96 protein-coding genes and 1 pseudogene (1 of these 97 cut by a window edge) are annotated in these 113,206 nt (G+C 70.1%); 48 read left to right on the forward strand and 49 right to left on the reverse strand.

Going from position 1 to position 113,206, the window contains the following annotated elements:
* Positions 1–201: 201 nt before the first annotated feature.
* Entirely contained in the window at positions 202–897 is a 696-nt protein-coding gene (locus AC3A57_RS12765) for a rhomboid family intramembrane serine protease (RefSeq protein ID WP_487579609.1), read from the reverse strand.
* Between the two features lie 266 nt (positions 898–1,163).
* Here AC3A57_RS12765 and AC3A57_RS12770 point away from each other — a divergent pair, with 266 nt between their 5' ends.
* From AC3A57_RS12770 to AC3A57_RS12785, 4 genes are all read left to right on the forward strand, one after another.
* Positions 1,164–2,543, forward strand: coding sequence for an OmpP1/FadL family transporter (locus tag AC3A57_RS12770; RefSeq protein ID WP_487579246.1), 1,380 nt, complete (start codon positions 1,164–1,166; stop codon positions 2,541–2,543).
* 169 nt (positions 2,544–2,712) lie between these two features.
* Positions 2,713–3,585, forward strand: a complete 873-nt coding sequence (locus AC3A57_RS12775; protein ID WP_487579247.1) for a hypothetical protein — start codon at positions 2,713–2,715, stop codon at positions 3,583–3,585.
* A 157-nt stretch (positions 3,586–3,742) separates the two neighbouring features.
* Positions 3,743–4,474 (forward strand): MOSC domain-containing protein, encoded by a 732-nt coding sequence (locus AC3A57_RS12780; RefSeq protein WP_487579248.1) that lies wholly within the window; start codon positions 3,743–3,745, stop codon positions 4,472–4,474.
* Positions 4,475–4,536: 62 nt separating this feature from the next.
* On the forward strand, positions 4,537–4,791 hold the full coding sequence (locus AC3A57_RS12785; RefSeq protein ID WP_221671026.1) for a DUF2164 domain-containing protein: 255 nt from the start codon (positions 4,537–4,539) through the stop codon (positions 4,789–4,791).
* A gap of 1 nt (position 4,792) precedes the next feature.
* Here the strand turns inward: AC3A57_RS12785 and AC3A57_RS12790 are convergent, their stop codons facing one another.
* The gene (locus tag AC3A57_RS12790) at positions 4,793–5,266 is read right to left on the reverse strand and encodes a DUF3574 domain-containing protein (protein ID WP_487579249.1); all 474 of its coding nucleotides are present in this window, start codon (positions 5,264–5,266) and stop codon (positions 4,793–4,795) included.
* Between the two features lie 222 nt (positions 5,267–5,488).
* On the opposite strand from AC3A57_RS12790, the gene AC3A57_RS12795 reads away from it, so the two are divergent.
* On the forward strand, positions 5,489–5,875 hold the full coding sequence (locus tag AC3A57_RS12795; protein ID WP_487579250.1) for a hypothetical protein: 387 nt from the start codon (positions 5,489–5,491) through the stop codon (positions 5,873–5,875).
* 111 nt (positions 5,876–5,986) lie between these two features.
* On the opposite strand, the gene AC3A57_RS12800 is transcribed toward AC3A57_RS12795, so the two are convergent.
* Together AC3A57_RS12800 and putA are read right to left on the reverse strand one after the other, a co-directional pair.
* The gene (locus AC3A57_RS12800; RefSeq protein ID WP_487579251.1) at positions 5,987–6,622 is read right to left on the reverse strand and encodes a LysM peptidoglycan-binding domain-containing protein; all 636 of its coding nucleotides are present in this window, start codon (positions 6,620–6,622) and stop codon (positions 5,987–5,989) included.
* Between the two features lie 432 nt (positions 6,623–7,054).
* Positions 7,055–10,321 carry a bifunctional proline dehydrogenase/L-glutamate gamma-semialdehyde dehydrogenase PutA gene (gene putA, locus AC3A57_RS12805; protein WP_487579252.1) on the reverse strand — a complete coding sequence of 1,089 codons (3,267 nt, stop codon included), beginning with the start codon at positions 10,319–10,321 and terminating at the stop codon, positions 7,055–7,057.
* 420 nt (positions 10,322–10,741) lie between these two features.
* Here putA and coxB point away from each other — a divergent pair, with 420 nt between their 5' ends.
* The 5 genes from coxB (at position 10,742) to AC3A57_RS12830 (ending at position 15,063) form a co-directional block, all read left to right on the forward strand.
* On the forward strand, positions 10,742–11,689 hold the full coding sequence (coxB, locus tag AC3A57_RS12810; RefSeq protein ID WP_487579253.1) for a cytochrome c oxidase subunit II: 948 nt from the start codon (positions 10,742–10,744) through the stop codon (positions 11,687–11,689).
* A gap of 27 nt (positions 11,690–11,716) precedes the next feature.
* Complete coding sequence (gene ctaD / locus AC3A57_RS12815) at positions 11,717–13,345, forward strand: cytochrome c oxidase subunit I (RefSeq protein WP_487579254.1); 1,629 nt, start codon at positions 11,717–11,719, stop codon at positions 13,343–13,345.
* Between the two features lie 64 nt (positions 13,346–13,409).
* Positions 13,410–13,544, forward strand: coding sequence for a hypothetical protein (locus tag AC3A57_RS12820; RefSeq protein ID WP_255595026.1), 135 nt, complete (start codon positions 13,410–13,412; stop codon positions 13,542–13,544).
* A 50-nt stretch (positions 13,545–13,594) separates the two neighbouring features.
* A complete protein-coding gene (locus AC3A57_RS12825) occupies positions 13,595–14,155 on the forward strand; it encodes a cytochrome c oxidase assembly protein (RefSeq protein WP_487579610.1) in 561 nt (186 codons plus the stop codon).
* Between the two features lie 29 nt (positions 14,156–14,184).
* Positions 14,185–15,063: a cytochrome c oxidase subunit 3 gene (locus AC3A57_RS12830; protein ID WP_064747963.1), complete on the forward strand. Its 879-nt coding sequence runs from the start codon at positions 14,185–14,187 to the stop codon at positions 15,061–15,063.
* Positions 15,064–15,442: 379 nt separating this feature from the next.
* Here AC3A57_RS12830 and AC3A57_RS12835 read toward each other — a convergent pair whose 3' ends face one another.
* Entirely contained in the window at positions 15,443–15,670 is a 228-nt protein-coding gene (locus AC3A57_RS12835; RefSeq protein ID WP_221671035.1) for a twin transmembrane helix small protein, read from the reverse strand.
* 66 nt (positions 15,671–15,736) lie between these two features.
* Here AC3A57_RS12835 and AC3A57_RS12840 point away from each other — a divergent pair, with 66 nt between their 5' ends.
* The 4 genes from AC3A57_RS12840 (at position 15,737) to cyoE (ending at position 19,200) form a co-directional block, all read left to right on the forward strand.
* A complete protein-coding gene (locus tag AC3A57_RS12840) occupies positions 15,737–16,462 on the forward strand; it encodes an SURF1 family protein (protein ID WP_487579255.1) in 726 nt (241 codons plus the stop codon).
* A complete protein-coding gene (locus AC3A57_RS12845; protein ID WP_487579256.1) occupies positions 16,459–17,040 on the forward strand; it encodes a hypothetical protein in 582 nt (193 codons plus the stop codon). The genes AC3A57_RS12840 and AC3A57_RS12845 overlap by 4 nt, the downstream gene beginning before the upstream one ends.
* A gap of 67 nt (positions 17,041–17,107) precedes the next feature.
* On the forward strand, positions 17,108–18,268 hold the full coding sequence (locus AC3A57_RS12850) for a COX15/CtaA family protein (RefSeq protein WP_487579257.1): 1,161 nt from the start codon (positions 17,108–17,110) through the stop codon (positions 18,266–18,268).
* Positions 18,268–19,200 carry a heme o synthase gene (gene cyoE, locus AC3A57_RS12855; protein WP_487579258.1) on the forward strand — a complete coding sequence of 311 codons (933 nt, stop codon included), beginning with the start codon at positions 18,268–18,270 and terminating at the stop codon, positions 19,198–19,200. Before AC3A57_RS12850 ends, cyoE begins: the two co-directional genes overlap by 1 nt.
* 7 nt (positions 19,201–19,207) lie before the next feature.
* Here the strand turns inward: cyoE and AC3A57_RS12860 are convergent, their stop codons facing one another.
* From AC3A57_RS12860 to AC3A57_RS12880, 5 genes are all read right to left on the reverse strand, one after another.
* Positions 19,208–19,825, reverse strand: a complete 618-nt coding sequence (locus AC3A57_RS12860; protein ID WP_487579259.1) for a hypothetical protein — start codon at positions 19,823–19,825, stop codon at positions 19,208–19,210.
* 83 nt (positions 19,826–19,908) lie between these two features.
* Entirely contained in the window at positions 19,909–20,901 is a 993-nt protein-coding gene (locus tag AC3A57_RS12865) for a bile acid:sodium symporter family protein (RefSeq protein WP_487579260.1), read from the reverse strand.
* A 248-nt stretch (positions 20,902–21,149) separates the two neighbouring features.
* Positions 21,150–21,524 (reverse strand): hypothetical protein, encoded by a 375-nt coding sequence (locus tag AC3A57_RS12870; protein WP_487579261.1) that lies wholly within the window; start codon positions 21,522–21,524, stop codon positions 21,150–21,152.
* A 21-nt stretch (positions 21,525–21,545) separates the two neighbouring features.
* Positions 21,546–22,361, reverse strand: a complete 816-nt coding sequence (locus AC3A57_RS12875; protein ID WP_487579262.1) for a DNA/RNA non-specific endonuclease — start codon at positions 22,359–22,361, stop codon at positions 21,546–21,548.
* Positions 22,362–22,509: 148 nt separating this feature from the next.
* Positions 22,510–24,492: a S9 family peptidase gene (locus AC3A57_RS12880; protein WP_487579263.1), complete on the reverse strand. Its 1,983-nt coding sequence runs from the start codon at positions 24,490–24,492 to the stop codon at positions 22,510–22,512.
* Between the two features lie 265 nt (positions 24,493–24,757).
* On the opposite strand from AC3A57_RS12880, the gene AC3A57_RS12885 reads away from it, so the two are divergent.
* On the forward strand, positions 24,758–25,900 hold the full coding sequence (locus AC3A57_RS12885; RefSeq protein WP_487579264.1) for a dipeptidase: 1,143 nt from the start codon (positions 24,758–24,760) through the stop codon (positions 25,898–25,900).
* 258 nt (positions 25,901–26,158) lie between these two features.
* On the opposite strand, the gene dnaG is transcribed toward AC3A57_RS12885, so the two are convergent.
* The 5 genes from dnaG to rpsU form a co-directional block, all read right to left on the reverse strand.
* Positions 26,159–27,907 (reverse strand): DNA primase, encoded by a 1,749-nt coding sequence (gene dnaG / locus AC3A57_RS12890; RefSeq protein ID WP_487579265.1) that lies wholly within the window; start codon positions 27,905–27,907, stop codon positions 26,159–26,161.
* 101 nt (positions 27,908–28,008) lie between these two features.
* Positions 28,009–28,938 (reverse strand): YihY/virulence factor BrkB family protein, encoded by a 930-nt coding sequence (locus tag AC3A57_RS12895; protein ID WP_487579266.1) that lies wholly within the window; start codon positions 28,936–28,938, stop codon positions 28,009–28,011.
* 157 nt (positions 28,939–29,095) lie between these two features.
* Positions 29,096–29,383 carry an SEC-C metal-binding domain-containing protein gene (locus AC3A57_RS12900; RefSeq protein ID WP_487579611.1) on the reverse strand — a complete coding sequence of 96 codons (288 nt, stop codon included), beginning with the start codon at positions 29,381–29,383 and terminating at the stop codon, positions 29,096–29,098.
* Between the two features lie 131 nt (positions 29,384–29,514).
* Positions 29,515–29,961, reverse strand: coding sequence for a GatB/YqeY domain-containing protein (locus tag AC3A57_RS12905; RefSeq protein ID WP_487579267.1), 447 nt, complete (start codon positions 29,959–29,961; stop codon positions 29,515–29,517).
* A gap of 229 nt (positions 29,962–30,190) precedes the next feature.
* Positions 30,191–30,406, reverse strand: a complete 216-nt coding sequence (gene rpsU / locus AC3A57_RS12910; protein WP_031371286.1) for a 30S ribosomal protein S21 — start codon at positions 30,404–30,406, stop codon at positions 30,191–30,193.
* Positions 30,407–30,542: 136 nt separating this feature from the next.
* On the opposite strand from rpsU, the pseudogene tsaD reads away from it, so the two are divergent.
* The 6 genes and pseudogenes from tsaD to AC3A57_RS12940 form a co-directional block, all read left to right on the forward strand.
* A pseudogene (gene tsaD, locus AC3A57_RS12915) lies at positions 30,543–31,562 on the forward strand (tRNA (adenosine(37)-N6)-threonylcarbamoyltransferase complex transferase subunit TsaD); the annotation flags it as partial.
* A 151-nt stretch (positions 31,563–31,713) separates the two neighbouring features.
* Entirely contained in the window at positions 31,714–32,070 is a 357-nt protein-coding gene (gene folB / locus AC3A57_RS12920) for a dihydroneopterin aldolase (RefSeq protein ID WP_487579268.1), read from the forward strand.
* Between the two features lie 117 nt (positions 32,071–32,187).
* Complete coding sequence (locus tag AC3A57_RS12925) at positions 32,188–33,018, forward strand: DUF6159 family protein (RefSeq protein ID WP_487579269.1); 831 nt, start codon at positions 32,188–32,190, stop codon at positions 33,016–33,018.
* Positions 33,019–33,305: 287 nt separating this feature from the next.
* On the forward strand, positions 33,306–34,490 hold the full coding sequence (locus tag AC3A57_RS12930) for a class I SAM-dependent methyltransferase (protein ID WP_487579270.1): 1,185 nt from the start codon (positions 33,306–33,308) through the stop codon (positions 34,488–34,490).
* Positions 34,487–34,894, forward strand: coding sequence for a VanZ family protein (locus AC3A57_RS12935; protein ID WP_487579271.1), 408 nt, complete (start codon positions 34,487–34,489; stop codon positions 34,892–34,894). The genes AC3A57_RS12930 and AC3A57_RS12935 overlap by 4 nt, the downstream gene beginning before the upstream one ends.
* Before the next feature lie 214 nt (positions 34,895–35,108).
* The gene (locus AC3A57_RS12940; protein WP_487579272.1) at positions 35,109–37,607 is read left to right on the forward strand and encodes a TonB-dependent receptor plug domain-containing protein; all 2,499 of its coding nucleotides are present in this window, start codon (positions 35,109–35,111) and stop codon (positions 37,605–37,607) included.
* 219 nt (positions 37,608–37,826) lie between these two features.
* Here the strand turns inward: AC3A57_RS12940 and AC3A57_RS12945 are convergent, their stop codons facing one another.
* From AC3A57_RS12945 to AC3A57_RS12960, 4 genes are all read right to left on the reverse strand, one after another.
* The gene (locus tag AC3A57_RS12945) at positions 37,827–39,068 is read right to left on the reverse strand and encodes a multifunctional CCA addition/repair protein (protein WP_487579273.1); all 1,242 of its coding nucleotides are present in this window, start codon (positions 39,066–39,068) and stop codon (positions 37,827–37,829) included.
* 129 nt (positions 39,069–39,197) lie between these two features.
* The gene (locus tag AC3A57_RS12950; protein WP_221671056.1) at positions 39,198–39,575 is read right to left on the reverse strand and encodes a PH domain-containing protein; all 378 of its coding nucleotides are present in this window, start codon (positions 39,573–39,575) and stop codon (positions 39,198–39,200) included.
* A 198-nt stretch (positions 39,576–39,773) separates the two neighbouring features.
* The gene (locus AC3A57_RS12955) at positions 39,774–40,688 is read right to left on the reverse strand and encodes a complex I NDUFA9 subunit family protein (protein WP_487579274.1); all 915 of its coding nucleotides are present in this window, start codon (positions 40,686–40,688) and stop codon (positions 39,774–39,776) included.
* A 7-nt stretch (positions 40,689–40,695) separates the two neighbouring features.
* Positions 40,696–42,792 carry a lytic transglycosylase domain-containing protein gene (locus AC3A57_RS12960; protein WP_487579275.1) on the reverse strand — a complete coding sequence of 699 codons (2,097 nt, stop codon included), beginning with the start codon at positions 42,790–42,792 and terminating at the stop codon, positions 40,696–40,698.
* Positions 42,793–43,118: 326 nt separating this feature from the next.
* Between AC3A57_RS12960 and AC3A57_RS12965 the strand changes: the two genes are divergently transcribed.
* Positions 43,119–43,922, forward strand: coding sequence for a sulfite exporter TauE/SafE family protein (locus AC3A57_RS12965; RefSeq protein ID WP_487579276.1), 804 nt, complete (start codon positions 43,119–43,121; stop codon positions 43,920–43,922).
* A 282-nt stretch (positions 43,923–44,204) separates the two neighbouring features.
* A complete protein-coding gene (locus tag AC3A57_RS12970; RefSeq protein WP_487579277.1) occupies positions 44,205–47,132 on the forward strand; it encodes a TonB-dependent receptor in 2,928 nt (975 codons plus the stop codon).
* 287 nt (positions 47,133–47,419) lie between these two features.
* Here the strand turns inward: AC3A57_RS12970 and AC3A57_RS12975 are convergent, their stop codons facing one another.
* The 4 genes from AC3A57_RS12975 to AC3A57_RS12990 form a co-directional block, all read right to left on the reverse strand.
* On the reverse strand, positions 47,420–48,178 hold the full coding sequence (locus tag AC3A57_RS12975) for an endonuclease/exonuclease/phosphatase family protein (RefSeq protein WP_487579278.1): 759 nt from the start codon (positions 48,176–48,178) through the stop codon (positions 47,420–47,422).
* Between the two features lie 26 nt (positions 48,179–48,204).
* Positions 48,205–49,077 carry a thiol:disulfide interchange protein DsbA/DsbL gene (locus tag AC3A57_RS12980; RefSeq protein ID WP_487579279.1) on the reverse strand — a complete coding sequence of 291 codons (873 nt, stop codon included), beginning with the start codon at positions 49,075–49,077 and terminating at the stop codon, positions 48,205–48,207.
* Between the two features lie 143 nt (positions 49,078–49,220).
* Complete coding sequence (locus AC3A57_RS12985; protein ID WP_487579280.1) at positions 49,221–49,889, reverse strand: thiol:disulfide interchange protein DsbA/DsbL; 669 nt, start codon at positions 49,887–49,889, stop codon at positions 49,221–49,223.
* A gap of 286 nt (positions 49,890–50,175) precedes the next feature.
* Positions 50,176–51,048, reverse strand: a complete 873-nt coding sequence (locus tag AC3A57_RS12990) for a c-type cytochrome (protein WP_487579281.1) — start codon at positions 51,046–51,048, stop codon at positions 50,176–50,178.
* Positions 51,049–51,219: 171 nt separating this feature from the next.
* On the opposite strand from AC3A57_RS12990, the gene yihA reads away from it, so the two are divergent.
* Positions 51,220–51,879 (forward strand): ribosome biogenesis GTP-binding protein YihA/YsxC, encoded by a 660-nt coding sequence (gene yihA, locus AC3A57_RS12995; RefSeq protein ID WP_487579282.1) that lies wholly within the window; start codon positions 51,220–51,222, stop codon positions 51,877–51,879.
* Between the two features lie 24 nt (positions 51,880–51,903).
* Here the strand turns inward: yihA and AC3A57_RS13000 are convergent, their stop codons facing one another.
* The gene (locus tag AC3A57_RS13000; protein ID WP_487579283.1) at positions 51,904–53,559 is read right to left on the reverse strand and encodes an alpha-glucosidase; all 1,656 of its coding nucleotides are present in this window, start codon (positions 53,557–53,559) and stop codon (positions 51,904–51,906) included.
* A gap of 289 nt (positions 53,560–53,848) precedes the next feature.
* Here AC3A57_RS13000 and AC3A57_RS13005 point away from each other — a divergent pair, with 289 nt between their 5' ends.
* The 3 genes from AC3A57_RS13005 (at position 53,849) to AC3A57_RS13015 (ending at position 60,064) form a co-directional block, all read left to right on the forward strand.
* Positions 53,849–56,659, forward strand: a complete 2,811-nt coding sequence (locus AC3A57_RS13005; protein WP_487579284.1) for a TonB-dependent receptor — start codon at positions 53,849–53,851, stop codon at positions 56,657–56,659.
* Positions 56,660–56,939: 280 nt separating this feature from the next.
* Positions 56,940–58,382 (forward strand): MFS transporter, encoded by a 1,443-nt coding sequence (locus AC3A57_RS13010; protein WP_487579612.1) that lies wholly within the window; start codon positions 56,940–56,942, stop codon positions 58,380–58,382.
* Positions 58,379–60,064 (forward strand): alpha-amylase family glycosyl hydrolase, encoded by a 1,686-nt coding sequence (locus tag AC3A57_RS13015; RefSeq protein WP_487579285.1) that lies wholly within the window; start codon positions 58,379–58,381, stop codon positions 60,062–60,064. The genes AC3A57_RS13010 and AC3A57_RS13015 overlap by 4 nt, the downstream gene beginning before the upstream one ends.
* Positions 60,065–60,314: 250 nt before the next feature.
* Here the strand turns inward: AC3A57_RS13015 and AC3A57_RS13020 are convergent, their stop codons facing one another.
* The 4 genes from AC3A57_RS13020 to AC3A57_RS13035 form a co-directional block, all read right to left on the reverse strand.
* Positions 60,315–61,346, reverse strand: coding sequence for a LacI family DNA-binding transcriptional regulator (locus AC3A57_RS13020; protein ID WP_487579286.1), 1,032 nt, complete (start codon positions 61,344–61,346; stop codon positions 60,315–60,317).
* Positions 61,347–61,496: 150 nt separating this feature from the next.
* A complete protein-coding gene (locus AC3A57_RS13025; protein ID WP_487579287.1) occupies positions 61,497–62,420 on the reverse strand; it encodes an ABC transporter permease subunit in 924 nt (307 codons plus the stop codon).
* Positions 62,420–63,139 (reverse strand): VIT1/CCC1 transporter family protein, encoded by a 720-nt coding sequence (locus tag AC3A57_RS13030; RefSeq protein ID WP_487579288.1) that lies wholly within the window; start codon positions 63,137–63,139, stop codon positions 62,420–62,422. Before AC3A57_RS13030 ends, AC3A57_RS13025 begins: the two co-directional genes overlap by 1 nt.
* Positions 63,136–64,704 (reverse strand): peptide ABC transporter substrate-binding protein, encoded by a 1,569-nt coding sequence (locus AC3A57_RS13035; RefSeq protein ID WP_487579289.1) that lies wholly within the window; start codon positions 64,702–64,704, stop codon positions 63,136–63,138. Before AC3A57_RS13035 ends, AC3A57_RS13030 begins: the two co-directional genes overlap by 4 nt.
* A 287-nt stretch (positions 64,705–64,991) precedes the next feature.
* Between AC3A57_RS13035 and AC3A57_RS13040 the strand changes: the two genes are divergently transcribed.
* On the forward strand, positions 64,992–66,371 hold the full coding sequence (locus tag AC3A57_RS13040; protein WP_487579613.1) for a glutamate--cysteine ligase: 1,380 nt from the start codon (positions 64,992–64,994) through the stop codon (positions 66,369–66,371).
* A gap of 27 nt (positions 66,372–66,398) precedes the next feature.
* Here AC3A57_RS13040 and AC3A57_RS13045 read toward each other — a convergent pair whose 3' ends face one another.
* From AC3A57_RS13045 to AC3A57_RS13055, 3 genes are all read right to left on the reverse strand, one after another.
* A complete protein-coding gene (locus AC3A57_RS13045; protein WP_487579290.1) occupies positions 66,399–66,974 on the reverse strand; it encodes a cysteine hydrolase family protein in 576 nt (191 codons plus the stop codon).
* 87 nt (positions 66,975–67,061) lie between these two features.
* A complete protein-coding gene (locus AC3A57_RS13050; RefSeq protein WP_487579291.1) occupies positions 67,062–67,817 on the reverse strand; it encodes a tetratricopeptide repeat protein in 756 nt (251 codons plus the stop codon).
* A 31-nt stretch (positions 67,818–67,848) separates the two neighbouring features.
* On the reverse strand, positions 67,849–68,910 hold the full coding sequence (locus AC3A57_RS13055) for a DMT family transporter (protein ID WP_487579292.1): 1,062 nt from the start codon (positions 68,908–68,910) through the stop codon (positions 67,849–67,851).
* Positions 68,911–68,976: 66 nt separating this feature from the next.
* Between AC3A57_RS13055 and AC3A57_RS13060 the strand changes: the two genes are divergently transcribed.
* The 7 genes from AC3A57_RS13060 to fghA all read left to right on the forward strand — a co-directional run bounded on the left by AC3A57_RS13060 (position 68,977) and on the right by fghA (position 76,732).
* Complete coding sequence (locus tag AC3A57_RS13060) at positions 68,977–69,906, forward strand: LysR family transcriptional regulator (RefSeq protein WP_487579293.1); 930 nt, start codon at positions 68,977–68,979, stop codon at positions 69,904–69,906.
* A 275-nt stretch (positions 69,907–70,181) separates the two neighbouring features.
* The gene (ppc, locus tag AC3A57_RS13065; protein ID WP_487579294.1) at positions 70,182–72,929 is read left to right on the forward strand and encodes a phosphoenolpyruvate carboxylase; all 2,748 of its coding nucleotides are present in this window, start codon (positions 70,182–70,184) and stop codon (positions 72,927–72,929) included.
* Between the two features lie 408 nt (positions 72,930–73,337).
* Positions 73,338–73,706, forward strand: coding sequence for a hypothetical protein (locus tag AC3A57_RS13070; protein WP_487579295.1), 369 nt, complete (start codon positions 73,338–73,340; stop codon positions 73,704–73,706).
* A 379-nt stretch (positions 73,707–74,085) separates the two neighbouring features.
* Positions 74,086–74,358, forward strand: coding sequence for a formaldehyde-responsive transcriptional repressor FrmR (frmR, locus tag AC3A57_RS13075; protein ID WP_221671078.1), 273 nt, complete (start codon positions 74,086–74,088; stop codon positions 74,356–74,358).
* 107 nt (positions 74,359–74,465) lie between these two features.
* On the forward strand, positions 74,466–75,575 hold the full coding sequence (locus tag AC3A57_RS13080; RefSeq protein WP_487579614.1) for an S-(hydroxymethyl)glutathione dehydrogenase/class III alcohol dehydrogenase: 1,110 nt from the start codon (positions 74,466–74,468) through the stop codon (positions 75,573–75,575).
* Positions 75,576–75,582: 7 nt separating this feature from the next.
* A complete protein-coding gene (locus AC3A57_RS13085; RefSeq protein WP_487579296.1) occupies positions 75,583–75,891 on the forward strand; it encodes a hypothetical protein in 309 nt (102 codons plus the stop codon).
* Between the two features lie 10 nt (positions 75,892–75,901).
* Entirely contained in the window at positions 75,902–76,732 is an 831-nt protein-coding gene (gene fghA, locus AC3A57_RS13090) for an S-formylglutathione hydrolase (RefSeq protein WP_487579297.1), read from the forward strand.
* A gap of 120 nt (positions 76,733–76,852) precedes the next feature.
* Here the strand turns inward: fghA and AC3A57_RS13095 are convergent, their stop codons facing one another.
* Together AC3A57_RS13095 and AC3A57_RS13100 are read right to left on the reverse strand one after the other, a co-directional pair.
* On the reverse strand, positions 76,853–77,197 hold the full coding sequence (locus AC3A57_RS13095) for a hypothetical protein (protein ID WP_487579615.1): 345 nt from the start codon (positions 77,195–77,197) through the stop codon (positions 76,853–76,855).
* Positions 77,198–77,290: 93 nt separating this feature from the next.
* On the reverse strand, positions 77,291–78,091 hold the full coding sequence (locus tag AC3A57_RS13100; protein ID WP_487579298.1) for a helix-turn-helix domain-containing protein: 801 nt from the start codon (positions 78,089–78,091) through the stop codon (positions 77,291–77,293).
* Positions 78,092–78,210: 119 nt separating this feature from the next.
* On the opposite strand from AC3A57_RS13100, the gene AC3A57_RS13105 reads away from it, so the two are divergent.
* Together AC3A57_RS13105 and AC3A57_RS13110 are read left to right on the forward strand one after the other, a co-directional pair.
* Positions 78,211–79,632 carry an FAD-binding oxidoreductase gene (locus AC3A57_RS13105; protein WP_487579299.1) on the forward strand — a complete coding sequence of 474 codons (1,422 nt, stop codon included), beginning with the start codon at positions 78,211–78,213 and terminating at the stop codon, positions 79,630–79,632.
* Positions 79,629–80,492, forward strand: a complete 864-nt coding sequence (locus AC3A57_RS13110) for a class I SAM-dependent methyltransferase (protein ID WP_487579300.1) — start codon at positions 79,629–79,631, stop codon at positions 80,490–80,492. The genes AC3A57_RS13105 and AC3A57_RS13110 overlap by 4 nt, the downstream gene beginning before the upstream one ends.
* Before the next feature lie 6 nt (positions 80,493–80,498).
* On the opposite strand, the gene AC3A57_RS13115 is transcribed toward AC3A57_RS13110, so the two are convergent.
* The 6 genes from AC3A57_RS13115 to AC3A57_RS13140 all read right to left on the reverse strand — a co-directional run bounded on the left by AC3A57_RS13115 (position 80,499) and on the right by AC3A57_RS13140 (position 89,222).
* Positions 80,499–83,966, reverse strand: a complete 3,468-nt coding sequence (locus tag AC3A57_RS13115; protein WP_487579301.1) for an amidohydrolase family protein — start codon at positions 83,964–83,966, stop codon at positions 80,499–80,501.
* Between the two features lie 300 nt (positions 83,967–84,266).
* On the reverse strand, positions 84,267–85,211 hold the full coding sequence (locus AC3A57_RS13120; protein WP_487579302.1) for a DegV family protein: 945 nt from the start codon (positions 85,209–85,211) through the stop codon (positions 84,267–84,269).
* 100 nt (positions 85,212–85,311) lie between these two features.
* On the reverse strand, positions 85,312–85,950 hold the full coding sequence (locus AC3A57_RS13125) for a DsbA family protein (RefSeq protein ID WP_487579303.1): 639 nt from the start codon (positions 85,948–85,950) through the stop codon (positions 85,312–85,314).
* A complete protein-coding gene (locus tag AC3A57_RS13130) occupies positions 85,947–86,351 on the reverse strand; it encodes a DUF1761 domain-containing protein (RefSeq protein WP_487579304.1) in 405 nt (134 codons plus the stop codon). The genes AC3A57_RS13125 and AC3A57_RS13130 overlap by 4 nt, the downstream gene beginning before the upstream one ends.
* 118 nt (positions 86,352–86,469) lie before the next feature.
* The gene (locus tag AC3A57_RS13135) at positions 86,470–87,762 is read right to left on the reverse strand and encodes an amidohydrolase family protein (protein ID WP_487579305.1); all 1,293 of its coding nucleotides are present in this window, start codon (positions 87,760–87,762) and stop codon (positions 86,470–86,472) included.
* Positions 87,759–89,222: an amidohydrolase gene (locus tag AC3A57_RS13140; RefSeq protein WP_487579306.1), complete on the reverse strand. Its 1,464-nt coding sequence runs from the start codon at positions 89,220–89,222 to the stop codon at positions 87,759–87,761. Before AC3A57_RS13140 ends, AC3A57_RS13135 begins: the two co-directional genes overlap by 4 nt.
* Positions 89,223–89,361: 139 nt before the next feature.
* On the opposite strand from AC3A57_RS13140, the gene AC3A57_RS13145 reads away from it, so the two are divergent.
* The 3 genes from AC3A57_RS13145 to AC3A57_RS13155 all read left to right on the forward strand — a co-directional run bounded on the left by AC3A57_RS13145 (position 89,362) and on the right by AC3A57_RS13155 (position 91,931).
* The gene (locus AC3A57_RS13145) at positions 89,362–90,138 is read left to right on the forward strand and encodes an AMP nucleosidase (RefSeq protein ID WP_487579307.1); all 777 of its coding nucleotides are present in this window, start codon (positions 89,362–89,364) and stop codon (positions 90,136–90,138) included.
* 355 nt (positions 90,139–90,493) lie between these two features.
* Positions 90,494–91,081, forward strand: a complete 588-nt coding sequence (locus AC3A57_RS13150) for a lysozyme inhibitor LprI family protein (protein ID WP_487579308.1) — start codon at positions 90,494–90,496, stop codon at positions 91,079–91,081.
* A 292-nt stretch (positions 91,082–91,373) separates the two neighbouring features.
* Entirely contained in the window at positions 91,374–91,931 is a 558-nt protein-coding gene (locus AC3A57_RS13155) for a DUF924 family protein (protein WP_487579309.1), read from the forward strand.
* A 237-nt stretch (positions 91,932–92,168) separates the two neighbouring features.
* On the opposite strand, the gene AC3A57_RS13160 is transcribed toward AC3A57_RS13155, so the two are convergent.
* Together AC3A57_RS13160 and grxD are read right to left on the reverse strand one after the other, a co-directional pair.
* Positions 92,169–92,606: an NIPSNAP family protein gene (locus AC3A57_RS13160; RefSeq protein WP_487579310.1), complete on the reverse strand. Its 438-nt coding sequence runs from the start codon at positions 92,604–92,606 to the stop codon at positions 92,169–92,171.
* A 276-nt stretch (positions 92,607–92,882) separates the two neighbouring features.
* Positions 92,883–93,809: a Grx4 family monothiol glutaredoxin gene (gene grxD, locus AC3A57_RS13165; protein WP_487579311.1), complete on the reverse strand. Its 927-nt coding sequence runs from the start codon at positions 93,807–93,809 to the stop codon at positions 92,883–92,885.
* 156 nt (positions 93,810–93,965) lie between these two features.
* Between grxD and AC3A57_RS13170 the strand changes: the two genes are divergently transcribed.
* Positions 93,966–94,760, forward strand: a complete 795-nt coding sequence (locus AC3A57_RS13170) for a polysaccharide deacetylase family protein (protein WP_487579312.1) — start codon at positions 93,966–93,968, stop codon at positions 94,758–94,760.
* Between the two features lie 12 nt (positions 94,761–94,772).
* Here AC3A57_RS13170 and AC3A57_RS13175 read toward each other — a convergent pair whose 3' ends face one another.
* The 3 genes from AC3A57_RS13175 to AC3A57_RS13185 all read right to left on the reverse strand — a co-directional run bounded on the left by AC3A57_RS13175 (position 94,773) and on the right by AC3A57_RS13185 (position 97,442).
* Positions 94,773–95,447 carry a methyltransferase domain-containing protein gene (locus tag AC3A57_RS13175; protein WP_487579616.1) on the reverse strand — a complete coding sequence of 225 codons (675 nt, stop codon included), beginning with the start codon at positions 95,445–95,447 and terminating at the stop codon, positions 94,773–94,775.
* 102 nt (positions 95,448–95,549) lie between these two features.
* A complete protein-coding gene (locus AC3A57_RS13180) occupies positions 95,550–96,167 on the reverse strand; it encodes an SGNH/GDSL hydrolase family protein (RefSeq protein WP_487579617.1) in 618 nt (205 codons plus the stop codon).
* A 21-nt stretch (positions 96,168–96,188) separates the two neighbouring features.
* Positions 96,189–97,442 (reverse strand): aminotransferase class I/II-fold pyridoxal phosphate-dependent enzyme, encoded by a 1,254-nt coding sequence (locus tag AC3A57_RS13185; protein WP_487579313.1) that lies wholly within the window; start codon positions 97,440–97,442, stop codon positions 96,189–96,191.
* A gap of 215 nt (positions 97,443–97,657) precedes the next feature.
* Here AC3A57_RS13185 and rsgA point away from each other — a divergent pair, with 215 nt between their 5' ends.
* Both rsgA and AC3A57_RS13195 read left to right on the forward strand, forming a co-directional pair.
* Positions 97,658–98,785, forward strand: a complete 1,128-nt coding sequence (gene rsgA / locus AC3A57_RS13190; protein ID WP_487579314.1) for a ribosome small subunit-dependent GTPase A — start codon at positions 97,658–97,660, stop codon at positions 98,783–98,785.
* A 444-nt stretch (positions 98,786–99,229) separates the two neighbouring features.
* Positions 99,230–100,504, forward strand: a complete 1,275-nt coding sequence (locus AC3A57_RS13195; protein WP_487579315.1) for a flavohemoglobin expression-modulating QEGLA motif protein — start codon at positions 99,230–99,232, stop codon at positions 100,502–100,504.
* Between the two features lie 174 nt (positions 100,505–100,678).
* On the opposite strand, the gene phbB is transcribed toward AC3A57_RS13195, so the two are convergent.
* The 3 genes from phbB to AC3A57_RS13210 all read right to left on the reverse strand — a co-directional run bounded on the left by phbB (position 100,679) and on the right by AC3A57_RS13210 (position 104,306).
* On the reverse strand, positions 100,679–101,419 hold the full coding sequence (phbB, locus tag AC3A57_RS13200; RefSeq protein WP_487579316.1) for an acetoacetyl-CoA reductase: 741 nt from the start codon (positions 101,417–101,419) through the stop codon (positions 100,679–100,681).
* 263 nt (positions 101,420–101,682) lie between these two features.
* Positions 101,683–103,011, reverse strand: a complete 1,329-nt coding sequence (locus AC3A57_RS13205) for a CitMHS family transporter (RefSeq protein WP_487579317.1) — start codon at positions 103,009–103,011, stop codon at positions 101,683–101,685.
* Positions 103,012–103,121: 110 nt separating this feature from the next.
* Complete coding sequence (locus tag AC3A57_RS13210; RefSeq protein ID WP_487579318.1) at positions 103,122–104,306, reverse strand: OprO/OprP family phosphate-selective porin; 1,185 nt, start codon at positions 104,304–104,306, stop codon at positions 103,122–103,124.
* 226 nt (positions 104,307–104,532) lie between these two features.
* Between AC3A57_RS13210 and AC3A57_RS13215 the strand changes: the two genes are divergently transcribed.
* From AC3A57_RS13215 to AC3A57_RS13230, 4 genes are all read left to right on the forward strand, one after another.
* Complete coding sequence (locus AC3A57_RS13215) at positions 104,533–105,222, forward strand: response regulator (RefSeq protein WP_487579319.1); 690 nt, start codon at positions 104,533–104,535, stop codon at positions 105,220–105,222.
* A complete protein-coding gene (locus AC3A57_RS13220; protein WP_487579320.1) occupies positions 105,215–106,627 on the forward strand; it encodes a sensor histidine kinase N-terminal domain-containing protein in 1,413 nt (470 codons plus the stop codon). Before AC3A57_RS13215 ends, AC3A57_RS13220 begins: the two co-directional genes overlap by 8 nt.
* A gap of 115 nt (positions 106,628–106,742) precedes the next feature.
* Positions 106,743–107,846 carry an ABC transporter substrate-binding protein gene (locus AC3A57_RS13225; protein ID WP_487579618.1) on the forward strand — a complete coding sequence of 368 codons (1,104 nt, stop codon included), beginning with the start codon at positions 106,743–106,745 and terminating at the stop codon, positions 107,844–107,846.
* A 195-nt stretch (positions 107,847–108,041) separates the two neighbouring features.
* A complete protein-coding gene (locus tag AC3A57_RS13230; RefSeq protein WP_487579321.1) occupies positions 108,042–110,333 on the forward strand; it encodes an NADP-dependent malic enzyme in 2,292 nt (763 codons plus the stop codon).
* A gap of 697 nt (positions 110,334–111,030) precedes the next feature.
* On the opposite strand, the gene AC3A57_RS13235 is transcribed toward AC3A57_RS13230, so the two are convergent.
* A complete protein-coding gene (locus tag AC3A57_RS13235) occupies positions 111,031–111,657 on the reverse strand; it encodes a flavodoxin family protein (RefSeq protein ID WP_487579322.1) in 627 nt (208 codons plus the stop codon).
* Between the two features lie 125 nt (positions 111,658–111,782).
* Here AC3A57_RS13235 and AC3A57_RS13240 point away from each other — a divergent pair, with 125 nt between their 5' ends.
* Entirely contained in the window at positions 111,783–112,673 is an 891-nt protein-coding gene (locus AC3A57_RS13240; RefSeq protein ID WP_487579323.1) for a LysR substrate-binding domain-containing protein, read from the forward strand.
* 339 nt (positions 112,674–113,012) lie between these two features.
* On the opposite strand, the gene AC3A57_RS13245 is transcribed toward AC3A57_RS13240, so the two are convergent.
* Positions 113,013–113,206, reverse strand: the end of a protein-coding gene (locus AC3A57_RS13245) for a LysR family transcriptional regulator (protein ID WP_487579324.1). The gene runs 700 nt beyond the window's last position; the window shows 194 of its 894 coding nt (coding positions 701–894); the start codon falls outside the window, past its right edge; it ends in the stop codon at positions 113,013–113,015.

Consider the following 113,206-nt stretch of genomic DNA (forward strand, 5'->3'; position numbering starts at 1 on the left):
ACTCGGGACTCGGGACTCGGGACTCGGGACTCGGGACTCGGGACTCGGGACTCGGGACTCGGGACTCGGGACTCGGGTGGGTATGTTTCAGGGCGGCTTTAGAAACTGGGGGCTGTCGCGTGCATTCTCAAGCGGGATGCACGACCGCAGACGCAGACTTTTTACGAGTCCCGAGTCCCGAGTCCCGAGTCCCGAACTCCGTCAGTAGCCGCGCTTGCGCCGCAACCTTCGCGCGATGCCGGCACGGGCGATCAGGGCGAAGGCGCCGCCGAAGGCGAAGCCGGCCAGGTGGGCGGACCAGGCGACCGCGCCGAAGGCCGGGCCGATGAAGGTGAACACCACCTGCAGCAGCGCCCATACCCCGATCAACAGCGGCGCCGGCACTTTCACGAACTGCAGGAACAGGCCCAACGGCACCACCACGCCGAGCTTGGCGCCGGGAAACAGCGCCAGGTAGGCGCCGATCAGCGCCGACACCGCGCCGCTGGCGCCGATGATCAGCCGATCAGGGGTGCCGATCGCCAGCACCGCGGCTAGGTTGGCCACCGCGCCGCCGATCAGGAACAAGGCCAGCAGGCGCCACGGACCCATCGCGCGTTCGGCCGGCAGGCCGAAGATCAGCAGGAACACCAGGTTGCCGAGCAGGTGGGCCCAGTCGGCGTGCAGGAACAGCGCGGTGAACAGGCGCAGGATGCTGCCGTCGCGGATCGCCTCCCACCACGCCAGCGGATCGGACAGGCCGCCCGACAGCGCGCCCCATTCGAGCATCAGCCGGCGTTGCTCCGGTCCGGACAGCACCACCGCCGAGACGATGAAGGCGATCCACAGCAGAGCGAACACCAAAGGCGTGGCCCAACGCAGGCGCGTGCGTTCGCGTGAAGGGATGGCGACGAACATGCTCATGAGCGACGCCTATTCAGCATCGGACGAGGCCGGCGCGATACCGCTCGGAAGCGGAAAAACGCCCGCAATACATGGGTTTGCGACATCTGCACGGACGATTTTGCGATCTTGGGCGTATTGTTAGCGTTCGGTTAATGGCCGCGCTATAGTGCATACGGCGTCGTACGTCGGGAGGGGTTTCCGGCGGAACCGGGCCGACCCGCGCGGCCCGTGCTCAACGCCGCGATAGAACGAAAAATACTCCAACGGAGACTACACGCATGCAAGCCTCACACCGCATCTCCCGCCTGACCGCGCTCGCGCTCGGCATCGCCGGCGTCATCAGCGTCGGTTCGGCCGGAGCGACCGGCTTCCAGATCCGCGAAAACAGCGTCAAGAACCAGGGCCGCGCGTTCGCCGGCAGCGCCACCGCCAAGAACGACGCCGCTGTCGTGACCAACAACCCGGCCGCGATGGTGAACCTGGACTCGCTGACGATTCGCGGCGACGTGACCGTGATCGACCTGACCGCGAAGTTCCGCGGCGGCGGCACGGCCGCGGCCGGTACCTTGCTCGCGCGCCCGCTGACCGGCGGCAACGGCGGCGACCCGGGCGATGCGCAGCCGGTGCCGGCGCTGTCGATCGTGATGCCGCTGTCGGGCGCGTTCGAGAAGCTGACCCTCGGCGCCCAGTTGAACGCGCCGTTCGGCCTGAAGACCGAATACGACCGCGACTGGGTCGGCCGCTACAACGCGGTCGAGTCGGAAGTGAAGACCATCGACCTGACCTTCTCCGCCGGCCTGGCCCTGACCGACCGCTTCTCGGTCGGCGCCGGCCTGATCTGGGAACGCGCCGAAGCCACCCTGACCAACGCGGTCGACTTCGGTTCGGCGATCTGCCGGGTCAGCATCGCCGCCTGCACCACCCCGAGCCTGGCCGCCGCGCCGTTCGGCCCGCAGAAGAACGACGGCTACGCCAAGGTCGAGGGCGATGACTACGGCCTGGGCTGGATCGTCGGCCTGCAGTGGAAGCCGACCGACAAGTTCTCGATCGGCTACTCGCACCGCTCGGAGATCGACCACGAGCTGGAAGGCAACATCGAGTTCACCAAGCCGGCCAACGTCTCGGCCCTGCTGGCCGCGCGCGGCATCACCCAGTACAACTCGGGTCCGGGCGGCGCCAAGCTGACCACCCCGAGCGTCGACACCCTGAGCCTGCAGTACGAGTTCACCGATCAGTTCCGCATGATGTTCGATGCGCAGCAGACCGACTGGCACTCGCTGAAGTCGGTCGACATTGTCCGCGCCAACGGCACGCCGATCACCAGCGAGCCGTTCGAGTGGGAAGACACGATGATGTACGCGCTGGGCGCCGAGTACGACCTCAGCGACGCCATCACCCTGCGCGGCGGCATCGCCCTGGACGAGACCCCGACCAACGACGAGCACCGCACCCCGCGCCTGCCCGACAACGATCGCACCCTGTACTCGCTCGGCCTGACCTGGAACGCCAACGAGCACCTGAGCGTCGACGCGGCCTACACCCGCATCGAGATCGACAGCCCGAAGATCGACGTGGTCTCGAGCAGCGGCTCGCGCCTGACCGGTACCTACAAGGGCCACGCCGACCTGTTCGGTATCGCGGCTCAGTACAAGTTCTGACAGGTCTGAGTCATCCTGAAAAAGACCCCGCTTCGGCGGGGTTTTTTTTGCGTCCTTGGTTGAACTTCACTGTTCGGGCAGGCATTCGCCCCTAAAATTTTCGAGGGCTTCAGGAGCCCTCTTCGAGGTTGAATGCACTCGGCGAAAAATCAGGACAGGGAGTGTTTTTGTGAAAAATGTATTTATATTGCTTCTGTTTTCTTGCTTGTCGGCAGTGTCAGTGCCGGCATTGGCCCAGGATGCCACTGCATATCCGTGCTTCCTTTGTACAGATGCTCAAATGGCCGCTGAGGCGCGCTCATACGGAAGCGGGACAAGATACGTATATAGCCTCGGCGAGCGGATTGTAGGGTTCAACGTCCAGGGTGCTTCGGCGACGATGTTCGCTCCGGATCAGTTTGTGCAGGATCAGTTTTGGTCGCTTTACAACATTTACGTCGAGTCGAACGGCTCCATGGGTATCACTATCACGGTGGATATTCCAGAAAGCCAGGCAGGAATGGCATCTCCCTTGGTGGCTCCGGCGATTAAGGCCAAACAAACCGCATCCGCCTCTTTCACCGGATCAGTCAATGCATACGATGTTGTCAGATCGAGTCAGGCACGCAATCTTCTGGATCAGCGGCTGAAAGAGAACCCCAGGCTGGCTTTCACCGCTGCAGCTGCGAACCTGGGGCGTGCTATCAAGTTCGAAAACCTCTCCAGCGGTGGTGCGAAGCTAAGCGTTGAAGCCAAGTTTCCCGATGGAAGCAGGGTGGTCATGATCTTCAACTACGATACGAAGAACTGGGAGTACGCCAAAGGAACTGCTGTCGACTCCAACAACAATACGATCCCGGATTCCCCTCTTGACTTCGTCAACGGCGAAACAGGTTTCGCAGAGTTTGGTTTCGATAGTGGTTATAGCCCGGATGTCAGTGACTTCATCTATCGGGCGAACATGATGGGTATCCCGGTTACTGGTCAGCGCGGCTCCGGAAGAACCGGCATTGCATGCACGAAGGTGGGTGAGTCAATTCGTTGCCAACTAGTTTCGATGTGATGTATCCCGGTATGCATCTTGGAGTTCGGCTGATTGCCCCATGATGCCGGCATGATTTTTCATGTTTTCATAACTGAACGAAAAGCCCCGCTACGGCGGGGTTTTTCTTTTTCGCGCATGCCACGATGGCGGCTTTCCGCCCGTCGCCGCGCCGCGCATGGATATCGCTTCCGAACCCCGATCCGCCCCGCATGCCGCTGCCGCGGTGCCGGTGCTGGCCTGGTTGAGCGGCCGCGCGCAGCCGTACACGCGCCCGGGCAGCCTCAGCGCGATCGATAAGCGCACCGTAGCCGGCCGGGTGCGGATCGGCGCGCACGGGCTCGAAGGCGACGAGCAGGGCGACCGCCGCGTGCACGGCGGCGCCGACAAGGCCGTGCACCATTACCCCTACGATCACTACCCGCGCTGGCGCGAGGAACTCGGCGCGCATGCGCTGCTGGATGCGCCCGGCGCGTTCGGCGAGAACCTCAGCAGCGTCGGCATGTACGAGGCGAGCGTGTGCCTGGGCGATCGCTATCGCTGCGGCGGCGCGGTGCTGGAAGTCAGCCAGGGCCGGCAGCCGTGCTGGAAGCTCAACGACCGCTTCGGCGTCGCCGACATGGCGCGGCGGGTGCAGGCCAGCGGGCGCACCGGCTGGTACTACCGGGTAGTGCGCAGCGGCGAAGCGGAAGCCGGCGATGCGCTGGCGCTGATCGAACGGCCGTGGCCGCACTGGAGCCTGCAACGCTTGGCGACGCTGCTGTACACGCGCACCCTGGACCGCGACGAACTGCGCGCCGCCCTGGCGCTGCCGCTGGTGCCGTCGTGGCGCAAGCTGGTCGAGAACCGCCTGGCGCGCGACGCGGTCGAGGACTGGGGCTCGCGGATCGAGGGGCCGGCGTCGGCGTGAGCGGGCGCTCGGCCAGGCCGGGCTCGCCTACACTGTCGTCCCGACCGCCACCCGCCCGAACGATGTCCGCGATCCGTTTCGATGCCGAAGAAAAAGCGTTGTTGGTCGGCAAGCTGCAGGCCTATTTCGAGCGCGAGCTCGGGCAGCCTTTAGGGCGCTTCGACGGCGAGTTCCTGCTCGACTTCGTTTCCGAACAGATCGGCGCGCACTACTACAACCGCGGGGTGCGCGACGCGCAAGCCTTGCTGGCGGCCAAGTTCGACGACATCGCCGACGCCTGCTACCAGCTCGAGCGGCCGACCGAGCTGCGGCGCTGAGTCAGCCCGCGGCGGCGCGCCCGTCGCCGGCGGAGGCGAGACAGGCGCGGGTCGGCGCGCTGAGGATCAGCACCGCTTCCTGGCGGAAGCGTCGTTTGTAGGACGCGGCGATCTCGACCACGCGGCGGCGGCCGTCCGCGCTGTCGACGTGGACCAGGTCGATCGCGCGCGAATCCTCCTGTTCGATCTGGCCGCCGGCGCCGCGCCACTGGCCGCGGGCCTGGTAGACGGTCAGGCCGTCGGGAAAGCGCGGCGTCACCACCTCGGCCAGGAACGCCTGCCATTGCGTCTCGCTTACCGGTCCATCGGGGCTGTTCATGCCGAACAGCATCCGATCCAGGCGGCGTTCGCTGCAGGCGCCGGACGTGAGCGGCAGCGGCGCCAGCGAGGCGCAGCCGGCCAGCGCGCACAGCAGCGCGGCCACGGCGAGGCGCAACGGCGGTCGCGGCGGTGAGTGGCGCAGGGCCAGCGGCATGAAGGCGTCCCGGTGAGCGGTGGGTCCATCTTGCCAGGATGAACCGCGCGGATACGCCGGTCGCGGCACGGCGTATCTGCGATGGCCGTCGCAGGTGCGCGCGCGGCGCCGGCCTAACCTGCAAATCCGCTTCGAACCGCGCGCGCGGCGCCGGCGGACCGCGCCTGCACCATGCCCTCGCGCCGTTTGCGTTCGGCCGTGTTCCTCAGTCTGGGAGCGCTCATGAGCACTTCATTCGCCCAGGTCCGGTTGCAGGCCCTGCAGCCCGACGATGCCGACTACGCGCCGCTGCTGGCGCTGGCGCAGCCGCGCGCCGAGCAGGCGGTCGGCTTGCCGCTGCGGTTGCAGGTCGACCATCTGGACCGGCAGGGCGATTGGGCGTTTCTGCTGTCGCGCATGCGCGCGCCGGACGGCAACCGGATCGACTGGAAGCGCACCGACTACGCCGAGCAGGCCGCTGCGGGGGCGATGTCGGAACGTTACGCCGCGCTGTTCAGGCGCGACGACGGGCAGTGGCGGTTGATCGCGCAGGCGGTCGCGCCCGGCGACGTGGCTTGGGAGACATGGCCGCAGGAACACGGCGCGCCGGCGAGCCTGTTCGGCTACTGAGCGCCGGCCGCCGCGCGGCGGAGCGCCCCCAAGGCCCGCATCGCACGCACGCCGTCGCCGCGCTGCGGCCGCGGCCGCAACGCGACGAAGACCGCGCCGCGCGCGCTGCGCTCAGCGCGGCTTGGACAGGATGTACCAGTCGCCGCTGGCGCCGCCCCAGCTGATTTCCTGGGTGCCGTCGGCGTTGCGGTTGTTGGAGCCGATGAATTGCGGCTTGCCGTTGGCGTCCAGGCCGGCGAACAGCACCGTGTGCGATTGCCGCGAGTTCTGCATGATCACCACGTCGCCGGGCTTGGCCTGGCCGACGTCGACCCGTTTCCAGCCTTCGTCGATGAGCCGGTCGCGCAGGTTGACCACCGAGTCGGTATGCCAGTCGATCGCGCCGGCCTTCTGCAGGCAGGCGGTAACGAAGTTGGCGCAGCACACGTCGCTGGGCACGTTCGGGTTCATCGGGATCTCGCCGCTGCGCTTGAGGTCGCTGGCGTCGCGGCCGAGGAAGCGCTTGGCGATGTCGGCGGCGTTGCCGCGGCCGGTGTCGACCCGGGTGTCGGTATCGACGCGGTTGTCGGTGTCGATGCGGCCGTTGCCGCGGCCATCGCTCAGCCCGTCGAGCTTGAGCGTGTCGCCGGCGAAGATCAGGTCGCGATTGTCGATCTGGTCGTTGAGCGACATCAGCCGCTCGACCGTGGTCTGGAACAGCAGGGCGATTTCGGACAGGGTATCGCCGCGGACGATGTGGTGGATCATGGTGACTCTCCCGTCGAGCGTGTGCCGGATACGGAGAGCAGCCCCCTGACTGCACCTGCAGGCGAGTGTCCCGCCGTGCCGCGGCGCGCGACAGCCGGGGCGTGCCCTAGCTAGGGCGCGCCCGAGCAGCGCAATGCGATCGCGCGCACGAAACGAACATTCGCGTGCGGCGCGTACCTGGGCGGCAGGTTCCTGTAGGAGCGGCGTGAGCCGCGACCAACCGCAGCGACGCACGTAAGCGCAGCATCCGAAGCGCGTCGAAACCACTCGCGCTCGATGCTCCAGCGCTTCGGATGCCGCGCTCGCGCACATCGCTGCGGTTGTCGCGGCTCACGCCGCTCCTGCAAGAGCCGGGCGCAATAAAAAAACGGCGCGCCTGGCGGCGCGCCGTTTCGGGGTCGCGTGCATCGCGGTATCGCGACGCGACGCGGGTCAATCGCCCAGGGTCAGCAGCGAGGCGTTGCCGCCGGCCGCGGTGGTGTTGACGGTGATGGTCTTCTCGGTGGTGAAGCGCGGCAGGTAGTGCGGGCCGCCGGCCTTGGGGCCGGTGCCGGACAGGTTCTGGCCGCCGAAGGGCTGCACGCCGACCACCGCGCCGATCTGGTTGCGGTTGACGTAGCAATTGCCGACCTTGACCCGCGCGGCGATGCGGTCGATGGTCTCGTCGATGCGCGAGTGGATGCCCAGGGTCAGGCCGTAGCCGGTGGCGTTGATCGCGTCGATCACCGCGTCCAGCTGATCGGCCTTCCAGCGGATCACGTGCAGCACCGGGCCGAACACTTCCTTGTGCAACTGGTCCAGCGACTTCAGCGCGTAGGCGCGCGGGGCGAAGAAGCTGCCGTGGGCGCTGTCGGCGTCGAGCGCGACTTCGGCGATCTTGACCGCTTCCTTGTCCATGCGCGCGGCATGCTCGACCAGCATCTTGAGCGCGTCCTCGTCGATCACCGGGCCGACGTCGGTCGACAGCAGGCCGGGGTTGCCGACCTTCAGCTCGGCCATCGCGCCGGCGAGCATGTGGGTGACCTTGTCGGCGATGTCGTCCTGCACGAACAGCACGCGCGCCGCCGAGCAGCGCTGGCCGGCCGAGGTGAAGGCCGAGCCGATCGCGTCCTTGACCAGTTGTTCCGGCAGCGAGGACGAGTCGGCGATCAGCGCGTTCTGGCCGCCGGTCTCGGCGATCAGCACGCCGATCGCGGCGTCGCGCGCGGCCAGGGCGCGGTTGATCGCGCGCGCGGTGTCGGTCGAGCCGGTGAATGCCACGCCGGCCACGCGCGGGTCGCGGGTCAGCGCCGCGCCGACGGTGGCGCCGTCGCCGGGCAGGAACTGCAGCACCGCTTCGGGGATGCCGGCTTCGTGCAGCAGCTTGACCGCGTAGTAGCCGATCAGGTTGGTCTGCTCGGCCGGCTTGGCGATGACGCTGTTGCCGGCGGCCAGGGCGGCGGAGATCTGGCCGAGGAAGATCGCCAGCGGGAAGTTCCACGGGCTGATGCACACGAACACGCCGCGGCCGGACAGGTGCAGGGTGTTGGATTCGCCGGTCGGGCCCGGCAGCGCTTCCGGCGCGAACAGCTTGCGTGCGTGAGCGCCGTAGTAGCGCAGGAAGTCGACCGCCTCGCGCACTTCGGCGACGCCATCGGGGATGGTCTTGCCGGCTTCCTTGGTGCACAGCGCCAGGTACTGCGGCATGCGCTGCTCGAGCAGGTCGGCGGCGTGCTCGAGGATCGCGGCGCGGCTCGCGGCCGGGGTCGCGTCCCAGCCTTCCTGGGCGGCGACGGCGTTGCTCAACGCCCGCTCGACCGTGGCGCTGTCGGCGGCCTGCCACTGGCCGACGGTCTCGCGGCGGTCGGCCGGATTGGTGACGGCGATATCCGGGCCCTGCACGGTCGCGCCCGGCACCAGCGGGGCGGCGCGCCAGTCGCCGACGGCGGCGTTGACGGCGGCGGCGAGGGACTGCAGTTGCTGATCGTTGGCGAGATTGACGCCCATGGAATTGGTCCTGTCGTAGCCGAAGCTGCGGTAAAGGTCGGCCGGAAGCGGAATGCGCGGATGCGGAATGCTGTCGAAGCCGGACACGGTCTCGACCGGATCCTGGATCAGGTCCTCGATCGCGATGTCCTCGTCGGTGATGCGGTTGACGAAGCTGGAGTTGGCGCCGTTCTCGAGCAGGCGGCGGACCAGGTAGGGCAGCAGGTCTTCGTGCGAGCCGACCGGGGCGTAGACGCGGCAGGGCGCGTCGAGGCGGTCGGCCGGAATGACTTCGGCGTACAGGTCGTCGCCCATGCCGTGCAGCTTCTGGAACTCGAAATGCTTGGCCCGGCCCATCGACTGGGCGCGACGGTGGATCGTGGCGATGGTCTGGGCGTTGTGGGTGGCGAACATCGGGTAGATCGCGTCCGACGCTTCCAGCATGCGCCGGGCGTTGGCCAGGTAGGACACGTCGGTGTTCGGCTTGCGGGTGAACACCGGATAGCCTTCCTGGCCGTCGATCTGGGCGCGCTTGACCTCGCTGTCCCAGTACGCGCCCTTGACCAGGCGCACCGGGATGCGGCGGCCGTGGCGGCGGGCCAGGTCGGCGATGAAGTCGATCGCCTCCGGGGCGCGCTTCTGGTAGGCCTGGATCGCCAGGCCGTAGCCTTCCCAGCCGTCCAGCGACGGGTCGGCGTAGGCGGCGGCGATCACGTCCAGCGACATCTCCAGCCGGTCGGCTTCCTCGGCGTCGATGGTGAAGCCGATGCCGTAGCCCTTGGCCAGTTGGGCCAGCTCGAGCACGCGCGGGGTCAGCTCGGCGAACACCCGGGCGCGCTTGGCGTGCTCGTAGCGCGGATGCAGGGCCGACAGCTTGACCGAGATCGACGGCGCGGCGAATACGTCGGCGTTCTTGTCGTTGCCCTGAGCATCGCCTTGGCGATGCGGAGAGAAATGTTTGCCGATCGCGTGGATCGCGTCGCGGTAGGCCTGCAGGTAGCGCAGCGCGTCCTTGGTGGTCAGCGCGCCTTCGCCGAGCATGTCGAAGGAATAGCGGTAGTGGGCGTTGTCGCCCTTCTTCGAGCGCGCCAGGGCCTCGCCGATGGTGCGCCCCATCACGAACTGATGGCCCATGATCCGCATCGCCTGGCGCACCGCCAGCCGGATCACCGGCTCGCCGACCCGGCCGACCAGGCGCTTGAAGGCGTTGTGGACGTCGCGCTTGGTGTCGTCGGCCAGATCGACCAGCTTGCCGGTCAGCATCAGGCCCCAGGTCGAGGCGTTGACCAGGACCGAGTCGGACTGGCCCAGGTGGCGCTTCCAGTCGGCGTCGCCGAGCTTGTCGCGGATCAGCTTGTCCGCGGTCTCCTGGTCCGGAATGCGCAGCAGGGCCTCGGCCACGCACATCAGCAGCACGCCTTCCTCGCTGCCCAGGTCGTACTGGCGCATGAAGGCTTCGATCGCGCCCTGATCCTGGGCGCGGGCGCGGACCCGCCGGACCAGGTCGGCCGCGGTCGCCTGGGCGGCGGCGCGGTCGGCGTCGGGCAGGCGCGCGAGTTCGAGCAGGGCCCGCACGTGCTGGGCTTCGTCGCGGACCCAGCCGGCGGTGAGCGCGGCGCGCGGACCGGCCGCGGGCGGCGGCAGTTCGGGGCTGATCAGCGCGCTCGGCGCGGTGGCGTGCGAGCGCGGCGGCGGGCCGTCGCTGGCGACGGCGGAGGAGGCGTTGGTGGACATCGGACCCGGGACGGGGGGAGGAAGACCGCCATTTTAGAGCTTTCTATCGGTCCCGGCCTGTATGGCGAGCAGGCGCGCGCCGGCGGCCGGCGAGCGGCCGGGACCGCGCCCTCGTCGCGCCCTCGGCGTGCCCGCGCTGCGCGCCGGAACCGGCTCGATTGCGCGAAAGCCCGCCGTTGCTGGCTTTGCGCGCGATTTTTCCTGTCCATGCGGCGGGTTGCCGCAGGGCGGGGCGACCGCTACCATTTCGCGGTTATCCGTAGCGCCGATGCCGGCGTGATGGGCCCTCATCAGGGCTCGCCAGCCACCTCTTCCCGCAAGGTCCCCGCGCTCAGCCAGAATCGGCGCGGCCGGCGCCCGGGAAGGGCAGCCCGCGGAGCGCGCGTTGAACACCACACTGATTTTCTGGGGCTCGATCTGATGAAAGCCGGTAGTTTCAAGCAGTGGGCAGTGGGCATCGCCGCGATGGCCTTGCCGGTTCTCGCAGTCGCCCAGGCGGCCGATCCCAAGCCGTGGCAGCTCAACATGGGCGAGGGCGTCACCGCACAGTCGGCCAACGCCTATTCGGCGCACATGCTGGCGCTGTGGATCTGCGTGATCATCGGCCTGCTGGTGTTCGGCGCGATGGCCGTGGCCATGTTCAAGTTCCGCAAGTCCAAGGGCGCCGTGCCCGACAAGGACTTCACCCACAGCACCAAGCTGGAGATCGTCTGGACCGTGGTCCCGGTCGCCCTGCTCGTGCTGATGGCCTTCCCGGCCACCAGCAAGCTGATCAACATGTACGACACCCGCGACTCGGCGATGACGGTGAAGATCACCGGCTACCAGTGGATGTGGAAGTACGAGTACCTGGGCCAGGACGTGGCCTTCACCAGCCGCCTGGACCGCAAGAGCGACCAGCTGCGTCAGAGCAAGAAGAAGATCACCGTCGCCGACCACGAGCACTACCTGCTCGACGTCGACAACGTCCTGGTGCTGCCGACCGACACCAAGATCCGCTTCGTGATCACCGCCGACGACGTGATCCACGCCTGGTGGGTGCCGGCGCTGGGCTGGAAGCAGGACGCGATCCCGGGCATCGTCAACGAGGCCTGGACCGAGATCAAGCAGCCGGGCGTCTACCGCGGCCAGTGCGCCGAACTGTGCGGCAAGGACCACGGCTTCATGCCGATCGTGGTCCGCGCCCTGCCCAAGGCCGAGTACCAGCAGTGGCTGGCCGAGCAGAAGGCCAAGAACGCCCCGGCCGCCGCCCCGGCGGCTCCGGCCGCTGCGCCGGCCGCCGCCCCGGCCGAAGCCGCGCCGGCCGCGGCCGCCGCCCCGAATTCCGACACCACGGCCGCCGCTCCGCGCGCTGCGACCGTCGGTTGATCGTCAAGCATTCATCAGAGGTAGGCCATGGCAGTCACGCACCCCGTCGCCGATCAGCACGATCACCACGATGATCACGCCCACCAGCAGGGCTTCATCGAGCGTTGGTTCTTCTCGACCAACCACAAGGACATCGGCACGCTGTATCTGATCTTCAGCTTCGTGATGTTCATCATCGGCGCTGGATTCTCGGTCTACATCCGCGCCGAACTGGCCGAACCGGGCCTGCAGCTGCCGGGCGGCCCCGAGTTCTTCAACCAGATGACCACCATGCACGCGCTGGTGATGATCTTCGGCGGCGTGATGCCGGCCTTCGTCGGCCTGGCCAACTGGATGATCCCGCTGCAGGTCGGCGCGCCGGACATGGCGCTGCCGCGAATGAACAACTGGTCCTTCTGGATCCTGCCGTTCGCCTTCACCCTGCTGCTGATGACCCTGTTCCTGCCGGGCGGCGCCCCGGCCGGCGGCTGGACCCTGTACCCGCCGCTGTCGCTGCAGGGCGGCTCCAACGTCGCCTTCGCGATCTTCGCCATCCACATGATGGGCATCAGCTCGATCATGGGCGCGATCAACGTCATCGCCACCATCCTCAACATGCGCGCCCCGGGCGTGGACCTGCTGAAGATGCCGATCTTCTGCTGGACCTGGCTGATCACCGCCTTCCTGCTGATCGCGGTGATGCCGGTGCTGGCGGGCGCGGTGACCATGCTGCTGACCGACAAGTTCTTCGCCACCTCGTTCTTCAACGCGGCCGGCGGCGGCGACCCGGTGATGTTCCAGCACATCTTCTGGTTCTTCGGCCACCCCGAGGTCTACATCATGATCCTGCCGGCGTTCGGCGTGGTGTCGGAGATCATCCCGACCTTCAGCCGCAAGCCGCTGTTCGGCTACCAGGCGATGGTCTACGCCACCGCCTCGATCGCCTTCCTCTCGTTCATCGTGTGGGCGCACCACATGTTCACCGTCGGCATGCCGCTCGGTGGCGAGATCTACTTCATGTTCGCGACCATGCTGATCGCGGTGCCGACCGGCGTGAAGGTGTTCAACTGGGTCACCACCATGTGGCGCGGCTCGATCTCGTTCGAGGCGCCGATGCTGTGGGCGATCGCGTTCGTGATCCTGTTCACCATCGGCGGTTTCTCCGGCCTGATGCTCGCCATCGTGCCGGCCGACTTCCAGTACCACGACACCTACTTCGTGGTCGCCCACTTCCACTACGTGCTGGTGACCGGCGCGCTGTTCTCGATCATCGCCGCGGTCTACTACTGGTGGCCGAAGTGGACCGGCCGGATGTACAACGAGGGCATGGCCAAGTTCCACTTCTGGTGGACCATGGTGTTCGTGAACCTGCTGTTCTTCCCGCAGCACTTCCTCGGCCTGGCCGGCATGCCGCGCCGTATTCCCGACTACAACGTCGTGTTCGCCGACTGGAACCTGATCAGCTCGATCGGCGCGTTCGGCATGTTCCTGACGCCGTTCATGATGGCCTTCATCCTGTGGCGTTCGAAGGTCGCCGGGGTCAAGGCCGAGGCGCGCTCCTGGGAAGGCGCCAAGGGCCTGGAGTGGACCGTGCCGAGCCCGGCGCCGCACCACACCTTCGCCACCCCGCCGGTGATCCGCGACGGCGACCTCGCCCACGGCGACATCACCCACTGACCGGACCGCGCCGCGGAATGCGGCGCGCGCCCCGGGCGCCGCGCCGCCTTCCTGGCCACAGACGATGAACCGTCCGCCGACCGATCCGCAGGATCTCGCCCGCCGCCGCGCCGCGGCGCGACGCACGGCCTTGTGGTTCGGCGCCGCGGCGGTGACGATCTACGTGTTGTTCATCCTCAGCGGGGTGCTGTCGAAGTGAACGAGCGCGACGCCCAGACCGTCGAAGCCCGCCGCCAGGCCGGGCCGAAGATGACCCGGACCATGATCCTGGTCGCGCTGGGCGCGTTCGGCTTCACCTTCGCCCTGGTGCCGATGTACCGCATCGCCTGCGAGAAGGTGTTCGGCATCCGCCTCGAGCGCGGCGCCGGCCAGGCCCAGGCGCAAGCCGCGCCGGCCGCGGCGCGCCTGGTCACGGTGCAGTTCGACGGCAGCGTCAATTCCAAGCTGCCCTGGGACTTCAAGCCGCACCAGCTGAGCATGAAGGTGCGCCCGGGCGAGCAGTACGAGACCACCTACTACGCGCGCAACACCACCGACCGCGCCATCGTCGGCAGCGCCTCGCCGTCGGTCGCGCCGGCGCGCGCGTCGGGCTATTTCAACAAGACCGAGTGCTTCTGCTTCACCGCCCAGACCCTGCAGGCGGGCGAGTCGCGGGAGATGCCGGTGCGCTTCATCGTCGACCCGAACCTGCCGGCCGACGTGCACACGATTACGCTGTCCTATACCTTCTTCAAGAACGACGTGCTCACCGCGCGCCTGCAGCAGGGACCGGTCTCCAAGGCCGCCTCCTCGCCGCTGGCGGCGCCGTAAGCTGGCTCAGCACCCACAGGAACGCCGCCATGGCCCACGCCCATACGCCAGACGCCAATCACTACTTCGTGCCGCACAGCAGCCGCTGGCCGTTCCTCGGCTCGATCGGCCTGTTCACGACCATGATCGGCATCGCCAGCTGGCTCAACGAAGTCAGCTGGGGCAAGCCGGTGTTCTTCGTCGGCCTGGCGATGATGGTCGGCGTGCTGTTCGGCTGGTTCGGCGACGTGGTCCGCGAATCGGTGCGCGGCAACTACAACAAGCAAGTCGACGTTTCGTTCCGGATGGGGATGATCTGGTTCATCTTCTCCGAGGTGATGTTCTTCGCCGCGTTCTTCGGCGCGCTGTTCTACGCCCGCCAGTTCGCCCTGCCGTGGCTCGGCGGCGACGGCGACGGGGTGATGACCAACAGCCTGCTGTGGCCGGAGTTCAGCGCGGCCTGGCCGAGCTCGGGCCCGGGCCAGGTCGGCGGCCACTTCCAGACCATTCCGGCCTGGGGCCTGCCGCTGCTCAACACCCTGATCCTGCTGACCTCGGGCGTGACCGTGACCCTGGCGCACCACGCGCTCAAGGGCGCGCACCGCAAGGCGCTGTTGGTGTGGCTGGGCCTGACCGTGGCCCTGGGCTGCCTGTTCCTGTTCTTCCAGGCCGAGGAATACATCCACGCCTACAAGGAACTGAACCTGACCCTGGGCTCGGGCATCTACGGCTCGACCTTCTTCATGCTGACCGGTTTCCACGGCGCCCACGTCACCCTGGGCACGATCATGCTGGCGGTGATCTGGTTCCGCTGCCTCAAGGGCCATTTCAGCAAGGACAACCATTTCGCCTTCGAAGCGGTGGCCTGGTACTGGCACTTCGTCGACGTGGTGTGGCTGGGCCTGTTCCTGTTCGTCTACGTGCTGTAAGCGCGCAGGCAGTACCGACGACGAAGGGCCGGCAGCGATGCCGGCCTTTCGCGTTTACAGGCGCGTTTACGGGGACGGAGGGGTTGAGCGGGCTTAACCCCTCCGTCCCTGGCTTGCTGGGCCTGCGCAAGCTGCAGGCCGTGGCGCCCCGCGCAGGCGGGCATCGGAGACTTCAGCGTCTTGTCGCGGTGGAGCCCGGGATCCCCGCGTTCGCGGGGATGACGGCAGCTGGGTTTCGAGGAATGGCCGTAGGCAGCTTTCGATGGATGGCCGTGGCAGGGATTGCCCGCGCCTGCGTCGGGCCGTCCTGCCTGCGCAGGCGGGCATCGACAGACTTCAGCGCCATAATAGGCAGCCGGGCCGTGCCGCTCCGGTCGCCTCAGCCCGGGTTGGAGCCCACGCCGTGCGGGGTGATCCAGCCCATCCAGATCGACACGATCACGATCAGGATCAGCGCCACCGACAGCGCGATGCGCCGGGTGAGCGCGTTGACCGTGCGCTTGCTCTGCCCCTTGTCCACCAGCATGTAATACAGGCCCGCGCCCAGATTCCACAGAATGACCCCGAGGAACGCGATAACCAGCAGGACCTTCAGCTCTTGGCTCATCGCGGCCTCCTTGGGTGCGCGCGCGGGTGCGAAGCGCGGATTATCGCAGCCCGCCCGGAGGATGGGGTGAGCCGTCGCGGCAGCCTGCTGTTCGGCTGGGCGCTGGCGCTGGGCGCGATCGCCCTGTTCGCCAACCTGGGCCTGTGGCAGGCGCGGCGCGCGGTCGAGAAGCAGGCCATGCTCGACGCAGCGGCCCAGGTGCTGCGCGAACGTCTGCCGCGGCCGTTGTCGGCGGCGGCCGATCCGGCGCGGCGGGCCACGGTCGACTGGGCCGCGGGCCTGGGCCGCTTCGACCAACGCGGCGCCTTCTTGCTCGACAACCAGCAACGCCACGGCCGCGCGGGCGTGCGCGCTTACCGCATCTTCCTGCCGCGCCACGGCGCGCCGTTGCTGGTCGACCTGGGCTGGCTGCCGCTGGCCAGCGACCGGCGCCTGCCGGCGATCGTCCGTCCCGAGGGCGAGATCGCGCTCAGCGGCCTGCTCGCGCCGCCGCCGTCGCCGGGCATCGCGCTCGGCCCCGGCCTGGCGCGCGAAGGCGAGGCCTGGCTGCTGACCCGGGTCGATCCGGCCGCGATCGCGTCGGCCACCGGCGTCTCGGCGCCGTTGGCGCCGCGCGTGCTGCGCCTGGATCCGGCGTTGCGCCTGGGTTACGACCGCGACCTGGAACTGCTCGCCAACACCTTGCCGCCGGACAAGCACCGCGGTTATTCCCTGCAGTGGTTCGCCCTCGCCGCCGCGGTGCTGATCACCGCCCTGATCCTGACTTTCCGCCCGCGCCGCGCCCGCCCATGACCGACACCCCGAGCCAGACCGTTTCCCCGCAGCAGCGCAAGCGCAACCGCCTGACCCTGCTGCTGATCGCCGCCTTCTTCTTCGTGCCGATGCTGGTCGCCGGGCTGCTGCGCTTCTCCGACCTGCACCCGGCGGTGAACCGCCAGCACGGCGAGTTGCTGGAGCCCAAGCCCGACCTGCGCCGGCAGCCGCCGCAGCTGGCCGACGGCCGCGCCTACGCCTGGAATCCGGGCGCGCGCACCTGGCGGATCCTGGTCGCGCCGCCGTCCGGCTGCGCCGCCGCCTGCGTCACCTTGTCGCGCCAGCTCGACACGGTCTGGCAGTTGTTCGGCAAGGACGCCGACCATGTCGAGCTGCTCTGGGTCGGCGAACCGCCGGCCGGTGCGGCGCGTCCGGCCTCGTTGCGGGTGCTGGCGCCGTCGCCGGCGCTGAGCGCGGCCCTGCCGCGACTGAACGACCCGGCCGGGGTGCCGGTGTACGTGGTCGACCCGAACGGCTTCGTGATTCTGCGTTACGCTCCCGGCTTCGAGCCGGGCGGACTGCGCGCGGATCTGTCCAAACTGCTGAAACTGATGTGAGCGACCGGCGGTCGCGCGCGCCCTGCGGGCGTCGCCGCGGCCGGCCGCTGCGGGAACCCTTTCCAGAATGAGCGTAACCGGCAAAGGCCTGGCGACCCCGGGCCTGTACAAGAACTTCCACCGCATCGCCTGGCTGGCGGTGGGGCTGGCGCTGTGCGTGATCGTGTTCGGCGCCTTCGTGCGCCTGTCCCACGCCGGCCTGAGCTGTCCGGACTGGCCGACCTGCTACGGCCGCGCCGCCTGGCCGACCACGCCGCACGAGATCGGCGACCACGCCGCGACCCAGATCCGTCCGGTCGAAGTCGACAAGGCCTGGCGCGAGCAGTTCCACCGCATGATCGCCGGCCTGCTCGGCGTGCTGACCCTGACCCTGGCCCTGGTCTCGGCGCGCCGGCGCCGCAAGGGGGTGGCCCAGGTGCTGGCCGCGGCGGCGGTGGTGGCGATCGCGATTGCGCTGTACATGCGCGGACAGCACGTCGCCGCTTCGGCGTTGGCGATCCTCGGCGAGGGCATCCTGCTCGCCGCGGCGCTGCGCTGGAGCAATGCCGATCTGTCGCGGGCCAGCGCGCTGACCCTGGCGGTGATCATCTTCCAGGCCCTGCTCGGCATGTGGACGGTGACCTGGCTGCTCAAGCCGATCGTGGTCATGGGCCATCTGCTCGGCGGCCTGCTGACCTTGTCGCTGCTGGTCTGGGTCGCTTGGCGCGCCACCGACCGGCCGATCCGCCTGGCCGACGCGCCGACGCTGTGCCGCTGGATCGCGCTTGGGGTCGCCGTGCTCGGCGTGCAGATCGCGCTCGGCGGCTGGACCAGCGCCAACTACGCCGCGCTGGCCTGCGGCAACGACTTCCCGACTTGCGTCGGCCAATGGTGGCCGCGCCACGACTTCGGCGAGGGCTTCGTGCTCTGGCGCGGCATCGGCGTGGACTACGAAGGCGGCATCCTCGACGGCGAGGCGCGGATCGCGATCCAGCTCGCCCACCGGATCATGGCGCTGGCGGTGTTCGTCTATCTGATCGGCCTGGCGGTGAAGCTGCTGCGCACCCCGGGACTGCGCGGCTGGGCCAGCCTGCTCGCCGCGCTGACCCTGCTGCAGGTCGGCCTGGGCATCGCCAACGTCAAGCTGGGCCTGCCGCTGGCGGTCGCGGTGGCGCACAACGCCGGCGCCGCGCTGCTGCTGTTCGTGCTGGTCTCGCTGCTCGCGCGCCTGCGCACGCCGGAGCCGTGATGAACGCCGCCGCCCGCCCCACCTTCAAGCAGTACTGGGACCTGACCAAGCCGCGCGTGGTCGCGCTGATCGTGTTCACCGCGATCGTCGGCATGTTCATGGCCGTGCCCGGCTGGCCGCCGCTGCGCGAGTCGGTGCTGGGTTTCCTCGGCATCTGGCTGGCCGCGTCCTCGGCGGCGGCGATCAACCAACTGCTGGACTCGCGCATCGACGCCAAGATGGCGCGCACCTCGTGGCGGCCGATCGTCGCCGGCCAGGTCAGCCCGACCCAGGCCCTGGTGTTCGCGCTGATCCTGGCCGCGGCGTCGATGCTGATCCTGGTGCTCTGGGTCAACCTGGTCACGGCAGTACTGACCTTCGCCTCGCTGATCGGCTATGCGGTGATCTACACCGTCTACCTCAAGCGCGCCACGCCGCAGAACATCGTCATCGGCGGCATCGCCGGCGCGGCGCCGCCGCTGCTGGGCTGGGCCGCGGTCACCGGCATGCAGGGCGAGTGGGACTGGGCCCACTCGCTGCTGCTGGTGCTGATCATCTTCGTCTGGACCCCGCCGCACTTCTGGGCGCTGGCGATCTTCCGCCGCGCCGACTACGCGCGGGCGATGGTGCCGATGCTGCCGGTCACCCACGGCGTGGCCTATACCCGCTGGCAGATCCTGTTCTACACCATCCTGCTGGCGGTGGTCTCGGTGCTGCCCTGCGTGTTCGGCATGAGCGGCTACTTCTATCTGTTCGGCGTGCTGGTGCTGGACGCGATGTTCCTCTATTACGCCTGGCGGCTGATGAACCCGCCGGACGAGCTGTACGCGATGAAGGTATTCAACTACTCGATCGTCTATCTGATGGTCCTGTTCGCCTTCCTGATGATCGACCACTGGCTGCCGACCTCGCTGCAGCCGGCGCCGTTGTTCCAACTGCAGCGCGCCGGCTGAGCCGCGCTCAGCGGCACCAGCGCTGGTGGCTGGCGTAGGCCTCCTGCAAGGTCGCCGAATCGCCGTCCTGGGCCATTTCCTCGATCTGCCGGCCGAGTTCGCGGCAGGGCGCGGCCGGATCGCCGCCGCCGAACAGGCGGCCGATCGAGCGCAGGACGCTCTGCGGCGAGCGCGGCGCGGCCATGCGGAAACGCTCGACGCCGGCGCCGGGCAGGGCCGGCGCGGCGCGCGCGAACGGATCGCGCGCGGCGAAGCTCAGGCCGCGGTCGGCCTGATCGACGAAATCGGCCGACAGGCCGGTGGGCGGGTCGGCGCTGGCCGGCGCGGTGGCGGCCGGCGATGTCGGTACCGAGGTCGCGTGCGTCGACGCGGGCGCGAGCGGTCGCCTGACGGTAGCGGCGGCGCGACGCGGCCGTGCCCGGACCGGTTCGCTGCGCGCGGGTGAGGCCGGCGCGGTCGGCGGCGGCGTGCGCACGATCCAGTACAGCTGGGTTTCCACCGCGGTCGCGATCGGCGGCGCGCTGCGCAGCAGCTTGTGCGCGGTCCAGGCCAGCAGGGCGTGGACGACGATGACGACGGCGCCCGCGACGACGCGGTCGTGGCGATCCTTGCCTGGGGAATGCATGACGTCCTCGCGATGCAGTGCGGGGAGTGTAGGCGCGGCCCGGACGCGGACCCTGACTGGCAGCGAACCGGCGCGACGCCGGCTCAGTCGGCGACGTCGTCGCTCGCCGGCGATGCGGGCGCATGGGACCGGCGGGCATACCGCGCCGCGACCTGGGCGCAGACCAGCAACTGGATCTGGTGGAACAGCATCACCGGCAGCACGATCGCGCCCAGCGCCGAGCCGGCGAACAGCACCTTGGCCATCGGCACGCCGGTGGCCAGGCTTTTCTTCGAGCCGCAGAACACGATCGCGATCTCATCGCTGCGGTCGAAGCCGAGCCGGCGCGCGGCGACGGTCAGCGCGATCATCGCGGTCGCCAGCAGCAGGACGCAGATCGCCAGCAGCAGATAGACCGATTCCACCGGCGTGCTCTGCCACAGTCCGCTGGTCATCGACGCGGCGAATGCGGCATACACCACCAGCAGCACCGTGCCCTGGTCGGTGTAGCGCAGCAGCGCGCGCCGTCGCGCCACCCAGGCGCCGATCCACGGCCGCAGCAGGTGGCCGGCGACGAAGGGCGCCAGCAACTGCAGCACGATCTTGCCGATCGCTTCGGCCGGGTCGGCCATCCCGCCCTGCGCGCCGGCCAGGGCGCTCATCAGCAACGGGGTCAGGAACACGCCGAGCAGGCTGGACGCCGAGGCGCTGCAGACCGCGGCCGGGACGTTGCCGCCGGCCATCGAGGTGAACGCGATCGAGGACTGCACGGTCGAGGGCAGGCAGCACAGGAACAACAGGCCCAGGTAAAGCTCCGGCGTCAGTCCGCGTGTGGCCAAGGGCTTGAGCGCCAGGCCGAGCAGCGGGAACAGGGCGAAGGTGGCGGCGAAGACCAGCAGATGCAGGCGCCAATGCGTCGCGCCGGCGAGGATCGCCTCGCGCGACAGGCGTGCGCCGTGGAGGAAGAACAGCGCCGCGATGGCGACGTCGGTGAAGCGGTCCAGCGCTGCGGCCGGCGCGCCGGACAGCGGCCAGGCCCAGGCCAGCGCGACGGCGGCCAGCAGGGCCAGGGTGAAGCGGTCGACGTGCAGGCGCATGGGCCGGGATTGGGGATTGGGGATAGGCAGGACCGATCTTGCCTGGTCTTGGGCGCCGACGGGTTGGCCGGGGTGTTCCGGCGCTGGCCGATACAGGCCGGTCGCGATGCCGCCCTGGATACCCGCGTTCGCGGGATGACGGTAGGTGGGCCGCCTGGTTTCTGTCCGCGAAGGCGGGCATCCAGAGACTTCAGAGTCGTGCCTCGATGAAGCCCTGGATCCCCGCTTTCGCGGGGAGGCCGAACGCCTCAGCAGGGGCGCACGCGCTCGGCGATTTCGGCGGCGCTGTCCGGGGTCACGTACCAGCGGCCCGGGTCTTCGTATTCGAAGTCGATCGCGACTTCCGCCGCTTCGCGGTTGATGCGCATGATGCACACCCGCCACGGCGCCTTGCCGGCGACGTGGGTGGCCAGGCGCAACTGTTCCAGACGGTTTTCGAGCTCCGCGCCCGACGGGGTCAGCGCCTCGCCGGGCTGGCCCTTGTCGTAGCGGAAGCCGTTCAAGCGGCTGATGCCTTCGCCGTACCAGGCGATCAGGGCATAGCCGTCCCACGGCCGCTCGCCGGCCTTGGGGTCGACCACGATCAGGCGCGCGATCTCGCCGAGCAATTCGTCTCTGTTCATGTCCAGCCTTGGGCGTTCGGGTTAGGCGCGGGCTGCGATCAGCTCGTCCATCTGCTCGCTGTCGACCCGGTCGTACTGCTGTCCGACCCGGTTGTCGAAGCTCACGCGCTGATCGTAAACCCTGCCGCCGTCGGCCGGGTCGATCACCTCATAGGAAATGCGAACCCGGTCCGGTCGGTCGGCGCCGCGCGGGCTCAGGTCGATGGCGACGCGCACCTCCATGCCCTGGTCGATCCAGGCCGCCCATTCGTTCTCCAGGGTCTTGTAGGCGCCCATGTTGAAGTTGCCGTTCTGCGGGAACAGGTTCTTCAGGCCCTGGTCGGTGACGAAACGATGGCCGAACACATGCCCGCCCTGGTCGCCGTCGATGCCGCGGTCGGCGGCGTCGCGTTGCGCCTGGGTTTCGGCATCGCTGCGCTCGAGCTCGCTGAACACGGTGCGCAGGGTGGCTTCGGCATGCACCGGGCGGCCTTGCTCGTCGACGATCCAGCGCGCGTCGTTGGCCTCGCCGCCGTCGGGATTGACCACCCTCGCTTGGATCGGCTCGATGCCGGCGGCGACGCGGCCGGCATAGTCCTCGCGCACCGCCGGGCCGCTGCGCTCGCTCACGGCGCGGTCCAGGATCTCGCCGAAGGCGCCGCGCAGCGCATGCAACTGGCCCGCATCCAGCCGTTCGGCCAGGCCGTTGGCGAGGATCTCGCGCTCGGCCAGCGGCATCGCGTTCAGCGTCGCCGGTGCGAGCGCGGCGGCGGCTGCCGTCGCGTCGTCGCCGTCGAGCGGCAAGCCGGCCGGCGGAAGCAGGGAATCGACGGAACGGAAGTTCAGCGGGTCGGTCATCGCCAGGGCCGGCAGCGCAGGACGCCGCCGACCTTAGCGAGGCGCGCGCTGCGGGCCCAGTTAGGGAAAACCCCAGGAGCGAAGAGTGAGCGCAGAGTAGCGAGGAGCGAGCGACGGCCCGCTTTACTTACGCCTCACTTCTCCAAACTCACTTCTCGCTTTCGCCGATCAGGTGTTCCTGCCAGAACCGCATCACCGCAGCGCCGAAGAAATCGCTGTTGGCTTTCTTCTGGAAGCCGTGGCCTTCGTCGTCGAACATCAGGAACCACACCGGCTGGCCGTTGCCGCGCACCGCCTTCACGATCTGCTCGGCTTCGGTGTAGGGCACGCGCGGGTCGTTCTTGCCCTGGGCGACGAACAACGGCGAGCGGATCTTGCCGGCGTTCTTCAGCGGCGAGATGCGATCGAACACCGCCTTCATCTGCGGGATGCGCTCGTCGCCGTATTCGGCGCGGCGCAGGTCGCGGCGGTAGGACTCGGTATTGGTGAGGAAGGTGCCGAAGTCGGAGATGCCGACCACGTCGACCCCGGCGCGGATCCGGTCGCTGTAGTGCATCAGCGAGGACAGCACCATGTAGCCGCCGTAGCTGCCGCCGTAGACGCCGACCCGTTGCGGATCGAGTTCGGGCTGTCGGGCGATCCAGTCGAGCAGGGCGCCGATGTCCTTGACCGAGTCCTCGCGCTTTTCGGCGTTGTCCAGGCCGAGATAGGTGCGGCCGTAGCCGGCGGAGCCGCGCACGTTCGGCACCAGCACCGCCGCGCCGAGTTCGTTGGCCAGGAACTGGGCGGTGGCGCTGAAGCTGGGCAGCGACTGCGCTTCCGGGCCGCCGTGGATCTGCACCACCACCGGCAGCTTCTTGCCGGCCGGCACCTGCGCCGGCTTGTAGTAGAAGGCCGGAATCGTGCGCGGCCGGCCGTCGACTTGGTCGAAGGTCGGGTAGCGCACCAGGCTGGGAGCGACGAATTTCGACGCGTCCAGTCCGCCGACTTCGCTGCGGGTCCAGCGGGTCAGCTGGGCCGGCGCCAGGTCGATCACGTAGACGTCGCTGGGCGAGGTCGCGGTGTTGATCGACAGGGCGATGCGGCGGCCGTCGGGCGAGAACTCGACCCCGCCGATCACCCCGACCGGCAGCTCCGGCAGGGGCACTTCGCGATGCCCCGGCAGCGCCAGCACGCGCAGCTTGCCGATCCCGTCCTCGTTGCTGACCAGGGCCAGGTGGCGGCCGTCGGCGGCGAGCGCGAGGTTGTCCACGTCCCAGGGGATGCCGGCGCTGAGCACTTCGAACTTGCCGCTGGCCGGTTCGTGGCGGCGCAGGGTGGCGAACTCCTGCGGCTTGCCGTCGATCGGCTCGTCGGAGACGTAGTACACCGCGCGGCCGTCGTGGGAGAAGCGGAAATGGTTGATCGAGGCCTTGCCGCCGTCGACCGGGAACAACTGCAGCTTGCCGGTCTGCAGGTCGACCAGGCCCGGGTAGGACTCGGCGGCCGAGACGTACTTGATCACCAGCAATTGCTTGCCGTCCGGCGAGAAATCCGAGGCGCTCCAGTTGCCGCCTGCGGTGACCACCGCGCGCGGCTTGCGCGTGGCCAGGTCCATCACCCACACGTCGGTGTCGGTGCCGTTGCGCAGGGTGCTGCTGTAGGCCAGCTGCTTGCCGTCGTGGGAGAACAGCGGGCTCTCGTTGCGCGACTTGCCGTCGGTCAGCAGGGTGGTTTCGCGGCTGGCCAGGTCGAACCAGTGCAGTTGCCAGAACTCGTTGCCGCCAACGTCCTTGGCGAACACGAAGCCCTCGCGGCCGGCCGGCGCGGCGGTGAGGCTGCCGACCGGTTCGCGGTAGAAGGTCAGCTGCTCGCGCATGCCCAGCGGCTGGCAGACCCGGTGGGCCTGGGTGGTTTCGGCGAAGCGGGTGCCGATCAGCAGGCAGCCGTCGCCGGTCCAGCCGCCGAGCCCGGCGCCGCGGGTGTTCTGGTAGCGGTTGAGGCGCTCCAGCAGCTCGGCGGGAATCTCCGGCAGGTTCTCGCTGACCCGATTGCCGTGCTGTTCGCGTTTGACCGCGGACGAGGGTTGGGCGTGGACGCTGGCGCAGGCCAGGGCCAGCGCGGCGATGGACAGAACGTGGCGCAGCGACATCGGCGGTTCCCCTGATCGAATCGGGACGAATCGGATCGAAACGGGCGTCGGCCGCGGCGCGGCCGGCGGACAGCCGAGCTTAGCCGGTCGCCGCGAACCGCGCGCCCTCCCGAAAGTCACGGCAGGCGCGGCGCGCCGTTTGGCTTAGAGTGCCGCGATCGCCGCCCGGGTCCGTTTGCAGGAACAGGGCGGCAGCGTTCGCAGGAACGCGCCATCCGGGGACGAACGCGTCGCGCGGCCGCCGGCCGTATTTCAGGGAGGAAATATGATCGACCGCAGAGGATTCCTGCTCGCCGCCGCGGGCTGGCTGGCCGCGGCCTGCGCCGGCCGCGCCCGCGCCGATGCCGACGCACTGCCGGCTTGGGCGCCGTCGTCGTGGGCGCCCTACCCGCAGGCGATGGCGATCGACGGCTGCGGCTTCCTCGGCAACGAGGACGGCGAAGCCGACGCGCCGCTGGCGCCGGCGGCGATCGCCGATGCGCGCGCCAGCGGCTTGCGCGCGCTGCAGGTCACGGTCGGGCCGGTGGCGCGCTACGAAAACGCCTACGAGTCCACGGTGCGCGACCTGGCCTACTGGGAGCGCGAGTTCGCCCGCCACCCCGACCTGTTCCTGCCGGTACGCGGCGCCGCCGACCTGGAACGCGCCCAGCGCGAGCGCAAGCTCGGCATCGTGTTCCATTTCCAGGACAGCGCGCCGATCGGCGAGAAGCTGGAACGGGTCGACGACTTCCAGCGCCTGGGCGTGCGCACGGTGCAGCTGACCTACAACCTGCGCAATCTCGCCGGCGACGGCTGCATGGAGCCCGGCGATGCCGGGCTGAGCCGGTTCGGCCAGCGCCTGATCGAGCGCCTCAACGAGCGCCGCCTGCTGCTGGACCTGGCCCACAGCGGGCGCCGCACCGCGCTGGAGGCGATCGCCGCTTCGAAGGCGCCGGTGCTGATCAGCCACACCGGCTGCGCCGCCCTGGTCGAGCGGCCGCGCAACAAGACCGACGCCGAGCTGCGTGCGGTGGCCGAAGGCGGCGGCGTGGTCGGGATCTACCTGATGCCGTTCCTGCGCGAGCAAGGGCAGGCGACCGCGGCCGACGTGATCGCGCACCTGGAGCACGCCTTGCGCGTCTGCGGCGAGGACCACGTCGGCATCGGCACCGACAATGCGGTGTCGCCGGTGCGCTTGACCGAGGCCTACAAACGCATGCACCGCGACACGGTGCGCGAGCGCCAGCGGCTGGGCGTATCGGCGCCGGGCGAGCGCGAGGACGTGTATCTGTTCGTGCCCGAGCTCAACCACGCCCGCCGCTTCGAGCGCATCGCCGCGCTGCTGGCGCAGCGCGGCCACTCCGACGCGCGCATCGGCAAGCTGCTGGGCGGCAATTTCGCCCGGGTGATGAGCGAGGTGTGGGGGTAATGCTTCTGTAGGAGCGGCGTAAGCCGCGACAATCGAGGCGGTGTACGCAAGCGTCCTTGCCAAAACCCGCGTATCGCAGGGGTAAGAGCGACGCAAGTCGCGACCAACCGCAGCGGTGTACGCAAGCGTCCGCGCCGAAGTCCGGATAGCCGGTATGAGCGGTAAAGGCGACCCGAATGCCCAGGCTTCGGCCACTGCGCTTTCGATCGTCGCTTCGGTTGTCGCGGCTTACGCCGCTCCTACAGGAAGCGGGGTCGCTCAGGCCTTGGCCGTGGGGCGGGACAAGCGCGCCTGCAGCAGCGACAGCAGCTCGCGCTTCTCGTCCTCGTTGAGGCCGGTCTCGCGTTGCTGGCTTTGCAGTTCGGCCAGCCGCTGCTCGACGGTCTGCTTGTCGAGCTGGGCGATGGCGTCGAGGAACTCGCGCTGCAGGGTGTCGTCGCTGCCGGGCAGGGTCTGGCTGGCCAGTTTCTGCAGCGCCGCAGCCTGCTCGTGCTCGGCGAAATGCTCGAGCAGGGCGCCGGTGCTGATCTCCGGCCGCTGCTGGACCAGGTCGACGATCGCGGTCAGCAGTTCGATCCCCGGCTGGCGCAACTGGGCGAAGCGGTACGGCGGCGCCAGCGCCGCGGCCAGCGAAGGCTTCTGCAGCACGATCGCGATCGCGCTGCGCACCAGCGAGCGCTTCGGCGTCGGCGCGGCGCGGCCGCCGCCGTGCGCGCGCTGCGCCGGCACATGCGTTTCCGGCCCGGCGGCGCGCGCGCCGACCCCGGTCAGCTCGGTCAGGCGCTGCTTCATCAGGTCGCCGAAGGCGCCGTCGGGAATCTGCGCCAGCAAGGGCTTGGCGCGCTCGGCGAGGCGGCCCTTGCCTTCCAGGGTGTTGAGATTGACGTCGGCGGCGAGGCTGTCGAACAGGAACTGCGACAGCGGCATCGCCTCGCGCAGGCGATGGTCGAAACCGTCGGCGCCCTCCTGGCGCACCAGGCTGTCCGGGTCTTCGCCGTCGGGCAGGAACAGGAAGAAGGCCTGGCGGCCGTCCTTCATCCGCGGCAGCACCGACTCCACCGCCTTCCACGCCGCGCCGCGCCCGGCGCGGTCGCCGTCGAAGCAGAAGTACACGTCGGCGGCGTTGCGGAACAGCAGTTCGGCGTGGTCGGGCGTGGTCGCGGTGCCCAGCGTCGCCACCGCGGTGTCGACGCCGTGCTGGAACAGCGCGATCACGTCCATATAGCCTTCGACCACGATCAGGCGCGGGATCTTGTTGTGCGCCTGGCGCACCTGCCACAGCCCGTACAACTCGCGGCCCTTGTGGAACAGCGGGGTTTCCGGCGAGTTGAGGTACTTGGGCCCGTCCTCCTTGTCGAGCACGCGGCCGCCGAACGCGATGACCCGGCCGCGGCGGTCGTGGATGGGGAACATCACCCGGTCGCGGAACTTGTCGTAGACCCGGCCGCTTTCGTTCTTGGAGAACAGGCCCGCGCGTTCGAGCAGCTTCATCCGCCGCTCGTCGGTGCCGAGCGCGTCGCGCAGGCCGTTGAAGCTGTCGGGCGCATAGCCGATGCCGAAGCGGTCGCGGATCTCGATGCTGACCCCGCGCGCGTCGAGATAGCCCTGGGCCTTGCCGCTGGCCGCGTACTGGCGCAGGAAGAAGCGCTGCGCCGCCTCGACCGCGGTGTACAGGTCCTGGGTCTCGGAATCCTGGTTGCGCGAGCGGGTGTCGCGCGGCACCTCCACGCCGATCCGCTTGGCCAGTTCGTCGACCGCGTCGAGGAACTCGAGCCGGTCGTAGTTCATCAGGAAACTGATCGCGGTGCCGTGCGCGCCGCAGCCGAAGCAGTGGTAGAACTGCTTGGTCGGCGAGACCCAGAACGAGGGCGAGCGCTCGTCGTGGAACGGGCAGCGCGCCGAATACTCCTTGCCCTGCCGTTTCAGCGGCACGCGCGAGCCGACCACCTCGACGATGTCGGTGCGGGCGAGGAGGTCGTCGATGAAGCCGTCGGGAATGCGGGCCATGCCGGGGCGCGCCCGGGCATCGGGCGCAATCGCTGCTGGTGGATCGGCGTCTAGGATGCCATGCGCGGCGGCGCGGGGCGTGGCCGGGTGCGGCCGCTGGCTCAGGCCGGGGGCGCGGCCGCGGCGCGCGCCTCGCTCAGGCGCCGGCGCAACCGCGCGCGCTCATCGAGCATCGCGGTGATCAGCGCGCCGAGCAGGAACGCCATCGCGCAGTAATACATCCACACCAGCATCACCACCAGGCCGCCGGCCGGGCCGTAGGCGCTGCCCAGGCTGGCCTGGCCCAGGTACAGGCCGATCGCGCTGCGGCCGAGCATGAACAACGCCGAGGTGAGCGCGCCGCCGACCAGGGCCCGGCGGCGGCCGACCGGCCGGTCCGGCAGCCAGCGGTACATCGCGGCGAAGACCAGGGCGTAGAGCAGGAACGAGACGATGCCGGCGGCCAGCGGCAACAGATCGGGCAGGTAGGCGATCAGCAACTGCAGCGCCGCCTGCACCGCCATCGACACCACCAGCAGGAAGCCGACGCTGATCGCCATGCCGAACGAGAGCAGGCGCTTGCGCAGCCAGGCCAGCGCCCCGCCCAGGCGCTGGGCGTCGCTGCGGAACACCCGGTTCAAGGCGGTCTGCAACTGGCCGAACACCGCCGAGGCGCCGACCAGCAGGGCCAGCAGCCCGAATCCCGCCGCCATCGAGCCGGTGTCGGGCCGGTGCTCGGCGTTGGCGACGATCAGCCGCGCGGTGCCCTCGACCTCGCTGCCGACCAGCAGGCCGATCTGGCGGAAGAATTCTTCCTGCGCCGACGGGTACAGCGCGGTGGTCAGCCACAGCAGCAACAGCACCAGCGGCGCCAGCGAGAGCAGGGTGTAGAACGACAGCGCCGCGGCCAGGGCCAGCAGGTCGTACTCGAAGAAGCGCTCCAGCAACTGCCCCGGCGCGCTGCGCCCCAGCCGCGCCTGCAGGGCGCGGATGCGCTCGGCCAGGTCGTCGGGATCGGTCGGCGGTGCGGGCGGGCTGGGTTGCAAGGGCATGCGGCAGAAGGGGGCGACGCGTGCGGCGTCGCCCCCAGTATGCCGGCCTGGGGTTAGCCGGGCGTGGCCGCGGCGTTCAGGCGTGGGCTCAGGCGGACTTCGGTCGCGATTGCTGCGGCCGCCTCAATCGCGGCGGCTCCAACTACGGCCGCTTCAATCACGGTCGCTTCGCGGCGGATTCAATCACGACGGATTCAATCACGGAAGTAGTCGTGACGGCCGGCGCCGTCGTGGCGGCCGCCGTGCAGGCAACAATTCTCTTCAACCTCCGGGCCGAACCGCAGGGGCAGGGATCGTTGCGGCCCAGCTTCTCGACCAGTTCCTTGTCGCCGTGGACGAAGCGACGGCCGCGACGGACCTGGGTTTCCGAGGGATAGCCCCGGCGGCGCTTGCGGGTGAGCTCAAGCGCGGGCGCGGTCTCGAAAGCAGTCGGGGCGGGCGCGATGGCGTGGTTTCATGGAACACCTCCTGGCGTGTGGCTCGTCGAGCCGGCGAAGGACGCCGCCGTGGGCGGCGTCCGGGTCCTGCGGCCGCGCGCGATGCGGGCGCGGCGGGTGGGGCTGCGACGCTGGCCGCTCAGCCGGCCAGGCGCTGCTTGGCCAGGGCCGAGACCTGGCCCATGTCGGCCTTGCCGGCCAGCTTGGCCTTGAGCGGGCCCATCAGCTTGCCCAGGTCGGCCGGGCCGGTCGCACCGACTTCGGCGATGAGCGCGTCGACCACGGCCAGGATCTCGGCTTCGCCGAGCTTGGCCGGCAGGTAGCGCTCGATCACCACGATCTCGTCGCGCTCGACCTGGGCCAGGTCCTCGCGCGCGGCGGCCTGGTACTGGCTGACCGAGTCGCGGCGCTGCTTGACCATCTTGTCGAGCACCGCGATCACCGCGGTGTCGTCCAGTTCGATGCGCTCGTCGACTTCCTTCTGCTTGAGCGCGGCGTTGATCAGGCGGATCACGCCCAGGGACTGCTTGTCGCCGCTCTTCATCGCGGCCTTCATGTCTTCGGTGAGGCGTTGTTTGAGGCTCATGGGTCGGGGGCCGGGAATGGGGAATGGGGAATCGGGATTGGTCAGGAGCGGGGTAAAGAGCGGGTGGGAGAGGCGGCGCGGTCTGTTTTTGCCGATGCCCTATTCCCTACTCTCCGTTCCCGGCTCTCAAGCCGGAAACGCAAAAAGCCGGCGGCGCCCGAGGCGCGGCCGGCTTCGTGCTCGCTACGCGCGCAGATCGGCCTGGGGCCGAACGGCGCGAAGCGGGCGATCAGTACAGGCGCTGACGCTTGGTGACGTCGCGCGAAGCGCGGCGGGCCTGACGCTTCACCGCAGCAGCGGCCTTGCGCTTGCGTTCCTGCGTCGGCTTTTCGTAGAACTCGCGCTTGCGGGTCTCGGCCAGGACGCCGGCCTTCTCGCAGGTGCGCTTGAAGCGGCGCAGGGCAAATTCGAAAGGCTCGTTTTCGCGGACTTTGACGCTGGGCATACGTTATCTCGTTAGGGAACCGGCCCGGGCAGACCGGGAGAGCCGCGCATTATAGCGATGCTCGGACGGAAGGTGCAACATACACCCCCATGAACGCGACATTCTCCCAGAAAACCGCGGCCGGCGGGGCGCTCCGATGAAGGTCCTCGGCATCGAGACCAGCTGCGACGAGACCGGCGTCGCCGTCTACGACACCCAGGCCGGGCTGCGCGCCCACGCGCTCTACAGCCAGATCGCCCTGCACGCCGAGTACGGCGGGGTGGTGCCGGAGCTGGCCAGCCGCGACCACGTGCGCAAGCTGCTGCCGCTGATCCGCCAGACCCTGGCCGAGTCGGACCTGCGCCCGCAGGACCTGGACGGGGTGGCCTACACCGCCGGCCCGGGCCTGGTCGGGGCCCTGCTGGTCGGGGCCGGGGTCGCCCGCGCCCTGGCCTGGGCGCTGGAGGTGCCGGCGGTCGCCATCCACCACATGGAGGGCCACCTGCTGGCGCCGCTGATGGAGGACGACCCGCTGGGCCGGCCGCAGCCGCCGTTCGTGGCCCTGCTGGTGTCCGGCGGCCACACCCAACTGGTCGCGGTCGACGCCATCGGCCGCTACCGCCTGCTCGGCGAGACCCTGGACGACGCCGCCGGCGAGGCCTTCGACAAGACCGCCAAGCTGATGGGCCTGCCTTACCCGGGCGGGCCGCAGTTGGCGGCGCAGGCCGAGCTCGGCGTGCCGGGGCGGTTCAAGTTCGCCCGGCCGATGACCGACCGGCCCGGTCTGGACTTCAGCTTCAGCGGGCTCAAGACTCAGGTCCTGCTGGCCTGGCAGAACAGCGACCGCAGCGACCAGACCCGCGCCGACATCGCCCGCGGCTTCGAGGATGCGGTGGTCGACACCCTGGCGATCAAGTGCCAGCGCGCCCTCGACGCGGCCGGCTGCGACACCCTGGTGGTCGCCGGCGGCGTCGGCGCCAACCGCCGGCTGCGCGCGCAGCTGGCGGCGATGGCGGAAAAACGCGGCGGCCGGGTCTGTTTCCCGCGTCCGGCGTTCTGCACCGACAACGGCGCGATGATCGCCTACGCCGGCGCCCTGCGCCTGCAGGCCGGCCAGCACGAAGACGCCGCGGTCAAGGTGACGCCGCGCTGGGACATGGCGTTGTTGCAGGCGGTATAGCCTTGCTCGGGACTCGGGACTCGGGACTCGGGACTCGGGACTCGCCGCTGCGGGACCGCAATCCGGGTCTCGCGAAGCCGATGCGATCCCGCCTACCATAGCCGCGCTTTTCCGAGTCCCGAGTCCCGAGTCCCGAGTCCCGCCCCCTATGGACCACGTCTTCATCGAAGGCCTCGAGCTCGAGGCCGTGATCGGCATCTACGACTGGGAACGCAAGATCCGCCAACCGCTGGTGTTCGACCTGGAAATGGACTTCGACAACCGGGTGCCGGCGGCCAGCGATGCGATCGGCGACACCTTGGACTACAAGGCGATCAGCGACCGCATCGCCGACTATGTGGGCCAGTCGCAGTTCGGCCTGGTCGAAACTCTGGCCGAACGGGTCGCGGCGATCGTGATCGAGGAATTCGGCGTCAGTCGGGTGCGGCTCAAGCTGACCAAGCCCAGCGCGATCCGCGGCGCGCGCGGGGTCGGGGTGCGCATCGAGCGTTCGCGCGCGCCGTGATCCGCGGCCGCCGAGCGCGGCCGGCGAGGCGATCGTCCGCCGGCCCCGGCGCCGCCCCTCTTGCGCATCGTCGCGCCAGGTTCGACGATGCGGCGGGGAATTCGTAGGGGAACGGCGATGTTCGACAAACTTTCGCGCAGCTGGGAACTGGTCAAGGCCAGCGCCGCGGTATTGCGTTCGGACCGGGAGCTGATGCTGTTTCCGGTGATCTCGGCGATCTGCGTGTTGGTGGTGCTGGCCACCTTCCTGATCCCGGTGGTGGTCATGGACGCGTTCGCCGACGGTTTCGGCGTCGGCGCTGCGGTGCTGAGCTTCGCCTTCTACTTCTGCCAGTACTTCGTGATCATCTTCTGCAACTGCGCCCTGGTCAGCGGCGCGATGATCCGCCTGGAGGGCGGCAACCCGACCCTGGCCGACGGCTTCCGCGCCGCGACCGCGCGGTTGGCCGCGATCGCCGGCTACGCCGCCATCGCCGCGACCGTCGGCATGATCCTGCAGGCGCTCAAGGACCGCGACAACAACTTCATCGTGCGCCTGATCGGCAGCGCGCTCGGCGCGGCCTGGACCATGGCCACCTTCCTGGTCGTGCCGGTGCTGGTGGCCGAGGACATCGGCCCGGTCGAGGCGGTCAAGCGCAGCGTGGCGCTGTTCAAGCGCACCTGGGGCGAGAGCGCGGCCGGCATGGTCGGCATCGGTTTCGCCTTCGCCGCGCTGATGATCGGCACCGGCCTGGCCGGCTTCGGCCTGGCCTGGCTGCTGGGCCTGATGTCGTCGGCGCTGGCGGTGCTGGTCGGCGCGCTGACCGTGCTCGCCCTGCTCGCGCTGGCGGTGTACCAGAGCGCGCTCGGCGGGGTGTACTCGGCCGCGCTGTACCGCTACGCCAACGAAGGCGAACTGCCGGCCGGCTTCGAGGGCCTGCAGCTGGAGAGCGCGCTGGTCCGGCGCTGACGAGGAGCGCGGAGCGGCCCGGGTTGGAGCGACGCAAGTCGCGACCAACCGAAGCGACGTTCGAAAGCGTGCTGGCCGCAGTCCGGCCAGTCGGATCACGCGAACTGCGCCGTTTGCCCGGCCTGCGGCCGCCGCGCGGGCGTAACCGGCGCGGCTGTCGCGGCTTATGACCGGAGGAAATCCCCGTGGGACGCCGCTCCTACAAGGGCGGCGGCGGTCGCGCTGACGGGGTTCGGGCCGTATCCTGGCGGCCCGCTTGCCGTGCGCCCGTACGCGCCCCGAACCACGTGAATTCTTTCGATCTGCCGCCCCCCGACGCCGACGCGCTGGCGCACAGCGCGCGCCTGTCCGCCCTGATCCGCGAACAGATCGCCGCCCACGGCGGCGCGATCCCGTTCTCGCGCTTCATGGAGCTGGCCCTGTACGCGCCCGGCCTGGGCTACTACAGCGCCGGCGCGAGCAAGTTCGGCGCCGAGGGCGACTTCGTCACCGCGCCCGAGCTCGGCCCGGTGTTCGCCGCCTGCGTCGCCGAAGCGGTGGCGCCGGTGCTGCGCCAGATCGGCCCGCAGGCGCGTTTCCTCGAGCTCGGCGGCGGCACCGGCGCGTTCGCCGAAGTGGCGCTCAAGCGCCTGCTCGAACTCGATGCGCTGCCCGACCGCTACGCCATCCTCGAGCCCAGCGCGCAGCTGCGCCACCGCCAGCGCGAGCGCCTGCGCGAACGCCTGGTGCCGCCGGTGTTCGAACTGCTGGAATGGCCCGACGGCCCGTTCGGCGACGAGTGGGACGGGGTGCTGTTCGCCAACGAAGTGATCGATGCGCTGCCGACGCCGCGCTTCGCGATCCGCGACGAGGAAGTGTTCGAGGAGTACGTGGTCGCCGAAGGCGAGGGCTTCGCCCGCACCCTGCGGCCGGCCGACGATTTCCTCGCCAATGCGGTGCGCCTGGCCGAGCGCCGGCTGGAGCGGCCGCTGGCCGAGGGCTATCGCTCGGAACTGCTGCCGCAGCTGCCGTACTGGATCCAGGCCGTGTCCGGCGGCCTGCGCCGCGGGGCGATGCTGTTCGTCGACTACGGCTATCCGCGCAGCGAGTACTACGCGCCCGAACGCGCCGACGGCACCCTGCGCGCCTATTACCGCCACCGCATGCACGACGAGCCCTTGCTGTGGCCGGGGCTGCAGGACCTCACCGCCTCGGTCGATTTCACCGCCCTGGTCGAGGCCGGCGTGGCCGCCGGCTTCGACCTGGCCGGCTACTGCAACCAGGCCAGTTTCCTGCTCGGCAACGGCTTGGCCGGGGTGCTGGAGCGGATCGAGGGCATCGCCGATCCGGTCGAGAAACAGCGCCGCCTCGACGAGGTCAAGCGCCTGACCCTGCCCAGCGAAATGGGCGAGCGGTTCCAGGTGATGGGCTTCGAGAAGGAGGTCGAGTTCGGGGTGGCGTTCATGGCCGGCGACCTGAGTTTCCGCCTGTGAGCGCGTTGCGCGAGTTCCGGCGCCCGGCGCTGTGGTGCGCGCTGGGCGCGGCGATGGTGCTGGCGGTGATCGGCGCGACCCTGCTGCCGGCGCGCGAGTTGCCGCCGCCGCCGTTCTCCGGTTTCGACAAGATCGAACACTTCGCCGCCTACGCGGCGATGTCGGCCTATGCCGGGATGCTGTTCGCGCGCCGCCGCGCCCAGGCGATCGCCGCCGCGGCGTTGATCGCGCTCGGCGTGGCGCTGGAATTCGCCCAGGCCAACCTGACCCAGTCGCGCAGCGGCGACATCGTCGACGCCCTGGCCAACAGCCTCGGCGCCGTTATCGGCCTGCTGCTGGCGACGACCCCGGTGGCCGGCTGGCTGCAGCGCGTGGACCGCTGGCTGGCGCCGCGCGCCGGCTGAACGCGCGACGTGTTTTTTGCGCAAACGCCCCTGTTCAGTGTGCTTCGGGTGCCGTAGCAACTGAACCCCGGGTGAGCCTCGCGTCAGTAAGTCGAGGTTTGTCACATTGCCAGGGTCGGCAAGATCACATGGCAGCTTGCGCAAAGGTTAAAAACTTGTGAGGCTCCACCGCGGGCTGATCCGGCCTGCCCGTCCCTCGCAAGGAACCCCTTCCATGTCCGTAGCGCATCGCAACCGTCTGGCCTTAGCCGTGGCCGCCGCCATGGCCGCCACCCTCGTGGCCCCCACCGCCTTCGCCCAGGAGCCCGCCCCCGCGCCCAGCCGCGAAGCGACGACCCTCGATGCGGTCCAGGTCACCGGTTCGCGCGTGCGCGGCCGCGCCGCCGAAGACACCGCGGCGCCGGTGGACGTGATCGGCAAGGAAGAACTGAACGCGACCGGCGCGACCGAGATCGGCCAGATCCTGCAGATGCTGGAGCCCTCGTTCAATTTCTCCCGCACCTTCGTCAGCGACGGCACCGACATCCTGCGCCCGGCGACGCTGCGCTCGCTGGGCCCGGACCAGGTGCTGGTGCTGGTCAACGGCAAGCGCCGCCACCAGCAGGCGCTGGTCAACGTGCAGCAGACCATCGGCCGCGGTTCGGCCGGCACCGACATCAACGCGATCCCGCTGTCGGCGATCGAACGCATCGAAGTGCTGCGCGACGGCGCTGCCGCGCAGTACGGCTCCGACGCGATCTCCGGCGTGATCAACATCATCCTCAAGAAGCAGACCGAGGAGACCCAGCTTTCGTTCCAGGCCGGCCAGTACTACGCCGGCGACGGCGAGAACTACTCCGCCTCGGTCAATCACGGCTTCAAGCTCGGCGGCGACGGCGGTTACCTCAATCTGTCGCTGGAATACCGCGATCGCGCCGAGACCAACCGCGCCGGCCCGGACAGCCTGCGGGTGAACCCGCCGCGGGTGACCCAGCGCCTGGGCGACGCCGACGCCACCGACGCCTACTTCTGGTTCAACGGCGGCCTGCCGGTCGGCACCGGCGAGCTGTACTGGTTCGGCGGCCTGTCGCGTCGCGAAGGCGACTCTTCCGGTTTCTTCCGCAGCGCCGGCGACAACCGCACGGTGCCGGCGCTGTACCCGAACGGCTTCCTGCCCAACATCCTGACCACGGTCGACGACCACTCGCTGGCGGTCGGCTACAAGGCGCCGATCAACGACAACTGGGACTGGGACGTCTCGATCAACCGCGGCCGCAGCAAGTTCGGCTTCGAAGAGAGCAACTCGGTCAACGTCAGCTGGTGGTACGAGCCCAAGCCGGGCGGCGGCATCTACGCCGCATCGCCGACCAAGGCCGACACCGGCACCCTGCAGGCCGACCAGACCACCTTCAACCTGGACTTCCGCGGCACGCTCAAGGGCTTCAACGACAACCCGCTGTACCTGGGCACCGGCCTGGAGTACCGCAAGGACGACTACCAGATCCGTCCCGGCGCGCCGGTGACCTACACCTACGGCCGCACCAACGATCGTTCGATCGCGATCGTCGGCCAGACCGGCGACACCGCCCAGCCCGGCATGCAGGGCTTCCCCGGCTTCTCGCCGAACGAAGCGGTCGACGACGGCCGCCACAACTACGCCGTCTACCTCGATCTGGAAACCAACCTGACCGAGCGCTTCCTGCTCGGCGGCGCGATCCGCTACGAGGACTACTCCGACTTCGGCAACACCACCACCGGCAAGCTGTCGGCGCGCTTCGACGCCAGCGACGCGTTCGCGGTGCGCGGCACGGTCTCGACCGGCTTCCGCGCGCCGGGCGTGCAGCAGCTGTTCTACAGCCAGCGCTCGACCAACCTCAACGCCGCCGGCGAGCTGACCGACACCCTGACCGCGCGCCAGGACAGCGCGGTGACCCGCGCCTTCGGCATCGAGCCGCTGAAGGAGGAAACCTCCAAGAGCGCCTCGGTCGGCTTCGTGCTCAAGCCCAACGACCGCTTCTCGCTGACCCTGGACGTGTTCCGGATCGACATCGACGACCGGATCATCTTCTCCAGCAACATCCAGCCCGAGGCGGTCGGCAACAACGGCCTGCCGTGCGCGGCCAACAACGCCAACTGTCCGATCCGCGCCATCCTCGATCCGATCGGGGTCGGCCAGGTGCTGTTCTTCACCAACGCCATCGACACCCGCACCACCGGCGTCGACCTGGTCGCCAATCACAACACCGAGTTCGCCGGCGGTTCCAAGCTCAACCTGACCGCGCTGGTCCACTTCAACAAGACCGAAGTCAAGTCGCGCCGCTCGCAGTCGGCGATCCTGCCGCCGAACGTGCTGTTCGACGACACCCAGGTGACCCTGATCGAGGAAGGCCAGCCGCGCTCGCACCACGTGCTGCAGGGCGTGTACGAGGTCGGCGCCTGGGAATGGACCGCGCGCGCCAACTACTACGGCTCGGTCGCCGGCGAAGGCTTTACCCCGGGCGTCAAGCAGCGTTGGGGCGGCAAGTGGCTGGGCGATCTGGCGGTGCGCTACAAGTTCAGCGACCAGCTCAGCCTGACCGTCGGCGGCAACAACATCTTCGACACCTATCCCGACAAGTGGGACAAGGTCGACGGCGCGCCGTTCCCGCAGCTGGGCTTCAAGTACGGCTGGGAAACCCTGCCGTTCGGCATGAACGGCGGCAGCTATTACGCGCGGATCGATTACCGCTTCTGATCGCGCTGTAACGCAGCCGACAAGCCGCCGCGCTCACCCGCGGCGGCTTTTTATCGTCCGGATCGGCATGTTGGACGGGGTAGGAGCGACGCCAGTCGCGACCGGGGCTGCGTTCTCGCGCCGTCGCCGAATGGAGCGCTGCGAGGGCGGCGTAAGCCGCGACACGACGCGCTGGCTTGCGTCGCCGTTGTCGGGGCGTGGTCGCGACTGGCGTCGCTCCTACCCCTGTGGCGACTCGGTATCGGCCTTGCGCTGGGCGGCGATGGCTTCGATGCGGGCGCGGCGCATGGCTTCGCCGACCGCCGGACCGCTGAGGCCGGGCGCGAGGTCGCCGGCGCGCACCGCCAGCGCGGCGCGCAAGGCCGCGACCAGGGCCGCGCCCGACGGATAGGGCTGCTCCTCCAGGCCCAGGCGGCCGCGCTTGTCGGCCTCGCAGACCAGGCTCATCTGCTCGATCCGCTGCGGGTTGCGGAACCCGTCGCAGCGCGCGATCAGCTCGTACACGCTGCGCGGCCGCATCTCGGCCAGGCGGTGTACGTTGAGGTGCTCGCGGCAGACCGCCTCGGCCAGCAGGCGGTGTTCGGTCGGTATCTTGAGCCGCGCGCACAACCGCGCCAGCGGTTCCAGCCCGGCGTGCTCGTGGTTGTGGTGGCGCGGCAACAGCTCGGCCGGGGTCAGCGCCTTGCCCAGGTCGTGGGTCAGCGCGGCGAAGCCGATCACGTCGTCGCCGGGCGCCAGCCGCGCGGCCATGTCCATGACCATCTCGGTATGCACGCCGGTGTCGACCTCGGGGTGGTACTCCGGCCGTTGCGGCACGCCGTACAGCGCTTCGACTTCGGGCAGCACCGCGGCCAGCGCGCCGGCCTGGTGCAGGGTGCGCACGAACGCCGACGGTTGCGCGCAAGTCAGGGCGCGGCGCAGTTCCTGCCAGACCCGTTCGGCGACCAGCTCGGCCAGCTCCCCCGATTCGGCCATGCGCCGCATCAGCGCGATGGTTTCCGGCGCGACCTGGAAGCCGTGCGCGGCGAAGCGGGCCATGAAACGCGCCGCACGCAGCACCCGCAGCGGGTCCTCGACGAAGGCCGGGCCGACGTGGCGCAGCACCCGCTGTTCGATGTCGCGCGCGCCGCCGTAGGGATCGACCAGGCTGCCGTCCTCGGCGCGGGCGATGGCGTTGATGGTGAAGTCGCGCCGGCCCAGGTCTTCTTCCAGGCTCACCGAGGGGTCGGCGTCGACGACGAAACCGCGGTAGCCGCGGCCGGACTTGCGTTCGGTCCGCGCCAGCGCGTACTCCTCGCCGCTGTCCGGGTGCAGGAACACCGGAAAGTCCTTGCCCACCGCCTTGAAACCCGCGGCCAGCATGGCCTCCGGCGTTTCGCCGACCACCACGTAATCGCGGTCCCCGGCCGGCAGGCCGAGCAAGGCATCGCGGACCGCGCCGCCGACGAGATAGGTTTTCACTCTGGTCTCCACGGGACTCGGGACTTGGGACTCGGGACTCGGGACTCGAAAGAGCGCTGCCGGCGACCTGGCGGAGACGCGGGATACTGCTTTACGAGTCCCGAGTCCCGAGTCCCGAACCCCGCCAGTTCAGCGCGGCGAATTCTGCGCCAGCAAGGCGATGATGTCCTCGGCGCCGGCGCTGCGGCCGAGGTGGCGCACGATCGGGTTCGGCTGACCGGAGACCCACAGCCGCAGTTCGGCTTCCAGGTCGAAGTGGCCGGCGGTCTCCAGCGAGAACATGACGATGCTGCGGTAGGGCAGGCTGAGGAACTCGGTCTTGCGTCCGGTCACGCCCTGCTTGTCGACCAGGATCAGGCGCCGGTCGGTGAACACGATCAGGTCGCGGATCTCGCCGAACGCGCGCTGTACGGTTTCGCCCGGCGCCAGCAGCGGAGCGAAGTCGTCGTTGACCTTGTCGGCGGATTTGGCGCCGGCGTGGCCGAGCAGAGTGTCGAGCAGGCCCATGGCAGGGTCCCTTCGCGTGAGGTGGCTCATCCTAGCGCAGCGCCGCTGCGCTTGTCGGGCGGCGTAAGCCGCGACCACCGCAGCGGTGTACGCGAGCGTAGCGCCCGAAGACCTGGGGCGCAGCGCTTGGAGCGGGTACTGTCCGAACGTCCGGGCTTCGGCGACAGCGCTGTCGAAAACCGCTGCGGTGGTCGCGGCTCACGCCGCTCCTACAGGGGGCAGGCCGAGAATTTCGGGCAGCTTCGGCAGCACCGGGGTCGGTTCGACGCCGAGCTTTAGCAAGCCGTTCTCGACGCTGGTCGAATCGGTCTGCAGCGAGCGCCAGTTGTCGCGACTGATCGGCTTGCCCGGCAGGTGTTCGCCGACCTCGGCCTGCAACTTGCCCAGCGCATCCGGCAGCGGCAGCACCAGGCGCAGGCGGCCGCGCGCGCGGGCGGTGGCGCGCACGATCTCGCCCAGGCTCAGCACGTCCGGGCCGACCAGGTTGTAGCTGCGGCCGATGTGCTGGCCGTCGTTCAGCGCGTTGACGAAGGCCTGGGCGACATCGCCGATCCACACCGGCTGGAAGCGCGCGCCGCTGCGGCCGATCGGCAGCGCCGGCGAGTAGCGCAGCAATTGGTCGAAACGGCAGAACAGGCCGTCGCCGGGGCCGGCGATGACCGACGGCCGGAACAGGGTCCAGTCGAGCTTGCTCGCGCGCACCCGCTGCTCGGCGCGGCCGCGCGATTCCAGGTAATGGCTCTGGCCGGTGCCGGCGTTGAGCGCGCTCATCTGCAGCAGGCGCTTCACCCCCATGTCGCGCATCGCTTCGAGCAGGGCGTCGAGCAGTTCGACGAACACGTGTTCGAAGCCGGCGCCGCTGTCGCCGCGCTCGTTGAGGATGCCGACCAGGTTGACCACCGCGTCGACGTCGTCGAGCACGGCGCGCAGGAAATCCGGATTGCCGACGTCGCCCTCGATCAGGCTGGCGTCGCGCGAGAGCCGGCGCTTCTTGGCCGGCTCGACGCCGCGGCTGAGCACGGTGATGCGGCAGCGCTCGCGCAGCAGATGGTCGACCAGATGCCGGCCGACGAAGCCGGTACCGCCGAGAACCAGGACATGACGGCGCGCCATCGCGGCCTCACTCGCCCTCGGCGCTTTCGGCCGCAGCCGCCGGTGCGGCGGCGGGCCGTGCGGCGGGTTCGGGCGGGCAGACGAAGGCCTTGCGCTTGCCGTCGACGACCCCGCGCAGGCGGTCGCTGACGTTCATCGCGTCGCCGTTGAGTTGCCAGTCGTAGATCACGCTGAAGGCGAGCACGCGGGCGACGTACTCGCGGGTCTCCTTGTAGCTGATGGTCTCGATCCAGAACTCCGGCTCCATGCCCGGGCGCTGCGACTGCCAGCGCGCCAGCGGCGCCGGGCCGGCGTTGTAGCCGGCCATGGCGAAGTAGGGCTGGCCGCCGTACTTGTCGAGCAATTGGCGCAGGTAAGCGGTGCCGAGCACGATGTTGGTGTCGGAGTCGTACAGGCTGGCGGCGCCGCCCCAGGGCAGGCCCAGGCTCTTGGCCACCTGCGCGCCGGTGCCGGGCAGCACCTGCATCAGCCCCATCGCGTTGGCGCCGGAGCGCGCCTTGGGATTGAACACGCTTTCGGCGCGGATCTCGGCCGCGACCCAGGCCGGATCGATGCGGTTGGCGGCGGCCTCGCGGCGGATGGTGTCGCCGTGGTGCAGCGGGAAGCGCAGGTAGTACAGGCGCTGTTCCTGCGGGGTCTTGTTGAGCGAGAACACCGCGCGGTCGAACCACTGGTAGCCCTGCGCGACCTCGATCGCCAGGCGCCGCTGGGTGTCGTCGAAGCGGCTCAGCGCCTCGTCCCACTCGCGCACCGCCCAGCCGCTGCGGTCGATCTGGTACAGGCCCATCGCCCGCAGCAGCGCCGGATCGCGCGCGATCGCGCTCTTGGCGGCGAGGCTGTCGGCCGGCTGCACCGGGCACAGCGCGTACGGCGCGCCGAGCCGGTCGGCGGCCAGGAAGCCGTGGAAGTCGGTCTTGCGCGCGGCCTCGCGGTACAGCCGCGCCGCGCTGGCCTGGTCGCCAGCGCGTTCGCTGAGCCGCGCCTCGAAGAACTGCCAGCGCGATTCGCCGCGCTGCTTGGCGCCCATCTTGCGGATCGCCGCCAGCGCGCCGGCCCAGTCCGAGCGCGACATCGCCTCGCGCGCGCGCCACTCGTGCAGACGTTCGTCGAAGGCGACCTCGGGCACGGCATTGAGCCGGCGCGCCGAGTCGGGTTCGTAGGAGGCCACCGTCCACAGCGCCGCCTGGTACAGCACCCGGCCGCGGTCGGCGTCGCTGAAGCCCAGCGCCGCGGCGTACTTGGGCAACTGCGCCTCGGCGCTGGCCGGCTGGGCCTTGGCCAGCTTGGCCAGGCCGTAGGAGGCGATCTTGCGGCTGCGCTCGGTCTTCGGCCAACCGAGCGCGCGCTCATTGACGTTGTCCAGGAACGCCGCGTAGTCGTTCGCCAGTGCGAGTTGCTCCGCCGGCAACCCGCGCGCCGCGGCGCGCATCACCGCCGGCTGCCATTCCGCGGCCGCGGCCTCGATGCGTTCCCAGCGCAGTTCCGGGCTCAGCCCGCCGCGCGCGGCGAGCAGCGCGAACGGCGCATCGCAACCGTCGGGCAGCGACTTGCCGCCGCTGCGCCAGATCGCCTGGGCCTCGCGGTTCCAGGCCTCGTCGAGCCGGCCCAGCGCCTGGCGCGCGTTCAATTCGGCGCAGCGCAGGGCGACGCTGCGTTCCTTGCCGGCGACGCTGCGCGGGGTCCAGGCGGCGAGGAAGCTCGGCCAGTCCTCGCGGCGCGCGGTCGCAGCCAGCCAGATCTCGCGGAACGCGTCGCCGGAGGCTTCCTTGCCGCGGCGGGCGAGGAAGTCGGCGGCCTGGCCGTTGTTGACCGCGTCGATGTTGCGGCGCAGGTTCGCGTACTCGATCCAGCCGTACAGCGGATGCCGGCCGAGGTCGGCGTACTGGCCGGCATCGAAGCCGGGGCGCTCGGCCGCTTCCAGCGCGGCGCGCACCCGCGGCAGCTGCGGATCGGCCGCCGGCGCGGGCAGCGGATGGGCGATCGCGCGCGGCTTGACCGCGGCGCCGGCAGGGCTCGGCGCCGACGCCGTGGTCTGGGCGCAGGCGGTGGTGGCGAGGGCCGCGACGAAGGCGGCGACGGCGAGGCGGAGAGGGCGCGGGAGCATCGCCGGACTATAGCCCAGAGCGGATGAATGCCTTATATGAACAAGCCCGCGTTGCGAGCGGATTGCTATCGCCGTCGCGATCGACGCTATCGCCTCGCGCGCTCGCGCAAGACGCGCGGTCGCCAGCGCGCGCAGCGGGGCGCAGAATGCGGCCTTCGCTCGCCGCGCCGCGCGCCGCCATCCAGGGCGGACTTCGGTCCCGCGCCGCTGGCGTCGCCCCCGAGATCGCTCTGGACGATCGCCTACCGCTGGACCAGGCCCGCTGCGATGAATCGAGTTTGCAATTCCACCGCCTGCGGCGCGTCGGTAACGACCGGAGCGCAGGCATGACGGTGTGGTTGGTGTTCCTCGCGCTCGGCGCGGTCGCCGGCGTGCTCGCCGGCCTGCTCGGCATCGGCGGCGGCCTGGTGCTGGTCGCGGCGCTGGCCTGGATCGCGCCGTGGATGGGCATCCCGCAAGAGGCGGCCATGCACACCGCGCTGGCCAGTTCGCTGGCCAGCATCGTGCTGACCGCGACCGCCTCGGCGCGCGCCCACGCCAAGCGCGGCAGCGTGCTGTGGCCGACCGTGCGCTGGATGGTGCCGGGGCTGTTGCTCGGCGGCTGGCTCGGCAGTTTCGTCGCGGTGCGCATCGACGGCAACTGGCTGCGCCTGATCGTCGCCGGCTACTGCCTGATCGCTGCGGCGCAACTGTTGTTCGGCAAGAACCGCGCGCCGCTGGCCGACGGCGCGCCGCCGCCGCAGGGGCTGCCTCTGTCGGCGGCTGGGGTCGGCATCGGCGCGGTGTCGGCGGTGGTCGGCATTGGCGGCGGCAGCATGACCGTGCCCCTGCTGGTCTGGCGCGGGGTGGCGCCGGTGCGCGCGGTCGGCACCTCCTCGGCCTGCGGCGTGGCGATCGGCCTGGCCAGCGCGGTCGGCTACGCGCTCAACGCGCCGCCCGGCGCCCTGCCCGAACACGCGATCGGCTACGTCTACCTGCCCGCGGCGATCGGCGTCGCGGTGGCCTCGGTGCTGGCCGCGCCCTACGGCACCCGGCTCGCCCATCGCCTGCACGGCGACACCCTCAAGCGGGTGTTCGCCGGCTTCCTGATCCTGGTCGCGGTCAGCCTGCTGCTCGGCGGCCGAGCCTGACTGCACGGTTCGCCCCGGCCTGGCTCCAGCCGCGCGGCCGGAGGGGCGGCGACTGTCCGCAGACCTGGCTGAACGGGCCACCGCACGACGCCGTATCGACCGTGCGTCCGCCGGCGCCGACGAAAGCGATCCGAAACTGGAACCGGTTTGGCAAGACCCTCCTGTTTGCGCCTTGTGGCGGATTCACGGATTGTTTACAACCTCTCGATGCCTTCCGACCGATCGGACGGCGTGCCAATAGCCAGCAGAGCTAAGTCACATAACTTGAGGGAGAGAGAGTCGATGAAAGTGTCGCGTCGCCATGCCCTGGCGAAAGCCATCCAGTTGTCCCTGCTGATCGCACTGCCCGGGTTCGCCGCAGCCCAGGACGCCGCTCCGGCGAAGGACGCCACCACGCTCGACACGGTCCAGGTGACCGGCACCCGCATCAAGAAGGCCGAGATCGAAAGCCAGGTCCCGGTCCAGACCCTGACCCGCGACGACATCGAACGCACCGGCCTGACCTCGATCGGCGACGTCGTGCAGGAACTCACCGGCGCCGGCTCGGCGCTCAACACCAAGTTCAACTCCTCGGGCAACTTCGGCTTCTCGCCGAACGGCGACGGCATCGGCGCCGGCTCGGCCCAGGTCGACCTGCGCCACCTCGGCCCCAAGCGCGTGCTGGTCCTGGTCGACGGCATGCGCTGGGTCAACGAGTCCTCCGCCTCCGGCGTGGGCGCGGCGACCGACCTCAACACCATTCCGCTGGCCATCGTCGAGCGCATCGAAGTGCTCGAGGACGGCGCGTCCTCGCTGTACGGCTCCGACGCCATCGCCGGCGTGGTCAACATCATCACCCGGCGCAACTTCGACGGCGGCCAGGTGACCCTGAACTACGGCCAGTACGGCAAGGGCGACGGCGAGCTGCAGGGCGTCGACCTGGCCTACGGCTTCAACACCGACAAGGCCAACCTGTTCCTCGGCCTGAGCTACGTCGACCAGGATCCGGTGTTCTCGCGCGACCGTGCGCTGTCGCGCGTGCCGGTGCCGGGCCTGGGCGTGGAGACCGGCAGCTCGGCGACCCCGAACGGCCGCTTCATCATCACCCCGCCGACCGCCAGCACCGCCTGCCCGCTGACCGACACCGACGACGATCCGAGCACCCCGCCGATCCCGTTCTGCAACATCACCACGCCCAACGGCAGCAGCTTCCCCAACGGCGTGCGCTATCCGCAGGACTTCATTCCGTTCACCGGCGCGAACCGCTACAACTTCGCCCGCGAGAACATGCTGCTGACGCCGTCCAAGCGCACCGGCGCCTTCGCCCAGTTCCGCTACCACTTCAACGACAACGTCCAGGCCTACGTCAAGGCGCTGTACAACCGCCGCGAATCGGTCAACCAGGCCGCGCCGGAACCGCTGTTCCTCGGCCTCGACGCCGGCACCGGCAACGTCTGGTCCGAGCACATCACCATCTCGCGCCTGAATCCGTTCAACCCGTTCGGCTTCGACCTGACCACCGAGGGCGCCAATCCGAACCTGGTCCTGCTCGGCCGCCGTCCGGTCGAGGGCGGCCCGCGCATCTTCGAACAGCAGGTCGATACCCAGTACATCGCCGCGGGCGTGGAAGGCAGCTTCGACGCCGGCGACCGCACCTACTTCTGGGACGTCAACTTCGCCAGCAACAAGAACGAGGCCGAACAGACCAACCGCGGCAGCTACAACATCCGCAACATCAACATCGCGGTCGGCGATCCGGCGGTGTGCGCCGCGACCCCGGGCTGCGTGCCGCTGAACCTGTTCGGCGGCCCGGGCACGATCACCCCGGCGATGCTCAACTGGATCAGCCCGGTCGTGCGCGACCGCAGCGAGCAGAAGCTGCAGACCTTCACCGCCAACCTGTCCGGCGATCTGTTCGACCTGTGGGCCGGCCCGCTGTCGTTCGCGGCCGGTTACGAATACCGCAAGTACGAAGGCTTCTACCGCCCCGATCCGATCACCGTCGCCGGCTTCTACAACGGCACCCAGTCGCTGCCGACCAAGGGCGAGTACGACGTCAACGAAGCCTATGTCGAGCTGAACCTGCCGCTGATCAAGGAAGGTTCGTTCGGCAAGAGCCTGGACCTGAGCCTGGCCGGCCGCTATTCGGACTACTCGACCTTCGGCGGCCAGTTCACCCCGAAGTACGGCCTGCGCTGGCAAGTCGCCGATGAGTTCCTGCTGCGCACCACCTACGCCGAAGGCTTCCGCGCGCCGTCGATCGGCGAGTTGTTCGGCTCGGCCAGCCGCGCCGACCTGCAGCTCAGCGATCCCTGCCTGATCTCGATCACCGGCGCCCCGCCGACCGGCAACCGCGCCAACTGCGCCGCGCTCGGCGTGCCGGCCGGCGCGACCCAGGCCAACAGCCAGATCTCGGTGCAGACCGGCGGCAACCCCGACCTGGAGCCGGAAACCGCACGCAGCTTCACCGCCGGCTTCGTCTACAGCCCGGCCTGGGCCGCGGGCGTGCCGTGGTCGGACAAGTTCGACTTCGAGGTCACCTACTACCGCCATTCGCTGGAAGGCGCGGTGCAGGCGATCGACGCCCAGACCCAGCTCAACCTGTGCGTGCAGACCCTCGACCCGACCTACTGCAACGGCATCACCCGTTCCAGCGTCGGCGGCATCAACTCGTTCGAGAACAAGCTGACCAACCTGGGTTCGATCAAGACCTCCGGCTGGGACATGGACTTCTTCTGGACCCTGCCGGAAACCTCGTGGGGCCAGTTCAAGTTCAGCTGGCAGAACACCTGGGTGACCCAGTACGACGCGGTCGGCGCCGCCGGCCAGGTGCAGCCGCGCAAGCCGGGCGTGGAAGTCAACGACAGCGCGATCCCGGAGTGGACCTCCAACGCCACCCTGTCGTGGAAGCGCAACGCCTGGAACGCGTCGTGGACCGTGCGCCACATCTCCGAGCTGGACGAAATCTGCCAGGCCTCGGCGCTGGACTCGCCGTACTGCGACAACTCGGTGACCGGCGAGAACAAGCTCGACGCGATCACCTACCACGACCTGCAGCTGGGCTACCACATCGACTGGCTGAAGGGGCTGCAGATCACCGGCGGCGTCAACAATCTGTTCGACAAGGATCCGCCGGTGTGCCTGTCGTGCTCGCTCAACGGCTACGACGCGTCCACCTACGACATCCCGGGCGGCCGCTTCTTCTACCTGCGCGCGGACCTGCGCTTCTGATCGCGGCGTAGTTCGATCCGATCGCGGCGTAGTTCGCTACCCGCAACAAAGCGAACGGCCGGTGGGCGACCACCGGCCGTTTCGTTTGCGTGCCGGTGTCGCCGTCGAAGCAGAAACAGAGGCAGGGCTTAGGGGTAGCAGCGACGCCAGTCGCGACCGCGCAACCCCAATCTCGCGCCGTAACCCCTGTAGGAGCGGCGTGAGCCGCGACGCGTTGCTGCCGGTTGCGCCGCCGCCGCGAGACCGCGGTCGCGGCTTGCGCCGCTCCTACCCGTCGCGGCGCGGTTTCAGCGCAACGCGCTTTCCGGTACGTCGAGTTCCAGCGACAGGGCCAGATGGTCGGATTGCGCGGCGGGCACGGCGCGGGCGCCGGCGAAGCTGAGGCCGTCGCCGAGCAGGATGTGGTCGATCGCGCGCTGCGGGCGCCAGCTGGGGAAGGTCGCCAGCGGTTCGCTCGGCGGCTGCAGGCGGGTGCCGCGGAACAGGGCCTGCATCTCGGGGCGGTCGGGGGAGCAGTTGAAGTCGCCCATCAGCACTGCGTGCGGGTGGTCGTGCAGCAGTTCGGCGATGAAGGCCAATTGGCTGCCGCGCGAGCCGGCGCCGAGCGAAAGGTGGGCGACGGCGACGGTGAGGCCGTCGTCGCCCTGGCCGTAATGGGCGATCAGCACGCCGCGGCCGGAGATCCGGCCGGGCAGGGGATGGTCGACGACTTCGCGCGGTTCCAGCTTGCTGAGCAGGCCGTTGGCGCTGGAGGCGACGCTGCCGACGCGCCGGTTCGGCTGGTGGCTCCAGTACTCGAAGCCGGCGCGCTGGGCCAGGTAGTGGGTCTGGTTGGTGAAGCCCGAACGCAGGCTGCCCGGATCGCTTTCGTTGAGGCCGACGATGTCGTGCTCGCCGGCCAACTGGGCGATCGCGTCGAGGCTGCCGCGCTTGTTGCCGGCCGGCAGCACGTGCGACCAGCTGCGCGTCGCGTAATCGCTGTAGCGACGCGTGCTGGAGCCGGCCTGGATGTTCGCGCTGAGCAGGCGCAGCCGGCGTGTGGTCATGCCAGGTCCCTGGGCGTGCGGGCCGATCAGCCCTGGGCCGGCGCCGCCGGGGCGGCGGCCGCCGCCGGAGCCGGAGCCGGAGCCGCGGCGCCCTCGGCCGGGGCGGCCGGGGCCTGCATCGCGGCGCGTTCGCGCGCGACCAGGTGATCGGCGACCCGCAGCATGTCGGCGAAGCCCTTCTCGGTGGTGACCAGGTACTTGCCGTTGATCACCAGCGAAGGGCTGGCGCTGACGCCCGAGCGCTGCATGAACTGCTCGGCGCGCTTGAGCTTGGCGTTGATCGCGAAGCTGTTCATGGTACCGATGAAGTCGGCCGGCTTGGCGCCGTACTTGGCGTAGAAGTCGCCGAACTGCTGGTCGGTGACGCTCTGGTACGGGATGGTCTGCTCGATGTGCACGGCGCGGAACATCGCCTCGTGGGTCTTCTCCAGCAGGCCCAGGGTCTGGGCGGTGTAGAAGGCCTTGGCGAACGGAATCGGGTTGCCGCCGAACGGGCCGGCGACCGGGGTGAACTTCACGTCCGCGGTCTGCTTCTTGCGCCAATCCAGCAGCTGCGGTTCGAACTGGGCGCAGTGCGGGCAGGTGTAGCTGAACACTTCGGCGACTTCGATCTTGCCCGCGACCGGCTCGTAGGCCTGGCCGGCCGGGATTTCCTGATAGTCGGCGCCGGCGACCGGGGCCGGGCCGGCCGGCGGGGTGGCGACGGCGGCGGGCTGGATCGCCGGCTGTTCCGGCGCCGCCGGAGCGGCCGGTGCGTTGTCGGCCGCCGGAGCGGCGGCATCGGCGGTCGGCGCGGCCGGCGTGGCGGTGTCGGCGGCCGGAGCGGTGTCGGTCTTGTTGCAGGCCGCCAGCGCGACCAGCGCGGTCAGCACGAGCGGATAGCGGGACAGCGAAGCCATACGCGAATTCATCGGTGGAGTCTCCACAAAGCGATCGGAATGCGATCAGTCGAGGGGGCGGGCGCGCGCCGGTGCGTCGCGGCTCCGCCGGCAATGGCCGCCAGGATAGCGGCCGTCATGGGGAAGCGGGAGTGCAGGCCGGCTCAGCGCTTCTTGCCGGCGCCGGCGCGCTCGCGCGCGATCAGGTGGTCGGCGACGCGCAGCATGTCGTCGAAGCCCTTCTGGGTGGTGATGCGGTACTTGCCGGCGACGACCATCGACGGGGTGCCGTCGATGCCGCTGGCCATGATGAAGGCCTTGGCCTTCTCCATCGCCTGGTTCGTTGCCGGGCCGGTCATGCCGGCGGCGAAAGCCTGGGCGTTGGCGCCATAGCGGGCGTAGAACGCGGCGATCTCGGCCGGGGTGGCGTTCTGGATCGGCAGGCTGCGCTGCTCGTGCAGGGCCTTGAATACCGCCTCGTGGGTCTTGCCCAGCAGCTTCATCGACTGCGCGGTGTAGAAGGCCTGCGCGTACGGGGTCCAGTAGCCGCCCCACGGTGCGGCCAGCGGGACGAACTCGACGTCGGCCGGCAGCTTGGCGCGCCAGGCCGCGATCTGCGGCTCGAAGTGGGCGCAATGCGGGCAGGTGTAGCCGAACACCTCGACCACCTCGACCTTGCCCTTGACCGGCGCGAACGGCTTGCCGCCTTCGATCACGACATAGTCCACGCCGATCTCGGGCGCCGGGCCGGCCGGCGCGCCGGCCTTGGGCGCGGCGAGGGAAGCGAAGGGGAGGGCGGCGAGCAACAGCAGGGCGGCCAAGCGCAGTTTCATCGGTGATCTCGTCGGTGGTGGCCCGCAGCGGACGCAGTTCGTCGCGCGAGCGGAGGGCGGACATGAAAAACGCCGGCGCCAAGGATAACGGCCGGCGTCTCAAGCGGGAGTGTTGGAATGGACCGGCGCGGCATCGCGGAAGTTCCCGCCGCGCGCAAGGTGACCGGGTTCACTGTTCGCATCGCATCGCATCGCATCGCGGCTGCCGGCGCCTGTAGAGCATGCCTATGGAAACGAAAACGCCGGCCTGTCGCCAGGCCGGCGTCGGGTCGCGGCGTGCGCCGGCTCAGCCCTTGGCGGGCGGCGCCGGAGCGGCGGCCGGGGCCGCAGCAGGCGCGGCCGCCGGGGCCGGCGCCGCTGCCGGCGCGGCCGGCTTGGCCGCAGCCGCCGGCATCTGCGCGGCGGCGACGTCGTCGGCGCGCGGGTGCAGGCCCTGCAGGTAGCTGGACAGCGACCCGATTTCCTCGTCGGTCAGCTGCTTGGCCACGCTGGCCATGATGTTGAACAGGTGCGGGTCCTTCTGCGCGGTGGTGCCGGCGCGGTATTCCTCCAGGCGACGCTGCGAGTAGGCCGCCTGCTGGCCGGCGATGTGCGGGTAAGCCGGGCCCGGATTGCCGGTGCCGCCTGGACCGTGGCAGGCCATGCAGGCCGGGATGCCGCGGGCCTTGTCGCCGGAGCGGAACAACTGCTCGCCGACTTGGTAGAACTTCTTGCCTTGGTTCGGGCCGGCCGCGATCGCGGTGTCGTCGGCGACGCCGGCGCCGGACTTCTGGGTCGCGAAGTAGGCGCCCAGGTCGCGCGCGTCCTGGTCGCTCAGGGCGTCTGCGTAGGGCTTCATCGCCGCGGCCATGCCGGTATTGCGCTCGCCGCTCTTGAACAGGGCGATCTGGTGGGCGATGTAGCGCTCGCTCTGGCCGGCCAGGCGCGGGTACTGCGGGTCGGTCGGGTTGCCGTCCAGACCGTGGCAGGCGGCGCAGGTGCCGGCCTTGGTCGCGCCCGCCTTGACGTCGCCCCAGACAGGCTTCGGGCTGCCGGACAGCGGTGCGGTCTGGACCGGTTCCTTGTCGGGAATCGGGGTGACCGTGGTCTGGGCATACGCAACGGCGGCAGCCGCGAGGGCGACGAGGCCGACGAGGCCGAAGACGCGGGCTTGGCTCATGTAGCTGGGCTCCGAACTACTGGCGTGCTGCGGGATGGGCTGGCGGACTGCTGGCGCCCGGCGCGTCGCGCGCGCCGGAACCTTGGAATTATCAGGGTCGGCCCGGACCGGGTCAACGCGGATTCAGGCGCCGACGGCGCCGCGGACGCCGGCGCATGCGATCCTAGTGCGATGACCAACCACCTCGCCCGTGCCCGCTACCTGTTGTCGGCGCATAACCACAAGCAATTGCCGCCCGACGGCGGCCACGAGGTCGCTTTCGCCGGCCGCTCCAACGCCGGCAAGTCCAGCGCGCTCAACGCCCTGTGCCAGCAGAACGCGCTGGCGCGCGTGTCCAAGACCCCGGGCCGCACCCAGCAACTGGTGTTCTTCGACGTCACCCCGCCGTACCGCGGCCCCGAGCCGGCGCCGGAGCCGGACCGCTTCCTGGTCGACCTGCCGGGCTACGGCTACGCCAAGGTGCCGCAGAACCTGCAGGCCCACTGGCAGGCCTTCCTGGACCGCTATTTCGAGACCCGCCAGGCCTTGCGCGGCCTGGTGGTGGTGATGGACATCCGCCATCCGCTCAAGGACTACGACCGGCACATGATCGGCTACGCCGCCGGCCGCGGCCTGCCCGCGCATGCGCTGCTGACCAAGGCCGACAAGCTCGGCCGCGGCCAGCAACAGCAGCAGCTGATGGCGGTGCGCAAGGAACTGCACAACGCGTTCGGCGACACGGTCAGCGTGCAGACCTTCTCCGGCGAGTCCAAGCAGGGCGTGGACGAGGCGCGCGCGGTGGTGATGGGCTGGCTCGGCCTGGGCGAGGCGCCGGCCGAAGCCGCGCCCTGATCGCGCCCGGCCCGCGCGCGGCGCTCAGCCTGCCGCGCGGGCGACGTAGGCCGCGTAACCCGGCAGGCGCAGGCGGCCGGCCTCGACCGCGCCGCTGGGCAGGCCGTGGCCGTGGTCGGCGCGCCAGCCGGCGCGTTCGCCCAGCTCCAGCATCGCTTCCTCGGCGCCGAGGTTGAAGGCGATCAGCAGCGCTTGCGCGCCTTCGCCGCGAACGAAGGCCAGCACCGGTTCGGGCGTGTCGAGGAAACCGATCGCGCCGTGCAGCAGCGCCGGATGGCGCTTGCGCCAGCCTAGGAAGCGGCGCAGGCGCTGCAGCGGCGATTCCGGATCGCGTTCCTGCGCAGCCACGTCGAGGCCGCGATGCGCGTCGGCGATCGGCAGCCACGGCGCGGCGTCGCTGAAGCCGGCCAGTTCGGTCGCGTCCCAGGGCATCGGCGTGCGGCAGCCGTCGCGGCCCTTGAAGGTCGGCCAGAAGGTCTTGCCGTACGGGTCCTGCAGCGCCTCGAACGGCAGCTCGGCCTCGGGCAGGCCCAGTTCCTCGCCCTGGTACAGGCAGACCGAGCCGCGCAGCGAGCAGACCATCGCGCTGAGCAGGGTCGGATAGTGCGCCGGCAGGGCCGCGCCGCGGCCCCAGCGGGTGACCACGCGCTGCACGTCGTGGTTGGAGATGGCCCAGCACGGCCAGCCCTCGTGCATCGCCTCTTCCAGGGTCTGCACGGTGCCGCGGATGTAGCCGGCGGAACGGTCGTCGGTCAGCAGCTCGAAGCTGTAGCCCATGTGCAGGCGGCCGTGGCGGGTGTACTCGTCGGTGGTCGCCAGCGAATCCTCCGAGGAGATCTCGCCGAGCGCGACCGCGCCGGGATAGCGGTCGAGCAGGCGGCGCAGCTCGGCCAGGAACTCCAGGTTCTCCGGGCGGGTGTTGTTGTAGTAGTGGTACTGGAACGCGTACGGGTTGTCCGGGCTGAAACCGCGCCCGACCCGCAGTTGCGCCGGCTTGGCCGGGTTGTCGCGCAGTTGCGCGTCGTGGAAGCAGAAGTTGATCGCGTCCAGGCGCAGGCCGTCGACCCCGCGCTCGAGCCAGAAGCGGACGTTGTCGAGCACCGCCGCGCGCACCGCCGGATTGTGGAAATTGAGGTCCGGCTGCGAGGACAGGAAATTGTGCAGGTAGTACTGCTGGCGGCGCGGTTCCCAGCGCCAGGCGACGCCGCCGAACAACGACATCCAGTTGTTCGGCGCGGTGCCGTCGGGGCGCGCGTCGGCCCACACGTACCAGTCGGCGTAAGGGTTGTCGCGGCTTTCGCGGCTGCGCTGGAACCACTCGTGCTGGTCGGAGGTGTGGCTGAGCACCTGGTCGATCATCACCTTCAGCCCCAGCGCATGCGCCTTGGCCAGCAGCCGGTCGAAGTCCTCCAGGCGCCCGAACAGCGGGTCGACCGCGCGGTAGTCGGCGATGTCGTAGCCGAAGTCGGCCATCGGCGACTTGAAGAACGGCGAGATCCAGATCGCGTCGACGCCGAGGTCGGCGACGTAGCCGAGCTTGTCGATGATCCCGGGCAGGTCGCCGACGCCGTCGCCGCTGAGGTCGCGGAAGCTGCGCGGATAGATCTGGTAGACGACCGCGCCGCGCCACCAGGCGTCGTTGGCGTGCGGGACGGCGGTCGGAAGGCTGGCGGCGGACAAGAGAGACCCCTGAAGATGGCGGGCGGCGTGCTGCATCGCCGCGATGCGCGGCAGCTTACCGCCGCCGGCCGCGGGCGCCGTCGCAGCTGCATACGTATTCATGCCGGCGCGAGCGGACGAACTGCGACATGAATGCGGCGGCCCGGCATGAATACGTATGCAGAAACCGCTGCGGCCGCGACGGCTTGCCTAACATGCGCTCGGACCGAGGGCGCACGCATCGCCCCGGCGGACGCAGCGCGCCGACAGTGCGCGCGCGTCACGACACATCTAGCTTCTGGAGGGGAGCATGTCGAAACTGAAGCCGGTTACGCCGCAAACGCAATTCAACCGCCACCTGCTGACCGCCGCCCTGGCCTCGCTCGGCCTGTGCAGCTCCTGGACCGTATGGGCCGCCGACGCGCCCGCGCCGCAGGACCCGCCGGCCGCGACGGCGCCGGCCGAGGCCGGCGGCGCCGCGCACGAACTCGACGCGGTCCAGGTCACCGGCAACCGCCGCGTGCAGTCGATCCAGAAGTACGCCGGCACGATCCAGTCCTTCAGCGGCGAAGACCTGACCAAGCTCGGCATCAACACCGACTTCCGCAACCTGCAGGCGGTGGTGCCCGGCCTGCAGATCACCCGCCAGGAAGGCAAGTACGAGATCTTCCTGCGCGGCATCGGCGCGGCCGACTCGGACTTCTCCTCCGACCCCTCGGTGGCGACCTACTACAACGGCATCTACCTGCCGCGTCCGCGCTCGATCGGGCCGATGTTCTTCGACGTCGACCGGATCGAGGTCAACAAAGGCCCGCAGGGCACGGTGCGCGGCCGCAACGCCACCGGCGGCTCGATCAACGTGATCTCCAAGCGCCCCGAGCTCGGCGTGACCAGCGGCGGGCTGAAGGTCGGCGCCGGCAATTACGACTTCACCACCGCCGAGGGCGTGCTCAACCTGCCGATCGGCGAGACCTTCGCCCTGCGCGCGGCGCTGTTCGACGAGGAGCGCTCGTCCTATATCGGCAACGGCTATCCCAAGTCGCTGTTCGACGCCGAAGGCCCCGGCGCGATCGACAACCAAGCCCTGCGCCTGTCGGCGCTGTGGGAACCGAACGAGAAGTTCTCGGCCTATGTGATGCTGGACAAGGTCACCGAGCGCGGCACCGGCGACCCGGGCATGTTCGCCGAGCGCGGCCTGGCCGCCGGCTACGACATCGACGACCTGTCCGATCCGTTCCGCCAGTACTTCCGCACCCAGGGCAAGACCACCAACGACATCGAGGGCGTCGCGGCGACCTTCACCTACGCGTTCAACGACGCGGTGTCGGTGGAGTTCAACACCTCCTACCGCAAGTACGACTTCTACAACCGCAACGCCTCGCGCGAGTGGCAGCTGGGCCCGGTGTATCCGGGCTCGGACCGCGAGGCCTACCACAATCCCGAACGCCTGGCCTGGTACGACACCTTCTATCAGGCCGACAAGTCCAGCTCGACCATCAACGAGCTGCGCTTCTTCGGCGACACCGGCAAGCTGATCTGGTCGGCGGGCCTGTTCAATTACGAAGAAAAGTACGACTACGTGTCCTGGGACGTCGGCAACGGCTACTTCGGCGATTGCGACTGGTGGCGGCCGGGCACGGTCTGCGGCTGGCAGGACGGCCTGGGCGGCGAGAACCGCGGCGACAACTCCAAGGTCGAGTCGAACGCGGTATACGGCGACTTCAGCTTCGCCGCGACCGATTCGCTGCGCCTGATCGGCGGCGTGCGCTACACCCGCGACAAGAAGATCGCGCGCGAATCCAACGTCAAGTACCAGTTCGTGATTCCGGAGGGCCTGTTCCAGCAGTTCACCGGCCAGCCGATCGACACCGCGACCAACCCCTACACCACCGGCCTGGTGCTGGGCTCGCCGGGCTTCCGCCTGGCCGCGCCGGGCGGACGTCCGGGCGGCGAGCCGAGCATCTGCACCGGCTGGACGCCGGCCGAGCTGCGCTGCGATCCGGGCGCGAACACCCTGGACTACTTCCTCGGCGGTTTCGCCGGCTTCGGCGTCGACGACAACTGGGCCCAGTTCCTGCGCCAGAACCGCGACCAGATCCAGGTCATCGCGCGCTCGGACTTCCCCGGCGGCCGCAGCGAGGACGTGTACAAGGACAACTACGTCGATTGGCGGGTCGGCTTCGAATACGACCTGTCGCCGCAGGTGATGCTGTACGGGACGGTGTCCACCGGGACCCGCTCCGGCGGCATCAACCGGCCGCTGTCGCTCAACGACGGCAGCGCGCTGGCGCCGACCTTCGAGCCGGAAGAGCTGACCTCCTACGAGGCCGGCATCAAGGGCGACTACCTCTGGGGCGAGACTCCGGTGCGCTTGAATGCGTCGGTGTTCTATTACGACTACCAGAACAAGGTGCTGCAGAACCTGATCGACGTGCCGGCGCCGACCCCGACCAACCCCAACGCGACCAGCCGCCAGGTGTTCAACGACAACGCCGCCAACGCCAGCGTGCTCGGCCTGGAACTGGAAGGCCGGGTCGGCCTGCCGTACGGCTTCGACATGGGCTACAACTTCACCTACCTGGACGCGACCTTCGACGACTCCAAGGTGCTGGACACCCGTTCCGGCGGTCTCGGCCTGATCGTGCCGCTGGACGGCAACCGCCTGCCGAACACCTCCAAGTACAACGCCAACGTCAGCCTGTCGCAGACCATCGACATCGGCCGCGGCGCGCTGAGCTCGTTCGACTGGACGGTCAACCTGACCTACCGTTCCGACTACTACCTGACTGCGTTCAACAGCCGCGGCTTCGGGCTGGACGCGGCCGGCAAGGTGATCGAGATCCCGCTCGCCGACATGGCCTTCAACAACGGCTCCAACCCGGCCGCCGGCGGCGGCCCGGCCAGCGGCCTGGCGATGCGCGACGACGTCGACGGCTTCCTCACCGTCAACGTCTCGGCCGGCCTGAACTTCGGCGAGGACAACCGGTTCCGCATCGACGGCTTCGTGTCCAACCTGACCGACGAGGTCTATTCGGGCAAGGGCTTCATCAACAACGCCACCAACATCCGCTACTTGAATACGCCGCGGATGTACGGGATCCGGTTCTCGTCGCAGTTCTGACGTAGGCCAAGGCAAGAGCGAATCCCCCTAGCCCCCCCTTTTCCAAAGGGGGGAATGCAGCGCGGGAGATTGGGCAGGGGCGGCGATTTTCGGGTGACGCCGCAGCTCTGCTTGTCTTCCCCCTTTGACAAAGGGGGATCGAGGGGGATTTGCTTTTGACCCAGCCGCGTCCGTGCGGCGCGGTCGTCCCAGCCCGCCACATGCCAGTATCCAATCCATGACCGATCGCCCCGACGCGCCGTCCCGCAAGCCGCAGCTGTCGTTCTGGCAGATCTGGAACATGTGTTTCGGCTTTCTCGGCATCCAGTTCGGCTTCGCCCTGCAGAACGCCAACGTCAGCCGGATCTTCCAGACCCTGGGCGCGGCCATCGACGACATTCCGATGTTGTGGATCGCCGCGCCGCTGACCGGGTTGATCGTGCAGCCGATCGTCGGCTACCTGTCCGACCGTACCTGGAGCGCGAGCCTGGGCCGGCGCCGCCCCTACTTCCTGATCGGCGCGGTGCTGGCCTCGCTGGCCCTGCTGGCGATGCCGAACGCGCCGTTCCTGTGGATCGCCGCCGGCCTGCTGTGGGTGCTGGACGCGTCGATCAACATTTCGATGGAACCGTTCCGCGCCTTCGTCGGCGACCAGCTGCCGCCGCGCCAGCGTCCGACCGGCTATGCGATGCAGAGTTTCTTCATCGGCGTCGGCTCGGTGGTCGCCAGCGCGCTGCCGTACGTGCTGGCGCATTACGGCGTCGCCAACACCGCCGCCCCGGGCCAGGTACCCGACACGGTGCGCTACGCCTTCTACGCCGGCGGCGCGGTGCTGCTGTTGTCGGTGGGCTGGACCGTGCTGAGCACGCGCGAGTATCCGCCCGAGCAATTGGCCGCCTACGACGAAGCGCCGCCGGCGCCGCCGCGCGCGCCCTGCGACCGGATGCGCTGCCTGCTGCTGGGCGCGGCCTGGGTCACGGTCGGCGCGATCGTAGCCGCGGCGATCGCGATGGCCGCGCTGGACCGCCAACTGTACGTATTGGCCGGCATGATCGCCGCGTTCGGCCTGGCGCAGTGTCTGCGCGGCCTGGTCGGCGAGCGCAGCGGCTTCGCCAGCATCATGGACGACCTGCACGGCATGCCGCCGACCATGCTGCGCTTGGCCGTGGTGCAGTTCTTTTCCTGGTTCGCCCTGTTCGCGATGTGGATCTACACCACGCCGGCGGTGACCCAGTTGCATTACCGCAGCACCGACACCGCCTCGGCCGCCTACAACGACGGCGCCAACTGGGTCGGGGTGCTGTTCGCCGCCTACAACGGCTTCGCCGCGCTGGCGGCGGTGGCGATCCCGTGGATGGCGCGGCGCTGGGGCCTGCGTTGGAGCCATCTGATCAACGTCTGCCTGGGCGGCGCCGGGCTGATCTCGATCGCCCTGATCCGCGACCCGCAGTGGCTGCTGCTGTCGATGCTCGGCGTCGGCTTCGCCTGGGCCTCGATCCTGTCGCTGCCGTATGCCCTGCTGTCGGACAGCCTGCCGGCGGCGAAGATGGGCGTGTACATGGGCATCTTCAATTTCTTCATCGTCATTCCGCAGTTGGTCGCCGCCAGCCTGCTCGGCTTCCTGCTCAAGGCCTTCTTCCACGGAGAACCGGTATGGGCCCTGGTGATCGGCGGCGCGAGCCTGGTCGTGTCCGGACTGTGCGTGCTGCGGGTGCGCGAGCCGGGCGCGGAGGCGCGCGCATGAGCCGGCTGGCGCTGGCCGCGTTGGCCCTGGCGCTGGCCGCTTGCGCGACGGCCGGGCCGGCCGCTTCGCCGCCGCGCGACTACTACGGCACGCTCGAGCCGATGGCCGGCGACGCGGTGTACTTCGTGGTCACCGATCGCTTCGTCAACGGCGACCCGAACAACGACCAACGCGAGCAGGGCGGGCCGGATCCGGCCACGCGCAGCTTCGATCGGCCGGTGGCGGGCGCGCCGGCCGGCGAGAGCGACAACATCGGCTACCTCGGCGGCGATTTCAAAGGCTTGCTCGACAACGCCGGCTACATCCGCGAGATGGGTTTCGGCGCGGTCTGGCTGACCCCGATCGTCGACAATCCCGACCAGGCCTTCACCGGCGGCGAGACGGTGACCTGGGGCGGCGCGTTCCAGGACCGAGGCAAGACCGGCTACCACGGCTATTGGGGCGTGGATTTCTTCCGCCTCGACGAGCATCTGCCCAGCCCGGGCCTGGACTTCGCCGCGCTCACCGCCGGCCTGAAGCGCCACGGGCTCAAGACCGTGCTCGACATCGTCGCCAACCACGGCTCGCCGTCGTTCACCATGCCGCGCGACCAGCCCAAGTACGGCGAAATCTATCGCGACGGGGTGCTGGTCGCCGACCACCAGAATCTGCCGCCGGAGCGGCTGGACCCCAAGCGCGAGCCTTTGCACCGCTTCTTCCACGCCCAAAAGGACTTGGTCCAGCTGTCCAACCTCGACGACACCAACCCGGCGGTGCTGGACTATTTCGTCGATGCCTATTCGCACTGGCTGGACCAGGGCGCCGACGCGTTGCGCATCGACACCATCCGCCACGTGCCGATGCCGTTCTGGCGCAGCTTCGCCGCGCGCATGCGGGCCAAGCGGCCGGGCTTGTTCATGTTCGGCGAGGCCTTCGACTACAAGGCCGAGAACATCGCGCCCTTCACCTGGGCCGAGAACGGCGCGGTCAGCGTGCTCGACTTCCCGCTCAAGGAGCGCATGGCGCAGGTGTTCGGCCGCGCTCGCGCCGACTACGCCCGGCTCGACGAGCGCCTGTATCTGCAGGACGGCCCGTACGCGAACCCGTACGAGCTGATGACCTTCTACGACAACCACGACATGGCGCGGCTGGACGCCAGCGACGAAGGTTTCATCGACGCCAACAATTGGCTGTTCACCGCGCGCGGCATTCCGGTGATCTACTACGGCTCGGAAACCGGCTTCCAGCGCGGCCGTGCCGAGCACGCGGGCAACCGCAACTACTACGGCCAGGCGCGGGTCGATGCCGGCGCCGCGCACCCGATCCATGCCGCGCTCAAGCGCATCGCCCAGGTGCGGCGCGACTCGCCGGCGCTGCAACGCGGGCTGCAGTCGAACCTGCTGTTGCAAGGCGACCGGGCCGCGTTCTACCGCGTCTACCAACACGGCGGCACGGCCCAGATCGCCCTAGTGCTGCTCAACAAGGGCGACGCCCCGGCCGATTTCGCGATCGCCGAGCGCCTGCAGGCGGGCGCCTGGCGCGCCGCGCTCGGCGGCGGCGAGACCGTGATCGGCGAAGGCGACACCCTGCGCGCGCGAGTGCCCGCGCACGGCGTCGAGGTCTACCTGCTCGACGCCCCGGTGCGCGATACCGGCCTGGCCGCGGCCCTGGACCGGGCGATGGCCCGCGCCCGCCGCCGCTGATCGCGCGCGACCCCCCAACACTTATTCATTCCGCCCCAAGGCTTTCCCCCCCTTTGAAAAAGGGGGCAGGGGGATTTGCTCTTGCTTCATCGCGGCCCATCGCCATCGCTCGAATCGAGCCATCCACAGAGATGGACGCGCAACCTCTCCGCGGACGCTCCTGCGGCATCGCACCGCTGCGGCGGTCGCGGCTTACGGCAACAGGACATCCTGTGGGCCGCTGCTCCTACAGCAAGCAGTGACGCCGCGGTCAGCCCGCGCCGCAGGACTTGCGCACCACCAGCGAGGTCGGCAGCCGCACGCTGTGCGCTTCCTCGTCGCCGATCAGTTTCATCAGCGTATCGACCAGCAGTTCGCCGGCCTGCTTGGTGTCCTGGAAGATCGTGGTCAGCGGCGGATGGGCGAAACGCGCCATCGGAATGTCGTCGAAGCCGACCACCGACACGTCCTCGGGCACGCGCAGACCGCGTTCGGCCAGCGCCCGCATCGCGCCGATCGCGATCAGGTCGCTGGCCGCGAACACCGCGTCGAAAGGCAAGCCGCGCGCCAGCAGTTCGCGGGCCGCGGCATGGCCGGCGTCCTCGGAGCTTTCCGCGTCGACCTGCAGGGCGCGGTCCAGGCTCAGCCCGGCGTCGGTCAGGGCCTGTTCGCAGCCGAGATAGCGGTCGAGGAATTCCGGGTAGTGGCTGGAGGCGTCGCCGAGAAACGCGATCCTCCGCCGCCCCAGCGCGACCAGGTGGGCGCCGGCCTGGCGGCCGCCGCCGAGGTTCTCGCAGCCGATCGACAGCCCCGGCTGATCGGGCAACACCGCGCCCCAGCGCACGAAACGGGTGCCCTGTTCGACCAGCTTCTGCAGCTTGCCCTGGTAGGCCAGATAGTCGCCGTAGCCGAGCAGGATCAGGCCGTCGGCCTTCATGCTGTCCTCGTAGTCGGCGGCCCAGTCGTCGGACAACTGCTGGAACGAAATCAGCAGGTCCTGGCCGTGGCGGGCGCAGGCGCGGGTGATCGAGCCGAGCATGGACAGGAAGAACGGGTTGATGTGCGACTCGTCCGGGGTCGGGTCCTCGAACAGCAGCATCGCCAGGGTGCCCGAGCGCTGTCGGCGCAGGCTGGAGGCGTGGCGGTCGACCTTGTAGTTGAGCTCGCGCACCACCGCTTCGACCCGGCGCCGGGTGTCGGCATTGACCAGCGGGCTGCCGCTGAGCACGCGCGAGACGGTGGCCTGGGACACGCCGGCCAGATGGGCGATGTCGACCGAGGTGGCTTTGCTCTTCTTGCGCATGGGCTGGAGTGTAGCCGGGACTCGGGGCTCGGGACTGGGGGCTCGGGACTCGGGACTCGGGACTCGGGACTCGAAGAGCCTAGCGCCTCTCGTCGCCGATTCGTCCCCGCTTTCACCGGGTCGCCAGTCCCGAGTCCCGAGTCCCGTCGCTCAGTCGCCCAGGCGCGGATCCATCCAGGCTCGCAAGGCATCGACGGCGACATTGATCGCCACGATCAGCGCGCCGATCGCCAGCACCACGCCCAACACCAGGGTGTAGTCGCGGTTGAGCGCGCCCTGGACGAAATAGCGGCCCATGCCGGGGATGCCGAACACCTGCTCGACTACCGCCGAGCCGGTGACCACGTTGATCAGCGCCGGCGACAGCCAGGCCACCACCGGCAGCAGGGCCGGCTTGAGCGCGTGGGCGAACAGCAGCCGGGTTTCCGACAGGCCGCGCGCGCGCGCCGCGGTCAGGTAGTCGGCCGACAGCGTTTCCAGCAGCGAGGCGCGGGTCAGGCGCGCGCAGTAGGCGATGTTGGGCAGGGCCAGGGCGATCACCGGCAAGACGATGTTGTCCCATTCGCCCCAGCCGCCGGCCGGCAGCCAGTGCAGGCCGACCGCGAACACCAGCACCAGCAGCGGCGCGACCACGAACTTGGGCACCGCCAGGCCCAGCCCGGCCAGGCCCATCAGCAGCCGGTCGGTCCAGCCGCCGGCGCGCAGCGCCGCCCATACCCCCAGTCCGATGCCGAGCGCCAGCGCCAGCAGCAAGGCCAGGCCGCCGTTGAGCATCGACACCGGCAGCGCGTTGGCGATCAGCTGGTTGACGGTGTAGTCGGGATACTGGAACGACGGTCCGAGGTCGCCGCGCACGGCGTCGCCGAGCCAGGCCAGGTATTGCATCGGCAGCGGCTGGTCGAGCCGGTACTGGGCGTCGAGCGCGGCCTGCACCTCCGGCGGCGCGGCCTTCTCGCTGTCGAACGGGCCGCCCGGCGCCGCGCGCAGCAACACGAAGCACAGCGTCGCCAGCAGCCACAGGGTGATCCCCGCCTCGAACAGGCGCGAACCGAAACGGGCCAGCGCCGGCCGCATCAGACCTGCACGCCGAACAGGCGTCCGACCAGGGTCGCTGCCGCCATCGCCAGCGCGCCCCAGAACGCGACCCGCAGCGCGCCGCGCAGCACCGGCGCGCCGCCGGCCCAGGCGGCGAGCGCGCCGGACCCGAACAAGGCGGCCAGGGTGGTCGGGATCGCCACCGCTTCGACCTGCTGGTGTGGGGCCAGCAGCGCCGCGCCCAGCGGCAGGGCGGCGCCGCACACGAAGGCCAGCGCCGAGGCGGCCGCGGCCTGCAGCGGCCGCGCGCGCAAGGTTTCGGTGATGCCCAGTTCGTCGCGGGCGTGGCTGCCGAGCGCGTCGTGCGCGGTCAGCTGGCGCGCGACCTCGTGCGCCAGCTCCGGGCTCAGGCCGCGCTTGACGTAGATCCGCGCCAGTTCTTCCAGTTCGCTGTCCGGGTCCTCGGCCAACTCGCGCCGCTCCACCGCGAGGTCGGCGCGTTCGGTGTCGGCTTGCGAGCGCACCGAGACGTATTCGCCGGCGGCCATCGACATCGCTCCGGCGACCGCGCCGGCGATGCCGCTGGTGAGGATCGCCGCGTTGTCGGCGCCGCTGGCGGCCACCCCGACCACCAGGCCGGCGACCGAGACGATGCCGTCGTTGGCGCCGAGCACCGCCGCGCGCAGCCAGCCGACCCGCTCGGAGCGGTGGGTTTCGCGATGACGGCCGAGCGAATGCCGGCGCGGGGAGGGGGTCATGGGCGCAGACTCAACCAGCGGCTGGCGTGGCGGTCCAGGGCGTTGGGCTGGAAGCCGCCCACGCGCTCGGAGACCAGGTGTTTGGAGGTGTAGAAATACAGCGGAATCGCGGCATGGTCGTTGAGCAGGCGCTGCTCGGCGGCGCGCAGCCAGGCGTTGCGCGCGGCTTCGGTGGCGGCGGCGTCGGCGCGCGCCAGGCGCTGGCGATAGCCGGCGTCGTCGTAGCCGGTCCAGTTGAGCGGCCCGTCGTTGCCGAACGCGGCGAGGAAATTGCGCGCGTCGGCGAGGTCGCCGATCCAGCCGCCGCGGAACGCCTGGGTGATCGCGCGCTGCTTGCGGTTCTGCACGAATACCTTCCATTCCTCGTTGCGCAGCCGCACCTGCACGCCCAGGGTCTGGCGCCACATCGCCGCGACCGCCAGCGCCAGGCGCCGGTGCGGAGTCGAGGTGTTGTAGCGCAGCTCGACCGTCAGCGGCTCGCGCGCCGAGTAGCCGGCGTAGCGGTACAGCGCGCGCGCATGCGCTTCGCGCTGCGCTTGCGGCATCGACGCCCACGCCAGCGTCGCCGGCGCGTAGCCGGCGATGCCCGGCGGGACGATCCCGTAGGCCGGGGTTTCGCCCAGGCCGGTCACGTAGCGGGTCAGCTTGTCGCGGTCGACCGCCATCGCCAGCGCCCGGCGCAGGGCCAGGGCGCGGTCGTCGCAGCGCGCCGCGCCGGCAGCGCAGGGCGCATCGCGGAACGGTTCGCGGGTGGTGTTGAGGCCGAGCCAGAACGCGCCCAGGTAGGGCGACAGGCGCAATTGCGCGCCGAAGCGCCGGCGCAGCGAGGCCAGCGGTTGCGGCGGCACCACCTCGGTGATGTGCAGGTCGCCGGCGGCGAAGCGCTGCAGTTCGGCGGCGGCGTCCTCGGTGACGTGGAAGCGCACCCGCTCGATCGCCACCGCGGCGGCATCGTGGAAGCGCGGATTGCGCACCAGCTGCAGATTGGCCTGCGGCGTCCACGCCGCCAGGGTGTAGGCGCCGTTGGAGACCAGTCGCCCGGGCCGGGTGTGCTGGGCGCCGTGGCGCTGCAGCGCCGGCAGGTACACCGGAAAGGCGATCGGCAGGGTCAGCAGGGCCGGCAGCGAGGCGCTGCGGTTGAGCCGGAACTCGACCGTGCGCGGATCCGGCGCCGACACTCCGAGCCGCTCCGGCGGCACTCGGCCGGCCTGCACCGCCTGGGCCTGGTCGAGGGCGTCGAACAATTCGCCGAACGGCGCCGCGGTGGCCGGCGCGAACGCGCGCCGGAAGCTGGCCGCGATCTGGCCGGCGTCGAGCGGCTCGCCGTTGCTCCAGCGCAGCCCCGGGCGCAGGACGAAGCGCCAGGTGCGGCCGTCGGCCGAGACCGTCCAGCTTTGCGCCATGCCCGGGATCAGGCGGCCCTGCGCGTCCTCGGTGACCAGGCCTTCGTACAGGTCGCGCAGCACGTTGCCGCAGGCGACCTCCTGGCAGCGGTGCGCGTCCAGCGTGCTCGGCTCGGGGCCGTTGCCGCGTTCCAACTGCGCCGGCGCGGTCTGCGCAGGCACGCCCGGCGCCGCCAGCGCCAGTAGCAGGGCCGAACCATAGCGTTGCAGGACGGACGTTGTTCGGCGCAAAGCGAGGTCTACACTGCCGGGGTCTTGCGATTGTAGGCGAGCCGCCGCATATCCAGACTCGGAAACAGTGCAAGGTGGCACGCAACAGACCGGCCGGCGGGCCCATGACGGGGCGCCGGCCGCGGTCGTTGGCCCGTCTGCGACGGCCGGCGGCTTTCCGCGCAGCGACGCGCGAGCAGGGCATCCCGCCTTGCCGAACAGAATCAAGCGAGGTGGATGTGTCCGGTCCCAGCCAGGTCAAGGATATCGAGATTCCCGACGTCAAGGCCGGTGGCCGCGACATGCTGGTCGAGTACCTGGCGTCGGGCGCGCGCCCGGATGCGGACTGGAAGATCGGCACCGAGCACGAGAAGTTCGGCTTCCGCACCGACGACCTGCGGCCGCCGACCTTCGACGGCGAGCGCGGCATCGAGGCCCTGCTCAAGGGCTTGGTCCAGTTCGGCTGGGCTCCGGTCGAGGAAAACGGCCGGGTGATCGCGCTCAGCCGCGGCCAGGCCTCGGTCTCGCTGGAGCCGGCCGGCCAACTGGAGCTCTCCGGCGCGCCGCTGGACACCCTGCACGACACCTGCGTCGAAGCGGCGACCCATCTGCGCGAAGTGCGCACCGTCGCCGAGCCGATGGGCCTGGGTTTCCTCGGCATGGGCTTCCAGCCCAAGTGGCGCCGCGACGAGATGCCGTGGATGCCCAAGGGCCGCTACAAGATCATGCGCGAGTACATGCCCAAGGTCGGCAACCTGGGCCTGGACATGATGACCCGCACCAGCACCGTGCAGGTCAACCTCGACGTGCGCGACGAAGCGGACATGGTGAAGAAGTTCCGCGTCTCGCTGGCCTTGCAGCCGATCGCGACCGCGTTGTTCGCCGATTCGCCGTTCACCGAGGGCAAGCCCAACGGCTACCTGTCCTACCGTTCGCACATCTGGACCGACACCGACCCGGACCGCACCGGCCTGCTCGATTTCGTGTTCGAGGACGGCTTCGGCTACGAGCGCTACGTCGATTACCTGCTCGACGTGCCGATGTACTTCGTCTACCGCGACGGCCGCTACATCGACGCCAGCGGCCAGTCGTTCCGCGACTACCTCGACGCCAAGCTGCCGGCCTATCCGGACCGGCGCCCGACCCTGAAGGACTGGGCCGACCACAGCACCACCGCGTTCCCGGAAGTGCGGCTGAAGAAGTACCTGGAGATGCGCGGCGCCGACTCCGGCCCGTGGAACCGGATCTGCGCGCTGTCGGCGTTCTGGGTCGGCCTGCTGTACGACGCGCAGGCGCTGGACGCGGCCTGGGACCTGGTGCTGGACTTCACCCCGGCCGAGCGCCACGCCCTGCGCGACGGTGTGCCCCGCCATGGCTTCCAACTTCCGTTCCGCGACGGCAAGGTGCTGGACCTGGCGCGGCGCGCGCTGGAGATTTCCGCCCACGGCCTCAAGCGCCGCGCGCGCCTGAACCAGCACGGCGCCGACGAGTCGATCTACCTGGAGCCGCTGGCCGAGTTCGTGGCGATGGGCAAGAGCCCGGCCGAACGCAAACTGGAGCTGTACCACGGCGCCTGGGGCGGCAGCGTCGACCCGGTGTTCAAGGACTTCGCCTACTGAGCGCAGGCGCGGCTTGCGCCAGCGGGCTCAGGCGGCGAAGTCGACTTGCCCGGCATCGGCGACCGTCGCCACGGTCGCCAGCATCTCCAGCGCCGCGCGGTGCCTGAGCGGATCGGCGCTGGCGCACAGGTCGCCGACCACGGTCACTTCGAAATCGCGGTCGTGCGCATCGCGCGCGGTGGTCTGCACGCCGGTTTCGGTGCTGACCCCGCAGATCGCCACGCGCCGGATCGCCGCCGCGTGCAGGCGCGCCTCCAGGTCGGTGTCGAACAGCGCGCTGACCCGCGGCTTGGTCACGATCCAGTCGCGCGGCCCGACCTCCAGCCGTTCGTGGAAACGCGTGCCCCAGTCGCCGTCGCGCAGCGCGCCGAGCTCGGCCGCGCGGCCGAACAACGGCGAATGCCGCGGCAGGTCGGAATAATCCGGCGCGAACGCCACCCGCACCATCGCCACCGTCGCGCCGGCGGCGCGGGCGCGCGCGGCCAGGCCGTTGCAGCGCGCAATCAGCCCGCTTTCGCGCACCGCATCGGCGGCGCGCGCGAGCTTGCCGTCCGGGTGGACGATGTCGTTGATCAGGTCGATCACGATCAGGGCGGTGCTCATGCGCTGGGCTCCGGGGTCGCGCGGCGGCGGTCTGGCCGAGTTCGCAGTGATACCCGCAGCGGCGTGGACGCCGTGTCCAGGCGCGGCTCAGCCGGCGGCCAGTCGCTTGTCGAGCGCGCGCAGGCGGTCCAGGTCGGGCTTGTGCAGGCGGCGCAGGTGCGCCGGCATGCGCTGCGCGCGCGCCAGCGTCTGCGCGCACAGTTCGCGCGCACGCGCGCTCTCGCCCCAGCCGGCCAGGCATTGGGCGTAATGCGCATGGGCCTGGAAGCCGCTGCTGTAACCGGTCAGGGCCTCGAACTCCTCGCGCGCCTTGGCCCGGTCGCCGCTGGCCGCGACCGCGCGCGCATAGGTCAGATGGCCGTCGGCGGAGCGGTAATCGGGGCGCTTGGCGATCAGCTCCTCCAGCAACTGCCGCGCCTGCGCCGACTCGCCGGCTTCGAGCAGGGCCCGCGCCAGGCGCACCTGGATGTCCGGGTCGTCGCGATGGATGCCGCTCAGCGCGGCGCGGTAATGCGCCAGCGCGTCGCCGGCGCGACCGGCGTCGAGCAGCGCATCGGCCAGGCGCAGGCGGTGATCGGTGGTTTCGGCCGTATCGAAAGCGTCCTGCGCTTCGCGCAGGCCGCGGTCGGGATCGAGCAGGCGGCGCACGTTGCCGGCCAGGGCGCGGCCGTGGCGGCTGTGGCGCTGTTCCGGCAGCCATACCGCGAAGGCATAGACCACGCTGCCGAGCAGCGGGAACATGAAGAGCACCATCAGCCAGTAGCGATCCTGGCCGCTGCGCACCGCGTGGACGGCGAAATACAGGGCGACGACGACGTGCAGGCCGATTCCCAAGTACGGCATTGGCATTCCCTGGCCGAGTGAGTTCCGGGCGCTAGTGTCGGCATTCGCTGCGTCCCGCGCCAGCGGTTCGGCCCGCCGCCGGTCGGCGCACGAACGGCACGAATATGCTCGGGAACGCGGCCAGGCCCGAGCGTCGCTCGGCGATTCCGCATTCCCTGGTCCCGATTCCTGTCGTCGCGCCAGGCGCCGGCGCGGCCGCGCGCCGCAACGCGATCGCCGCGCCGGCGACGATCAGCGCCGCGCCGAACCAGGTCGACGCGCCGGCAGAGCGGCCGAACAGCCACCCATCCAGCGCCGCGCCGACCGGCACCGCCACATACATCAGCGGCGCCAGGGTCGAGGCGTTGCCTAGCCCGCGATAGGCCAGGTCGCGCAGCGACTGGCTGCCGAGGCTGCACAGCGACATGCCGAGCAGCGCCGCGACCAGCGCCCAGACCGGTTGCGTCGCCAGCGCGGCCGGGTCGATCCGGGTCGCGCCCCAGGCCGCCAGCGGCAGGCCGACCAACGAGGCCTGCAGGTATAGCTTGAACTGGTTGCGCAGCGGCGGCTGGTGCTGGGCGCTGCGGTAGAACAGCACCTGCGAGGCGGCCATGGCGAAACCGCCGCACAGCGACAGCGCGGCGAGCCGGTCCAGGCCGTGCGCGCCGGGATCCAGCACCACCGCCACCCCGCAGAAGCCGATCGCCAGGCCGCACAGCGCCGGCCCGCGCAGCCGTTCGCCGAGCCAAGCCCAGGCGATCAGCGGAATGAACAAGGGGCCGGTGTTGTACAGCAGCACCGCCCGCAACAGGTCGCCGTGGATCGCGGCGTAGACGAAGCAGCCTTGCGAGATCACCACGCAGACCGCGCGCACCCAGGCCGGGCGGTCGGCCAGAGAAAACACCGCGCGCCAGTCCGCGCGCCCGGCCAGGGCGACCAGCGCCAGTCCGGGCAGGAAGAAGCGCGCCCAGATCACCAGTTCCGCCGGCAGACCGGCGGTGTAGCGGGTCAGCAGGCCGAGCACGGCCAGGCAGATCGAGGCCGCGGCCATCAGGCCGGCACGCAGCAGCAGGGGGCGGGGGGCGCGGGCGGCGCTCGGAGCGGGGTGGGTCATGTGGTAAATCTAGGCCGCGAACCATCCCGTTAAAATTTGTAAATCCAAACCAGGCGGTAAGTTTTCATGACCACCAGCGACCCGTCCCCACGGCGCCTGCCGGCGCTGCGCGCGCTGCAGGCCTTCGCCGCGGTGGTGCGCTACGGCGGCATGCGCCGCGCCGCCGAGCGCCTGCACCTGAGCCATGCCGCGCTCAGCCAGCACGTGCAGCACCTGGAAGAGGCTTTCGGCTTGCGCCTGCTCGACCGCCAAGGCGGCCGGGCGCGGCCGACGCCGCTCGGGCGCGAGTACGGCGAGGCACTGATCGAGGGCTTCGAACGCATCGAGGCGGCGACCGCGCGCCTGCGCGCGCGCGGCGACGAAAGCCGGCGCTGGCTGCTTGGCGCGCCGACCAGCCTCAGCGTCAGCCTGCTGTTGCCGCGCCTGGAAGACTTCGCCGCGCGCGCCGGTGCCGAGGTGCAGTTGTTCTGCCCGGCCAATGCCGACGACCTGGCCCAGGGCCGGGTGCATGCCTTGCTGATGCATCGCGACCCGGCCGCACTGGGGCTGCGCGGCGAGCTGTTGTTCGAGCAGGCCTTGCAGCCGGTGGCCGCGCCGGCGCTGGCGGCGCGCCTGGATCTCGCCCATTGGTGGCGCGAGCGCACCCCCGGCGCGCGTCTGCTGCACGTGACCAGCGAGGGCTGGCGCGAGGACTGGCCGCACTGGTTCGGCGAGGATCCGGCGCACTGGCCGCTGCCGTCGCTGGGCCTGTCTTCGCCGATGCCGGCGCTGAGCGCGGCGCTGGCCGGGCAGGGCATCGCCCTGCTGTATCCGCGCCTGATCGCCGAACCGCTGGCGCATGGCGCGTTGTTGCCGCTGCCGTGTCCGCAGCCGCCGCCGTCGCGTCGGGTGTACCTGGCCTGGTTGCCGGAAGCGCACGGCAGCGCGCGGCTGGAACGCCTGCGCGATTGGGTCACGGCCTTGTTGCGCGACGACGAGGCGCCGCCGTCGCCGTGATGCCGCGCGCATCGCCGATCGCGAGCGCATCGCGCCGCGGTCGTGCGCGCCGCGGCGCAGCCGGCTTGCGGTGCGCGTCGCCGCATATGCTCAGTAGCAAACGTCCTAAGTCGCCGGCGCCGCCGTGGCGACGGCGCTAAGTCGCGGATGCGGCAGGGCTGGCGCGGCGTTCCGTTGCGCCGGCGAAAAAGTTGCAACGGAAACGAATGCGCGCGACGGTGCGCGTCGCGCCTGCGGCTTGGATTCGCTTCGTACAGGTGTTGTAGCCTTGAAGGATGAATGTCCTCCTCGATACCAGCGACGAACCGTTGCGCGCCGTAGACTTCGCCTCCACCGACGCCTTGCTGCGCGACGACGTCAAAACGCTGGGCGCATTGGTCGGTGAGATTCTCGCCGAACAGCGCGGGCAGGGCTTCCTCGACGAGGTCGAGCGCTTGCGCCGCGCCGCGATCCGCCGCCGCGAAGCGCAGGCGCCGATCGGCGCGCTCGCCGATGCGCTGGCCGACACCGACCTGGAGCAGGCCGGCGATCTGGTACGCGCCTTCGCCACCTATTTCCAGGCGGTCAACCTGGCCGAGCGCGTGCACCGCATTCGCCGCCGCCGCGACTACGAGCGCAGCGGCGCCGGCGCCCAGCCCGGCGGCTTGCGCGACGCGCTCGGCACCCTGGCGCGGCAGGGGGTCAGCGCCGAGGAAGTGGTCGCGCTGCTGGCGCGGCTGCGGATCGAACCGGTGTTCACCGCCCACCCGACCGAAGCGGTGCGGCGCGCGCTGTTGGAAAAGGAGCGCACCATCGTCTCCTGCCTGGTCGACGACATCGATCGCGGCCGCACCCCGGCCGAGCGCCGCGCCGACCGCGAGCGCATCCGCCTGGCCCTGACCGCGAGCTGGCAGACCGCCGAAGCGCCGGCGGCCAAGCCCAGCGTCGCCGACGAGTTCGAACACGTCGGCTTCTATCTGTCCGAGGTGCTGTACCGGGTGCTGCCGGTGTTCTACGAAATGTTCGAGGAGGCGCTGCGCGAGACCTACGGCAGCGCGGCCGCGTTGCCCGACCTGCTCGGCTTCGGCACCTGGGTCGGCGGCGACATGGACGGCAATCCCAACGTCGGCGCCGACACCATTGCCGCCACCCTGGCCGGCCAGCGCGCGCTGGTGCTCAACGCCTACCGGCGCGAACTGGCGTCGCTGGCCGAACTGCTGAGCCAGTCGGTCAGCCGGGTGCGGGTCGACGACGCGGTGCTGGCGCGGGTCGAGGACTACCGCTACCAGTTGCCCAAGGCGGCTGCGCAGCTCAAGCCGCGCCACGCCGACATGCCGTACCGCAACCTGCTCAGCCTGATGGCGGCGCGGCTGCAGGCCACGCTCGACGAGAGCGTGCACGGTTATCCCGACGCGGCCGCGTTCCTGGCCGACATCGCCCTGATCGAACGCAGCCTGGCCGCGCACCAGGGCGCGCATGCCGGCGGTTTCGCGGTGCGCCGCCTGCGTCGTCGCGCCGAATGCTTCGGCTTCCATCTGGCCAGCCTGGACCTGCGCCAGGATTCGGCCACCCACGACGCCGCGTTGGCCGCGCTGTTCGACCAGCCGGACTGGGCGGCGCTGGACGTCGCCGCGCGCGCGGCGCGCCTGCACGGCGTGCTCGACGGCGAGGCGCCGCCCTCGCGCAGCGCCGCGAGCGCTGCGCAACCGACCCTGGACGTGTTCCGCGCCGTGGCCCGGCTGCGCCCGCGCTACGGCGAACGCGCCTTCGGCCCCTACATCGTCAGCATGAGCCGCAGCGCCGCCGACGCGCTGGCGGTGCTGGCCCTGGCCAAGACCGCCGGCTGCGCCGAGCGCGACGGCCGGGTGCCGCTCGACGTCGCGCCCTTGTTCGAAACCGTCGACGACCTCGATGCCGCCGCCGATACCTTGCGCGCGCTGTTCGCCGATCCGGTCTACCGCGACCACCTGCGCGTGCGCGGCAATCGCCAGGTGGTGATGCTCGGCTACTCCGACAGCGCCAAGGACGGCGGCATGCTGGCCTCGCGCTGGGCCCTGCATCGCACCCAGAGCGCGTTGACCGCGCTGGCCGCCGAAAGCGGCGTGCGCATCGCCTTCTTCCACGGCCGCGGCGGCTCGATCAGCCGCGGCGGCGGCAAGACCGAGCGTGCGGTGATCGCCGCGCCGCGCGGCTCGGTCGACGGCTATCTGCGCCTGACCGAGCAGGGCGAGGTGATCCACCGCAAGTACGGGATCCGTGCGTTGGCGCTGCGCAACCTGGAGCAGACCACCGGCGCGGTGCTGCGCGCGACCCTGCGGCCGCGGCCGCCGGAGCCGCGCGGCGACGGCTGGCGCGCGCTGGCCGCCGAACTGGCCGCGCAGGCGCGCGCGCACTACCGCGCGCTGGTGCACGAGAACGAGCTGTTCCCGGCGTATTTCCGCGCCGCCACGCCGATCGACGTGATCGAGCGCCTGCGCATCGGCTCGCGCCCGGCCAAGCGCGCCGGCGCCGGCGACATCGGCTCGCTGCGCGCGATTCCGTGGGTGTTCGCCTGGTCGCAGAACCGCGCCGGCCTGACCGCCTGGTACGGCGTCGGCACCGCCCTGGAGCGCGCTTTGCAGGCGCACGGCCGCGAGGCGCTGGCCGAGATGGCGCGCGACTGGATGTTCTTCGGCACCCTGGTCGACGACCTGGAGATGGTCCTGGCCAAGTCCGACCCGGCGATCTTCGAGCGCTATTCGATGCTCGCCCGCGAGCTGCCCGAAGGCGACCTGCACGCGCGCTTCCATCCCGGCATCGCCGAGGAGTTCGAACGCACCCGGCGCGCGGTGCTGGCGATCAAGGGCAGCGACGAACTGCTGGCCGGCGACCACCGCCTGCGCCAGTCGATCCGCCTGCGCAACCCTTATGTCGACCCGATCAGCCTGTTGCAGGTCGACCTGCTCGCCCGCTGGCGCGCCGCCGGCCGTCCCGACGACGCCTTGCAACAGGCGCTGGTGGCGACGGTCAACGGCATCGCGGCGGGGGTACAGAACACGGGGTGAGGCGGGGGCGGGATTGGGGATTCCCAAGTCGGGTCGTCGTGCTGCGGGGTAGGAGCGGCGCGAGCCGCGACTGCGACTCCGCGGCGACGACGCGATTGGCCGCGATGCGCTCGCGTTGTTGCTCCTTGTAGGAGCGGCATAAGCCGCGACAACCGAAGCGATGCAATACCATGTTCCTTGCCGAAGTCCCACCGGCCAGCGCTCGCGACCATCGGCCTGCGCGGGCTTCGGCCATTGCGCTTGCGACCACCGCTTCGGTTGTCGCGGCTCACGCCGCTCCTACAGGAGCCGCGCGCTCGGGTGTGGGGTGCGTCGTCGCCGCGGAGTCGCGGTCGCGGCTCGCGCCGCTCCTACCCATAGAGCGAAGCCGCATCGTAGGCTTTGCGTATCCCCAATCCCGACCACCCAATGACTTCTTTCGCCACCTGGTTCCTGTTCGCCGGCTGGCTGGCGGTCGCGGCTTGCGCGCTGCTGTGGAGCGCAAGCCGGCCGCGCTGGTCCGCGCGCCTGTGGCCTGCGGTGGTTGGCGCGACCCTGGGCGCGATCGCCGGCGCGCTCGCGGTCCAGGCCCTGTTCGCGCAGATGGCCGGCGTGTCGCTCGACCAGGCGATGGACGTGAGCGCATCGCCGCCGCTGCGCACGCTGATCTTCACCGCCTGGACCGCGACCCGGCTGCTCGGTCCGGTACTGCTGCCGGCGTTGGGCTGGTTGATCGGCCTGGTCGCCGGCCTGTGGTGGGGCGCCCGGCGCCAGCGCGCGCAAGCGTCGGCCCTGTAGGAGCGGCGTCAGCCGCGACCACAGTAGCGGTGTGCGCAAGCGTGGCGGCCGCAGCCTGTATTCGCGAGCGGTTTGGTTGGCGTGTGGCCGTAGGCGGGCCTCTGACGGCCTCGTGGTATTTCACCGCTGCGGTGGTCGCGGCTCGCGCCGTTCCTATCCAAAGCAAGGCGGCCCGGCCCATACCGTAGCTCTCGGCCCTCGGCTCGAGTCCTGAGTCCTGAGTCCTGGGTCCTGGGTCCTGAGTCCTGAGTCCTGAGTCCTGAGTCCTGAGTCCTGAGTCCTGAGTCCCGAGTCCCGAGTCCCGAGTCCCGAGTCCCGAGTCCCGGCTTCTGATACTATAGAGGGGTATAGGATGCCACCGCATCCGGGGCCCGCCGTCATGCCGCATTCGCCGGAAGAGAAAAAACGCGTATTGACCCGGGTGCGCCGGATCAAGGGCCAGACCGAGGCGCTGGAGCGCGCGCTTGAGGCCGGCAGCGAATGCGCGGCGGTGCTGCAGCAGATCGCGGCGATCCGCGGCGCGATCAACGGGCTGATGTCGGAAGTGCTGGAAAGCCATATCCGCGAGGAACTCGGCCAGGCCGTGGCCGACCGCGGCCGCGACGCCAGCATCGACGAGATCGCCGCGTTGGTGCGCTCGTACCTGAAATGACCGCGCATCCGACCTAAGCTGCCGCGGCCGTGCGCCGCGACGGAACCGTTCCACTGTTTCCCTTCCCGGGACGCCACCATCAGGAGACATCGCCCATGAGCCGGGTCATCAAGAGCCGCGCCGCCGTCGCTTTCGCCGCCGGTCAGCCCCTGCAGATCGTCGAGATCGACGTCGAGCCGCCGAAGGCCGGCGAAGTGCTGGTGCGCATCGCCGCTACCGGCGTCTGCCACACCGATGCCTTCACCTTGAGCGGCGACGACCCGGAAGGCCTGTTTCCGGCCGTGCTCGGCCACGAAGGCGGCGGGGTGGTGGTCGAGGTCGGCGAGGGCGTGACCAGCGTCAAGCCGGGCGACCACGTGATCCCGCTGTACACGGCCGAATGCCGCCAGTGCAAGTTCTGCCTGTCGGGCAAGACCAACCTGTGCCAGGCGGTGCGCGCGACCCAGGGCCGCGGCCTGATGCCCGACGGCACCAGCCGCTTCAGCTACCAGGGCCAGCCGATCCATCACTACATGGGCTGCAGCACTTTCAGCGAGTACACGGTGGTGGCCGAAGTCTCGCTGGCGGTGGTCAACCCCGCGGCGCCGCTGGAGAAGGTCTGCCTGCTCGGCTGCGGCGTCACCACCGGCATCGGCGCGGTGCACAACACCGCCAAGGTCCAGCCCGGCGACACGGTCGCGGTGTTCGGCCTGGGCGGCATCGGCCTGGCGGTGATCCAGGGCGCGGTGCAGGCCAAGGCCGGGCGCATCATCGGCGTCGATACCAACCCGGGCAAGTTCGAACTGGCCAAGGCGATGGGCGCGACCGACTGCGTCAATCCCAAGGACCACGCGCGTCCGATCCAGGACGTGCTGGTCGAGATGACCGACGGCGGCGTCGATTTCAGCTTCGAATGCATCGGCAACGTCGAGGTCATGCGCTCGGCGCTGGAGTGCTGCCACAAGGGCTGGGGCGAGTCGGTCATCATCGGCGTCGCCGGCGCCGGCCAGGAAATCCGCACCCGGCCGTTCCAGTTGGTCACCGGCCGGGTCTGGCGCGGCTCGGCCTTCGGCGGGGTCAAGGGCCGCACCCAGCTGCCGGGCATGGTCGAGCAGGCGATGAAGGGCGAGATCGACCTGGACCCCTTCATCACCCACACCCTGCCGCTGGAACGCATCAACGAGGCCTTCGATCTGATGCACGAGGGCAAGTCGATCCGGACCGTGATCCACTACTGAGGCGGCGATGAAATACGTCCAGGTCATCGATAGCGCGATCAACTGCGTTTACGACGTGTTCGCGGTCGAGGACGCGGACTTCGATCTGCTGTATCCGCCGGGCCAGGACGTGGCCTTCATCGACGAGGTCCTGGCGCGGCATCCGCCGCAGGCGCTCGAGCCGGTGTTCGAACGCCTGTGGCGCAACCGCGTGCCCAAGCGCGAAGCGATCGGCCTGCACGGCCTGCTGTTTTACGACATGGAACACAAGAAGCCGTTCTACCCGCAGCGCGTGGACGAACTGGCGATCAACCCGAACGGATCCACGCTGCGCTGAGAGCCCCGACATGCAACGAATCGAATCCCACGCCTGCCACGGCGGACGCCAGGAAGTCTGGTCGCATACCGCGACCACGCTCGGCTGCACGATGCGCTTCGGCGTCTATCTGCCGCCGCAGGCCGAGCGCGAGGACTGCCCGGTGCTGTACTGGCTGTCGGGGCTGACCTGCACCGAGCAGAACTTCATCACCAAGGCGGGCGCGCAGCGCTACGCCGCCGAGCACGGGCTGATCCTGGTCGCGCCGGACACCAGCCCGCGCGGCGAGGGCGTGCCGGACGCGGAGGGTTACGATCTCGGCCAGGGCGCCGGCTTCTACCTCAACGCGACCCGGCCGAAATGGGCCGGCCACTACCGCATGTACGACTACGTGGTCGAGGAACTGCCGGCGCTGGTCGACGCGCACTTCCCGACCGGCAGCGCGCGCGGCATCAGCGGCCATTCGATGGGCGGGCACGGCGCGCTGACCATCGCGCTGAAGAACCCGGGCCGCTACCGCAGCGTATCGGCGTTCTCGCCGATCGCCGCGCCGTCGCAAAGCCCGTGGGGCGAGAAGGCTTTCGGCGCCTATCTCGGCGACGACCGCGAAGCCTGGAAAGCCTGGGACGCGACGGCGCTGGTCGCCGGCGCGCGCGAACGCCTGCCCTTGTTGATCGACCAGGGCGACGCCGACGAGTTCCTGGTGCCGCAGCTCAAGCCCGAGCTGCTGCGCATCGCCTGCGAAGTCGCCGGCCACCCGCTGCAGCTGCGGATCCGCTCCGGTTACGATCACAGCTACTACTTCATCGCCAGCTTCATCGGCGAGCACATCGCCCACCACGCCGCCGCCTTGCGCGGCTGATCGGCGGTCGCGACCGCGGCACGCGCCATCGCGCGCGCCGCGTGCCTCGTGTCACCGGGCCGCTTTCTCCAGTTCTCTTTCGCCAGTTCCCTTTCGCCAGTTCCCGGCTCGTGGCTGCGTTCAAGCGGCCGTGACATCCCGCAGTTCCCACCCGCTGCCCGCCAGCAGGCGCAGCCGGTGTTTGATGATCGTGCCCGACAGCGCGGTGACGACCACCAGGTCGATGCGCAGGTCGCGTTGTTCGCCGTGCACGCTCGCCGCCGGGTCGGTGGCGCCCAGGCTGGGATCGACGTCGTCGGGATCGGGCTGCTTGGCGCGCCAGCGCTCGAACAGGCCGTCGCCGCGCAGGGCGGCCTGCAGTTCTTCGGCGAAACCCTCGGCGCTGACCGCGCGGAACGACAGCGCAGCGTCGCTGCCGCGGGCGCGTTCGCCGTCGGGCAGGGTGAGGTAGTAGCGGGTGGCCATCATGGCGCCTCGTGCGGAAGTTGCCGCCAGCCTAGGCCGGCGAACCTTGTTGGTTTGTGAACGCGCGAGGCGCGCAACGCCGGCGACGGCCGGTCAGCGCACCGCACCGCGGGAGCGGCGCCCGCCGCGCGCAGGCGCGGGCGCGTCCTGCGCGTCCGCGTACTCGCTGCGCAGCGTCTCGATCAGCGAATAGACCCAGGGCCGGGTGGCCAACAACAGGCCGACGCTGCGCCGCTTCGACGGCGGCAGACTGAGATCCAGTTCCGCGGATTCCTTGAACTCCGCCTGCAGGCGCTCCAGCTTGCGCCGCAGCACCGCCAGCGACGCCGCGCCCAATTCGCGGATGTCCAAGGCCAACAAGGCGTCCGACGACTGGAATCCGTCGAGCAGGAACTCGCGGCTGGCCGCGCCCAGGTAGCGTGCGCGCACCGGACCGTCGTCGCGCCAGGAAAAATCGCGCGGCACGCGCAGACGCACCTTGTCGCCGGGCAGCAGTTCGGCCAGCGCCAAGCGGTCCAGGCGCGCCAGCAGGCGGGTCAGTTCGGCCGCGCTCAGGCCGAAGCCGGCGCGGATCGCGTCGGTGCGCCAGCCCTGGCAGAGCAGGTGGAACACGGTCATCAGCCTCGGCGAACGCGCCAGTTCCGCCTCCTGCTTCGGGCTTAGGTGGTGGGGCTGGTCGCGCGCGCCGCGGGCGCGCCGGGCGAGCTCGAAAAAGTCCAGGTCCAGCGCGGCGCAGATGCGCTCCAGCCGCTCCAGGTCGATGCGTCCGTTCGACAGCAGGCGTTTGACGGTGGGCTCCGACAGGTCCAGCGCGCGGGCCAGATCGGCATAGCGCCAGCCGCGCTCCTTGAGCGTGGTCTTGAGCGCGGCGAGCAGGCGTTCGCGTTCAGCCATGGGGCGAAGGTGCGGGCAGTCGGAATGCAAGGGATCATAATCCGATACTTGTTTCGATGCGGTTGCTGTTTCCGATACCGCGCGGCCAAGGTAGGCCGGCCTCGTCAACGGTACCCGCCATGTCCGCCGCCCTCGTGCCGCCCCGCTCGCCGCCGCTGTACCTCAACGACGTCCACTCCGGCCTCAACCGCACTGCCGTCGCCGGCCTGCTGCAGCCGCGCAGCCTGGAACAGGCCTGTGCGGCGGTGCGCGACTGCGCGCGCCTGGGCCGTTCGACCATCGCCGTGGGCGCCCGCCACGCCATGGGCGGCCAGCAGTTCCTGTCCGGCGGCTGGCTGCTGGATACCTCGGGCCTGGACCGCATCGTCGATTTCGACCCCGAGCGCGGCTTGCTCACCGTCGAGGCCGGCGTGCAGTGGCCGGCGTTGCTGGAATGGCTGGCGCGGCATCCGCACAACGTCCGCGGCTGGACCATCCGCCAGAAGCAGACCGGCGCCGATGGTTTCAGCCTGGGCGGCGCGTTCGCCGCCAACATCCATGGCCGCGGCCTGGCGTTCGCGCCCTTCGTCGAGGACGTCGAATCCATCGTCCTGATCGATCACCGCGGCGAGGCGCGCCTCGCCGACCGCGAGCGCGACGCCGAGTGGTTCGCCCTCGCCGCCGGCGGCTATGGCCTGTTCGGCCTGGTCGCGCGGCTGACCCTGCGGCTGGTGCCGCGCTCGGTGCTGCGGCGCGAGGTCGCGCTGCTGCGGGTGGGCGAACTGATCGCGCACCTGCAGGCGGCGATCGCCGATGGCTGCAGTTACGGCGACTTCCAGTTCGCGATCGACCCGGCCAGCGACGATTTCCTCGATCTGGGCATCGCCTCGTGCTATCGCCCGCTCGCCGACGCCGTGCCCGATCCGGCGCCGCGCCACCTCGGCGGCGAAGACTTCGCCCGCCTGCTGCGCCTGGCGCACACCGATCCGAGCCGCGCGTTCGCCGAATACGCTGCGTTCTATGCGGCCACCGACGGCCAGCGCTACGCCTCCGACAGCCAGCAGGCCGGCGTCTACCTGGACGGCTACCACGCCGGCGTCGACGCGGCGCTGGGGCATTGCGGCTCGGAGATGATCACCGAGCTGTATGTGCCGCGCGAGCGCCTGGCCGAGTTCATGGCCGCGGCCGCCGCCTGCCTGCGCCGCCATCGCGCGCAGCCGATCTACGGCACCGTGCGCCTGGTGCGCGCGGAGCGCAGCAGCATGCTGGCCTGGGCGCGCGAGGACTGGGCCTGCATCGTGTTCAACCTGCACGTGCGTCACGATCCGGCCGGCCGCGCCGCTGCGGCGGATGCGTTCCGCGGCCTGATCGACCGGGCCCTGGCTTGCCGCGGCAGTTACTACCTGACCTACCATCGCCATGCCACGCGCGACCAGGTCGAAGCGGCCTACCCGCAGTTCCGCGCCTTCCTGCGGCGCAAGCGCGAACTGGACCCGGACCGGCGCTGGGACAGCGACTGGCTGCGCCATCACGAAGCGCTGTTCGCGCGCACCGGCGCATGAACGGCGTGTCCACCGCGATGTTGGTCGCCGCCGCGAGCGTGCGCGAGGGCAGAGAGCGGGGCGAGCCGTCCGCGCAGGCGCAGCTCGCCCGTGCCTGCCTGGAACGCTGCGGCGCCGGCGGCCGCGGCCTGTTGCGCCTGGTCGATCATGCGCTGGGGCGCGCCTGCCTGAGCGCGCTCGAGGCGCTGGCCCTGCCGGGGCTGCGGGGGCACTACGCCTGGCGCAAGCGGCGCATCGCGCAATGGGCCGATCGCGCCTGTGTCGACGCAGCGGCGCAGGCGGTATTGATCGGCGCCGGTTACGACGGCCTGGGTTGCGGCCTGGCGCAGCGGCATCCGCGGCTGCGGGTGTTCGAGCTCGACCGCGCCGATACCGTGGCGGTCAAGCGCGAGGCCTTGCAAGGCGCGCACCCGCCGCGCCTGCGGCTGCTGGCGACCGATCTGCAGCGCGACGAGGCGCTGGGCGAGCTGTTCGCCGATCCCGGCTTCGATCCGGTCCGGCCGACCCTGTGCGTGGCCGAAGGCCTGTTGATGTACCTGCCGCCGGCGCGCGCGCAGCGCTTGCTGAGCGAACTGGCCCGGCGCCTGCCGCCGCGTTCGGTCTTGCTCGCCACGGCGATGGAACTGCGCCGCGGGCGGGCGCGTTTCCGGCGCGAGCGGCCGTGGGTACGCGCCTGGCTGCGGTGGCGCGGCGAACCGTTCCGCTGGGGCTGCGAGCGCGAGGCGATCGATGCCTGGCTGGGCGCGTGCGGCTGGAGGCTGCACGCGCTGGCCGAGCCGGAAGACTCGGACGATCCCGATCCGAGTCCCGGCGAATGGCTGTTCATGGCCGAGCGCGCGACGGCACCGCCGCCGCGCTAGTCCGGCTCAGTCCTCGTCGCTGTGCGCCTGGTGCGGGCCGTGGCCCTTGGGGCAATGGCAGACCGAGGTCGGGCCGTACTCCAGGCCGAAGGTCTGGCCGTCGCGATGGCGCTGCCAATAGAAGTTGGGCGCCTTCTCGCCGCGGTTGCCGAGCTCGGCCATGTCGGCGTCGACATCGAACAAACGGCCGTCGACCATCACGTAGCGGGTGTCGATGGTCGAGCGGATGTTCTCCAGCGGATTGCTGTTGAGCACCACCAGGTCGGCCTTCTTGCCGGTTTCCAGCGAGCCCAGCTGCTTGGACAGGCCGAGGTAGTCGGCGCCGTCGATGGTCGCCGCGCGCAGCGCCTCGAAGTTGCTGAAACCGCCCTGCGGCAGCATCCAGATCTCCCAGTTCGCCGACAGGCCCTGCAATTGGCCGTGGCCGCCGATCTGGATCTTGATCCCGGCGTCGCGCAGCTTCTTCACCGACTTGGCGACCTGGACATGCCAGTAGTCCCAATCCGGCGCGGTCTCGCGCCGGATCGAGCGCGCGTCCAGGGTCTCGCGCGGGAAGAAGCGGTTGAGCTTCTTGTCTTCCCAGACGTTGTCGCGCGCGTACCACCAGTATTCGCCCGACAGGCCGCCGTAGCTGACCACCAGGGTCGGGGTGTTGCGCACGTCGGTCTGCCGCCACAGCTCCAGCACGTCCTTGTACAGCGGCGCGACCGGGATGTTGTGCTCGATGCCGGTGACGCCGTCGAGGATCATCGGCAGGTTGTGGTTGAAGGTCGAACCGCCTTCCTCGACCACCAGCATGCCCAGCTCGCGCGCAGCCTGGTTGATCTGCTGGTGCTGCTCGCGGCGCGGCTGGTTGTAGCTCTTGACCGAGAACGCGCCGTTGGCCTTCATCCGGCGCAGGTGGCTGCGCGCGTCGTCGATCGAATTGACCACCGCCTTGAAGTCGCCGTCGGCGCCGTACAGGATCGTGCCGGTCGAGAACACGCGCGGGCCGACCATCTTGCCGGCCTTCAGCAGCTCGGCTTCGGAGAACACGAACTCGGTGGTCGCCGAGGGGTCGTGCATGGTGGTGATGCCGAACGCGAGGTTGGTGTAATAGGCCCAGTTCTGCTGCGGCACCACGCCCTGGCCGAAATGCGCGGCATGGGCGTGCACGTCGACATAGCCCGGCAGGATGGTCTTGCCGCTGGCGTCGATGCGGCGCGCCCCGGCCGGCACCGCGACCGTAGCGCTGGGGCCGACCGCGACGATGCGGTCGCCGCGCACCACCACGGTGCCGTCCTCGATCACTTCCTGCTCGCGCTCGGCGTTGCGCATCGTCACCACCCGCGCATGGGTGAAAGCGACGGTGTCCTGCGCCGCGTACACCGGCAGCTCCAGGCCGACCCGCACCCCGGCCTCGTCGGCCGACGGCTTGGGCAGGGTCGCCGGCGCGCCGGGCAGGAAGGCGAAGGCCTGGTTGAGCGGGCGCGAGTGATAGCGGTCGCCGACCATCCAGTGCAGCGACTTGGAGTCGGCGGCCCAGTGCAGGTAGCTGCCGACGTCGGCGCTGACCTGGGTCACCGGCATCGCCTTGCTGTCGCGGCTGAGTTCGACCGGGCCGGTGCCGCCGGTCATCAGCGGCGCGACATAGGCGTTGAACAGCTCGGTGAAGGCGACCCACTTGCCGTCCGGGCTGAGGCTGACCGAATCGACGTACTTCAGGCTATAGACCTCGCGCGGGTCCTCGCCGTGCAGGCCGACCGACATCAGCTTCTTCTTCAGTCCGCCGCCGGTCAGGTAGAACACGCGCGTGCCGTCGGCGCTGAATTGCGGGGTCTCGCCGCTGTCGGCCACCCGCACCGGCTTGCCGCCGTCGGCGCTCATCACGTAGATGCCGCGATCGACCGACCACAGGCTGCCGGTGAGGCTGCCGCCGCCGCTCTTGGTGTAGACGATGCGCTTGCCGTCGGGCGAGAAGCGCGGGCCGTAGTAGAAGCCCTGCTCCTGGGTCAGGCGCCTGCCGCCGCCGCCGCCGGCCGAGGCGACGTAGATCGCGCCCAAGGCTTCGTCCGACCAGGTGGTGTACAGCAGCTTGCTGCCGTCGGCGCTGAAGCTGGGCTGGTATTCGTAGAGGTTGTCGTTGCCGGTCAGGCGCTCGGGCTTGCCGTCGGGCAGGCGCTTGCGCCACAGCTGGCCGACCGCATGGAAGACCAAGGTCTTGCCGTCGGCGCTGGTGGCGACGTCGCGGATCATCTTCGGCGCGAAGCGGCCTTCGTCCAGGGTCTGCTCGAAGCGCAGCGGCGCGGTCACGGTCTGCTCGACCGCGGCGGCGAACGGAATCGGCTGCGGCTTGCCGTCGCCGATCGCGACCCGCCACAGCTTGCCCTGGGCCCAGATCACCACCGCCTTGGAATCCGGGGTCCAATCGAAGTTGGCGTAGGGGCCGAAGATCGCCCAGGCCTCCTGCATGTCGTGCGACAGCCCGTCCCAGACCGGGCGCGCTTCGCCGCTGGCCAGGTCGAACACGTGCAGCACCGACTTGTCGCGCACGCGCTTGACGAAGGCCAGCGACTTGCCGTCCGGCGAGGGCTGCGGCCGCACCGCGCCGCCGGCGGTGTCGATCAGGGTCTCGCTCTTGCCGGTCTGCCGGTCCAGGCGCTTGATCGCGTAGATGGTGTCGTGCGGGTTCTTGTTGTACTGGAAGCTGGGGCCCGGGGTGACGTCCTCGGAGTAATAGACGTAGCGGCCGTCCGGCGACACCGCCGGCTCGCCCAGGTCCTGCTGGTCGTTCTTCTGCTTGGTCAGCTGCAGGCCGCCGCCGCCGCCGGCGGCGTGGTAGATCCACAGCTCGCCGGCGCCGAGCGAGCGTTCGCCGGTGAAGTGCTTGCGGCCGATCAGGAACTGGCCGTCCGGCGTCCAGGCCGGGTTGTTGAGCAGGCGGAAGTCTTCCTTGGTGACCTGGGTCGGCTGGCTGCCGTCGGCGCGCATGCGCCACAGGTTGTTGCCGCCGCCGCGGTCGGAGGTGAAGGCGATCTCGCGGCCGTCGGGCGAGAAGCGCGGCTGCACGTCCCAGGCCGGGCCTTGGCTGATGCGCCGGGCCTGGCCGCCGCCGATCGGCAGCAGGTAGATGTCGCCGAGCAGGGAGAAGGCGATCTGGCGGCCGTCGGGCGAGACGTCCAGGTCGATCCAGGTGCCTTCGTCGGTATCGAAGCGCACCGCCTTGGTCGGGCCGTGGGCGGCGGTGATGTCCCACTTCTTGTCGTCGGCCTCGGCGCCGGGCTTGCTCGCGCCCTTGGCGGTCTGCGCCGGCGCGCGCGCCGGGTCGGTGCCGGCCGGCTCGAGCGCGTCCTGCTCGAGCTGGGCGGCGGGTTTGTCGCCTTGCTTCTTGTCCTGCGGCGCAGGCTGGGGCGCGGGCTGCGGCGGGTTCTGGGCGAACGCCGGCGCGGCGAACGCGCTGGCCAGGGCGAGGGCGAGCAGATGGAGACGGGGCATCGAGCGGCTACCTGGGAACGGGCAAGGTTCCGAGCCTAACCGCTGCCTCGGTGCCTGGGCCTGGGCTGGAAGTCCTGTGCCGGCGGCCACGGCGGGTCAGCGGTGCGGCGCTATCCGCGCCCGCATCTTCATGTCCGTCATTGCCGCGAAGGCGTCGATCCAGAGCTCTGCCGCGATATGGCTCTGAAGTCTCCGGATCCCGCCTTCGCGGGGATGACGAGCAAAAAACAAAGTCGCCGCTTTAGCCTTTCCCGAGTCCCGAGTCCCGAGTCCCGAGTCCCGAGTCCCGAGCCCCGGCCGTCAGCCCTCGAACTGCGCCTGCTCTGCGGCGAAGCCCAGCGCCAGCGCGCCCTTGCCGACGTTGACCATGCCGGTCAGGCTCATCACGCTTTCGAACAACTCGACGTTGTTCTCGGCGCAGGCCGCGCGCAGGCGGTCGTAGCCGGGCAGCGCGCGCAGCTCGGCCAGCTCGCCGCCGTAGCTCACGCACATCGTCGGCGTGGCCAGGCCGCCGGCACTCTTGCGCGCGGCGAACTCGAACAGCTTCTGCGCGGCCTGGTCGTAGCCCTTGATCTTGGCCACCGGGCCGGTCTCGCCGCGGTTGCAATGCAGCACCGGCTTGATGTCCAGGGCGCTGCCGAGCGCGGCGCTGAGGAAACTGACGCTGCGGTCGCCGCGCACCCGGGTGCGCGCGCGCAGGTAGTTGAGGTCGCGCGGAATCAGATAGCCGTGGGTGTGCAGGGCCAGGTACTCGAGCCGGGCGCGGATCTTCGGCGCACCTTCGCCGGCCTCGCGCAGCCGCGCCGCCTCGACCGCGGTCACGCCCTGGGCGGCGAACAGGTTCAAGGTGTCGATCACGCGCAGGGCGAACGGAGTGTGGATGCCGGCGGCGCTGCGCACCGGCTTGTAGTCGTTGAGGATCGCGAAACTGGCCTGGTTGGCGTTCTCGTAGATCGGGCTGCGGGTCTTGGTAATGGTCAGGCAGAACACGTAGTCGTAGTCGATCGCCAACTGGCTGACGAACAGGTCGCGCACCTGCTGCACGGTGTACGGCGTGGTCTCGGCTTCGAAGCCGCGTTCGGCCAGATGGGTGTGCAGGAACTGCAGGGTCGCCTGCTCGTTGCGATGGTCCGCGAGCACGGCCTGGCCGATGCGTACGGTGATCGGCAACAGGTGGATATGGTGTCGTTCCAGGTACTCCAGCGGCAGGTCGCAAGCGGAGTCGACGACGATTCCAATGCGCATGTTCCCCCCCGGGTCGTGGCTGGCATCAATCGAATGTTACGAGCATACCTTTTTGTGGCGACGATCACGCATCGGCTTTGCATCGCTTGGCGGGTCGGGTTCAGCTGCGCCTTTGCTGGCCCAGGGGCAACCTTGTCAGACGCTGCATCTCCGGATCGTGAAGCAGCTCGGGATGCTGCAACGCGGCAAGCGCGAACTCGTGGGCGTCGTAGCCCCAGAACAGCTCGCTTGCGAACTTCAACGTAGGAACGCCGTAGACGCCGGCCGCGATCGCCGCGTCGGTGTTGGCGCGCAGCGCGGTCTTGGTCGCCTCCGCGCCGAGCGCGGCCGGGTCTACGCCGAGCGCGTCGATCACCGGCTGCAGCGCCTCGATGCCGTCGCCGGCCTGGCCGCGGCGCCAGATCCAGTCGAAGATCGCATCGACCGCCTCGGGCGTGCCGCCGGCGACGATGCACAAACGCAACGCCGCGATCGGGTTGAACGGATGCGCCGGCGGGTAGCGCAGCTCGACCCCGTCGCGGCGCGCCTGCCACAGGGTATGGCGGTAGGTGAACTCGCGCTTGCCGGGGATTTCCGCCGGCCCCTTCTGCCCGCGCGCCTGCAGCACCGCGGCGAACACGATCGGCACCGGCTCGACCGCCAGTTCGGCCAGGCGCGGGCGCAGCTTCTGCCAGTGCAGATAGGCGAAAGGCGAGATGAAATCGAAGAACCAGCGCCGCTCGCCCGCCGCCGCGCTCACTTCCAGGCCCCGAGGATCAGGCCGTACAGGGCGAACTGGAGGATGTGGTAGCCGCTGTCGATCATCCACAGCACCGGTCCGCGCTGGGCGAAGGCGTAGTTGATGCCGAAGCTCATCGAGACGAAGAACAGGCCGACCACGAAGCCGACCCCGAAGCCGTCGGCGGCGTTGGCCGACGGCGGCAGGAACACCGCGAACACCAGCGCGGCCAGGAAGCTGCACACGATCGCGGTGGCGAAGATCAGCGCCGGGTGGCGCGGCTGCGCGTCCGGGTCGATCCCGGCGGCGCGGCACCACTGTTTCTTGAACAAGGGCCCGTACCACAACCCGCCGAGCAGGAACGAAGACGCGGTCGCGGCGAGGATCGCCAGCCAGTTGAGTTCCAGGGTGGGCAGGGTCATCGCGGGCCTCCGGGGTTGCGGTCGAGTCGACGGCCCCGCGCTCGGCGACGACGGCGGCCGGCGACAGCATACGCCGCGCCGCACGCCCGCCGCAGGCGGACGCGCGGGCGGCGTCCGCTCAGCGCGCCGGCGCCGGGTAGGCGCGCGGCAGGCCGTTGTCGGCGCGCAGGTAGCGGTCGCGCAGTTCGGTCTGGCGGCTGCGCATCGGGATCGCGCGGCCGTCCATCCACACCTGCAGGGCGACGTGGGCGACGTCGAGCGGGTCGCCGCTCCACAGCACCAGGTCGGCGCGCTTGCCCGGGGCGATGCTGCCGACTTCGCCGGCCACGCCGAACGCGTCCGCCGGGACCCGGGTCAGCCCGGCCAGGCCGTCGGCCCAGGGCAGGCCGGCGGCGACCGCGTTGCCGGCCAGCTGGCGGACCTTGCGCGCGTTGTGCGCGGCGCCGCTTTCGCTGAAACCGACCGCGACCCCGGCGGCGCGCAGGCGCGCGGCGTTCTCCAGGCTGGCGCCGACCTGGTCGAAGTCGCTGGGCAGGTTGGACAGCGGATTGACGAACACCGGCACCTGGGCCGCGGCCAGTTGCGGCGCCAGGCGCCAGGCCTCGGCGCCGCCGGCGATGGCGATGCGCAGCTTGTGCCGCGACGACCAGCGCAGCAGCTGGCGGATGTCGGCGGCGCGGTCGACGCCGAACACGATCCGGCCGCCGCCGTCGAGGTACTTGAGCAGGGCCTGGCGGCCGGCCGGGGTCAGCAGGGCGGCGTGGTGGCCGGCCGGCAGGCGCCCGCGCGCCTCGTCGATCAGCTGGTCGAGGATCATCCACTGCGCCGCGCGCGAGCTGCCGCTGAGGCCGAGGCTGTCCTTGCCCAGGCGCACGAACAGCGCGCGCGGGCCGATCGGGTCGGCGCCGCCGTCGAGGCGTTCGACCCCGCCCTGGCCGGCGACGATCGAGCCGCCGGCGGCGGTGCCGGCGCCGAGCAGGGTCCAGCCGATGCCTTCGATGCGGGCGACCGGAATCAGCACCGAGTCGGGGTTGTAGGCCAGGGTCACGTCGAACTCCGGCCGCACCGTCATTTCCTTGGTGTCGGCGCCGAGCGCGACGGTCTGGTCGACGGTCGACTTCTCGCCGGAGACCTCTTCCAGGCCGAGCTCGGTGATGCCGCCGAACAGGGTCGGGGTCAGCGGCCGGCCTTCGGCCTCGACCACCTGCGCGCCGGCCGGCGCGCTCAGGCCCTTGCCGATCGCCCGCACCACCCCGCCCGAGACCAGCACGTCGGCGTGTTCGAGCGAGCCCTGGGCGGTGGCGGTGTGCACGGTGGCGTTGCGGATGAGCAGGTTCTGCGCCGGCGCGGCGAAGCTGGCGGCGGCCAGCAAGGCGGCGGCGAGGACGCGGCGGCGGACGGCGCGGCTCATCGCACACCTCCGCTCGCGGCGGCGCCCTGGGTGGCCGGCTGGCCGAGCAGGAAGTCGGACTTGGGCTGGCGCGCCGGGTCGGCGCGGTCGTAGATCCGCGCGCCGTCGACGTAGACCTGTTCGGCCTTGGCGTAGACGCTGAAAGGATTCCCGTTCCAGACCACCACATCGGCCATCTTGCCCGGCTCCAGGGTGCCGGTGCGCTCGCCGATGCCCAGCGCCTTGGCCGGGTTCTGGGTCAGCCAGCGGATCGCCCGTTCCGGCGCGATCTCGATCCCGGCCAGGCGCGCATGCGCGATCACCTTGGCCGCTTCCTGGTTGAGCCGCTGGATCCCTTCCTCGGAATCCGAGTGCACGATCGCGCAGCTGTTGGCCGGGCGGTCGACGATGGCGATGTTCTCCTGGATGCCGTCGAAGGCCTCCATCTTGAAGCCCCACCAATCGGCCCACAGCGCGCCGCACACGCCTTCGGCGGCGAGCCGGTCGGCGATCTTGTAGGCCTCCACGCCGTGGTGGAAGGCGCTGACCTTGAAGCCGAATTCCTTGGCCAGGTCGAGCATGGTGGTCATCTCGTCGGCGCGGTAGCAGTGGATGTGGACCAGGATGTCGCCCTTGATCGCCCCGGCCAGGGTGTCGAGCTTGAGGTCGCGCTTGCCGCCGGTGTCCTTCTCGCTGTCGGCGCCGTTGCCGTTGGGCCTGGCGCCGCTCTGCCACCAGCGCTTCTTCTGCGGCGCGGCGTTCTTCGGCGTGGTCTTGCGCAGGTACTCGCTGGCGTCGATGAAGGCGGCGCGGTAGCCGGCGACGTTGCCCATGCGGGTGCCCGGCGAGGTGTTGCGGCCGCCGTACACGCGCTTGGGGTTCTCGCCGCAGGCCATCTTCAGGCCCCAGGGCGCGCCGGGGAACTTCATCGCCTGGTAGCTCACCGCCGGCACGTTCTTCAGGGTCACGCCGCGGCCGCCGATCAGGTTGGCCGAGCCGGGCAGGATCTGCAGCGAGGTCACGCCGCCGGCCAGGGCGGTGGCGAAGCCGGGGTCCTGCGGCCAGACCGAGTGTTCGGCCCACACGTTCGGGGTCACCGGGCCGGTCATCTCGTTGCCGTCGGAATGGGCGCCGACGCCGGGGCTGGGGTAGACGCCCAGGTGCGAGTGCACATCGATGATGCCGGGGGTGATCCACTTGCCGCCGGCGTCGACCCGGGCCGCATCGGCCGGAGCCTCCAGGCCGCTGCCGACGGCGACGATCTTGCCGTCCCGCAGCAGCACGTCGGCGCGGTCCAGGCGCTGGCCGGTGCCGGTCAGCACGGTCGCGCCCTGCAGCAGCACCGGGCCCGAGGCCAGCGGCCGGTAGGTGCTGGGGTAGGGGTCCTGGGTGTAGCGCGAGGCGGTCGGCGCGGGCGTCGCGGCCTGCGCGGCGCTGCCCAGCAGCGCCAGGGCGCAGCCGGCGAAGAGCGGTCGAAGCATGGATTTCCCCGAAAAAGCGAGCAATTCGAATGGATTGCGGGCGACTTGGAACCGTAGCGGGGGGCGCCGGCGCTGCCAACCCTGACGAAGGTCATAGCCGTGCCACAATGGCCGCACAACAACTAGAAAAGGCCAAAGCGTGAAAGACAAAGAACAGATCGTCGAAAACTGGCTGCCGCGCTACACCGGCGTGCCCCTGGACCAGTTCGGCGAGCACATCCTGCTGACCAATTTCGGCGGCTACCTGCATACCTTCGCCCGCCTGACCGGCGCCGAAGTGGTCGGCCTGGACCGGCCGATGCCGAGCGCAACCGCCGACGGCATCACCATGATCAACTTCGGCATGGGCAGCCCCAACGCGGCGACCATGATGGACCTGCTGTCGGCGATCATGCCCAAGGCGGTGCTGTTCCTGGGCAAGTGCGGCGGGCTCAAGCGCAAGAACCAGCTCGGCGACCTGGTGCTGCCGATCGCCGCGATCCGCGGCGAGGGCACCTCCAACGACTATCTGCTGCCGGAAGTGCCGGCGCTGCCGGCCTTCGCCCTGCAGCGCGCGGTCTCGACCACGATCCGCGACCTCGGCCACGACTACTGGACGGGCACGGTCTACACCACCAACCGCCGGGTCTGGGAGCACGACGAGGCCTTCAAGGAGCGGCTGCGGGCGATGCGCTGCATGGCCATCGACATGGAGACCGCGACGGTGTTCGCCGCCGGCTTCGCCAACCGCATCCCCTGCGGCGCGCTGCTGCTGGTCTCCGACCAGCCGATGATCCCGGAAGGGGTCAAGACCGAGGCCTCCGACGCCAAGGTCAGCGCCAGCTACGTCGACACCCACATCAGCGTCGGCATCGAAGCGCTGAAGCTGATCCGCCGCCACGGCAAGTCGGTGCGGCATTTGCGCTTCGACGAGTAGCAGGGCCAGGAGTGAGCGGAGAGGAGCGAGGAACGAGTGCGCTCTGCTCGTTCTCGCTCCTCTTCGCTACGTCCAGCCGCCGCCGCAGGTCGTGCGGCACCTGCGCTTCGAGGAAGGGCTAAGGAACGAACGAGTGGAGAGGAAGGAGGAACGAGTGGGCTCTACTCGTTTCTCGCTCCTCTTCACTCGTTTCTCGTTTCCGGGCCACACGCCGCAGCCCGACCGGCTGAACGATTCACCCCGCCCAAGCGCGAAACCCCTGCTTTTTAAGGGGTTCTGAGACGCCCCGCACGCCGCCTCGCACGGCCTGAGACCTGCCCGGACGACACTGTGCTCCACGACCGGAGGACAGGTCATGGAACAGCTCATCTTCACCGTCATCGGCGCCCTGCTGACCTGGGCGTTCTACTTCATCCAGCGCATCGCCGAACGTCGCGGCACGGTCGACGCGATCGAGCGCGGCAAGCAGTTGCTGGCGCTCAAGCAGGAACTCGACGGCGCCCACACCAGCGTCGAGGAACTGCGTCGCTTCGAAAGCCGCCTGATCGGCAAGGCCGAGACCACCGCGCGCATCGCCGACCGCTACGTCGGCAAGGCCGAGGCGCTGGCGCGCGACAGCGACGACGCCAACGTCAGCCAGGCCGACATGAGCCGGCATGCGCTGGTCGAGCTCGAGCGCGAACAGGCGCGGCTGGAGCGCGTGGTCGAGCGCCTGCGCGGCCAGCTCGACGGCAAGAGCCGGGAGGCGTTCGAACAGACCCACCAGGCCTGGCTGGCGTTCCGCGAGCGCTATGCGCGCTTCGTCGCGCAGTCGTATTCCTCGCGCGCGGTGCGGCCGCTGATCCACGCGGTCACCATGGAAAGCCTGACCGCGGCCTGGATCAACGAGTTGGAGACCCAGCTCGGCGAAGCGCCCGACGCGGGCCCGCCTGCGGCGGCGTAGCGCCTGGTTGTCTGTAGCAGCGGCGTCCCACGGGATTTCCTCCGGTCATGAGCCGCGACCACCGCAGCGGTGATCGACAGCGCTGCAGCCGAAGTCCGGCTATTGGGCCGTCGAATCTCATGCCGGGACTTCGGATACTTCGCTCACGCACACCGCTGCGGCGGTCGCGGCTTACGCCGCTCCTACAAGAGCAATGCGGCTTACGCCGCTCCTGCAAGAAGGCCGCGCGGCTTCGACACGGTGTTGCGGCGGTGCTAGGGTGCGGCCCTGTCTTCGCGACCTCAGGTTAATCATGTCCGTCACCGCCCAAGACGTCGTCGCCTTCTGGCGCAACGCCGGACCGAGCCGCTGGTTCGACCGCAACGAGCAGTTCGACCGCCAATGCCGCAGCGGTTTTCTCGACGCCCACTTCGCCGCCGCTTGCCGCGCGCACGACGACTGGGTCGAACGCGACGCCGAGTCGGCGCTGGCGTTGCTGATCCTGCTCGACCAGATTCCGCGCAACGTGTTCCGCGGCAGCGCGCATTCCTATGCCACCGATCCGCTCGCCCGGCACTACGCCCGGCGCGCGCTGGCGTTGGGCCACGACCAGGCCATCGAGCCGGCGCTGCGCGCGTTCTTCTACCTGCCGTTCGAACATTCCGAAGACATCGGCGACCAGCGCCTGTCGCTGGAGCTGCACCGGCGCCTGCCGGCCAACGCCGACGGCAGCGACCCTGCGCAGTGGGCGCGGCAGCACCTGGACCTGATCGAACGCTTCGGCCGCTTTCCGCACCGCAACGCCGCCCTGGGCCGCGAATCCACCGCCGAAGAACGGGCCTATCTCGACGGCGGCGGCTTCAAGGGCTGAGCCGCGCCGGCTCCCCAGTCGCGGCAAACGCTGTTTGTAGGAGCGGCGTCCCACGGGATTTCCTCCGGTCATGAGCCGCGACCACCGAAGCGACGAAAAACGCGCACCGGCCGAAGCCCTGTGATACGGACATGAGCGGCTTCCCGCACCGAAGGGCCCGGCTTCGGAGGCGTTCGCTCGCGTCCACCGCTGCGGTGGTCGCGGCTGACGCCGCTCCTACAACAGCCGTCGCGCCGCTCAATCCAGAAACTGCCGCTGCGGCGAGTATTCGACCCGATGCAGGGTGCGGTCCTGGATCTGCCCGACCATGCGGCCCTGGCCGCGGGTCTCGCGCTTGATCCGCGCCCATTCCTCGTCGGCCATGAACCTGGCCCAGCGGTCCCGCATCGTCGCCTCGTCCGGCCACTCCAGCAGGTAGGCGAACTCGGTGCGCTGTTCCTGCCGGGTTTCCCACATCGCGACGATGCGGAAATCGTAGCGCTGCATGATCCGCGTCGCGTGATCGCGGAAGCGGGCGTGGAATTGCGGCTTGGTGTCTTCGAAGATTTCGTAGATCCGCAGCTGCTGGATCGGCGCGGCCGCCGGCTTGGGCGGATCGGCGGCGCGGGCCAGGGTGGCGAGCAGGCACAGCGCGGCGAGCGCGCCCAGGGCGCGGATCGGGGAAGCGAAGGTCACGGGTTACTCCGCGGCAGGCGCCGTTCCGTGGCGTGGGTGGGCAACGAGGCGCGAGGTTAGGGCGCGTGGCGCGCGGCCGGCATCGGCCACAAGGCGGAGGCGCCGCCGGCGTTGCGGATCAGTCAGGTTGGCGCGGTCGGCGGCGGGCCGGGAGCGGCGTGCGCGAACAAACGGGCGTGGAGGCGCGAGGAGCGAGCGACAGCACGGCCGCCCAAAACGACGACGGCCGCGACGCAGGCGTCGCGGCCGTCGTTGTGGCGCTATCGGGCCGCTGGCTCAGTACTTGGCGATGCCCGGCTCGATGTCGGCCCAGGCGTCGATGCCGCCGACCACGTTGTAGACCTCGCCGAACCCGAGCTGGCGGAAGTGCTCGGCGGCCTGGGCGCTGCGGCCGCCGTGATGGCACAGGAAGGCCAGCGCGGTGTCCTTGGGCAGGGCTTCGAGCGCGCCGGTGCCGGCGTCGAAGGTGTCGAAGGCGACGCCGGCCTGGGCCAGGGCGCGCTCGTCGGCCGGGCGCACGTCGACCAGGCGCAGGCCGCCGGCGACGACGCGCTCGCGCGCCTGCGCCGGGGTCAGCGGCTGCACCGCCGGCGGCGCGTTCGGGTTGACGATCACCAGGCCGCGGCCGCGTTCGTCGTCGGCCCAGTCGATCGACACGCCGTCGGCGCGGCGCGCGTGCATCCAGTCGGTCTGGACCCGCACGCCCTCGATTTCCACCGCGACCGCGGCCGTGTCCACCGGCGCCAGCTGCAGGCGCACGTTGTAGCGCGGGTCGACTTCCAACTGCACCGCATAGCCTTCGCCGGCGTTGGCGACGGCGTCGCGCAGCATCTGCGCCGCAGCCGGGGTGATGCTGAGCTTGGGCGGGCTGCGGTCCGGCGCCGGCAGGCCGAGCAGGCCGTGCAGTTCGCCGCTGGCGGCCATCTGCTCGACGATGTCGCTGCCGCCGACCAACTGGCCGTCGACGTACAGCTGCGGAATGGTCGGCCACTCGCCGTAGACCTTGATGCCTTCGCGGATGTCCGCATCGGCCAGCACGTCGACGTGGGCGTAGCCCTGCGGCAGCAGTGCGTTCAGCGCGCCGGAGGCCTTGGCCGAAAAGCCGCACTGCGGGGCGTTCGGCGCGCCCTTCATGAACAGCACGACGCGGTTGGACTGGAGCAGGGTTTCGATGCGCGAACGCAGGGCGGGATCGAGGGACATGAGCGGGGCTGGCGGACGGAGATTGAGGGCGAGATGGGGGCGGGACGCCGGCGGCGCAAGGTAGGATGCACGGATCTGCCCGCTTGATCAGCCGGCTTGGCCCGCCGACTTGATCAGGCCACTTGATCAGGCCCTGCCCGAGACCGCACCCACCGCATGGACCGACCCGTCGCCGCCGCTCACCGACCGCCGCGCCGGCCCTGGGCCTGGGCGGTCTGGTTCGCCGCCTCGCAGGCGCTGGCGGCGGCGCTGTGGTGGCGCTACGGCTGGGCGGCCGGCCTGGCCAGCCTGATGGCCAGCCATGCGGCGATGTTCTGGGGCACGCTGTGGCCGCGCTCGCGCCTGTTCGGGCCGGTGCTGTCGCGGCTGCCGACCGCCGAGCGCGCGGTCTGGCTGACCATCGACGACGGGCCCTCGGCCGATACCGAGGCGATGCTCGATCTGCTCGACGCGCATCGCGCCAAGGCCACCTTCTTCGTCGTCGCCGAACGCGCCGAGCGCCACGCCGGCCTGCTGCGCGAGATCGTCCGCCGCGGCCACGAGGTCGGCAACCACAGCCACAGCCACCCTTCGGCGTGGTTCTGGGCGCTGGGGCCGCGGGCGATGGCGCGCGAGATCGGCGAGGCCCAGCAGCGCCTGGCCGCGTTGCTGCCGCAGCCGCCGCGCTGGTTCCGCGCCGTGGTCGGCATGGCCAACCCGTTCACCGCCGCGCCGCTGCGCCGCCACGGCCTGAGCCGGGTGGCCTGGAGCGCGCGCGGCTTCGATGCGGTCGAGGCCGACCCGGACAAGGTGGTGGCGCGGATCGAGCGCGACCTGGCGCCGGGCGCGATCGTGCTGATGCACGAGGGTTCCGGCCACGGCCGCAATCTGGAGGCGATGAAGCGCCTGCTGGGGCGGCTGGACGAGCTCGGCTACCGCTGCGTCCTGCCCGAGGCGCGCGCCGACGCCTGAGCGCGGCGCGGCTCAGTCCGGGCGCGCGGCGACGATGCGCCAGTTGTTGAACGGGGTGCGCCCGAACAGCGGCGTGAACTCCACCTGCAGTCCCGCCGCGGCCAGGCGCGCGCGCAAGGCGTCGCCGTCGGGGTAGTAGCGCGGGTTCGCGTTCATCCAGCCCAGCACGCGCGAGAACCGATCCACCGCACGGGTGATGCGGGCCCGGCCGGTGCCGTCGTCCAGGCCGGTGCGGATCACCAGCCGCGCGCCGGGCGTCAGCATCGCGATCATCGCGTCCAGCGCCCGCTCCTGCGCCGGGTAGGGAATGAACTGCAGCACGTCGAGGATCACCACGCTGCCGCGGTGTTCGGGCACTTCGCGCGCCAGGTCGAGCACCTCGAAGCGGGTCTGATCCAGGCCGACCCGCTCCGCGGCGCGACGCGCGCGGCGGATCTTGGCCGCGTCGCTGTCGACCCCGCGATAGGGCAGGCGGATGCCGTCGGCGTGCAGGGTATGAGCCAGCAGGCCCAGGCCGCAGCCCAGGTCGAGCAGCGGCGCGCGGGTGCCGCGCAGGGCCGCGCTGACCCCCGGGTACAAGGGATCGCTGCCGAGCTTGGCGCGGCTGTAGTAGTAGTCCCAGCGGTTGCCGAGCGGGTGCTCGGGCAGATAGGCGCGCGCGATGCGGTCCGCCTGTCCGTGGGCCATGGCCTGTACCGCTTCGTTCATCGTCTGGTCGGGCGTGTGGCGCGGGCGGCGTTCAGTGTCGCATCCGCCGGCGCGCGCGGGAACCGCAGCCCGGCGACGCGCTCAGGCCGCGTCGGTCAGCAGGCCGCGGGCCACCGGCAGGGCCAGCGCGGTCCACTGCGCGTACATCGCCGCCGAGGGGTGCAGGCCGTCGGCGGCCAGCATCGCCGCGTCGCTGCCGAGCCGGCGCGAGACCGGCGCGATGTCGACATAGGCCACGCCGTACTCCGCGCACAGGCGCTGGGCGGCCGCGTTGAAGGCGTCGAGCTCGGCGCCGATGACGGCCGCGCCGCGCGCGTCCTTGGCTCCGAACGGGGTCGCGCCCCAGTCCGGAATCGACAGCACCAGCACCCGTTCGCGACGGCCGCGCGCATAGCCCAGCGCGCGCTGCAGCAGCTGGCGGAACTCGCCGGCGTACTGCGGCGCGCTGCGGCCGCGGTATTGGTTGTTGACCCCGATCAGCAGGCTGACGAAGTCCCACTCGCCCAGCGGTTCGGACAGGTCCAACGCGGTGGCCAGCTCGTCGGTGGTCCAGCCGGTGGCGGCGATGATGCGCGGGTCGGCCAGGCCGACCCCTTGCGCGCGCAGGCCGGCGGCCAGCTGCATCGGCCAGCGCCCGTTCTCGGCCACCGCCTCGCCGATGGTGTAGCTGTCGCCCAGGGCGAGGTAGGACAGGCCCATGTCAGGCAGCGCCATCGCCGCTCAGGCCACCGCGGCCTGGGCCTTGCCTTCGGCGCGCTCGGCGTAGCGGTCGAGCACCCGTTCGATGCGCTGGAACACCTCGCGTACCTGTTCCGGCAGCGGCAGCAGGGTGACCCGGAAATGATTGCGGTAGGGCACGTTGAAGCTCGAGCCCGGCACCACCAGCACGTCTTCGGTCTCGAGCAGTTCCAGGGCGAACTTGTGGTCGTCGAAGCCCTGCGCCGCGGCCCCGGTCACCGCCGGGAAGGCGTACAGCGCGCCGGCCGGGGCGACCAGTTCCAGGTGCTTGCTGGCCTGCACCGACTCGATCACCGCGCGGCGCGCTTCGTACAGGCGGCCGCCCGGCGCGCACAGCGGGGCGATGGTGTCCTCGCCGTGCAGCGCGGCCTCGATCGCGAACTGGCCCGGCACGTTGGCGCACAAGCGCAGCGCGCCGAGCAGGTCCATGGCGTGATGGAAATCGCCGCTGGCGACCGGATCGCCCGACAGCACCGCCCAGCCCACGCGCCAGCCGCAGGCGCGGTGCACCTTGGACAGGCCGCCGAAGCTCAGGCAGGGCAGGTCGCCGGCGATCGGCGCGACCGGGGTGAACTGGGCGCCGTCGTAGAGGATCGAGTCGTAGATCTCGTCGCACATCAGCAGCAGCTTGTGGCGCGCCGCGATGGCGACGATGCGCTCGATCAGCTCGCGCGGGTAGGCCGCGCCGGTCGGGTTGTTGGGGTTGATCAGGACGATCGCGCGGGTGCGGCTGGAGACCAACTGCTCGATCTCGTCCGGATCGGGCAGGAAGCCGTTCTCCGGCTGGCAGCGGTAGTACACCGGGCGGCCGTCGTTGAGGATGGTCGCCGCCGACCACAGCGGGTAGTCGGGCGAGGGCAGCAGCACTTCGTCGCCGGGGTTGAGCAGGGCGCGCAGCGATAGATCGATAAGCTCGCTGACGCCGTTGCCGACGAACACCCGCTCCGGCGAGGCGTTGGGCGTGCCGCGCTGCTTGTGGAACGCGGCGATCGCCTCGCGCGCCATCGGCAGGCCCTGCTGATGGGTGTAGGGATCGGTGTCGGCGATGCGCTCGGCGATCGCGCGCTGCAGGTGCTCCGGCGCGCGGAAACCGAACGCGCCCGGGTTGCCGATGTTGAGCTTGATCTGCTTGCGTCCCTGGGCCTCCAGCTCGCGGGCTCGCCGGGCCAGTTCACCGCGGATTTCGTAGCGGACTTCGGACAGGCGTTCGCGGGTTTTCAGGGGCGGAAGGGACATCGCGGCAGGATCGGAATGGGAAAGGTGCTGTCCAGACTAGCTGAATCGCCGGCACGAATCAGCTGATCGCCCGGCCCGGCGGGCCGGCGGGATGCGCCGGGGCGCACGGTTCGGCCGGCCCCGGGGCCGGGCGATCCGGTCGCGCCGACCGCCGCGACGGACGCGGACGGCATAAACCGTCCGCCCGGCTATGTAGAATCGCGCCATGTCCCCGGTTGTACGCGCCTTTGACCCCTGACCTCGCCGCCCTGCAGGCGATCGGCTGGCCGATCACGGCCACGAACCCGCTGCCGGCCGACCCGGTCTGGCAGGCGGCCCTGGCCGAGCACCCGCACGCCCGCCCGGCCCGCGTGGTCGAGCAGCACCGCAGCGGCTACGTGGTCGCCGACGGTCCCGACAGCAATTTCCCGGTCGATTCCCTGCCCGAATGGCAGCGCCCGCGCTTCCCGCCCGAGCAGCGGCCCGGGGTCGGCGACTGGCTGCTGATCGAGGGCGAGGGCCGGCGCCGGGTGGTCGCGCTGCTGCCGCGGCATACCGCGATCAAGCGCGGCGCCGCCGGCGAGCATTACAAGCAGCAGCTGATCGCCGCCAACGTCGACACCGTATTCGTGGTCTGCGGCCTGGACGCCGACTTCAACCCGCGCCGGATCGAGCGCTACCTGCTGCTGGTGCGCGGCGGCGCCGAGCCGGTGATCGTGCTGACCAAGGCCGACGAGGCCCTGGCCGCCGACGAGAACGCGATCGCCGCCGCGAGCGGGGCGCTGATCGAACTGGCCCAGGGCGTGGCGGTGCGCGCGGTCAACGCCCGCGACCGCGACGGCGTGCGCGAGGCCCTGGCCGACTGGCTGGGGCCGGGCCGCACCGCGGTGCTGGTCGGTTCCTCCGGCGCCGGCAAGTCGACCCTGACCAACAGCCTGCTCGGCATCGAACGGATGAAGACCGGTGCGGTGCGCGAGAGCGACGCCCGCGGCCGCCACACCACCACCCACCGCGCGCTGATCCCGCTGCCCACCGGCGCCTGCCTGATCGACACCCCGGGGATGCGCGAGCTCAAGCCGACCGGCGAGGAAGACGTCGCCGAGAACTTCGCCGACATCGAGGCCTTGGCCGAGCAGTGCAAGTTCCGCGACTGCTCGCACCACCGCGAACCCGGCTGCGCGGTGCGCGAGGCGATCGAAGGCGGGCGCCTGGACCCGCAGCGCTTCGCCAACTACCTCAAGCTGCGCGAGGAAGTCGCCGGCGCCGCCAACAAGCTCGCCAACCGGCGCGCGCAGAAGGCCGACGAGAAGGTGCTGGGCAAGGCGCTGAACAAGCGTCTGGAAGACAAGTATGGGCGGCGCTGAGGCCGGCCCGAGGATGCGCGTGCCGGCCTGCGGCCGAGGCTTGCTGCGGCGACTGCGAGAGCAACAGCAACAGCAACAGCAACAGCAACAGCAACAGCAACAGCAAATCCCCCCTGCCCCCCTTTTTCAAAGCGGGGAACAGCGACAGCCGATGCAGAGGGGAGAGCGGCAGCGGCCGATTGAAAGCGAGGAGCGGCAACGTCCGATTCAAAAGGGGAAGCGGCACCGGCCGAGCGGATTGGCCGATCGCGAACAGTCGGCTCCGAAGGCCGCGCGCGCCGATGACAACCGCAAACCCGCGAGCCGACGCAAACCCGCGAACCGATCCGATCGCCTCCCCCCTTTGAAAAAGGGGGGCAGGGGGGATTTGCCGTTGCCTCCGCTTTTATCGTTGCCGCCGCCGCAAACCCAAACTACACCGCACCCCGCCCCCCGAGCCGCCGCATGAGCCTGCTCTCGCCCAGCCTGCACGCCGAGATCCAGCACCACGCCGCGCTCGACGCGCGCATGGTCCGCGCCGCGCGCGGGATCAAGCTGCTGACCATGGCCAGCTGGCCGGCCGGGATGGAAGTGCAGTTCCTCGCCGACTACGCCCGCGGCACCGCGCGGCCGCCGGCGATCATCTATCCCAAGTACGACTTCGCCGAGGTCCGCGCCGAACTGGACGCGATCGCCGCCGAGGCCGACCCCGACCATCCGCTCGGCGAGTACCTGATCGACTCCGCGCGCAGCTGGGGCATCGCCGCGCAACTGGTCGAGTCGTTGGGCTCGCCGGCGGTGACCGATTACTCGATCCAGTTGTTCGGCCAGCCCGACGCCGCCTTGCCGGGGCAGGGGCCGAGCACGCGCGAAGCCGCCAACCACTTCATCTCGATCGCCAACGAACTCGATCGCGAGCTGATGTCGCCGGCCGAGACGGTGCAGATCTCCGCCACCGCGCTGAGCCTGCAGTTGCAGCGCGACCTCGACGACTATTTCGACGCCCGGGTGATCGAGGTGGTGCTCGATCCGGAACTGATCGCCAAGGCCGCCGCCGGCGCGACCCGGATCCGCCTGCGCAGCGGCGCGGCGTTCAGCGACTACGACCGCCACCAGCTGTTGCAGCATGAGGCTTTCGTGCACTCGCTGACCGCGCTCAACGGCCGCGAACAGCCGGTGCTGCCGAGCCTGGCCCTGTCCTCGCCGCGCAGCACCGCGACCCAGGAAGGCCTGGCCACCTTCGCCGAGCAGATCACCGGCAGCATCGACATCGGCCGGATGAAGCGCCTGAGCCTGCGCATCGACGCGGTGGCGATGGCGCTCGACGGCGCCGATTTCATCGAAGTGTTCCGCTACTTCATCGACGCCGGCCAATCGCCGGAAGACAGCTTCGCCTCGGCCCAGCGCGTCTATCGCGGCGTGCCGACCTCGGGCGGCTCGGCCTTCACCAAGGACACCGTCTACCTGCGCGGCCTGGTCGGCGTGCACACCTTCTTCCGCTGGGCCCTGCGCCAGCAGAAGCTGCACCTGTGCCGCTGGCTGTTCGCCGGCAAGATGACCCTCGGCGACGTGCAGCGTTTCGAGCCGCTGTTCCAGGACGGCGTGCTGGCCCCTCCGCGCTGGATGCCGCCGTGGATCACCCGCGCCAACGGCCTGGCCGGCATGCTCGCGTTCTCGCTGTTCGCCAACCGCATCCGCCTGGACCAGATGGCCGAAGGCGACTTCAGCGAAATCGGCTAAGCCTTCTGTAGGAGCGGCGTGAGCCGCGACAACCGCAGCGAGGTACGCAAGCGCTGCGGCCGAAGCCAGGACGCCGCATGCGCTGTTATTCCCGGACGACCGGTCTTCGGACAGTCCGCTGTCGGTCACCGCTGCGGTGGTCGCGGCTGACGCCGCTCCTACAGGGTTGACCCCTCAAGCCATGTGCAAGCCGCCGTTGACCGCGTAATCGGCCCCGGTCACGAACGCCGCGTCGTCCGAGGCCAGCCAGGCGCACAGGCTGGCGACTTCCTCCGGCTTGCCGAGCCGGCGCACCGGCACCGACGCGGCCAGGCGGTCGAGCACGTCGGGCGGAAACGCGCTGATCGCGGCGCTGGCCACATAGCCCGGCGAGACCGTGTTGACCGTGACCCCACGCGCGGCGAATTCCTGAGCCAGGGCGCGGGTGAAGCCGTGCATCGCCGATTTGGCGGTGGCGTAGTTGACCTGGCCGATCTGGCCCTTCTGCGCGCTGACCGAGGCGATGTTGATGATCCGGCCCCAGCCGCGCGCCGACATGCCGTCGACGACCTGCTTGGTGATGTTGAACAGGCTGTGCAGGTTGCTGGCCATCACCGCGTTCCAGTCGTCGCGGGTCATCTGCCGGAACAGCACGTCGCGGGTGCCGCCGGCGTTGTTGACCAGCACGTCGATCTCGCCGACCTCGGCCTTGACCTGGGCGAAGGCTTCCACGCTGGAGTTCCAGTCGGCGGCGTTGCCCTCCGAGGCGATGAAGTCGTAGCCCAACTCGCGCTGCTCGCGCAGCCAGGCCGCCTTGCGCGGCGAGTTCGGCCCGCAGCCGGCGACCACGGTGTGGCCGCTGTCGGCGAGTTTTTGGCAGATCGCGGTGCCGAGGCTGCCCATGCCGCTGGTGACGTAGGCGATGCGGAGTGTCATGGCGAACGGTTCCTGTGTTGGACGAACGACGACGTGGCGGGTGGTGGGGCTCTTTGTAGGAGCGGCGTCCCACGGGATTTCCTTCGGTCATAAGCCGCGACCGCCGAAGCGGTGTACGCGAGCGTAGTGGTCTAGGTGAAAGCTCTACGGTTGCAACCGATCACGGCCCTACGCGGTTTCGGGGGAGGGCGCTTGCGACCACCGCTCCGGCTGTCGCGGCTTATGACCGAAGGAAATCCCGTGGGACGCCGCTCCTACAAAGCTCAGGTGGCCAGCGGGTACAGCGCCAACGCCAGCGAGGCGAACATCAGCACCAGCGACACCAGCACCGCCCACTTCAAGGTGAAGCGCTGGTGGTCGCCGAAATCGACGTTGGCCATGCCGACCAGCAGATAAGTCGAAGGCACCAGCGGGCTCAACAGGTGCACCGGCTGCCCGGCCAGCGAAGCGCGCGCCATCTCCACCGGGGTGATGCCGTAGTGGCCGGCGGCTTCCGACAGGATCGGCAGCACGCCGAAATAGAACGCGTCGTTGGACATGAAGAAGGTGAACGGCATGCTCGCGATCGCCGTGATCACCGCCAGGTACGGGCCCCAGGCGTCCGGAATCACCGCCAGGAAGCTGCGCGACATCGCCTCGACCATGCCGGTGTTGGACAGGATGCCGGTGAAGATGCCGGCGGCGAAGATCAGCGACACCACCGCCAGCACATTGCCGGCGTGGTTGCCGATCCGCCGGCGCTGCTCGGCCAGGTCCGGGTAGTTGATCACCAGCGCGATCGCGAAGCCGATCATGAACAACACCGGCAGCGGCAGCACGCCCAGCACCAGCGCGGTCATCAGCGCCACGGTCAGGCCGGCGTTGACCCACAGCAGCTTGGGTCGCTTGGTGTCCTCGCTGTCGGCCAGGGTCGGCAGGTTGTCGCTGGCGGTGTCCAACTCCGGATTCCAGTCGGCGGCATGGCCGTGCAGGGTGACGATGCCCAGCCGCTGGCGTTCGCGCAGGCCCAGGTACCACGCCAGGGCCAGCACCGACAGCAGCGCCACCGCCATCGCCGGCACCAGCGGCACGAACACCTCGCTGGGGTCGACGTGCAGCGCGGTCGCCGCGCGCGCGGTCGGTCCGCCCCACGGGGTCAGGTTCATCACCCCGCCGGCGAGGATGGTCACGCAGGTCAGGTTGAGCGCGTTCATGCGCAGGCGCTGGAACAGCGGCAGCATCGCCGAGACGGTGATCATGTAGGTGGTCGAGCCGTCGCCGTCGAGCGAGATCAGCATCGCCAGCACCGCGGTGCCGACCACGATCTTGAGCGGGTCGCCCTTGACCAGCTTGAGGATGCGCTTGACGATCGGATCGAACAGGCCGGCGTCGATCATGACCCCGAAGTACAGGATCGCGAACATCAGCATCACCCCGGTCGGGGCGATCTTCTTGATGCCCTCGATCATCATCTCGCCGATGCCCGCGCCGTAGCCGCCGAGCAGGGCGAAGGCGATCGGGATCACGATCAGCGCGACCAGCGGCGACAGCCGCTTGCTCATGATCAGGTACATGAAGGTCAGGACCATGCCGAAGCCGAGCGCGGTCAACATGAGGGACTCCCGGGAAGGCTAGAAGTGAGCGGAGAGGAGCGAGGAGCGAGCGGAAGGCGCGGCGCAGAGAGCGATTGCTCACTCCTCGCTCCTCTGCGCTCGCTCCTGCTTCAAAAGTCGTACTGGAACCGTCCGGTCAGGGCGCGGGTCCGGTCGAGGGTGACGCCCGCCAGCCGGTCGCGATTGCGGCTTTCGATCCAGTCGAGCATGAAGCGCAGGTTGGAGCGCAGGTGCCAGTTGACGCCGACGCTGGCCTGTTCCATCGACACGTCGCTGAAGTTCGCGCTGCCGTCGAGGTGCTGCTTGCCGCGGATCGTGTCGTAGCGCAGCGCCACCTGCCAGGCGCCGCTCTCGCGCAGGGGCTTGACCCGGGCGAAGCGGCCGCTCTTGCTGTCGTAAGGCATCGATTCGCCGGTCAGGAACCAGCCGACCAGGCCGTAGGCGGAACGCACCTGGCCGCGCTGCGAACCGTCGTCGAAGTTCGCTCCGCCCAATTCCGACTGCAAATACAGCGGCCCCTGCGACAGGCCGAATTCCAGCGAGTACTTGTCGACGTCGGTGTCCAGGCCGCGGTTGAAGTTGACCAGGGTCGCGCGGCTGTTGTCGGACAGGTGGCCGGCCGGGCGCGGTGCGATGCGCAGCCCATTGGCGCCGTCGCGACCCGGATGATCGTAGTGCTCGCGCGCCAGCGACAGGCCCAGGTGCAGGGTGCGGTCTTGCTCGCGCAGCGGCGTCCAGGTGCCGCGCGCGCCGACCGCATGGCCCTTGACCTTCCAGGCATCGATGCTTTCCAGGCTGTAGACGCTGCCGCCGACGGTGTAGTTCGGGCGCGCGGTGATCCAGGCCGCGCCGAGCCGGTACAGCGGCGCGACCGAGCTGGCGAACATCGAGCGCTCCATGAACACGCCGTAGTTCGAGCTGATCCGGTCGTCGAGGGTGAAGTACTGCTTGAACTGGCCGACGGTCAGCTTGCCGGCCTTGAAATCGCGGGTGACGTAGACGTCCTTGGCCTCGACGCTGTCGCCGGAGAACTCGTCCTGCAGCCCGGCGAAGTCGCCTTCGATCTTGTAGCCCCAGCCGTAGAACTTGCCCGACAGGTCCAGCCACAGCCGGCGCACTTCGCTGTCGTCGGGGTTGCGCGGGCCGCGCGCGTCGTTGTCGAAACTGGCGAAGTCCCAGTGGATGCGGCCGCCGAGTTCGGCGCTGACCGGGCCTTCGGCCTCGTCGGCGGCGAAGGCGGGCGCGGCGGCCAGGCACAGTGCGGCGCACGCGGCGGCGTGGCGGATACACGACATCGATGTTCTCCCGTTGCCCCGTCGCCGACCCTTTTTTTATGGGATTTCCGGCGACAGGCGCGCATGTCTGCGCTTATAGTTGCTTCAGCCGGGACGGCCAGCCGCAACCCCTCGAACCCAGGCTAGGCGGGCGAAGCTGTCATTGACCTGTCATGCCGTCCCCGCCCGTCCGATCCGATCGGCCGGCCTCACCTGACCGCGGCGCGAGCCGCGACGAGAGCAATCCGTGCGCATCCTGTTGGTCGAGGACAACGCAGACCTGGCCGACGCCATCGTCAGGCGCATGCGCCGCGACGGCCATGCGGTGGACTGGCAATCCGACGGCGTCGCCGCGGCCAGCGTGCTGCGCTACCAGGCCTTCGATCTGATCGTGCTCGACATCGGCCTGCCGCGGCTCAACGGCCTGGGCCTGCTCGCCGGCCTGCGCGAGCGCGGCGACGCTACGCCGGTGCTGATGCTGACCGCGCGCGACGGCATCGAGGACCGGGTCAAGGCGCTCGACGCCGGCGCCGACGACTACCTCAGCAAGCCGTTCGACTTCCGCGAGTTCGAAGCGCGCTGCCGCGCGCTGCTGCGTCGCCATCAGGGCCGCGCCGCCGACGCGGTGCAGATCGGTGGCCTGGTGTTCGACGCCGGCGCGCACCGGGTGACCCTGGACGGCGAAGCGATCGAGCTGCCGAACCGCGAGTTCCGCCTGCTCGAGATCCTGATCGGCCGGCTCGGCCAGGCGGTCGGCAAGGACGAGATCGGCAATGGCCTGTTCGGCTTCGACGACGAGGCCGGACCGAACGCGATCGAGCTCTACGTCGGCCGCTTGCGCAAGCGCCTGGCCGCGGCGCCGTTGCGCATCGTCACCGTGCGCGGCGTCGGCTATCTGCTCGAAGCGGCCGATGGCGGTGGAGCGGGCGATGACTGAGCCCGCCGCGCGCCGCGATTCGATCCGCCGCACCCTGCTGTTGTACCTGGGTACTTTGTCGCTGATCGGCGCGGCGCTGCTGTTCCTGGCCGCGCGCAGCTACGGCCGCAGCGCGGCCGACCGTTCCTACGACCACCTGCTGGTCGCCTCGGCGCTGTCGATCGCCGACAGCGTGGCCCTGGTCGACGGCCAGTGGCAGGTCGATCTGCCCTATGCCGCGCTCGACCTGCTGGCGATGGCGCCGGAGGACCGGGTGTTCTATCGCGTCGCCAGCGCCGAAGGCGCGAGCATCACCGGCTACGCCGACCTGCCGTCGCCGCCGTCGCCGCCGCCGCGCGACGGCCGGCCGCGGCTGTTCGACGCGGTCTACCGCGGCGAGAAGACCCGCTTCGTCGCGGTCTCGCGCTCGGTCGCCGGGCCGGCGACCCAAGGCCGCGCCATCGTCCAGGTCGGCCAGACCCGGCTCGCCCGCGAGGCCTTGGCCGACGACGTGGTGCTGCGCGCGCTGGTGGCGATCGTGGCCTTGTCGCTGGCGGCGCTGGCCCTGGTCTGGATCGGCGTGCACCGCGCGCTGCGGCCGCTGCAGAAGCTCGAACGCGACCTGTCGCTGCGCGAGCCTTCCGACCTCAAGCCGGTCGCCGGCGAAGTGCCGCTGGAGCTCGACCAACTGGTCGGCGCGCTGAACCGCTTCATGGCCCGGCTGGCGGCCAGCAACGAAACCCTGCGCGCCTTCATGGGCGATGCCGCGCACCAGATGCGCACCCCGCTGGCGGCGCTGCGGGCGCAGGCGCAGCTGGCGCTGGACGAAGACGACCCGGCCGAGCAGCGCCGCAGCCTGGTCACCATCGAGCGCAACGCCAGCCACATGAGCCGGCTGCTGAACCAGTTGCTCAGCGACGCCAGCGCGATCCACCGCAGCCACCTGCAGCAGTTCGAAACCGTCGATCTGGCCGAGGTGCTGCATCAGGCGCTGTACGAATCGATTCCGCAGGCCGGGCCGCGGCCCGAAGTGCGGCTGGCCGCGACCGGCGAACCGATGCGGGTGCGCGGCGACGCCTTGCTGCTGCGCGAAGCGCTGAAGAACCTGATCGACAACGCGCTCAAGCACGGTCGTCCGCCGCCGGGCCGCGACGGCGGGCCCCTGCAGATCGCCCTGACCGCGGCCGAAGACCCGGCCTGGGCGGTGCTGACCGTCGCCGACCACGGCCCCGGCATCGCCCCGGCCGACGCCGGCAGCGTGTTCGAACGCTTCGCCCGCGGCCGCGACGCCGCCGCCGGCGGCGCCGGCCTGGGCCTGGCGATCGTCAAGCGCATCGTCGACAGCCACGGCGGCCGGATCGATCTGAGCAACCGGGTCGGCGGCGGGTTGGTGGTGACCTTGCGGCTGCCGAGGAGCGAGAAGTGAGGGTAGAGAAGTGAGGAGCGAGCAGAGGCATAGGAGTGAGGGGAGAGGAGTGAGGAGCGAGGCAAGGCAAGAGCGACAGCAACCGCGCCGGCGGTGGCGTGGCGTGCGCGGCCGCCTGCGCTTTTGCCTCTACTCACTCCTCACTCCTCTCCTCTCTTTCCTCGCGCTCACCGCCCCCGCCGCCCCCGGCGACGTCCGCGTCTTCAAGGCCCCGCACGCCGTTACCGCCCGCCTGCGCATCCACGGCTCGACCGACATCGAGAACTTCGCCGCGGTGATCGCCGACTACCAGCGCCTGCGACCCGGCACCGAGGTCGAGTACGCCGACCTGGTCGCGCAGGACATCTACCGCCGCCACCTGCAGGCGCGCCAGGGCGGCCGCGCCGGCGCCGACCTGCTGATCAGCAGCGGCATGGACCTGCAGACCAAGCTGGCCAACGACGGCCACGCGCTGGCCCACCGCTCGGCCGCCACCGCCGGCCTGCCGGCCTGGTCGCAATGGCGCCACGAGGCCTTCGGCATCAGCTACGAGCCGGTGGTGATCGTCTACAACAAGCGCCTGCTGCCGCCGGCCAAGGCCCCGCGCACCCGCCGCGAGCTGCTGGCCCTGCTGCGCGACCCGGCCGCGCCGCTGGCCGGCAAGGTCGGCAGCTACGACGTCTCGCGCAGCAGCGTCGGCTACCTGCTGGCGACCCAGGACCACCAGCTCGGCAGCATGGCCGGCGCCCTGCAGGCCGCGCTCGGCGCCAACCGGGTGCGGCTGGAGGAGCGTACCGGCGCGCTGCTGGACCGGGTCGCGCGCGGCGAGCTGGCCCTGGCCTACAACGTGCTGGGCTCCTACGCCCAGGCCCGGGTCGACGCCGGCGCCCCGCTCGGCATCGTCCTGCCCGAGGACTACACCCTGGTCCTGTTGCGCACCGCGCTGATCCCGCGCGGCGCGCCCAATGCCGCCGAGGCCGGGCGCTTCCTCGACTACCTGCTGTCGCCGCGCGGCCAGGCCCTGCTTGCCCGCCAGGTCGGGCTGCAGCCGATCCGCGCCGCCGACGGCGCGCCGCTGGCCCCGCACGCCCGCGACGGCGCCGGCGTGCGCGCGCTGCGGCCGATCACCCTCGGCCCCGGCCTGCTGGTGTATCTGGATGCGCTCAAGCGCCGCCAGTTCCTCGAAGCCTGGCGCAGCACGGTCCAGCCCGGCCGCAAGGAGCCCGCCGATGCGCCCTGACCGGGCCGCCCATACGCAGGCGTCGGGCGGCTTTCGCGCCGCCCGCGCCGGCTTCGGCAAAGCGCCCGCGGCGCCTGCCGGGTACAACTCCAAAGTACTAAGGACTCCTCCGACGCGGTCGCGCGAATCCGCCTCGGCGATCCTTTAGACTGCTAGCCCGACCACCTCGCGCCCTCGCCACGGCACTTTTATCTGATGTCCGACAACGATCTGAAAACCGCCGCGCTCGACTACCACCGCCTCAACCCGCCGGGCAAGATCAAGGTCACCGCGACCAAGCCGATGGTGACCCAGCGCGACCTGGCCCTGGCCTACTCGCCGGGCGTGGCCTACGCCTGCGAGGCGATCGTCGAGGACCCGAACACCGCCAGCGAGCTCACCGCCCGCGGCAACCTGGTCGCGGTGATCAGCAACGGCACCGCCGTGCTCGGCCTGGGCGACATCGGCCCGCTGGCCGGCAAGCCGGTGATGGAAGGCAAGGGCGTGCTGTTCCAGAAGTTCGCCGGCATCGACGTGTTCGACATCGAGATCGACGAGCGCGACCCGGACAAGCTGGTCGACATCATCGCCTCGCTGGAGCCGACCTTCGGCGGCATCAACCTGGAAGACATCAAGGCGCCGGAGTGCTTCATCGTCGAGCGCAAGCTGCGCGAGCGGATGAAGATCCCGGTGTTCCACGACGACCAGCACGGCACCGCGATCATCGTCGGCAGCGCGGTGCTCAACGCGCTGGAGATCGTCGGCAAGAACATCGGCGAGGTGAAGCTGGCCACCAGCGGCGCCGGCGCGGCCGGCATCGCCTGCCTGGACATGCTGGTCGCCCTGGGCATGAAGCCGGAGAACATTCTCGCGGTCGACCGCGACGGCGTGCTCTACACCGGCCGCGGCAAGATGGACCCGGACAAGGAGCGCTACGCGCGCGACACCGACAAGCGCACCCTGGCCGACATCGTCGCCGGCGCCGACGTGTTCCTGGGCCTGTCGGCCGGCGGCGTGCTCAAGGCCGAGATGGTCGCGACCATGGCCGACAAGCCGATCATCCTGGCCCTGGCCAATCCCTATCCGGAAATCCTGCCGGAAGACGCCAAGGCCGTGCGTCCGGACTGCATCATCGCCACCGGCCGTTCGGACTACCCGAACCAGGTCAACAACGCGCTGTGCTTCCCCTACATCTTCCGCGGCGCGCTCGACGTCGGCGCGACGGTGATCAACGAGGAGATGAAGCTGGCCTGCGTGCGCGCGATCGCCCAGCTGGCGCGGATGGAATCCTCCGACCTCGGCGGCGCCTACGGCGGCGAAGTGCCGACCTTCGGCGCCGAGTACCTGATCCCGCGCCCGTTCGACCCGCGCCTGCTGGTGATGCTGGCCCCGGCCGTGGCCAAGGCGGCGATGGACTCCGGCGTCGCCGCGCGTCCGATCGCCGACATGGACGCCTACGAGGAAAAGCTCAGCCAGTACATCTACCGCACCAGCCTGCTGATGAAGCCGGTGTACGACAAGGCCCGCGCCGACCGCAAGCGCGTGGTCTATGCCGAGGGCGAGGAAGAGACCGTGCTGCGCGCGGTGCAGACGGTGATCGACGAAGAGCTGGCCTATCCGATCCTGATCGGCCGCCCCGACGTCATCGAGACCCGGATCCAGCGCCTGGGCCTGCGCATGCGCGAAGGCGTCGACTTCGAGTTGACCAACATCAACGACGACCCGCGCTTCAACGAATACTGGCAGCAGTACCACGCCCTGACCGAGCGCCGCGGGGTCACCCCGGCCGCGGCCAAGAACCTGCTGCGTTCGCGCCCGACTCTCATCGCGGCGCTGATGGTCGAACGCGGCGAAGCCGACGCGATGATCTCCGGCTTGGTCGGCCGCTTCCACAAGAAGCTCGGCTACATGCGCAGCATCTTCGACTTCGATCCGGGCGTGTCCGGCACCGCGGCGATGACCGGGGTGATCAACGACCAGGGCGCGTGGTTCTTCCTCGACACCCACGTCCAGGTCGACCCGACCGCCGAGCAGATCGCCGAAGCCACCCTGCAGGCGACCTACCGCCTCAAGCTGTTCGGCATCGAGCCCAAGGTCGCGTTGCTGTCGCACTCCAACTACGGCAGCCACGACAACCCGTCGGCGGCGAAGATGCGCAAGGTCCGGCAGATCGTCAAGCAACGCCAGCCCAAGCTCGAAATCGACGGCGAGATGCAGGCCGATACGGCCTGGGACGATCTGCTGCGCAAGCGCATCTTCCCCAACGCGACCCTGCACGGCCGCGCCAACCTGTTCGTGCTGCCCAACCTCGACGCCGCCAACATCACCTACAACATGGTCCGGGTGATGACCGACGGCGTCGCGATCGGCCCGATCCTGATGGGTCTGGACAAGCCGGCGCACATCCTGACCCCGGCCTCGACTCCGCGCCGCGTGGTCAACATGACCGCGATCGCCGCGGTCGACGCCCAGATCCGCGCTGCGCGCGAAGCCGAGCGCAAGGCCTGATCGGTCAGCGGCGGCGCGGCCATCCCGCGCCGCCGCCTTCGCAGCATCGATCGCTACTCGCCCTTGCGGTTCCCCCCTTTGAAAAAGGGGGGGCAGGGGGGATTTGTTCTTGCGCGCCATGCCCGGTCCGGTTCGCAGCCCCGATCGTTGACGAAGGCGCTTTGTTTTCTGCGCGTCCCCGGTCGCGGCTCACGCCGCTCCTACAGAAGCCGATCTCGCGCCCTTGCGGTTCCCCCCTTTGAAAAAGGGGGGCAGGGGGGGATTTGCTCTTGCGCGCCATGCCCGGTCCGGTTCGCAGCCCCGATCGTTGACGAAGGCGCTTTGTTTTCTGCGCATCCCCGGTCGCGGCTCACGCCGCTCCTACAGGAGCCGATCTCGCGCCATTGCGGTTCCCCCCTTTGAAAAAGGGGGGCAGGGGGTGATTTGCTCTTGGGCGCCATGTCCCATCCCGTTCGCAGCCCCGATCGTTGACGAAGGCGCTTTGTTTTCTGCGCGTCCCCGGTCGCGGCTCACGCCGCTCCTACAGGAGCCGATCTCGCGTCCTTGCGGTTCCCCCCTTTGAAAAAGGGGGGTAGGGGGATTTGCTCTTGGGCGCCATGTCCCGACCCGGTTCGCAGCCCCAATCGTTGACGAAGGCGCTTTGTTTTCTGCGCATCCCCGGTCGCGGCTCACGCCGCTCCTACAGGGGCGCGCTGCCTCAGCGCACGCTGTCGAACTGCAGGTCCCAATAGCGCCGGGTAAAGAACTCGCGGCCCAAAGCCCGCGCCGCCTCCAGCGGCGCCTCCGGCGCATCGACGATCTCGCCACGTTGATTGCCGTAGGCGTGCACCGTGCCAACCAACTGCGAACGCGTATAGCGCGCGTACTCCTGCAACTGCTGGACGATGCCCAGCGCCACGCCCGGATAGATCTCCTCCGACGCGGTCAGCAGCGCGAGCTTCTTGCCGGCCACGCCGGCGCGCGTTTGCGCGTAATCGGGATAGCTGCGGGCGAAATAGCAGAACATCCGGTCGAAGAACGCCTTGGCCTGCGCCGACATCCCGTACCAGTAAACCGGCGTGCACAAGGCCACGCCCTGCGCCGGCAGGAACTCGTCGAAGAACAGATCGCGGAAACCGTCGTCGATCCGGCAGCGCCCGTCCGCGTCGCGGCACTGGCGGCAATCGCGCAGGAATCCCGTCAAGTGGTCGTCGAGGAAGCGCACCACCGCCGGCGTGCCGGCGGCTTGCGCGCCCTCGCGCACGGCGGCGGCCAGGGCGGCGCTGTTGCCGTTGCGGCGGGGGCTGGCGGCGAGGATCAGCAAACGGGGTGGGCTGGCGGTCATTGAGTGGCATCGATAGCGGCGCTAGGCTGGCCGGAGCGATGAATCTAGATCGCCGACAGCCAGGTCTACAAAAGACGAAAATTCGTTTGAGATGAGCTGAATTCAGCTCAAGCCGGAGCCACCGCGTGTTCGCCGACCTGCCCCTGACCGCCCTGCGCAGCTTCGAATCCGCCGCCCGCCGGCTCAGCTTCAAGGCCGCCGCCGAGGAACTGCACGTCACCCCGACCGCGATCTCGCATCAGGTCCGCCAACTCGAATCCTGGCTCGGCGCCGCCCTGTTCGAACGCCGCGCCCGCGGCGTGGCGCTGACCGCCGAAGGCCGGCGCCTGTTCGACGCCGTGCACGGCGCCCTGCTCGACGTCGTCCACAGCGTCGACAGCCTGCGCCCGCAACGCAGCGCCGGCAGCCTGACCGTCACCACCACCGCCTCGTTCGCCGCGCTGTGGCTGATCCCGCGCATCGGCCGCTTCTACCAGCAGCACCCCGAACTGAGCGTGCGCATCGACACCGGCGCGCAGGTGGTCGACCTCAACCTCGACGCCGGCGTCGACGTCGCGATCCGCTACGGCGGTACGCCGCCGCCCGACCTGGTCCGCCACGGCGGCCTGCGCGAACGCTTCGGCGTCTACGGCGCCCCGGACCGGATCGAACGACTCGCCGCCGACCCGGCCCCGACCCTGATCGGCGTGGCCTGGAGCGATTCGACCCTGTACCCCTGCAGTTGGGCGGCCTGGTGCGAACAAGCCGGGGTCGACTGGCTGGGCCCGGACACGGTGGTGCGCGACTACGACGAAGAGCACTACGCCCTGCACGCCGCCGGCGCCGGCCAGGGCCTGGTGCTGGCGAGCTCGATCGTAGTGACCGGAAGCGTCGCCCGCGGCCTGCTCGCCCCCGTGCGCCCCGACGTCACCGTCCCCGGCGAGACCTACCACGTCCTCACCGTCCCCGGCCGCGAACGCCACCCGCCCGTGCGCGCCTTCCTGCGCTGGCTCGACGCCGAGATGCGCGCGCCCTAAGCCCGCGTTCCGCCCCCTGAAAGAGCGGCGTATCGCCCCTGTAGGAGCGGCGTGAGCCGCGACCACCGAAGCGGTTGACATCAGCGTCTTATCCAAAACCTCGCACCTGCACACTGCGCTTCGGACCCCCGCTTCCGAACACCGCTTCGGCTGTCGCGGCTCACGCCGCTCCTACAAAAGCCGTGCCCTGCTTTGCTGTTCCCCCCCTTTTTGAAAAAGGCGGGCAGAGGGGGGGGCTCCTAATGCGCGACGTCATTGGCGAGCGCTCCCCCGATCATGACGCCGACACTTGCGTTCTCTCCGCGTCCCCTATCGCGGCTTACGCCTCCTACAAAAGCCTCACGCCAGCGCCACTTCGCCCGGCAACCAGCGCAAGGCGAACTCGCGCAGCAACTTCACTTTCGCCGAGCGCCGCAGGTCCGGATGGGTGGCGAACCACAGATCCGTCTGCACCGGCGCCAGCGGCGCCGAGATCCGCCGCACCCACGGCGAGGCATCGGCCAGATAGCACGGCAACAACGCCCGCCCCAAGC

The sequence above is a fragment of the Lysobacter sp. Soil_C_15 genome (assembly GCF_057657315.1).

What these genes read in the sequence shown, in the direction of transcription:
- AC3A57_RS12765 (WP_487579609.1), bottom strand. Translation starts at nt 897, where the DNA reads ATGTTCGTCGCCATCCCTTCACGCGAACGCACGCGCCTGCGTTGGGCC.
- AC3A57_RS12770 (WP_487579246.1), top strand. Translation starts at nt 1,164, where the DNA reads ATGCAAGCCTCACACCGCATCTCCCGCCTGACCGCGCTCGCGCTCGGC.
- AC3A57_RS12780 (WP_487579248.1), top strand. Translation starts at nt 3,743, where the DNA reads ATGGATATCGCTTCCGAACCCCGATCCGCCCCGCATGCCGCTGCCGCG.
- AC3A57_RS12785 (WP_221671026.1), top strand. Translation starts at nt 4,537, where the DNA reads ATGTCCGCGATCCGTTTCGATGCCGAAGAAAAAGCGTTGTTGGTCGGC.
- AC3A57_RS12790 (WP_487579249.1), bottom strand. Translation starts at nt 5,266, where the DNA reads ATGCCGCTGGCCCTGCGCCACTCACCGCCGCGACCGCCGTTGCGCCTC.
- AC3A57_RS12795 (WP_487579250.1), top strand. Translation starts at nt 5,489, where the DNA reads ATGAGCACTTCATTCGCCCAGGTCCGGTTGCAGGCCCTGCAGCCCGAC.
- AC3A57_RS12800 (WP_487579251.1), bottom strand. Translation starts at nt 6,622, where the DNA reads ATGATCCACCACATCGTCCGCGGCGATACCCTGTCCGAAATCGCCCTG.
- putA (WP_487579252.1), bottom strand. Translation starts at nt 10,321, where the DNA reads ATGTCCACCAACGCCTCCTCCGCCGTCGCCAGCGACGGCCCGCCGCCG.
- coxB (WP_487579253.1), top strand. Translation starts at nt 10,742, where the DNA reads ATGAAAGCCGGTAGTTTCAAGCAGTGGGCAGTGGGCATCGCCGCGATG.
- ctaD (WP_487579254.1), top strand. Translation starts at nt 11,717, where the DNA reads ATGGCAGTCACGCACCCCGTCGCCGATCAGCACGATCACCACGATGAT.
- AC3A57_RS12820 (WP_255595026.1), top strand. Translation starts at nt 13,410, where the DNA reads ATGAACCGTCCGCCGACCGATCCGCAGGATCTCGCCCGCCGCCGCGCC.
- AC3A57_RS12825 (WP_487579610.1), top strand. Translation starts at nt 13,595, where the DNA reads ATGACCCGGACCATGATCCTGGTCGCGCTGGGCGCGTTCGGCTTCACC.
- AC3A57_RS12830 (WP_064747963.1), top strand. Translation starts at nt 14,185, where the DNA reads ATGGCCCACGCCCATACGCCAGACGCCAATCACTACTTCGTGCCGCAC.
- AC3A57_RS12835 (WP_221671035.1), bottom strand. Translation starts at nt 15,670, where the DNA reads ATGAGCCAAGAGCTGAAGGTCCTGCTGGTTATCGCGTTCCTCGGGGTC.
- AC3A57_RS12845 (WP_487579256.1), top strand. Translation starts at nt 16,459, where the DNA reads ATGACCGACACCCCGAGCCAGACCGTTTCCCCGCAGCAGCGCAAGCGC.
- AC3A57_RS12850 (WP_487579257.1), top strand. Translation starts at nt 17,108, where the DNA reads ATGAGCGTAACCGGCAAAGGCCTGGCGACCCCGGGCCTGTACAAGAAC.
- cyoE (WP_487579258.1), top strand. Translation starts at nt 18,268, where the DNA reads ATGAACGCCGCCGCCCGCCCCACCTTCAAGCAGTACTGGGACCTGACC.
- AC3A57_RS12860 (WP_487579259.1), bottom strand. Translation starts at nt 19,825, where the DNA reads ATGCATTCCCCAGGCAAGGATCGCCACGACCGCGTCGTCGCGGGCGCC.
- AC3A57_RS12865 (WP_487579260.1), bottom strand. Translation starts at nt 20,901, where the DNA reads ATGCGCCTGCACGTCGACCGCTTCACCCTGGCCCTGCTGGCCGCCGTC.
- AC3A57_RS12870 (WP_487579261.1), bottom strand. Translation starts at nt 21,524, where the DNA reads ATGAACAGAGACGAATTGCTCGGCGAGATCGCGCGCCTGATCGTGGTC.
- AC3A57_RS12875 (WP_487579262.1), bottom strand. Translation starts at nt 22,361, where the DNA reads ATGACCGACCCGCTGAACTTCCGTTCCGTCGATTCCCTGCTTCCGCCG.
- AC3A57_RS12880 (WP_487579263.1), bottom strand. Translation starts at nt 24,492, where the DNA reads ATGTCGCTGCGCCACGTTCTGTCCATCGCCGCGCTGGCCCTGGCCTGC.
- AC3A57_RS12885 (WP_487579264.1), top strand. Translation starts at nt 24,758, where the DNA reads ATGATCGACCGCAGAGGATTCCTGCTCGCCGCCGCGGGCTGGCTGGCC.
- dnaG (WP_487579265.1), bottom strand. Translation starts at nt 27,907, where the DNA reads ATGGCCCGCATTCCCGACGGCTTCATCGACGACCTCCTCGCCCGCACC.
- AC3A57_RS12895 (WP_487579266.1), bottom strand. Translation starts at nt 28,938, where the DNA reads ATGCCCTTGCAACCCAGCCCGCCCGCACCGCCGACCGATCCCGACGAC.
- AC3A57_RS12905 (WP_487579267.1), bottom strand. Translation starts at nt 29,961, where the DNA reads ATGAGCCTCAAACAACGCCTCACCGAAGACATGAAGGCCGCGATGAAG.
- rpsU (WP_031371286.1), bottom strand. Translation starts at nt 30,406, where the DNA reads ATGCCCAGCGTCAAAGTCCGCGAAAACGAGCCTTTCGAATTTGCCCTG.
- folB (WP_487579268.1), top strand. Translation starts at nt 31,714, where the DNA reads ATGGACCACGTCTTCATCGAAGGCCTCGAGCTCGAGGCCGTGATCGGC.
- AC3A57_RS12925 (WP_487579269.1), top strand. Translation starts at nt 32,188, where the DNA reads ATGTTCGACAAACTTTCGCGCAGCTGGGAACTGGTCAAGGCCAGCGCC.
- AC3A57_RS12940 (WP_487579272.1), top strand. Translation starts at nt 35,109, where the DNA reads ATGTCCGTAGCGCATCGCAACCGTCTGGCCTTAGCCGTGGCCGCCGCC.
- AC3A57_RS12950 (WP_221671056.1), bottom strand. Translation starts at nt 39,575, where the DNA reads ATGGGCCTGCTCGACACTCTGCTCGGCCACGCCGGCGCCAAATCCGCC.
- AC3A57_RS12955 (WP_487579274.1), bottom strand. Translation starts at nt 40,688, where the DNA reads ATGGCGCGCCGTCATGTCCTGGTTCTCGGCGGTACCGGCTTCGTCGGC.
- AC3A57_RS12960 (WP_487579275.1), bottom strand. Translation starts at nt 42,792, where the DNA reads ATGCTCCCGCGCCCTCTCCGCCTCGCCGTCGCCGCCTTCGTCGCGGCC.
- AC3A57_RS12965 (WP_487579276.1), top strand. Translation starts at nt 43,119, where the DNA reads ATGACGGTGTGGTTGGTGTTCCTCGCGCTCGGCGCGGTCGCCGGCGTG.
- AC3A57_RS12970 (WP_487579277.1), top strand. Translation starts at nt 44,205, where the DNA reads ATGAAAGTGTCGCGTCGCCATGCCCTGGCGAAAGCCATCCAGTTGTCC.
- AC3A57_RS12975 (WP_487579278.1), bottom strand. Translation starts at nt 48,178, where the DNA reads ATGACCACACGCCGGCTGCGCCTGCTCAGCGCGAACATCCAGGCCGGC.
- AC3A57_RS12980 (WP_487579279.1), bottom strand. Translation starts at nt 49,077, where the DNA reads ATGGCTTCGCTGTCCCGCTATCCGCTCGTGCTGACCGCGCTGGTCGCG.
- AC3A57_RS12985 (WP_487579280.1), bottom strand. Translation starts at nt 49,889, where the DNA reads ATGAAACTGCGCTTGGCCGCCCTGCTGTTGCTCGCCGCCCTCCCCTTC.
- AC3A57_RS12990 (WP_487579281.1), bottom strand. Translation starts at nt 51,048, where the DNA reads ATGAGCCAAGCCCGCGTCTTCGGCCTCGTCGGCCTCGTCGCCCTCGCG.
- yihA (WP_487579282.1), top strand. Translation starts at nt 51,220, where the DNA reads ATGACCAACCACCTCGCCCGTGCCCGCTACCTGTTGTCGGCGCATAAC.
- AC3A57_RS13005 (WP_487579284.1), top strand. Translation starts at nt 53,849, where the DNA reads ATGTCGAAACTGAAGCCGGTTACGCCGCAAACGCAATTCAACCGCCAC.
- AC3A57_RS13010 (WP_487579612.1), top strand. Translation starts at nt 56,940, where the DNA reads ATGTGTTTCGGCTTTCTCGGCATCCAGTTCGGCTTCGCCCTGCAGAAC.
- AC3A57_RS13015 (WP_487579285.1), top strand. Translation starts at nt 58,379, where the DNA reads ATGAGCCGGCTGGCGCTGGCCGCGTTGGCCCTGGCGCTGGCCGCTTGC.
- AC3A57_RS13020 (WP_487579286.1), bottom strand. Translation starts at nt 61,346, where the DNA reads ATGCGCAAGAAGAGCAAAGCCACCTCGGTCGACATCGCCCATCTGGCC.
- AC3A57_RS13025 (WP_487579287.1), bottom strand. Translation starts at nt 62,420, where the DNA reads ATGCGGCCGGCGCTGGCCCGTTTCGGTTCGCGCCTGTTCGAGGCGGGG.
- AC3A57_RS13030 (WP_487579288.1), bottom strand. Translation starts at nt 63,139, where the DNA reads ATGACCCCCTCCCCGCGCCGGCATTCGCTCGGCCGTCATCGCGAAACC.
- AC3A57_RS13045 (WP_487579290.1), bottom strand. Translation starts at nt 66,974, where the DNA reads ATGAGCACCGCCCTGATCGTGATCGACCTGATCAACGACATCGTCCAC.
- AC3A57_RS13050 (WP_487579291.1), bottom strand. Translation starts at nt 67,817, where the DNA reads ATGCCGTACTTGGGAATCGGCCTGCACGTCGTCGTCGCCCTGTATTTC.
- AC3A57_RS13055 (WP_487579292.1), bottom strand. Translation starts at nt 68,910, where the DNA reads ATGACCCACCCCGCTCCGAGCGCCGCCCGCGCCCCCCGCCCCCTGCTG.
- AC3A57_RS13060 (WP_487579293.1), top strand. Translation starts at nt 68,977, where the DNA reads ATGACCACCAGCGACCCGTCCCCACGGCGCCTGCCGGCGCTGCGCGCG.
- ppc (WP_487579294.1), top strand. Translation starts at nt 70,182, where the DNA reads ATGAATGTCCTCCTCGATACCAGCGACGAACCGTTGCGCGCCGTAGAC.
- AC3A57_RS13070 (WP_487579295.1), top strand. Translation starts at nt 73,338, where the DNA reads ATGACTTCTTTCGCCACCTGGTTCCTGTTCGCCGGCTGGCTGGCGGTC.
- frmR (WP_221671078.1), top strand. Translation starts at nt 74,086, where the DNA reads ATGCCGCATTCGCCGGAAGAGAAAAAACGCGTATTGACCCGGGTGCGC.
- AC3A57_RS13085 (WP_487579296.1), top strand. Translation starts at nt 75,583, where the DNA reads ATGAAATACGTCCAGGTCATCGATAGCGCGATCAACTGCGTTTACGAC.
- fghA (WP_487579297.1), top strand. Translation starts at nt 75,902, where the DNA reads ATGCAACGAATCGAATCCCACGCCTGCCACGGCGGACGCCAGGAAGTC.
- AC3A57_RS13095 (WP_487579615.1), bottom strand. Translation starts at nt 77,197, where the DNA reads ATGGCCACCCGCTACTACCTCACCCTGCCCGACGGCGAACGCGCCCGC.
- AC3A57_RS13100 (WP_487579298.1), bottom strand. Translation starts at nt 78,091, where the DNA reads ATGGCTGAACGCGAACGCCTGCTCGCCGCGCTCAAGACCACGCTCAAG.
- AC3A57_RS13105 (WP_487579299.1), top strand. Translation starts at nt 78,211, where the DNA reads ATGTCCGCCGCCCTCGTGCCGCCCCGCTCGCCGCCGCTGTACCTCAAC.
- AC3A57_RS13110 (WP_487579300.1), top strand. Translation starts at nt 79,629, where the DNA reads ATGAACGGCGTGTCCACCGCGATGTTGGTCGCCGCCGCGAGCGTGCGC.
- AC3A57_RS13115 (WP_487579301.1), bottom strand. Translation starts at nt 83,966, where the DNA reads ATGCCCCGTCTCCATCTGCTCGCCCTCGCCCTGGCCAGCGCGTTCGCC.
- AC3A57_RS13120 (WP_487579302.1), bottom strand. Translation starts at nt 85,211, where the DNA reads ATGCGCATTGGAATCGTCGTCGACTCCGCTTGCGACCTGCCGCTGGAG.
- AC3A57_RS13130 (WP_487579304.1), bottom strand. Translation starts at nt 86,351, where the DNA reads ATGACCCTGCCCACCCTGGAACTCAACTGGCTGGCGATCCTCGCCGCG.
- AC3A57_RS13135 (WP_487579305.1), bottom strand. Translation starts at nt 87,762, where the DNA reads ATGAGCCGCGCCGTCCGCCGCCGCGTCCTCGCCGCCGCCTTGCTGGCC.
- AC3A57_RS13140 (WP_487579306.1), bottom strand. Translation starts at nt 89,222, where the DNA reads ATGCTTCGACCGCTCTTCGCCGGCTGCGCCCTGGCGCTGCTGGGCAGC.
- AC3A57_RS13150 (WP_487579308.1), top strand. Translation starts at nt 90,494, where the DNA reads ATGGAACAGCTCATCTTCACCGTCATCGGCGCCCTGCTGACCTGGGCG.
- AC3A57_RS13155 (WP_487579309.1), top strand. Translation starts at nt 91,374, where the DNA reads ATGTCCGTCACCGCCCAAGACGTCGTCGCCTTCTGGCGCAACGCCGGA.
- grxD (WP_487579311.1), bottom strand. Translation starts at nt 93,809, where the DNA reads ATGTCCCTCGATCCCGCCCTGCGTTCGCGCATCGAAACCCTGCTCCAG.
- AC3A57_RS13170 (WP_487579312.1), top strand. Translation starts at nt 93,966, where the DNA reads ATGGACCGACCCGTCGCCGCCGCTCACCGACCGCCGCGCCGGCCCTGG.
- AC3A57_RS13175 (WP_487579616.1), bottom strand. Translation starts at nt 95,447, where the DNA reads ATGGCCCACGGACAGGCGGACCGCATCGCGCGCGCCTATCTGCCCGAG.
- AC3A57_RS13180 (WP_487579617.1), bottom strand. Translation starts at nt 96,167, where the DNA reads ATGGGCCTGTCCTACCTCGCCCTGGGCGACAGCTACACCATCGGCGAG.
- AC3A57_RS13185 (WP_487579313.1), bottom strand. Translation starts at nt 97,442, where the DNA reads ATGTCCCTTCCGCCCCTGAAAACCCGCGAACGCCTGTCCGAAGTCCGC.
- AC3A57_RS13195 (WP_487579315.1), top strand. Translation starts at nt 99,230, where the DNA reads ATGAGCCTGCTCTCGCCCAGCCTGCACGCCGAGATCCAGCACCACGCC.
- phbB (WP_487579316.1), bottom strand. Translation starts at nt 101,419, where the DNA reads ATGACACTCCGCATCGCCTACGTCACCAGCGGCATGGGCAGCCTCGGC.
- AC3A57_RS13205 (WP_487579317.1), bottom strand. Translation starts at nt 103,011, where the DNA reads ATGTTGACCGCGCTCGGCTTCGGCATGGTCCTGACCTTCATGTACCTG.
- AC3A57_RS13210 (WP_487579318.1), bottom strand. Translation starts at nt 104,306, where the DNA reads ATGTCGTGTATCCGCCACGCCGCCGCGTGCGCCGCACTGTGCCTGGCC.
- AC3A57_RS13220 (WP_487579320.1), top strand. Translation starts at nt 105,215, where the DNA reads ATGACTGAGCCCGCCGCGCGCCGCGATTCGATCCGCCGCACCCTGCTG.
- AC3A57_RS13230 (WP_487579321.1), top strand. Translation starts at nt 108,042, where the DNA reads ATGTCCGACAACGATCTGAAAACCGCCGCGCTCGACTACCACCGCCTC.
- AC3A57_RS13235 (WP_487579322.1), bottom strand. Translation starts at nt 111,657, where the DNA reads ATGACCGCCAGCCCACCCCGTTTGCTGATCCTCGCCGCCAGCCCCCGC.